The sequence below is a fragment of the Pseudoalteromonas sp. CF6-2 genome (genome assembly GCF_021729425.1).
Classification (GTDB): Bacteria; Pseudomonadota; Gammaproteobacteria; order Enterobacterales; family Alteromonadaceae; genus Pseudoalteromonas; species Pseudoalteromonas arabiensis.
Genome location: NZ_CP091442.1, coordinates 3,295,001 through 3,407,006, shown reverse-complemented (window position 1 = coordinate 3,407,006; position 112,006 = coordinate 3,295,001). Strand labels below are relative to the sequence as shown.

Here is a 112,006-nt window from a genome sequence, read left to right as displayed (position 1 = left end):
CACTGACATCTGTACCATTAGGTACTGCTTTAACTGATAGCATGGGGTCATCTTTAGCATGTACGATTAAAGTCGGTGTCGCGATTGTTTTTAGATAAGGTTTAGCACTGGCTTGTTGATAATAATCTTCTGCCCCTGAAAAGCCATGTAAGGGGGCGGTCAGCATGTCGTCAAACTGCCATAAGTCATTAATCGACTTTAACTTTTCAGGTGTGAGATTTATTTGTTGCTGAATTTGTGGCAACTTTCTTTGCATTGATTTTTTCATGCGATCAAGCAGGTATTTTTGGTATATCTTGCACAAACTTTTACGAATAATTTCACACGAGGCAGACAAGTCAAATGGCGCCGATACTACCGCAGCGCCAGTTAAGTGTGAGGATTGGCCTTGTTCACCTAAGTATTTAGCTAAGACATTGCCACCTAAAGAAAAACCGACGGCAAATAATGGGCGAGAAGGAAATTTGCCTTTCAAATAATTAATAAAAAAGCGCAGGTCTTCAGTTTCACCACTATGATAGGCACGAGCCAATCGATTAACTTCCCGCGAGCAGTTGCGAAAATGCATAAGCACAACCGCAAACCCTTGCTGCTTTAGTTTTTTCATCATGCCCTTGGCATAAAAGCTATTTATATTGCCTTCAAGCCCGTGCAATACGATTGCCAGTGGTGCGTGGTCATTGTGGGGTTGCGCCCATGCAAGCTCTAAGAAATCACCATCTGGAGTGTTAAGTGTCGATAAGTTGTAACGTGTTTTATGAAAAGGGCGAAAAAAGCGCGGCATTATGGTTTGTAAATGGCGATTGCGCATCCACCACGCAGGTTTAAACTCAGGTAACATAGTTGACACTTTAAAGACAAAACAAGCGCCTATTGTAGCAAGTTTTTGCTTTTTTAGAACAGTTTAACGATTTCGGCTTATGCAAATAAAAAGCCCCTAAACAATAAAATTGGATAGGGGCTTTGTGCGTCGTGCTTAATTCTTACTTAGGAACTTCAGCGTCGTGTACTTTTTTAATGAAATACCCGACGTAAAAAAGGCATAAAACGATAACAACTGCCAAAATGCCAAATGACATAAATAAGACTGGGTCGCTAAAAAAATCTCTAAAGAATACGTTCATGGTTGTGCCTCCTAATGTCTATGGGTTAATCATAGGCTGGCTTGGCATAGCCTGACATGATCCAGATCAAGCTATTTTCCTGAAGCTACACAAGGCGATTTAGAAGTTGATTTGGATCAAGTTTACTGAGTCTAAGTTATTAGTACTCGCCTTTATTCGAGCGAGAGCGTTATTTTATTGCTGTGAAATTTTACGGGGTAAGGTAGTGGTGATATGAGTTGGGTTTGCTAATCACCTTTATCTTATATACAACTTTAAATTATCTGCTTTTGGGTTTGATGTAAGTGTGCAAGTATTCACGCTATCAATGAGCATTTGCTGCTGTTGTTTTTCGAGCTTGAGTTCTGCACTGAGTAATTCTTTACGAATTGTGGTGTAGTCAGCAATTTCGCTTTGATTAGCTTTTAGATAGGCGCGAGCCGTGCGTAGAGGTTTTAATACCTGCTGGTCAAACTCACCAATGCATAACTCAAGCTGATTAAGTTGAGATTCGTTTAAAGCAAGCTCAAGAGAATCTAAATAATAAAGCAACAAGCACACATTCACATTTTTGCCTTGCTGGTTTTGATAACCTAACAGCCGTGTTTGCATGCCTTCTTCATCATAAAGTCGACACGCAAACTGCCAAAATGCTTCGCTATTAAGCGGTTTCATCGGCGAAGGCCTGTTCTTTTTCTTCGAGTTCTTCCAGCGCCATCAATAATTCTTCTTCAACGGCATTTAGTTTTGGGGTTAACTCAGCTTGCTTTGCTAGTAACTTTGTTAGCTTCGCTTTATTGTCGTCATTATATAAATCATTGTCGCCGAGCGCAGTTTCAACTTCACTAAGCTCTGTTGCGTACTTATCGAGCTGCTTTTCAAGCGTGTCGATTTGTTTTTTTAATGGCTGCACTGACTTTCTAAACTCAGCTTCTAAGCGCTTTTGTTCCTTGCGGTTTACACTTGAATGAGCTTTTGTTGCATTGTCTTCTGGTGTTTTTGCCGCTTCTTTATTCGCATTGAGTAGCCACTGGTAATAAGCATCAAGGTCGTAGCCAAATTGCGTGACTTCGCCGTTATCAACAAGGTAATACTCATCGGCGGTATTTTTTAGCATATGGCGGTCGTGCGATACGGTAACCATCGCACCTTCAAATCCCTGTAGTGCCATGACAAGAGCATGTCGCATTTCTAAATCTAGGTGGTTGGTAGGCTCATCCAGTAAGAGTAAGTTAGGTTTTTGATATACCAACATAGCCAGCACTAAACGTGCTTTTTCACCCCCCGAAAATGGCGCAACTGGCTCAAGGGCTTTATCACCAATGAAGGCAAAGCCCCCTAAAAAGTCGCGCAGTGATTGCTCTGTTGCTTGCGGATTTAAACGTTGTAAATGCGTAACAGCACTGGCTGTTAAATCAAGAGACTCCAGTTGGTGCTGCGCAAAGTAACCAATATTTAAGCCTTGATGCTGGAACACTTCGCCCGCTTGTGGGTCAAGTTCACCTGCTAGCAGCTTGATAAGTGTAGACTTACCCGCACCATTTCGACCAAGCAGGGCAATACGGCTACCTGGTACTAGGTTTAGCTTAATACTATGTAGAATAGTGATGTCGCCATAGCCCGCTTTGGCTTGGTCGAGTGTCATCAAGGGGTTTGGCAGCGCAGTGGGGTCTGCAAATTCAAAATCGAAAGGGGAGTCGGCATGCGCAGGCGCTAGTTTTTCCATTCGCTCTAAGGCTTTTACGCGGCTTTGTGCTTGTTTTGCTTTACTGGCTTTAGCCTTAAAGCGTGTAATAAACTTTTCTAGATGAGCGATTTGTTCTTGTTGTTTTTCGAACATAGCTTGCTGTTGCAGTAAACGCTCCGCTTTTTGGCGTTCGAATTGCGAGTAGTGGCCTTTGTAAACATTAATTTTTTGCTGATCGATGTGCCAAATTTGATCAACCACCGCGTCTAAGAATTCACGGTCGTGAGAAATCAGTACTAGGGTGCCAGTATAGGCGCGTAAAAAGCGCTCTAACCAGTATACGGCATCGAGATCTAAGTGGTTGGTTGGTTCATCTAACAGCAATAAGTCAGCGTCACGAATAAGCGCTTGAGCCAAGTTTAGACGCATACGCCACCCACCTGAAAAGGCGCTGACAGGGTTGTCTATTTGCTCATTACTAAAACCTAAGCCATGTAGCAGTTCACCTGCTTTGGCTTCGATGCTATAACCTTGAATATGTTCAAGGCCGATATGCGCTTTGGCTTGTGCTGCGCCATCGTCATTTTTTTCAGCTTCTCGGAGTGCGATTCTGAGCGCATAATACTCAGGGTGGCCTTGCAAAACATAATCAAGCGCACTTATTTCCAGTGCCGGTGTTTCTTGTTTAACAGAGGCGATGGACCAATCTTTAGGGATGCTGCATTCACCCGCATCGAGCTGCAACTCAGACTTTAGCAAACTAAACAGTGTTGACTTACCACAACCATTAGCCCCAACAAGACCAACTTTATGTTCAGGGAAAAGTGTGGCGCTGGCTCCTTTAAGGAGTGCTTTACCACCACGAAGTAGTTCGATATCTGAGATTTGGATCATTGAAAAATACTATGCTGAGTCCTAGTTAAGTTGCGTTATCATAACACGGATCCTATAAGGCTTCGCAATCGTATCAAACAGAGAATTATTAGGCTAAAATAGCGGCCTACATGCCACGGGAGATCACTTATGAGACAAAAAAAACGCTTTATTGCTGGTGCGTCCTGCCCAGAATGTGGGGCTATGGATACCATGATGCTTTATAAAGAGCATGATGTCGAAAAAGTGGAGTGTGTACAGTGTGGCCATAAAATGACCCAGCCAGAGAAAGCTGTGCAAGCTTCAACACGTCAATTTGAACAGGTAATTGGGGTATTTAAGCCGGGTGATTAACCCGGCCATTATTGTATGCTTAGTAATGTGGCGGAGGCGGCTCTTGTAACTGTGACATAAGAGAAGGCTGTTGCGCCTCTTTAATTTTTTCTGCGAGCAACTCGGTTTGGCGCTTCATTTTTGCCAATTGCTGTTGGTGCGCTTTAAGCTCATCATTCAATATTTCAATTGTTTCATCTTGAAAGGCGACTTTCGCTTCAAGTTCCATGAGACGATCTTCAATTGTATTCATTCGATTCTCTTAAATTAAAACTTTCAGCGAATCCGCTGGAGCTTTCGGTTAATAACGCTTGGTTGTTATCTGTAAACGCAACATCTAACACCACGGCTGATTTTGGGCGACTGCCTTCACGAGGGAGTACTTGCCACGTTTGTAATTTTTTACCAGAGTCCAGTTGCCATAAATCCACGAGTCGATTCGGTGAACCGGTTGCAATTAAGGTGCCTTGATCATTAAAGCGCACGGCGGTAAAAATTTTCTGACGCGCAATATACGCCAGTTTGCTAACAAGATCACCTGTAGTCAGTTGCCATACATTTGCTTGCTTCATACTATCTGCTGTAAATGCATATCGACCCTGTGGATCAAGCGCAACCTGAGTGACACGAGTCGGGTGATTAAAGCGGTGGATTACTTGCCCTGTGCGAGTATCCCAAAAGTAAGCTACGTAATCATTTGAGCCACTAATTGCATAGTGGCCATTGGGAGATAGATCAACAACGTTGACTTTTTCTTGATGACCGAGGAACTCTATACGCCTTCCGGTTTCTAAGTCGAGGTAAACGACTACACCGTCGGCGCGGCCATATAAAACGCTACGCCCTTGGTTACTTATGGCGATATCTCTAATTGTTGAGGCATGTATTTTATAGTAGCCCGTGTTTTCACCGGTGCTAATGTCCCATACTGCAAATGTGGACTTTTCAGCGGTGACTGCATGGCTATTGTCGTAAGAGATTGCCACTGTATGCACAAGGCTATCTTGAGCTTGTTGTTGAAACCATTGGTATTTTAATACCTGCTGTTGATTATCCCACAGCGCGACCCCATGGTGTATTGATGAGATCAAGCTGTATTTGCCATCATGCGAAAGAGCAGATGCAAACGCACCTTTAGCCGCATGTTCATATCGTTCAGCGGATTGCTCATGTTGCTCAGTGCACGCAACAACTAAGCCAAAGCTTAGTAGATATAAAAAAGTACGAAATATCGACATATTACAGGTATTTCCCCTTAACTCTTAGTGATTGAGAGGTTAGACTAGGGCTCGTTAAAAGCCAAGGTTGTTAGTCTAATCACTAGATTATGCGTTTGCATAAAGTTTAGTTATTAGACAAGCAGCCTACCATAATAGGTCGTTAACCTTTAACTAGTAATAATACAATAATTGACAACTGCAAAGTGTGTCGGAGATATAAAATGAGAAAGACGATTAAATTGTCATTGATTGCAGCGTCAGTTTTAGCGCTAACAGCTTGTAATCAAGAAGCAAAAAAAGAACAGCAAGCTGAAGTTAAACTAGAGACTGAAGCACAACAACAAGCCTACGGTATCGGTGCATCTGTTGGTAACTTCTTAAACCAAGATTTAGCTGATAAAAAAGAGCTAGGTATTGAGTTAGACGAAGCGCTATTAAAGCGTGGCTTTGAAGATGCCCTTGCTGGTAACGCTAAACTAGACGATGAAAAAATTCGTGAAGTGTTAACTGCACTTGATCAAAGCATGCGTACTAAGCAAGAAGAAAAAGCAAAAGTAGAAGCTGAAAAAAGCAAAGCTGAAGGTGAAAAGTTCTTAGCTGAAAACGCGAAGAAAGAAGGTGTTACTGTTACTGAGTCTGGCTTACAGTACGAAGTGATCACTGAAGGTGAAGGCGAAAAACCAGTAGCAACTGACGTTGTAAAAGTACATTACAAAGGTACTTTACTTGATGGCACTGAGTTTGATAGCTCATACTCACGTAACGAACCTACAACTTTCCCACTTAATCGTGTGATCCCAGGTTGGACTGAAGGTTTACAATTAATGCCAGTTGGCTCTAAATACAAGTTCACAATCCCATCTGAACTTGCATACGGCGAGCGTGATCTTGGTAAGATCCCTGCTAATTCAACATTGGTTTTTGAAGTAGAATTACTTGAAATCCAAGACGAAGAAAAAGCAGCTGCTGCAGAGTAATTTATTACTCAGAAGAAAAGGGCCTCATGGCCCTTTTTTTTGTACTTCACTCATCTAGCTAAATACAGTTTCCCTCATTTTTAGCGTACCCTTGTTAGCATCAAGTTCAATTAACGCACCCACAGGTAAAATAAATTGGCGTTTAATATGGCCTATCATTGCACCGCGATAAGCGGGAATGCCTAATGGTTTAATATAATCTGCAAAAATATCATCAAGTGTTAACGAGCCATAACCACGACTTGGCTTGCACTCATTACAATCACCAAATACAAAACCCGCAATCTTATCAAGTGCACCCATGAGCTTTAATGTGCTCATCATACGGTCAATTCGATACGGTGCTTCATCAATATCTTCTAAAAACAAAATGGCCCCGTTAAAGTCGGGAAGGTAATCAGAACCGGCCAAAGCGGTGAGTACTGTCAAGTTTCCACCGATTAAGCGACCCGTCGCCTTACCAGGTGTGATAGTTTGAGTCAGGTACTTGGTATTTACCAGCTCATCGTCTGCTTTGGGTAAATTTTGATAATGCATGTGCTTTCGTGCTTCGAACAGGCTTTTAAATTGCTCTACATGAAATGGATTCCATTCACTAGATGCGTTCGGACCATGAAAACTAATCATGCCAGTTTTGGCAAGCAGTGCGTTATGTAAAGCGGTGATATCTGAGTAGCCCATGAGCGGCTTAGGGTTGTTGCGGATCATGGTGTAGTCGAGCAAAGGTAAAATACGGGCTGCACCTGAACCACCACGCAAACAAAAAATAGCACTGACATCCGTATCGCTAAACAAGTTATTTAGATCGTTGGCTCGCATGGCATCTGTTCCAGCTAAATGCCCTCGTCTTGCCAGAATATTAGGCGCCAGCCTTGCTTTATAACCCAGTGCTTCAATCACCCCTTTTGCTAGTATGATGTCAGCATGTTCGGCGGTTGCCGCAGCAGGACTACAGACACCGATAGTGCCTCCCTTTGTAAGTGCTTTTGGCTTAATTAAAGTGTGGCCACTGCTATTCTGTGCGGCCATTAAGGGAGTTGATGTTAGGCTTGCACCTGCTGCAAGGATTGAAAGTGACTTTAAAAATGACCGTTTATGCATGGCGAACCTCATGTTTTTATAGTATGAGTATCGCATCTAAATATTTATTTCAAATATTTTTGTTTGGATGGAATAATTGATTCTTTAAAGGAAGGCAAAAAGAGGCATTCAGCAGAGAATTTACTCTCTGCTGCTGTGAAGTTGCACTAGCTAGTATGATTTGAATATAAGTTATCGATTAACTCATCTTCTAATTCAAAGCGTAGCTCAAGTGCTTCGCCTAGGGCAGATAAGTCTTTATCAAACTCATCCAGTAAATCATCTTTATCTACTTCAGCATATTTATCGTTAAAGTCGAGTGCGATGTCAGTTGTTTCTGAAATACGTGGATAAAGCGCACTGGCAAGCTTTTGGCTTTCTGGGCCTTTCTCTTCACATGCTTTTGCAATGTCATCGTAAATTTCAAAATGACCAGCAGATAAGTAGTCCATTAAAATTTGACAAAAATTTTGGATTTGTAGTTGATCTGGAAGGGCGTGATCTTTCTTTTCATACGGTGAAAAGCCCGCTATACGACAGAATAGCACAAGTAATTCTTGGCGCTCTGTGAGCCACTTATCGATAACAGAGTGGCTTCCACCCCATTTTTGTTGAGCTTTTTCCAAACGCGTCAGCATATTTCATCTCCTCGCTGAGTTGGTTTCCTTTTTATATAAAAAGGAAATATGACACAAAGATCAACTAATTCTTCGTGCTTAGTTACAACAAACTGTTAAAAGCCAACCTAGAAACACAAGACAGCATATTGTTATATGAAAATGCGTGTCGTAATAGGTTAGGTCAATTTTGCTTTAACAGCAGTGTATGGGAAATAATTAAAAACTACTAGTGTTAATTTTTAACGTTGAAAATACTGAGGTGATTGTATAAATCAATGATTCAGAAAAGAAAAAACCACCAAAATTGGTGGTTTAATTCTTTTTCTAGACTTGTTAAAACAAGCTTTCTTATTGTTATGGGAAGATTTTTGTTCTTATTGTTATAAGATTTTTATTATTGTTTTTGTTAACGCGGGATAAGTTATACCAAGCTTTTTTCTTTGTTGCAAATTTATTAATGAAAAGTTTTAAAAATATTTTTTTTCGTATAAAGCCTGTTCTGTTTGATGGAGTAAGTTTAAAAATCGTGATCTATATCTAGGCTTGGTTATCTATCCATAGTGGGTCGCGTAATATGGTGATACAATCACCAGCAAAATTTCATTCAGTTCTAGGACCTATACGCATGAGCGAATTAAAAAACGACCGTTATTTACGTGCACTACAAAAACAACCTGTTGATGTCACTCCGGTATGGATGATGCGCCAAGCTGGCCGTTATTTACCTGAGTACCGTGCTACACGTGCCCAAGCAGGCGACTTTATGAGTTTATGTAAAAACGCTGAACTTGCTTGTGAAGTAACGTTACAGCCTTTACGTCGTTATCCGCTTGATGCTGCAATTCTATTTAGTGATATTTTAACTATTCCAGATGCAATGGGCTTAGGTCTTTATTTTGAAACGGGTGAAGGTCCTAAATTTGAACGTCCGATTTCTTCTTTAGCTGATGTTAAAAAAATCCCAAATATCGATCCAACTGATGAGCTTGGTTATGTGATGAATGCGGTAAGCACGATTCGTCGCGAACTAAAAGGTGAAGTACCACTGATTGGTTTCTCTGGGTCACCTTGGACACTTGCCACATACATGGTTGAAGGTGGTAGCAGTAAAACATTCGGTAAAATCAAGAAAATGGCGTTTGCTGAGCCGCAAACACTGCACTTATTACTTGATAAATTAGCTGACTCAGTCATTGACTATTTAAACGCGCAAGTAAAAGCGGGTGCGCAATCGTTAATGGTATTTGACTCATGGGGTGGAGTATTAAGCCCACGTGATTACAATGAGTTTTCATTACAATACATGCATAAGATTGTTGATGGCTTAATTCGCGAGCATGATGGCCGTAAAGTGCCAGTGACGTTATTTACTAAAAATGGCGGTCAGTGGATTGAAGCAATCGCAGCAACGGGCTGTGATGCAGTAGGTCTAGATTGGACAATTAATATTGGTGATGCTAAGCGTCGTGTTGGTGATAATGTAGCACTACAAGGTAACATGGACCCTGCCATGCTACATGGTACGCCTGAGCGTATTCGTCAAGAAGTCGCGACTATTCTAGAAGACTTTGGTACAGGCTCTGGTCATGTGTTCAACTTAGGTCACGGTATTACACCAGATGTTGACCCTGAAAATGCGGGTGTGTTTATTAACGCAGTGCATGAGTTCAGCGCTAAGTATCACAAATAAGCTAAAAGCGAATGACAAAAAAAGCCCGCATTAAGCGGGCTTTTTGTTACTTAAACAAACGATTTAAACCATTTAATGCCGCGACTCGGTAGGCTTCTGCCATGGTTGGGTAGTTAAACGTGGTATTCACAAAGTAATCAATGTTATTGCCGCCGTTCTTTTGTTCCATAATCGCTTGGCCGATATGAACGATTTCAGAGGCACGCTCGCCAAAGCAATGCACGCCGAGCACTTCCTTGGTATCAACATGGAATAAAATCTTTAAACTACCTACTTCAGTGCCTGCTATTTGTGCACGCGCTAAATGTTTAAATTGGGCACGACCCACTTCGTATGGAATTTTAGCTGCGGTGAGCTCTTGTTCGGTTTTACCCACTGAGCTCATTTCAGGAATAGTATAAATCCCTGCGGGTATATCAATAATCAATTTTTCTTCGCAGTTACCACAGGCAATAGCATCAGCGGCGATTCGGCCTTGATCAAATGCCGCACTAGCAAGGCTTGGATAGCCAATAACATCACCAACAGCATAAATGTTATCGACTTCTGTTTGGTAAGTTTCATTCACTTTTAGCTGGCCACGACCATCTGCTTTTAGGCCAATAGCATCAAGGTTTAATGTATCGGTGTTACCCGTTCGACCATTGGCAAATAAAATACAGTCTGCTTTAACTCGCTTGCCTGATTTTAAGTGCATCACAACACAATCATCGCGAGTTTCTACTCTATCAAATTCTTCGTTATGACGAATAACGATACCGCTGTTCCAAAAGTGATAGCTTAGTGCATCGGAAATTTCTGCATCCATAAAGGCGAGTAAGCGATCGCGGGTATTCACTAGGTCAACTTTTGCGCCTAAACCTTTAAAAATAGAGGCGTATTCACAGCCAATCACACCTGCACCATAAATTAGTACACGGTGTGGGTCATGTTCAAGGCCTAAAATCGTGTCACTGTCGTAAATACGTGCATGATTAAAGTCAACGCCAGGTGGACGATATGGGCGAGAGCCTGTAGCAATGACAATTGTTTGCGCGGTAAGTGTTTCGTGCGAACCATCAAGGTGTGTAATCTTTACTGTGTGCTTGTCAACAAACTCAGCATCACCTTGATACATATGAATGCGGTTACGGTCATAAAAGCTACTACGTAAACTTGACTGCTTAGATATGACATTACTAGCGTGACGCAAAATATCAGGAAAAGTGAGGCGGTTCGGACGTTCACTGATATTAAACAAAGGATTGGCTTTATATTCTATATAACGGCTTACTGAGTGACGTAAGGCTTTTGATGGAATAGTGCCCCAGTGAACACAACCTCCGCCTACTGCTTCTTGGCGCTCAATAACTGCGACTTTTTTGTTACTCTTTGAAAGGTTCATGGCGGTACCTTCACCGCCAGGACCTGTCCCTATGATAATCGCATCATATTGATAAGATGGAGTATCTTTTTGCTTTACTTGTTGTTTGGCCACAGCCGCTCCTATATTAACTAAAAGAGGCTTTTAATAACCTCGCATTTAGTGCAAGCCAAGCCTGCTTTTGGTTTTCCCAAGCGGCTTCAAGCTCATGATATTGTGTCATTAATGCTGATTTTTCGCATTGTTTCATCATGTTATTCTTTTTGATTTCTAACACGCGTTTTTGCAGGGCACAGAAGTGTTGCAGCTTTTTCAGCAGTAAATCGTACTCAGATTGTAATAATGTAAGCTTATCTTGCGCTAAAGGCAATTTTGCAAGACGGCCTTGGGTTTTATTCATCAAGGTTTCTGCTTTGGCTTTTTCAATGCGCTCAACCGGTGTACGTTTTAATTTTGATGCAAGACCGACAGATGCGAGCGTGCGGATCATCCACTTGGTTGGGTCATAGTGATACCATTTAATACCATTGCGATAGTCACTGGCAAAAATATGGTGGAAATTATGATAGCCTTCACCATAAGTGAATAACGCTAAAAAGCCATTATCGCGTGCGGTATTTTTTTCGGTGTATGGGCGAGACCCCCATATATGGGCAACTGAATTGATAAAAAAGGTAAAATGCTGGCTTAATACTAAACGTAACAACCCTGCAAGTAGTAACATCCCCCACACATCACCGACCATTAATCCAAGCAAAAGAGGAATTCCAATATTGGTCGCTAACACTAATTTCATGTAGTGGCGGTGTTGCCACATAACGACTTTATTTTTCTGTAAGTCACGGCAATTACTATAATTTCCGTATTCCTCTCCTTGATAGTCTCGCAGCATCCAACCTATATGGCTGTACCAAAAGCCATTTGTTGCGGCATAAGGGTCTTTGATTGGATCATCAACTTGACCATGGTGAATACGGTGGTCGCTACTCCAATGAAGCGCACTATTTTGTAGCGCAAATGCACCACCCAAGGCGAATATAAATTCAATTACAGGGTGTGCATCATAGGCTTTGTGTGCCCATAAGCGGTGGTAACCTGCGGTGATAGATAATCCTGCGTAGAACATGCAAGCAACAAAAGCTATCCATTGCACAGTGGTGTATCCGTAACTAAATCCATACCAAGGAACAAGTGTAATGGCGGCCAAAAATGTCAGGCTAAAAAATAACACATTGGTCCAAATAATCGGTGGTTTTTTCATCATAATAAATCTCGGCGTACAGTTGTACGCTAAAATAGTGTTTCAAACTCTTCGCGTCAAGTATTAGACTGTCTCATTAACTTAAAAATCATTAAAAGTTCACCTTGGGAGTTTTCATGTCGGGTGTTAGAGCGCAACAGAAACAAAAAACACGACAAGCATTAATCGAAGCTGCATTTAATCAATTGAGTGCCGATCACAGCTTTTCTAATTTAAGTTTACGTGAAGTTGCTCGTGAAGCAGGGATTGCGCCAACCTCTTTTTATCGCCATTTTAAAGATATGAATGAACTTGGCTTGACCATGGTTGATGAAGCGGGGTTAACGCTTCGCCAGTTAATGCGCCAAGCCCGTCGGCGTATCGAAAGTGGTGGCAGTGTCATTACTACATCGATTGTTACTTTCATGGAATTTATTGATAACTCAAGTAACCAGTTCAGGTTGTTATTGCGTGAACGTTCGGGTACTTCAAAAGCGTTTCGTGCCGCGGTTGCTCGCGAGATAAAACATTTCATCTTGGAGCTTGCACATTACCTTGAAAGTGAAACGCCATGCGATGCCACCCATGCCTATATACAAGCGGAAGCGATGGTCACTTTAGTATTTAACGCAGGGGCAGAAGCGCTTGATATTGAAGGGCAGCAACGTGAAGAGTTGGTAGAACGTGTTATTTGGCAATTACGTTATATAGCCCGTGGTGCATTATTGTATGTTAGGGATAACGGTGGAAATGAAAAAAGTTAATCTAAGCAGGCCGTAAGCGTTACGTACTTTTTCTAACGACAACTAACCATTAAATTGTCATTTTTATCCTTTTTTTATTTGTTTTGTGAATTTTTATTTCTATATTTATGCCTTTGCATTGTGCTTAGTGAAAAAAATATGCTTGCAAGAGTGTGTGCTGGGTGTTAAAAATACAGCTCACTGAACACACATTTAGAAAATTAACATGCAAATGACACGTTTAATTACATTAACACTGAACCTCTTACTGCTTAAGCAAGTAGGTGGGGCTTAGTGTATTTGCATTTGTAAATATTATAAAACCCCGCAAACGCGGGGTTTTTTTTATCTCGCTAATGGGTCATTGGGAACGAGGACAGTTTATGAAAGATAAAGTTTGGATTTTTGATACAACGTTACGTGATGGTGAGCAAGCATTAAAAGCCAGCCTAACCGAAGACGACAAAATTCAGCTTGCGCATACCATTAGCCGCTTAAATGTGGATGTAATGGAAGTCGGTTTTCCGGTATCTAGTCCGGCAGACTTTCGCTCAGTACAGCGTATTGCAACTGAGGTGACAGGGCCGATTATTTGTGGCTTAGCACGTGCTGTAGCAAAAGATATTGAAGCTTGTGGTGAGGCACTTCGCCCTGCTGAGCAAGGCCGTATTCACACCTTTATAGCAACCAGTCCATTACACCTTGAACACAAATTACGAATGAGCTTAGACGATGCAACAGCGATGGCTGTTAAGTCGATTAAACTTGCGCGTAACTACACGGATGACGTCGAGTTTTCATGTGAAGATGCTGGTCGAACACCGCATTGGGATTTATGTCGCATCGTTGAAAGTGCCATTGATGCGGGTGCATCAACTATCAACTTACCTGACACCGTAGGTTATGTAACGCCAGACGAATACGCTGCGATGATCCACCACTTAATGAACAATGTGCCAAACATCGACAAGGCGCGTTTAAGTGTGCATTGCCACAACGATTTAGGTTTAGCGGTTGCGAACTCAATCGCTGCGGTGCAAGCCGGTGCTCGCCAAATCGAATGTACTATTAATGGTATTGGTGAGCGTGCAGGTAACTGCTCGCTTGAAGAAGTGGCGATGATCATGAAAATGCGTGAAGACCACTTAAAAGTTCACACTGACATTCGCAGTGAAGAAATTTACCGCGCTTCGCGCCAAGTCGCGAAGATTTGTAATATGCCAGTGCAACCAAACAAAGCCATTGTTGGTGAAAATGCCTTTGCACACAGCTCAGGTATTCACCAAGACGGCGTATTAAAAGCGCAAAATACTTACGAGATTATGTCGCCAGAAAGTGTCGGCGTACCCAATAACCAATTAAACATGACCTCGCGTTCCGGTCGTCATGTTATTGAGCATCGTTTAGAGGAGTTAGGCTATCAAAAATCGGATTACGATATGGATAGCTTGTACGCAAGCTTCTTAGCATTAGCAGACCAAAAAGGCACTGTCTATGACTACGACTTAGAAGCGATGATTTACTTTAATCAAATCAAAGATAAAGACGAGAAGTACCAACTTGAGTTTGTTAACTCTACGTCTAACTCGCAGTCAGTGGCGAGCTCAACAATCGGTATGACTATTGATGGCGAATCTAAGCAAGAGGCAGCGACAGGTAATGGTCCAGTTGAGGCATCATTCTTAGCAATTGAGCGCTTAACCGGTATGTCGGTTGAGATGATTGAATACAACTTAGAAGCAACAGGCCAAGGTGCCAGCTCACTAGGGCAAGTGAACATTATCGCTAAATATGATGGTCGCCCATATCACGGCGCGGGCATTGCAGCGGATGTGGTTGAAGCGTCGGTACGCGCCATGATCCGCGTTTATAACTTAATTTATCGTGCACAAAAAGTGTCTGATTTAAAACAACAGAGGAAAGCAGGATGAGTCAATCGAATTACAGTATCGCAGTATTAGCAGGCGACGGGATTGGTCCAGAAGTTATGGCTGCAGCAGAAACCGTCTTGGATGCTGTAAGCGAAAAATTTGGTTTTACTTTGACTCGTCATCACCACGCGATTGGTGGTGCTGCCATCGATGAGTTTGGTCAGGCACTGCCGCAAAGCACATTGAGCGCCTGCGAAAATGCTGATGCGATTTTATTTGGTTCGGTAGGCGGCCCTAAGTGGGAAAACTTACCACCGAACGAACAACCTGAGCGAGCGTCGCTGCTGCCACTGCGTAAGCATTTTGGTTTGTTCTGTAATTTACGCCCAGCACAATTATTACCTGCACTAAGTGCTGCATCACCGCTACGTGCAGATATCAGCGCACAAGGCTTTGATATCTTATGTGTGCGCGAGTTAACAGGCGGTATTTATTTTGGTGAAAAAGGCCGCAGTGGGGAAGGGGAGCAAGAAGCTGCTTTCGATACCCAAACATATTCACGTAAAGAAATTGAGCGTATCGCTCGTTTTGCCTTTGAAGCCGCTAAACTACGTAGCAATCATGTTACCTCGGTTGATAAAGCGAATGTGTTAGCGTCTAGTGTACTTTGGCGTGAAGTGGTCACTGAAGTGAGTAAAGACTACCCAGAAGTAAGCCTAGACTACATTTATGTTGATAACGCGGCGATGCAGTTAGTGAAACAGCCAAGCCAGTTTGATGTATTACTTTGCGATAATTTATTTGGCGACATTTTGTCTGATGAGTGCGCGATGATCACAGGTTCTATGGGCTTATTACCATCAGCGAGTTTAAATCAGTCTGGCTTTGGTTTATATGAGCCAGCGGGTGGCTCAGCACCTGATATTGCGGGTAAAGGGGTGGCAAACCCTATCGCACAAATTTTAAGTGCTGCGCTTATGCTGCGCTACTCATTAGGTCAAGATGAAGCGGCGCGTACCATTGAAAAAGCGGTAGCAGAAGCGGTTGAAGCAGGAGTTGGTACGCCAGATATCTACCCAAATGCAGGGTACACCACCAGTGATGTTGCTGCGGCAATTGTGGCACGTATTTAATTAAACATTGTTTGCGCTGAGCTCGTCACTCAGCGTAACTAAAATGAGGGAATAGCAAGTGGCCCAAACCTTATACGATAAAATCTGGCAAGCTCATGTAGTCGCCAACATTAACGATCAAACCGATTTACTTTATATCGACCGTCATCTAGTTCATGAAGTTACTTCACCGCAAGCCTTTGCTGGTTTACGTGAGAAAAACCGTAAAGTACGTTGCCCAGAAAAAACCTTTGCGACTATGGACCATAATGTTTCAACAAAAAGTCGCTCATTAGATGCCGCCAGTGAAGTGTCGAAAAATCAATTAATGGCACTGGATGCAAACTGTAAAGAGTTTGGTATTCAACTTTATGATTTAAATTCGATTAATCAAGGTATTGTGCATGTAATGGGGCCTGAGCAGGGCATTACCTTACCGGGCACAACCATAGTGTGTGGTGACAGCCATACTTCTACCCATGGTGCATTTGGCGCACTAGCGCACGGTATTGGTACGTCAGAAGTTGAGCATGTTCTAGCCACTCAAACGTTACAGCAGAAAAAAGCCAAGTCGTTAAAAATTCAAATAAATGGTCGCCTACGTCCAACCGTTACTGCAAAAGATTTAATCATGGCGGTGATCGGTAAATTAGGCACTGCGGGTGGTACTGGCTATGTTGCGGAGTTTTGTGGTGAAGCAATTGAAGCGCTGTCTATGGAAGCGCGTATGACGCTTTGTAATATGAGTATTGAAATGGGTGCAAAAGCGGGGTTAATCGCGCCAGATCAAACAACTTATGATTATTTAAAAGGTCGCCCATTTGCACCACAAGGTGCTGACTTTGATAATGCTGTTGCCTACTGGCAAACACTAAAAACGGATGAAGGCGCAGAGTTTGATCATGTTGTTGAATTGGAGGCTGCTGATATTCAACCGCAAATAACTTGGGGTACCAGCCCTGAGCAAGTGATTGGCGTCGATGAATTCATTCCAGACCCTGAGCAAGAACCAGATCTAATCAAAGCGGATGCAATCCGTAGCGCACTAAAATATATGGGCTTAAAAGCCGGTGATAAATTGTCTTCAGCAACTGTTGATACCGTGTTTATTGGCTCATGTACAAATAGCCGAATTGAAGATTTACGTGCTGCCGCGCAAATTGTAGAAGGTAAACAAGTTGCAGCGGGTGTTGAAGCACTGATTGTTCCTGGTTCTGGCCTTGTAAAAAAACAAGCCGAAGACGAAGGCCTTGCAGATATCTTCAAAGCAGCTGGCTTTGAATGGCGTGAACCAGGTTGTTCAATGTGCTTAGCAATGAATGATGATAGATTAGAAGCTGGTAAACGCTGTGCGTCGACCTCAAATCGTAACTTTGAAGGTCGCCAAGGTCGCGGTGGTCGCACTCACTTAGTGAGCCCAGCAATGGCTGCTGCCGCTGCAATTCATGGCCGTTTTGTTGATATCAGAGGAGAAGCCTAATGAGCGTATTTTTTAGTGGCTTAATGGCCCCGTTAGATAAAAACAATGTTGATACTGACCAAATTATTCCAAAGCAGTTTTTAACGTCGACCAGCCGTGATGGTTTTGATGCGGCGCTTTTTTACGATTGGCGTTATTTAGATAACGGCGAGCCAAACCCTGAGTTTATTTTGAATCGTCCTTGTTACCAAGGTGCGCAAATTCTTTTAACTCGCGACAACTTTGGTTGTGGTTCATCGCGCGAGCACGCGCCATGGGCATTAAAGCAATATGGTTTTGAAGTTATCTTAGCGGAAAGTTTTGCCGATATTTTCTTTAATAACTGCGGCAATAACCAAATGCTTGCTATCGCATTACCAGCAGAAACACTTGAGCAATTATTTGTGCTGAGTGAACAGCATGATGCTATTCATATCGAAGTTGATTTAGAAAACCAACAACTTCGTAGCGATAAGTTTGACACCATTCACTTTGATATTCGTCATGACATTAAAGAGCGTTTACTAAGTGGCTTGGACTTTATTGGTGTGACTGAAACACTTAACAGCCAAATTGATGCCTTTGAAACTAAGCTTAAAGCTGAGCGCCCTTGGCAATAAAAGGTTTTATTACATGTGGAACCTAAACGCGGCGAAAGTCGCGTTTTTATTTGTTTCTAAAAAAGAAAGTTGTTAATTTGGTTGGTAAAATAACGAAAACAACAAATAACTATGTGGCCTCTTTCTCCTAAATCTATCGGCATCTTGATGGGTGTTCTTTACGGCATCTGCATACGCATTTTTCTTGAAGTTAGCGGAACGTTTAATTTCGGTAGCCTTGTTACTATTTCGTTTATGTTTTTAGTGCCTGTTGCTATTGGGTTTATACGGGTACATTTTGAATACAATCAGCTGCTTGTGATGACATACGGAAGAATGGCAGTGATCGCTTGGCAGCCTATTTTTATCTTCTTATTTGTGAGTGTTATTACTCTTTTAGAGGGCAGCATCTGCGTTGCAATGGCACTCCCTGCATTTATGTTTTTTGCTAGTATTGGCGGTATGTTAGCAGGGCTCTGCCATCGACTTTGGGTAAAGAAAAGCAACAAAGCGGTGATGTCGGTAGCATTGCTGCCGTTAATTCTTTCTCCTTTAGAGTTCAACTTTTTACACCTATCGAAAACTTACGAAGTTAAAAATACGATTGTTATAAATGCGCCTGTTGACGTTGTGTGGCAACAATTGGCTAATGTTAGCCAAATTCACGAGGGCGAGTATCCGAGCTCATTTTCGCATTTAATTGGTATTCCTAGGCCAATTCGAGCTGATATGAGTGGGGATGGAGTCGGTGCAATAAGAACCAGTCAGTGGCAGAAAAATGTAGTATTTAAAGAAGTGATAACTGAGTGGCAGCCGAATGAGAAAATGCTTTATAAGTTTGATATAGACCCAGACTTAATTCCTGATAAGGCGCTGGATCAGCATGTGAAATTAGGTGGTGAATATTTTTCGCCGTTACATGGCGGTTATGAATTAGTTGCAAGTGGTAAGAATCAAACGCTGTTGAGCCTAAAAACGACTGTACTTGATAACACTAATTTTGGCATTTATTCACGAGTGTGGGGAGAGGTGATCTTTCAGGATTTTCACAAAGCTCTTCTGAAACTCATGAAATCGCGCGCTGAACATGACATACAACTAGCTACAAACCCATCGTAACTATTTTTAGACAAGCAGTTTATCGTGATTGTTTTCTTTATTAGCTTTAAATCGCTAGGCTAGGGTTAATATTTTTATTTTAGGAACACACCATGAAATACTTAGTGGCATCGGTGCTCATGACGGCATCATCAGTAGCGGCTGCGCGTCCTGCACCGTTAGTGTCAATTCCAAGCCATGATGGCTTTTTTGATAATATTGCAGCCCATTGTGGCAAAGCTTACGAAGGTAAAGTGAGCGTTGATAACGCGACAGGCCCCAGTTCATTTGCGGGTAAAAAGTTAGTGATGCATGTACGTCGTTGTAACGAGCGTGAGTTACAAGTGCCATTTCATGTGGGTGACGATGCATCTCGTACATGGATCATCACAAAAACGGGCAGTGGTTTGAGTTTAAAGCATGACCATCGCCATAAAGATGGCAGCGATGATAAATCAACCATGTATGGGGGCCATACCCTTGATGCGGGTTTTGCTAATGCACAGTCGTTCCCGGCTGATCAATATTCAAAACAGTTGTTTGTGAGCCAAGGTATTCCACAATCAATGGGCAATACGTGGCAAATGTATATTTACCCCAAGCAATTTACGTATCGTTTAGTGCGAGAAGGGCGTGAGTTTCGCGTTGATTTTGATTTAACAAAGCCAATTACACCACCAAGTGCTCCGTGGGGGTATGAAGACTAGCGCTATTTAGCGTCATCCTCGCATTGTAAAACAACCGTTAAAGGTGGTTGGTAGGGGCGTGGTTTAGTGGGAAAGCGTTCATACTCCTGTACACCATCAGTCACTCTTAACATAAACGGTTTGTCTCTACATAAACGGCTGGCATGGCGCAGCAAAAATACGCTTTGATTGCGAAAGTGCTTGTAGTCATCAGACTGAATTTCGAGGTGGTAGCGGCCATCGGCTAATTTAGTTTGGTAGTAGTGGACTTCTTCATCAAAGTCGAAAAGTTTTTCTGTTTCGGTTTCTTCAGCGTATGCAGGGGAAAAGCCAGCGGTAAGTAAAAGGGCGCTGATTGATAATGCGAATATCGAACGGGGTTTGTTCATAAACACCTAACTCCATGTGATTGATGCAATAATTCTAGCGCGTGTTGTTGAACCATGAATTAGCTTCGACAGTCAAACTAGGGTAACGTTAGTTTATATCTTATACCTAGTCTAACACTCAAAAGGTAAAATGTGATGCTCAATAAAATAAAACAGCTATTTTCAGCGATGGACGATACTCAATCTAATATTATTGAGCATGACCTAAAAACAGCGGTTGCCGCTTTATTAATCGAGGTTATGCGCGCCGACAGTGAATTACAAGATGATGAGCAACAAACACTGAATGACACCTTAAAGAAATATTTTTCTTTAACAGACGATGAGGTTCAGGAGCTCATTGATAGCGCCTCTAAAAATTTAGATGAAGCGATTGATTATTTTCAGTTTTCTAAACAAATAAATGCACAGTGTAGTGCTGAGCAGCGTATTGATATTATCGAGCTGTTATGGCGTTTAGCCTATGCTGATGGTGAATTAGATAAACATGAAGAGGTTGTGATTCGCCGTGTCGCTAGCCTCTTATATGTGACTCATGAAGATTTTATCGCTGCGAAACTGGCAGCGACAAAACTCAGCTAAGGGCTATTAAATTAAATCAGGCTTACTTACTTATTTAATTTACTTGCCACACTAACAAGTTGTTGAGCTAGGCTGGCAACTTGTTCCGCTGTATCAGCATCATTAATGCGGCCCTGTTCATCTAATTTAGTGTGGATAGCAGACACAGCTAATTGATCTGCAAGTATTAAGCTGCCAATACCTGATAAAATATCACGCACGTGGTTTAAACCACGTAAGCCGCCTAAACCGCCTGGTGAAGAAGCATAGAGCGCGGTTACTTTATTACGAAATGCTGGTACCGCGCCTTGCTCAGTGCGAGATGCCCAATCGATAGCGTTTTTAAGTGGTGCCGTAATTGAGCCATTATATTCGGGGCTTGCCAGCAGAATGCCGTCTGCTGCACGAAGTTTATCTTTTAATAATTGTGCCCCAGCAGGTGTGCCTTGCGCTTCAATATCTTCATCAAATAACGGTAGGTCTAAATCGCTTAACTTAATGACTTCTACTTCTGCACCACTTTCGAGGGCGAAGCGTGCTGCCTCATTAATTAGTTTTTGGTTAAAGCTGTCTTTACGTAGGCTGCCTGCGAGGGCAATAATTTTTGGCGCTGTCATGAGGGGTTCCTTTTTAAGCTTCACTGTTGTTGATATGCTCACTGTAGCAAAAAATAGCTTGCAGAAAAGCTAAATAAACGCAAAACTTATGTGCGTAAATGCACATGAGGAGCTGTTATGGCAATTCAATTTGATGATTGGCAAGATGTTAAGGTCGCTTATGAAGTAGCTAGACGAGGTACTTTAACGGCTGCCGCGGAGTCCTTGGGTGTTCATCACAGCACAGTACTAAGAAGAATCAACAATTTAGAAGATAACCTTGATGCACGGTTATTTCACCGCCATGCCCGTGGTTATACAGTGACAGAAATTGGCGCTAAGTTGTTTGCCACGGCTAAATCGATTAATGCAGAACTTGAAAAGCTCCATAACGATATCATTGCTGCTGACAGCCAGTTACGAGGCAGCTTATTATTAACCACGGTGAGTGGTTTTATTGATGTGCTCAGTGATGTTTGTGAGCAGTTCCAAAGTTTACACCCACAAGTGCAGCTTGAGGTTATTCTTGACCAAAATCGTCTACGACTCGACCATGGTCAAGCACATATTGCTGTTAGAGCGGGTCCGCGCCCTGATGAAGGCGATTATATTGCCCAGCATTTAGCGGAGTTATCGTCTGGGTTTTATGCCTCAAAAAGCTATATTGAAAAATATGGTATGCCAAAGAGTATTCAGCAGTTAGAGCAACATAGTTTTGTATCTGGAGTTGCAGGATATAATGGAAAAGTACCTTATTTTGCTTGGGTCGATGAGCACATATCACCAGCACAAATCAAACTTAGAGTATCAGAAACATCAGAAGCAACCCGCGCTATTGTTAGGGGACTTGGTATTGGTGGCTTGCAGCACGAAGTGGCACAGCAGTATCCTGATTTAGTGCCAGTATTAGCAAAAGAACTTGCTTGGCCAACAGACCTTTGGCTGGTGACACATCATTTGGTGCACCGTACTGCTAAAGTGCAAGCTTTTAGTCAGTTACTAAAAGCTTACTTTAAAAAGCTAACAAGCTAGAGTGACTTTTTAACACTGATACCTAAGCGTTTCGCGAGTCGCACTAGATTGGCTCTATCCACTTTAAGGGTGCGTGCTGTGGCTGCCCAATTTAGATTATGCCGCTCAAGTTGCTGCATAATAAGTTGGTAGTTGAATGCTTCAGTGGCCTCTTTTAGCGACAGCTCTGGTAGCGCATTCTTGTGCTCTACTGCTGTATAGCTCTCCTTATTTGATAGCTGCTCAATATTACAGTGCGCAGGCTCTATAGTAATAATATCCTGCTGCCACTGTTGTTGCTTTGCTTTTAATGCTGCGCGACTAATGACGTGTTCAAGTTCTCTGACGTTGCCAGGCCAATCGTATTGACGCAATAATACTTGGGTGTCTACACTTAGCTTTAGTTGTTTTATCGCAAGCTTACGTGCAGTTTGCTCCACGAAAAAGCCAGCAAGTAAAATAACATCGTTATCACGGGCCCTCAGCGCTGGCACATTCAGCGGGTAAACACTCAGTCTATGAAACAGATCTGCTCGAAAACGCCCCTCTGCAACTTCTTGTTTTAAATCACGGTTTGTTGCAGCAATAACCCGTACATCGACATAATGAGTCTGATCTTCACCCACAGTTTGTATTTCACCACTTTGCAATACGCGTAGTAGTTTACTTTGCATCGCAAGGGGTAACTCGCCAATCTCGTCTAAAAACAGCGTGCCGCCATCGGCGAGTTGAAACTTTCCCTGACGAGCTGTATGTGCACCCGTAAAGGCGCCTTTACTGTGGCCGAAAAACTCGCTCTCAGCTAAATTCTCTGGTAATGAAGCACAGTTGAGATGAATAAGAGGCTGCTCGCGGCGTTTTGAATTTAAGTGAATATTGCGGGCAACCAGCTCTTTACCCACGCCCGTTTCACCTTGGATCAACACACTAAATTCGGATGCTGCGACCAATTGAATGTCATTTTTTAGTGCTTGTATTGCATGGCTATTACCTATGATCTCGACTCCTTCTCTGGTAAGAGCCGCAAGGTTAAGCTGTTGTGCAAGCTGATAGTTATGCTGCGCATGATGCTGATAGTGTTGCAAGGTTAATACACTTTCAACATGTGCAGAAATGAGCTGCATTAGTTGTTTTAACTCTGCGGAGTCTAAGTCATCAAATGCATATTCATCCAAGCTGTCAAATGTAATGACAGCCAGTAAATTCGGGTTTTTTTGGTGACTGCTATACAGTGGAATACCCATGCAGGCGTGTACGGGAAAATCACCATGTTTGCGCTTAAGTAAACCATCATAAGGGTCTGGTAACCCACATTCTTTGGCAAATTTTAATGGCTGAGTTGCTTGGCATATCTCATATAAACGTGGATGTTCGTCGATTTTAAAGCGTCTGCCTAACGTGTCATGTGATAAGCCTTGTAAGGCAACCGGTTTTAACACATCTCCTTTGTTAAGAAGTAGTGCGAGCGCATCACAGGCTATCCACTCGTTTATGCAATCCAGTAAATAATTAAAGTTTGTATATTCAGGGCTTACTCTTGCCAGTGCGATTGCAATATCGAGCATAGTCTTTTTACTCGCCATGTCATATTGACCTTATTGTGTTTTTTAATGTTATTAATGGTGAGTCATTTTGACTTTTTATTCAATATCCATTTTCTTATCTTGTTGAAAATTAATGGCTTTTAATTTTGGCAAGGTGTGTGCAATAACAATGGCAATGATATCAGTGAGGGCGGTAATGAAAGTCATTAATTTAACAGAGCCAATGCCAAAAAAAGTAAAGGCTCATCAAGTCAGTGAATGGCCTATTTGGGCATTAGCGTTTAGGCCTTACTTTTTGGTTGCCGGTGTATTAGCCGTGGGCTCTATGAGTTACTGGTTACTCATGTTAAGTGGTTATGCCAACTGGCATTTAACTGTACCAGCTACGCTTTGGCATGCCCACGAAATGCTATTCGGTTTTTCAGGTGTTGTTGCTATGGGGTTTTTACTGACCGCGGCGCAAACGTGGACTGGCGTACCGAGTGTCAGTGGCAGCAAGCTTTGTCTAATGACTGGTGTGTGGTTATTAGCACGTTTGAGTTTCTTTTTACCTGCCATAATAACAGCGAATTTTAATTTATATGTAGTGGGAGTGTTTCAGCTTATATGGTGGTTAGCCGGCATCATTACCCTGAGTAATATGTTGCTCAAAGCAAGTAGTAAGCAGAATTACGTGTTTATTGTTATTGCCTCCATGCTATGTACTCTTAATATGATTTTTTTAGCATTGGTGGTTGCTGAAAAAATGCTCTTTGCGCTCAGTGTTGTGGATACCGCCGTGATTGTGATGACTTTATTGGTTGGTATTGTTGCAGGGCGTGTTGTGCCATTTTTCACTGCGCGAGGATTGAATCTTACCGAGCAAGTTCGTCTACCAAGGCTTGATAAACTGGTAGTGGTAAGCTCTTTATTTGCTATTACTTGGTTCTTTTTTAGTCAATTATTCTTTAATCAAATGAGCGTAGGTTGGGTTTTTGCTTGGCTTGCTTGTTTACATTTTTATCGCTGTGTTGCGTGGTGGCACAAGGGGATACTAAAAGTGCCTCTGTTATGGTCACTACACCTTTCATATTGGGCTTTGAGTATAGGTTTACTCTTAATTGCACTGAGCTCCTATAGTTCGTTCATTTTATTTAAAGATGCGCTGCATTTTATCACTGTAGGTACGGTTGGCTTAATGATCTTAGCTATGATGGTGCGTGTGTCTCATGGTCATACCGGCCGACCCCTAAAAGTGCCATTTATCATTACCCTAGCATTTGTATGTATTGCCGTTGCTGCGATTATACGCGCTCTGCTTATATCTGTAATAGGGCACCACTTGGCGTGGCAGCTGAGTGCAATGCTGTGGATAGCTGGTTTTTTATTGTTCTTATTTCATTGTGCGCCCATTTTAGTGAAACGTCGTGTAGATGGCCGCGTGGGTTAATTACTCCCTTTAAAATAGAGGAAATGATATGTTGTCTGAAAAAACGATCGAGATTGTTAAAAGTACAGTGCCATTGCTAGCAGAGGCAGGCCCTCAGGTTACTGAATACTTTTATGATCGTATGTTTAGTTATAATCCCGAGTTAAAAAACATTTTTAATATGAGCCATCAGCAATCAGGGCATCAGCAATTTGCGTTGTTTAATGCGTTAGCTGCCTATGCTGCGAATATTGATAACCTTGCTGTTTTGAAAGATGCCTTAGCACGTATAAATCATAAGCATACTAGTTATCACATTTTGCCTGAGCACTATCCGATTGTAGGTGGTCACTTAATTGCAACACTTAAGGAATTGCTGCCTGAGCAGTTTACTCCAGAGGTTGAATACGCATGGCGAGAAGCGTATGCACTGCTTGCAGATGTCTGTATTACAGAAGAAATGGCATTATACAACAAAACCAAGCAAGCCCAAGGAGGTTGGTTTGGTACACGTTTATTTACTATTTCACACAAGCAAATCGAGTCAGAGCATATTTGTAGTTTTACCCTGACTCCTTGTGATGGTAAAGCGGTGGTGTCGCATTTACCAGGGCAATATTTGGGTATTAAAGTTAAACCTGAAAACAGTGATAATACTCAAATTCGCCAATACTCTATTTCGCAGCAAAGTAATGGTGAAAACTACCGTATTAGCGTAAAGCAAGAAGGTTTAGTCTCCTACCATTTACATAGCTTGCGTGAAGGCGAGGTAATTGAAGTTTATCCTCCAGCAGGCGACTTTGTGCTTCGCGAAATCGACTCGCCTGTCGTATTGATTTCAGCAGGTGTTGGCCAAACACCGATGATGGCGATGCTTGAGACATTATTGAGCAAACAACATAACCAGCCAATTCATTATCTGCATGCATGCGACAGTGAGGCGCAGTTTGCCTTTAAAGAGTATTTAATAAAGCAACAGCAAGCGCACCCTGCTTTTAATTGTGTTACATGGTTTAAAGATGGCAAGGGAGGAGATTTTGCGGGCTTGATGGATGTTAATCACATCACCGATAACTTACCAATTAGCGAAGGGGACTTTTATCTGTGTGGTCCAATCGCCTTTATGGCTATGATAAAAGAGCAGCTACTAAGTTTAGGGGTTGCAAGTGAATGCATTCACTATGAGGTGTTTGGCCCTCACCAAACCCTATAACGAAAAGGGCGCAGCCTAAGCCGCGCCTGATTGTTAGTTAACTTCGCACTCTACATTAGGAAGTGGAATACGGCGCTCTTTTTTGGGGTAGTAAAGCAGGCATTGCTCGCCTGCTTTTTGCAACACAAACTTCTCAGAAGGAATTGAATGGGCGCCCATTATTGGCAAGCCATCAGGTCCTTTACCTGTACCATGATCAATTAAAAGCACGGCACTTTTAGTGAAAACATCATCAGCTAAGGTCACTAAAGCACCTCCTTTAGCTGACTGAATGGCTTGTTGTAACTCGGTAATCACGCCAGCATTGATACGAGTTAACGTCGCATCTTGAGGCTGCTCAGCTTGGCTACTTTGACACGCAGTTAAACTCATCAGCAATGATGAAATGAAGAGGTATTTTTTACTCATCGCTATCTCCTTTTGCTGGTGTGGGGCGTGTTAAGTCCATATTCTCTTTATATAGTGGTTGTTTAGGAACGAGTGGTAAGCCTGTATCCGCTAACGCATTGACTGAGATGTTGGGCTGTTTGATTTTTGCCGTTTGAGTTGAAATAGGGCAGCGGTTATTTTCGATATGGAAAAGTGCTGTAGATAATAAGCCTTCGTTTTTATCGCCCAACTGGTGGTTAAAATCGTCTGCAGCCAGACAACCTTGCACGTCAGCGTCAAATTGCGGGGTCGGAGTCGGTCTTAAGCCATCTGAATATTCACCGAATCCCTGTTCATTCACACCTGAAAATTGAATAGTAAAGTAGGTTGTTGCACAGTTATGAGTCGGATTAAACCCGTATGGTTTACCACAGGTCTTATCACCAATTAGAATAACCTCTGCGTTGATGCCTTTAAGCCCATTAATAAATGCTTCTGATGCCGAGCAAGTTCCTTCAGTGCTAAGCACATACACTTTTGATAAGTTTAAATCGGGGAGTGTGTTGTTAGTCGCTTGAAACGTTGAATAATCAATTTCAAAGTCAATAAATGGAAAGGGCGTATCATTGGGTTGTTTGTCGTTTCGAATGGTTTGATAATAGTCAAAACCTCTACTATTGGCAGGGCCTGTAACCATATAAGCAAGTTGTGCAGAAAGAGCCAATACGCCACCACCGTTGTATCTAAAGTCAATTACAAGCTCATCGATCATATCGGTTTTGAACTTATTAACAGCATTAATAAGCTCAGGTTGGGCAATGCTTATATGACTATTAAACTGCATATAACCAACTTTGGTGCCATTTTCTGTGATCAGTGTATTCACATTTTGCACAGGGGTTTGGGTAATATTACCTGCTACCACATTGATTGATTTTTCAGTACCATCATTGCTTCGTAGTTTAAGGTTATGGGTGCTACCAGCTGTGGGGTTGAACAGTACTTCATTCAAAATTTCAATGCCGGCTTCGGTGTTGTCGTTGATACTTACATTATCCGCCGATAAAATCGTATCACCGCGTTGTAAACCTGCATTGGCGGCAGGTGAGCCATCCTCTAAATAGGCGATGCGTAGTACTCGAGGTGGTGTGTTACTAAGAAACGCCCAGTTGATTCCGTAGCCCGATACAACACCAGATTGCGACTCTTTGAAAAAATCTTCAGTTGGCTGACTAAAATGAAAGTTGTCTTTGTTAGCGCCTGAGTCTGTCGTTTGAAATGTTTTTAGCTGATCGTAGTAGGCTGCAACTGAACTAAAGTTGTCAGGGTTGTTGTCTTCGATTTCATCGTACCAAAGGTATGTTTCATCACTCCATGAGCGTAACCACATTTTTTCAGTAAACTCTGAACCAGCAGTGTCGGGGTAAGGCTGATTTTCATTGAAGGGATCATTTCCTGTGCGAGGCACGGCGCATTGATCTTTAAACTCACTGGATGGCGCAAATGTACCAGCTGTCCAAACAGTGGAAGAGTTAGCGGGAGGTGGAGTTACTGTATCTGTGTCAGAGTCTAACGAACTACCCCCACCGCAAGCCGTTAAATAAAGGCTTGAAAAGATAAAAAAAGTCGCCTGTGCGAGTTTGTTACTTTTAAACATGAGATTACTTTCCTGTAAACGATTGTTGAAAAAGTATCAATAAGTATACGCGATGACAATAAAGAGCGATCTAAATAGTGTAAATAAGTGTATAAATTTTCAGCGCATCATGTCAGTCTGCAGGTTCAAGTTTTTGCCATGCTTCAAAGAGCTTCTGTTGTTTGTTTGAAATAGCGAGTCCATAGGTTTTTTGCATATAGAAGTAAGTATCTGCAATGCGCTTTCGAGCATAAACTGGCGGTTCAACAACACGCTGTTTAAAGTCAACTTTAACAGGGCACGCTCCGTACTGTTTGATGTTATTGGCTACCATACCAAAACGATAGTTAGAGCGATCAGCATTAATTTCACCGATGGCTGGTGCTAAGTTATTTATGTCAGCTTCCATTTGACGAAACTTTTTACTCACTTTTCGGCAATTTTTTCTACCACCTTCTTGCCAGCACTGCAGTTGATGACCAAACTCCCAAGCAGGCACAATATGCTCCCACTCAATCCGGTGTGCCCGTATATTTTGTTTGCCAGAACGAGTCACAGCATTTCGCGGCAGGTAGCCGCATCGCGTTGGATCAGGCACTAACTTTTTACCTTCGCGTTTTATATCACAATCACAATATAAGCTCTTAGTGTCGTTTGGTAAGGTCTTTATTAGATATTTTTTGGCACTAGAAAAGCTAGAAAATTGCTCCGCAGAGGCAGTAAAACAAACCCCAAGGCAAAATAGTAAAGAGAAAAATAAACGCATATCCATCACATGTGTGAACTACAGGGTTTGCTAGTGTAGAGTGATAGCTCTAAAAGAAAAAGAGTTTGATTGTTATCGAGATAATCAGCCTAGGCAGTTTAAACTTCGACAAGTTATAAGCAAGGCACCAAAACATTGGTGCCGATGCTGGTAGGATTACTTACTGCTAGTTGAAATTGGCTTACGGCGCTTTATACGTAGGTTTTGTAGTAATAATAAAATACCCGAAATACAAAACAGTACGCTGGTGGCTGCAAAGCTTATAAGTAAGGGGTTATTAAAGTCCTCGCGCTCGTCGTAATCCATAATATGTAACATCCAAAAAAAGTCGAAAATACGCCAAATAGTGCTGCGTACTGTAATGACCTTACCTGTAGCGCTATCTAAATACAGGGTAGTTGTCAGCCAATCATCAAAGCTGACTTGCCAAACATTCTCTTTATATGCAATTTCTCTGGGCCCTTTTGCTAAAAGCTGTACTTGAGAGGCCTTTGCACTAATGAGTAGGTGTGCTTTAGCATTTTCAATAATCTCAGACTCACTTGGCCTAGCCATTGCTTCACCCGTTATACCATCAAAGGTAAATGTACCGTTTAAAGTGGCAATTTCAATGGTGGGTTTTGTGAGTAAGTGGCTGTATTTTATATCACTAATTTGCTCAAACTGAGTTGTTATTGCATCAATTGATGCCATGTAATCATGCACTTTAAATGGATTACTAAGGCTGCGTTTAGCTAAGTGTTTGCCATGTACTTTTTCAAGTGGAATGGCGCTCATTACCAAGCCACCCAGCAGCCAAAAAAAGATTTGTATGGCGAGCAAGTAACCTAACCATTTATGCACTTTGCGGGCATACTTGAACATACGTTTATTCATAGAAAACCACTTGTTATTTTTGTATAGGCGCTATTGTAAAAGCTTAAACTAGGCTGCCAATGCGGCATAATGTCGCATTAACTGTATTCTAGATTTGGTATATAGACAAAACTGCGTTAAAGTTCCAATCGCTATTAATAGAGGGTAAAACGAAGGTATGTCGGAAATTCAATTTTTAAATGTAGACTTGGAGCTTGAATCAAAACACGATATAAGTGCACTGGTGGCTGATTTAAAGAAAAACGCCATGGTCTTACATTATGACAAAGATGAATATCGTCAACTTGCTCGTATTGAAGCAACAGCTGACATTAGCACGCCAGATAAAGCAATTAATCAATTATGCGAATTAATTGAGTCATGTTCACGCAATGCATTGAAACAGTGGCTTTCGTGTTCAAAACGAACATTTGATATTGGTTTTGAGTCAGGTGACTCGCCAAAATGTTTTAATCAAGCCCTGCACGCAGATACCTTATTACGTATTTCTGCCATTGGCGCAGGGATCGAAATTACCATTTACCCAGTTCAGAGCTAAGCTCGCTATCTTCGTTCTACCACCGCTGCGGTCATACGTGATACGCAGCACAGTTCACCTGCCGCATTACTAATTTTAATTTCCCAAACCGATGTCCTTTTCCCTAGATGAATAGGGCGTGTAATTGCTGTAAGTACGCCTTTGCGTGATGCTTTGAGATGATTGGCATTTATCTCTTGGCCGACACAATAAAACTTTTCAAAGTCAACAACAAAATTTGCCGCATAACTGGCCACAGTCTCAGCTAGCACAACATTTGCGCCTCCGTGTACCATTCCCATTGGATTATGGTGGGCTGGTATAGCGGGCATGGTGGCAACTAGATAGTCATCACCAATTTCGGTTATTTCAATGCCCATGGTTTTCATTAAAGTTCCTTCACCTGTAATGCCTTGTGCAAATTGCTGGCATTGCTCCAAAGTGACTGGCTGGTGCCAAATGCTCATGGTATTTCCTTAGCAAGCTAATTAAAGCTACTACCATATTGCATATAACTGTGCTGTTCAACGTTAGTTTTTTAGCAAAATGAGGAGGCCAATTTAAATTTGCGATTTTCAGATAACTGTATATACTCACAGTTAAATGTACTGTATGGAAAACCAGTTGTATGCGCCCATTAACGAAACGCCAATCGCAAATATTAGAACTTATTAAAGTATTTATTAAAGATACAGGCATGCCGCCAACTCGTGCCGAAATAGCTCAGACGCTGGGTTTTAAAAGTGCCAATGCCGCTGAAGAACATCTTAAAGCGCTGGCTAAAAAAGGCATGATAAAAATGAAGCCTGGAGCGAGTCGTGGTATTCAGTTAGTTGAGGAAGATGAGCCAGAACAACTAGGACTCCCTTTAATTGGTCGTGTAGCTGCCGGTGAGCCAATTTTAGCGCAGGAACATGTGGAGAGTCATTGTCAGGTTGATCCATCTTTGTTTAAACCCGCTGCAGATTTTTTACTACGTGTTAATGGCATGAGTATGAAAGATATAGGCATTATGGATGGTGATTTACTGGCAGTACACAGAACACAAGTGGCTGAAAATGGTCAAGTTGTCGTTGCGCGTGTTGATGAAGATGTGACTGTAAAACGCTTAGAAAAAGCCGGTCGAAAAGTCCTCCTACATGCAGAAAATGAAGAGTTTTCACCGATTGAGGTTGACCTCGAACACGAATCTTTCAACATTGAAGGGTTGGCAGTTGGCGTTATTCGTAATGCTGATTGGATGTAACGTTAATATACTTAAGTAACTTTAGCGTTTTCAGTCGCGCTCGTTTTTTGTTTTAATGTTTTGTACTGAGTAAGATGTTTTCAAAATGGTGCGTCAAACTGATTTAATTTGGTGCGACGCCGCTTTTTACCTATTTAGCATTGATTTGTGACCCCTTAGCGTTGCTCGGAGTCCATGTATAGCGCAGTTTTCCTTTCTTTTTGAGTTTTTGCTCTTCCCCTTTTTTACAAATAACGCTCTGATTATAGTTGTTATTTTTGCACCAAAATAAACATTTCTTAGATTAAAAACTTGCTTATTGTTCATTTTTTAACTAATTGGTTAATACAATGTGTTAACACCGTTTTACTAAAAAGACACAAAATAATGTGCAGTGGTGTTAAACGATGAGCTTGTATCAGATTTCTGTCGTGTTGGTACGTGTTTGCTCTAAACAATAAAAATACGAATGGGCACCTAGCTGTACGCCTTTTCGCTTTGCGTCTTGCAATAGCATCTAAAGGAGCTGTCACATGGGTAAAATGCGTTATGCCTTGTGGCTTATTTTAGTGTCTCTACCGCAGTTAGCATTGGCAAATAGTCAATTTAATATGCGTAAAGGGGTAACTGATATAAGTAATAATGTTTATGAGTTACACATGACGATATTTATTATCTGTTGTGTCATCGGCGTCATCGTTTTTGCGGTGATGTTTTGGGCTTTAATACATCATAGAAAATCAAAGGGGGCAAAGCCCGCCCAATTTCATGAAAGCACAAAAGTTGAAATTCTTTGGACTGCCATTCCGTTTGTGATTTTAATTGCCATGGCTGTGCCTGCCACAAAAACCTTAATCGCTATGGAAGATGCCTCTAAGGCAGACATCACCATTAAGGTCACGGGTTCTCAATGGAAATGGCATTACGAATATATGGGTGAAGATATTGCCTATTACTCGATTTTGTCGACACCAAAAGATCAAATAGATAACCAAGCTGAAAAGACAGCAAATTACTTACTTGAAGTCGATAAGCCGTTGGTCCTCCCTATCAACAAAAAAGTACGCTTTTTGATGACTTCTGACGATGTTATTCACTCTTGGTGGGTTCCTGACTTTGCGGTGAAAAAAGATGCCAATCCGGGCTTTATCAATGAAGCATGGACACGCATTAACGAACCCGGTGTTTACCGAGGCCAATGTGCTGAACTGTGTGGTAAAGATCATGGTTTTATGCCTGTTGTGGTTCAAGCATTACCTGAAGATGAGTTTGCAACTTGGTTGGCTGATGCCAAACAAAAAAAAGCGAATGCGGCAGCAGCGGATGCTGCATTACTTGATCAAACACTCGCGAAAGAAGAGTTAATGACACTCGGTGAGCAAGTCTACATGGCTAGCTGTGCAGCATGTCACCAACCAACAGGTATGGGGCTACCCGGTGTATTTCCTGCGCTTAAAGGCAGCCCTATTGTACTAGGTGATGTTAAAGATCACATTGATATTGTGCTTCATGGCAAGCCTGGTACAGCAATGCAAGCATTCGATAAACAGCTTTCAATTAAGCAGCTTGCAGCTGTCATTACGTATAAACGAAATGCTTGGGGCAATGATACGGGTGATGTTATCCAGCCGAGTCAAATTCAAGCAGCGATTGATGCAGCAGCGGAGGCGAACTAATGAGTAACGTTATTAATGAGCAAGCCACTGAGCATGCGCATCACGACCACCACCCTGCTAAGGGGTTCAAGCGTTGGTTATATACAACAAACCATAAAGATATTGGCAGTTTATACCTCATTTTTTCACTAACCATGTTTTTAATTGGTGGTGCGATGGCAATGGTGATCCGCGCTGAGCTTTTCCAGCCAGGTCTGCAACTTGTCGATCCTCACTTTTTTAACCAAATGACCACCGTACATGGTTTGATCATGGTGTTTGGGGCTGTTATGCCTGCCTTTACTGGATTGGCCAACTGGATGGTGCCAATGATGATTGGTGCACCTGATATGGCTTTGCCAAGGATGAATAACTGGAGTTTCTGGATTCTACCTTTTGCCTTTTTAATCCTGTTAGCTTCATTGCTGATGCCTGGTGGTGGCCCTGCATTCGGTTGGACTTTTTATGCGCCACTGTCGACTACTTACAGTAACGATAATACCGCACTCTTTGTCTTCGCTGTGCATATTATGGGCATTAGTTCAATCATGGGGGCGATTAACGTTATCGTGACCATTGTGAACTTAAGAGCCCCTGGCATGACATGGATGAAGTTGCCATTGTTTGTTTGGACATGGTTGATCACCGCATTCTTATTGATTGCTGTGATGCCTGTGCTTGCCGGTGCGGTGACCATGGTGCTTACTGATAAATACTTTGCGACCAGCTTTTTTGATGCCGCAGGGGGGGGCGACCCTGTGATGTTCCAACATATTTTTTGGTTCTTTGGGCACCCTGAGGTGTATATCATGATTTTGCCGGCGTTCGGTATTATTTCTACTATCGTGCCGACTTTCTCACGTAAAAAGCTATTTGGTTATGCCTCTATGGTGTATGCCACTTCATCGATTGCGCTGCTTAGCTTTATCGTATGGGCACATCACATGTTCACTACAGGCATGCCGGTTGCGGGTGAGCTGTTCTTTATGTACGCCACGATGTTGATTTCGGTACCGACAGGCGTAAAAGTGTTTAACTGGGTCGCTACCATGTGGCGAGGCTCAATTAGTTTTGAAATTCCCATGATGTTTGCCATTGCTTTTATCGTATTGTTCACCTTGGGAGGTTTCTCTGGCTTGATGCTTGCGATCACACCTGCTGATTTCCAATATCATGATACTTATTTTGTGGTTGCTCACTTCCACTATGTACTCGTTACAGGCGCAGTGTTCTCTATTATGGCGGGAGCCTATTACTGGCTGCCAAAATGGACTGGCAATATGTATAACGAAACCTTGGCTAAATGGCATTTCTGGTTATCACTAATTAGTGTCAATGTGCTGTTTTTCCCGATGCATTTTGTTGGCCTTGCGGGCATGCCACGTCGTATCCCTGATTATGCTCTGCAATTTGCAGACTTTAACGCCATTATTAGTATTGGTGGGTTTGCGTTTGGCCTTTCACAATTACTGTTCGTGCTGGTGGTATTTAAATGTGCCAGAGGTGGTGACAAAGCGCCTGCAAAAGTATGGGATGGTGCAGAGGGGTTAGAGTGGGAAGTTGATTCGCCCGCACCTTACCACACCTTTGAGACACCGCCGGAGATTAAGTAATGAATCATGCACCTTTGCTCAAAAAGCTCCTGCTAGCATGCCTTGGTATGTTTGCATTTGCCTTTGCATTGGTGCCGCTTTACGACGTGTTTTGTGATGTTACGGGCTTAAACGGCAAACCTTCTCTTGAGAAGGCTGTAGTGAGTGACACAGTTAATACTGAGCGTTCTGTAGATGTAAGCTTTACAACACATGCACAAAGCGGTGCACCATTCAAAGTTGAGTCCCAGCAGTACAGTGTCGCTGTGCAGCCAGGCGCTATGCGTGAAGTTAAGTTTAGCGCTAAGAATACCAGCAACACAGACAAAATAATGCAAGCAATTCCCTCGGTATCGCCAGGAAAAGCAGCTAAATACTTACACAAAATAGCCTGTTTTTGCTTCGATCAACAGCCTATGAAAGCAGGTGAAGAAATCGAGTTTACTTTACTATTTTATGTCGATACTGAGCTACCGGATGATGTTGAAGAGCTGACATTGTCCTATACCGTGTTTGATATTAGCGGGCAGGTTGTGGCTAAAAACGATGAAGCCGCCAAGCTAATTGCTAATTAGGAGCAAACAAAATGAGTCAGAATTACGAAAAATATTATGTACCAGCTGAAAGTCCGTGGCCGATTGTCGGTGCAATTGCGATGTTTTTAATTGCTGTTGGCGCTGGTTTAACTGTGATGCAAGTCAGTGGCGAAGGCAGCAGTGGTCAATATGTATTGTATTTAGGCATTGCGATATTAATTTATATGGTTTTTAGCTGGTTTAGAAACGTTATTGAAGAGTCGCATAAAGGGCTTTACTCAGCACAAATGGACCGTTCATTCCGACAAGGCATGAGCTGGTTTATATTTTCTGAAGTAATGTTTTTTATGGCATTCTTTGGTGCACTTTTTTATGCCCGTATGATTTCTGTACCTTGGTTGGGTGGGGCTGGTAACAATGCCATGACCAATGAAGTACTTTGGCCAACCTTTGAAGCCGTATGGCCTCTTTTAACCACCCCCAGTGGTGACACAACACAGGCTATGGGCTGGCAAGGGCTCCCATTAATTAATACCCTTATTTTACTTACCTCCTCGGTCACTATTCACTTTGCTCATGTGGCAATGGAAAACAATAAGCGTGGTGCGCTAAAAGTATTCTTATCGCTAACCGTGTTATTAGGTGTCGTTTTTTTAGGCTTACAAGTATATGAATATATGCATGCTTATCAGGATCTCGGTTTAACCCTAGATGCGGGTGTATATGGCAACACGTTCTTTTTATTAACTGGTTTTCACGGTATGCACGTGACCTTGGGGACGGTCATTCTGCTTGTCGTACTGTTGCGTATATTCAAAGGTCATTTTAGTAGTGAAAAGCATTTTGCGTTTCAGGCCGCAGCTTGGTATTGGCATTTTGTTGATGTGGTTTGGCTGTGTTTATTTGTATTTGTGTATGTGCTGTAGCGTGACGAAGAGGTGATGGGTTGGTGTGAATAAAGCCCAATTTCATTGCGGCAATAATGATCACCAACACAACAACAGAGAAAAGTACTCTGCGTCCTAAATAGTGTGACATGGGTCGTGCGGTCTGTTTTGCTGACATCATTACAAACAGTGCTCGAAAAAGGTTAAACACAATATATAACAATAACAACACAATGATGATTTTTATCATTTTAGGTTTCCTTGATGCAGTTAATTTTATGGCGTAAACAAAAGCTTAGTTCAATTATCGCAATTTGCGTTGTGGTGTTTGCGGTGCTGATTTGTTTGCGTTTAAGTGTTTGGCAGTATCAACGCGGCGAGCAAAAGCAGCAGCAATTAAGTCAGCTCGCTGTATCAAGCCAACAAGGTGTTATGGATTGGCAAGCACTGCAAAACTTACCCGATGGTGTTAACAAAACGGGCTTACAGGTCAAAGTCTCTGGGGTGGTTAATAAACAACATTACTGGCTACTTGATAATCAAATATATCAAGGGCAAGTAGGTTATGACTTACTTGCAGCTGTAAGCATCAAAGGAGAGACAGCCCCTTTAATTGTTAATTTTGGTTGGCTCAAAGCCCCCGCTGATCGTAATCAATTGCCATCAGTGGCTTGGCCTAGCAGTGCGCTTATTACAGCGACAGTTCAAATAAAACAAGGCCAGCTGCAAGGCTTTACTTTAGCGGATGACATTGGTGCAGAAAGTGGCTGGCCAAAACGTATTCAGGGAGTCGATTTAGCCATCTTTAGTCGTCAACTAGAGCAGCCGTTACACGCCTTTATTGGTTATCGTAAAGAAGCAGATGGCTTAGCGACACCCCATTACAAAAGTGTTGTGATGGGTCCTGATAAACATTACGCCTATGCAGTGCAATGGCTGCTAATTGGCTTGGCCTGTGCTGTTATTGCGTATTTTTCGATGAGAAGGAGACATCATGAAAATAAATCCACTTAGTTTGTTTGCTCTGTGTTGTTTTGTGCCCCTTATTCTGGCCTTTGCAGCATTAAAGCTTGAGTGGTTGCCAAGTGGCTCTAGTAATCATGGTGAGCTGTTAAAGACCGAAGTAAAACTCGCTGATTGGCAGCAAGGAGACCCTAAGCAATGGACAATTGCACTTAACTATCCAGATGATTGCCAATTAAGGTGTGAAGAGCAGCTTGCGAGTCTTGAAAACTTATACGTTGCGTTAGGGAAAAACCAGCAAAAAGTGGATGTTGCTGTATTAAGTCGGCAGCAAAAAACAGCAGCGAATTGGCGCCATTTAGAAGAAAACGCAGATCTTCAAGCGGGGGACTTATATTTAGTCGATCATATGGGACTGGTTGTTTTGCATTACCCCTATAAAAACAAACCTGAAGAGAATCGGTTAATTCAAAAAGGCTTACTGAAAGATTTAAAAAAACTACTCAACTACGCACGTTCAAGTTAATACTCGGTAAGGGGCAATAATGTATAAAAATTATAAATATTTAGTCTTATTTACGTGTTTTCTATCTGTTTTAGTGGTGGGGCTTGGGGCATATACGCGGTTAAGTGATGCAGGGCTCGGTTGCCCTGATTGGCCAGGGTGTTACGGGTTTTTAACTGTGCCAAAGCATGAAACTGCACTTTTGCATGTTGAGCAGAATTATCCAGATATGATGTTTGAAGCAGCAAAAGCATGGAAAGAAATGATTCATCGCTATTTTGCAGGAGCATTAGGCCTATTTATATTGGCGTTGTTTGTATTTGCTTGGCTGAAACGTCAATACCCCACTACCCCAGTGAAACTACCGCTAGCACTTTTATTGCTGGTGGTTTTTCAAGCGGCTCTAGGAATGTGGACAGTGACCATGAATCTGCAACCTTTGGTTGTTATGGGGCATTTATTGGGTGGGTTTAGCATTTTATCTTTAGTATTTTTACTATATTTGCGGCTGACCTCTAAGCCTATTACTGGCGGTGATGCAGGGGCGAGGCCTTATTACAGATTAGCGCTGATAGGGTTAGTGGTGTTGGTATTACAGATAGCTTTAGGCGGTTGGCTTGCGGCTAATTATGCAGCCCCACACTGTAATGGTTTACCACTATGTAGTTACGGGCAGCCGTTTTCACTCTCAAGTGTGTTTCAGCTGCCGCTCGAGCACAGTACCTATGAGTATGGCGTGTTATCGCAACAGGCACGCATGTCTATACATTTACTACATCGCATATGGGCACTGGTAACCTGTGTGGTGCTTGCGTTGATTATGTGGCGAATCTTTTCGAAATCCTATTCTCGAAAGATCAAGCACTGCACTGTAACAGTACTGGTGGCCTTGTTATGCCAGATTTGCTTGGGTCTTGCTGTCGTGCATTGGCATTTTCCATTAGGCGTCGCACTTGCTCATAACTTAATGGCGGCGTTGTTGCTTTTGAGCATGGTTAGACTTTGTTTTCATCTAAAAGCAAGAACTTAGGAGGCTGGGATGGCACTTATTTTAACAACTGAAAAATCAGTAACAGCGCAGATCACTGAATTACTGAAGGACTATCTAGCAATAAGCAAATTTAAAGTTGTTGCGATGTTAGTACTCACAGCTTGGGTAGGATTAGCACTTGCCCCTGATATGGGAAGAGATGTATTTGTTCAATTAGCAAGTCTACTAGGCATAGGTTTATTATCTGCAGCTGCGGCAGTAATAAATCATGTCGTTGATAGTGAGATTGATAGCAAAATGGCACGCACACGACATCGTCCTGTGGCAAAAGGCCGCTTAAGTAAGCTACATGCTCTTAGTTTTGCCGCCATCATAGGTGTGCTTGGGTTTATTATGTTGATGATCTGGGCGAATACGTTAACTGCTGTGCTTACGCTGTTTGCTTTGGTTGGCTATGCTTTTATCTATACTTCTTTTTTAAAACGAGCAACCCCACAAAATATTGTCATCGGTGGACTTGCTGGTGCGATGCCTCCTTTATTAGGCTGGGTATCAGAAACAGGGCACATGGCAGCTGCGCCTTGGTTATTAGTGATGATTATTTTTACTTGGACGCCGCCGCACTTCTGGGCGTTGGCTATTGCGCGTAAAAGTGATTACGAGCGAGCAAAAATCCCTATGTTACCTGTCACTCACGGCATTGAGTTTTGCAAAACATGTGTAGTGGCATATTCAATTTTATTGGCCTTAGTATGTGTATTGCCTTACCTAATAGGTATGTCGGGGATTATTTATTTATTTGCTGCAAGTGCTTTAAATGCGGTTTTTATTTATAAAGCGCTAAAACTAAAGTTTGCGCCTAAAGAGGGTACGGCAATGGACTTATTTCGTTTTTCAATCGTACATTTAATGCTACTCTTTATCGCCCTATTTATTGATAAGTGGTTTCTTGTATGAAACATTTTTTAGCTGTGCTAATGGCATGCCTTAGTCTTATTATGATCGGTTGCGGTAGTGAGAAGTCTGCCCCTGATGTTTCTGCGCTTGTGTATGAGAAGGCAAAGCCAATTAGCCCTTTTTTATTAACCGACCAACATGGAAATCCTGCCGATAATAGTCAGTTAAAGGGGCATTGGAATTTACTGTTTTTAGGCTACACCAGCTGTCCTGATATCTGCCCTATGACACTGGCAAAACTTACAAGTGTACAAAAGCAATTAAGCAAGGATTATGACGTACAGGTGTGGTTTGTTGCTGTCGATCCAAAGCGAGATACAACGGCTAAACGTAAAGCTTATATTGATTATTTTAATACTGATTTTTTAGCTGTATCAGGGTCGCATAAACAGCTATTTCCCTTTGTGCGGGAGCTTGGCTTAATTTATGCGATTAATGATAGCGATGAGCAAGAGTATGCTGTCGACCATAGTGCTTCGGTGGTGATGGTTGATCAAGCTGGGGCTGTGCGAGCGATTTTTAAACCTGAATTTAAGCAAGGTAGTGTGCCTTTGATTAATGCCAAAACATTAACGCAAGAGTTTAAGGAAATTGCTGACTATTATGCTTTATAACTTGTATAGAGCAGTAAAGTATTTTGAAAGAGAGCAGATGCTCTCTTTTTTTATTTTTCCTCTAAGCTATTAAAAAAAATTACTATTTTTTAATTTAAAAAATGGCAATTTTATTAACTCAGTCTAAGCTTTTGTTATGAATTATTAAAAGCCATGAAGAGCGTGTTAATGATAAAGCTTCCTACTGAACTCGCAATTACTCAGGTTGAGTCGTTACACCAAGATTTACTACAAGAGTTGTCGTCAAATGATGATATATGTCTTGATATCAGTGAAGTAACGAGAGCCGATACTGCGTCAGTACAGCTGCTGTGTGCATTACAAAAACATTTGCTTTCGGTTCAGCATAAAATTATTTGGGTTGGACAAAGCGAACCATTGCAACAGGCAATTAATAGTTTGGGATTAAGTCATTACCTTGTGCTTGAAAATACCAATTAAGAGGTTTTTATGAAAAGAATTTTAGCAGTCGATGACTCAGCATCAATGCGACAAATGGTTGGTTTCACCCTTAAAAAAGCGGGCTTTGACGTAACGGAAGCAAAGGATGGCAGCGAAGCATTGAGTATCGCAAAGCAGCAGGGCTTTGATGCGGTAATTTCTGATGTCAACATGCCGGTAATGGATGGGATCACACTGATAAGAGAGTTACGCACTCTACCAGACTATAAATTTACTCCTTTACTCATGCTGACCACAGAATCGGGTCTAGATAAAAAGTCAGAGGGTAAAGCTGCTGGCGCAACAGGCTGGATAGTAAAGCCTTTTAACCCAGAGCAATTGTTAGCGGTATTAAAAAAAGTGATTCGCTAACAATAGGAGCGGGGCATGAGTATAGATCTAAGCCAATTTTTTGAAGTGTTCTTCGAAGAAAGCTTTGAAGGACTCGATGCAATGGAAGCTGAGTTATTAAACCTAGTTCCAGGCGAAGAAGACTTAGAAACAATCAATACAATTTTTCGCGCTGCGCATTCTATCAAAGGAGGTAGCGGAACATTTGGATTTACTGCAGTTGCTGACTTCACCCACGTTTTAGAAACTCTTTTAGACCAAATACGTGAAGGCTCACGAGACTTAACTGCTGAGCATGTAAACCTCCTTTTAAAGTCAGTTGATTGTTTGCGGGCGTTATTACGTGCTCTGCAGGCTGAACAACAGCCTGATTTAGCGGAAGCTGATGAACTACGTATAAAATTTGAAGAAATTTTAGGTATGCGCGCAGCAGCAAAAGCCGTGGCAAGCAATACAGATAGCGAAGAGCCTAGCGCAGAAAGTAGTCGAAACACTTTTCAAATAGATTTTAAGCCTCATCACCATTTATTTAAAACAGGTAACGAACCGCTGTATATGATCAGCGAGCTTGCTGAGCTAGGTGATCTTGAAACTCAGGCATTCCAAGATGATGTGCCAGATATTACCGACTTTGCGCCTGAAGAATGTTTTTTATCTTGGCGCTTCTTTTTAACCACAGATAAAGAGCAAAGCTGCATCGAAGAGGTTTTTGAGTGGGTTGAAGATGATGCTGATATCACTATTACACTATGCGGTGGCTTATTTGGTGATGAACTAGAAGAAAAAAAAGTAGCACAAGTAGCCACTGATACAGACATCAAAGAGACAGAAACTGCGGCTAAGCCTACGGCGGAGGTTAAGAAGTCAGCGCCAGTTAAATCAGCCGCAGCCAATACAGAGTCTACTTCGATTCGTGTTGGAATCGATAAGGTGGACTCGCTAATTAACATGGTCGGCGAGCTCGTTATTACACAAGCCATGCTTAGCCAGTTGGGTGAGCAAGAGATAACCGAAGCAACCATTGCTTCTTTACAAGAAGGGCTTGCTCAACTCGCTCACAACACCCGGGACTTACAAGAAAATGTGATGCGTATAAGAATGTTGCCGATTAGCTTCGTTTTTAGCCGTTTCCCACGCTTAGTGCGTGATATCTCTCAAAAACTCGACAAGCAAGTTGAACTAAAGCTTTTAGGTGAGCAAACCGAGCTGGATAAAACTGTGATGGAGAAAATCTCTGATCCCATGGTGCATCTAGTAAGAAACTCACTTGATCATGGCTTAGAGACAGTTGAGAAACGGGTCGCAGCAGGTAAAGATCCGGTCGGTACCGTTACATTGAATGCTTTTCATCAAGGCGGAAATATCGTGATTGAGATCATGGATGATGGTCAGGGCTTAAATACAACGAAGATCCGTGAAAAAGCGATAAAAAATGGCTTAATTTCCGAGTCTGATGAGCTTAGTGATAATGAAATCAATGAACTCATTTTCTTACCTGGCTTTTCGACCGCAGATCAAGTGAGCGATCTATCCGGACGAGGCGTCGGCATGGATGTGGTGAGAAGAAATATTGAAGCACTGAGCGGGTCAGTCGAAGTCTCATCAGCCCCAGGTGTAGGGTCGACCTTTACTATTCGCTTACCACTGACACTAGCGATTCTTGATGGCCAGTTAGTTCGTATTGCTGAACATACTTACATCATCCCACTCATTTCGATAATTGAATCACTACAAATTGATATCAGCAAAGTAAGTCGGGTAGGAAAAGACTTAGACGTATTGCGGCTGCGTGATGAATATATTCCTATCTTACGCTTATACACTATTTTTAATCACCAAGGTGCAATAGAAACACTTGATAAAACCTTGTTAGTTGTCGTTGAAAGTGACAACCAAAAAGTAGGTTTGCTGGTAGATGACTTACTGTCTCAACAACAAGTGGTTATTAAAAGCTTAGAAGCCAATTATCAAAAAGTGGATGGGGTGTCTGGCGCAACCATTTTAGGAGATGGTCGCGTTTCGTTGATTGTCGATATTAGTGGCTTGATTAAGCTATCTGGACTGAGAAAACCGGGAAGTCAGGAGCTTATCATCGAGTCTAAAGCAAGTTTGGAGGCGTCATGATTACATCGCAAGACGACTTACATAACAAACTAACTTTGGATCAAAATCAGGATGTTAAACAGTTCTTAACGTTCATCATGGCAGATGAAGAGTATGGCGTTGATATTTTAACAGTTCAAGAAATTCGCAGTTGGGAAGAAATAACCGTCATTCCAAATGCGCCAGATTTTGTTAAAGGAGTAATTAATCTGCGGGGAACCATAGTGCCTATTATTGATTTACGGCGTCGATTTGCGATTCCGGCTATTGAGTATGGGCCGCTGACAGTGGTGATTATCCTCAAGGTGAAATTAGAAAGCACAAGTAAAATTATGGGTATCGTTGTCGATGCCGTTTCGGATGTCTATAGCATTGCTGAGCATGAAGCGAAAGCAGTGCCCCACTTATCAGATTCTGAGCATGCGCAATTTGTGGCAGGTTTGGTGAATGTGGGTGAAAAAATGGTCGCATTATTAGACCTACAAAAAACGATGGACATTTAATTGGGTTGATTAACAAGAAGGTGAAGGGTATGGGATGGTTTAGCAGTCCTAAAAGTGTTGAGTCAAATAATGATTTAATTGTTACTGCATTGAATAAGTCACTTGCAGTGATTGAATTTCAACCATCGGGAACAATCTTGACAGCCAATGCAAATTTCTTAAGCGTCATGGGTTACCGGCTTGAGGAGATTCAAGGGCAGCATCACGCGATGTTTGTTGCTGAAGAGGAGTCTAAAAGCACCGAATACCAGCAGTTCTGGCAGCGTTTGCGAAACGGCGAATTTATCTCTGATGAATTTAAGCGCATCGGTAAAAATGGCAAAGAGATTTGGATCCAAGCGACCTACAACCCAATTATTAATAATGACGGCCAAGTTATTAAAGTCATTAAGTTTGCCAGTGATATATCAGCACAAAAAGAGCGAGACAAACAATCACAACGTGATGCAGATTTATCTAATGCATTACGTGTCTGCCAAGCAAGTGTGATGATTGCTAATAATGACCTTGAAATTGTTTTTGTTAATGAGCAGGTTAAACAAATGCTAAAGGCGCGTGAAAGTGACTTACAGTCAGTTTTACCCAATTTCTCTGTAGCCAATTTAGTGGGGACTTGTGTTGACGATTTTCACAAACAACCAAGTCATCAGCGTGAGTTATTAAGGACATTGACTGAACCTTATAAAACTACCTTACGCCTTGCAGGTTTAATCTTCAGTTTAATTGCCACACCTTGGGTCAGTGTCTCAGGAAAGCGTTTGGGGACTATTGTTGAGTGGCAAGATATTACCGACAGAGTTAACAAAGCTGAGGCTGAAAAGCGTGAAGCCGAAGAAAACCTGCGAGTGCGTCGTGCGCTTGACAGGGTTGCAACAAATACCATGATTGCTGATGCGGGTAATAACATTATTTACATGAATGAAGCCGTATTGAACATGATGAAAATTGCTGAAAGTGATTTGCGCAAAGACCTACCTAACTTCAATAGCAACAACTTGATTGGTCAAAATATCGATGTGTTTCATAAAAATCCTGCTCATCAGCGTAACATGCTGGCAAAACTTAGCAGTACCTACAGCACGGAGATTGTTGTCGGTGGACGCACCTTTGGTCTTGTGGCCAATCCTATCTTTACACCTGATGATGAGCGTATTGGTACAGTGGTGGAATGGGATGATAGAACAGCAGAGGTTGCCATTGAAAAAGAAATTGCTGGTTTAGTCGCTGCCGCAGGTAAAGGAGACCTAGAAGCCCGAGTAGAAGAGACTGGTAAAAATGGCTTTTTTCTACGCTTAGCGCAAGGCTTAAATAGCATGGTCAGTATTGTTGAGGATGCGGTTAAAGATACTGGTAATATGCTTGATGCAATGGCGAACGGTGACTTATCAAAACGTATTGAACAAGAGTATCAAGGGTCATTTGAGAAATTAAAACGTGATGCTAATGCCACGGCTGATAAGTTAACTGAAGTGATTAATCGCATTAATAGCTCTGCAACGTTAGTAGCCAGTGGTGCTGAGGAAATCTCACAAGGTAATGCTGACCTGAGTCAACGCACTGAAGAGCAAGCATCGTCACTTGAAGAAACAGCATCAAGTATGGAAGAAATGACCAGTACAGTTCGCCAAAATGCTGATAATGCCAAAGAGGTCAATGAACTTGCAGAAGAAACACGTGCTAAGGCGCAAAAAGGCGGTGAAGTTGTTAATCGCGCGGTGACAAGTATGTCGGCCATCAATGAGTCGAGCAAGAAGATTGCCGATATTATTAGTGTGATTGATGAAATAGCATTCCAAACAAACTTACTTGCATTAAATGCTGCTGTTGAGGCCGCAAGAGCGGGCGAGCAAGGCCGAGGGTTTGCTGTGGTTGCAGGGGAAGTGCGTAATCTTGCGCAGCGTTCTGCGGCAGCGGCAAAAGAAATTAAAGAGTTGATCCGCGATAGTGTCGGTAAAGTTGAGGACGGTACCTTACTGGTTAATGAGTCAGGCTCAACACTGCAAGAAATTGTAACCGCTGTGCAAAGAGTTACAGCCATGATTTCTGATATTGCCCAAGCATCAGAAGAGCAAAGTTCAGGTATTGAGCAAGTTAATAAAGCGATTGCACAGATGGATGAAATGACGCAGCAAAATGCAGCACTCGTTGAAGAGGCTTCTGCGGCTGGTGAGTCAATGGCTGAGCAAGCAAATGACATGCGACGTTTACTAAACTTCTTTTCTCTCTCTGTTGAAGAAGAAACAGATATAACCAGCCGTGCTTCGAGTGTATCCGTTAAGCGGCCAAGCCAATCAGCACCTGCTTCGCCAAAAGGTAATAACTTTGTAGACCCAAGTGATGAATGGGAAGAGTTTTAAAACTCTTCCCACTCTACATCGCTAATACAATGTGTATTCCCTCTAAGGCTGGTGGGTTAAATTATGAAAGAGTTTTTACTAACGGATAGTGATTTCAAAAACATTTCATCTCAGGTATACGATGCTTGCGGTATCGTACTTGCGGAGCATAAGCGTGAAATGGTGTATTCACGCTTAGCAAGGCGACTTAGGTTACTTAAGTTAAAGAGTTTTAAAGACTATTTAGCTTTTTTAGAAGAACATAAAGAGCGAGAATTTAGTGAGTTTATCAATGCGATTACCACCAATTTGACGTCATTTTTTCGTGAACCACATCACTTTAACTATCTAAAAAATACGATAGTGCCGAGACTATTGACTACAAATGTACAGCAAAAGCGAGTGCGCGTTTGGTCAGCAGGCTGCTCCACAGGGGAAGAGCCCTACACGATAGCAATGACCCTAAGTGGTCTGTTCCCGACTAATTGGGATGTAAAAATTCTAGCCACTGACCTTGATTCAAACGTACTTGCTAAGGCGCAAGCTGGTACTTATACAGCAGCTAATGTAAATGGGCTCGATAAAAGTCAGCTAAAACGTTGGTTTTTAAAAAGTCATGATGGTCAGCTCTATAAAGTAAAACCACAGTTACAAGAGAATATCTTTTTTAAGAGGTTGAATTTACTTGAGCAGTGGCCGATGAAGGGAGCATTTGATGTCATTTTTTGTCGCAACGTAGTTATTTACTTTGATAAGCCGACAAAAGATACGCTTTTTCATCGTTACTTTGACTTATTGAATGACGCGGGGCATTTGTTTTTGGGGCATTCAGAAACCATGGGCAAAGACCATCAAGAATTTAAAAACCTAGGCCAGACGATTTATCAAAAGGTGGTTAATGAATAGTCATTTCAAACCAGTATTATCAGGGTTTGAGCACGTAAAGCGTTTTTGGGACAGTCACAGACAAAAGGTGGTCGCAAAAGTGTTACCGGGTGAATTCTATGTCTCTAAAAATGATGAACTGATCACCACCGTACTTGGCTCATGTATTGCTGCATGTATCTATGATCAAGGGTTAGGTGTTGGTGGCATGAACCACTTTATGCTACCGATACAAAAAGGCGTGGATCCGAGTAATGCTCACAGTTTAAATTGCCGTTATGGTAACTGGGCTATGGAGTTTTTAATTAATGAAATTTTAAAAAATGGTGCATCAAAACGTAACTTAAAAGTGAAGCTATTTGGTGGTGGTAAAATTATTCGCTCAATGACAGATATAGGCGTCGGTAATATTCGCTTTGCAAATGCATATGTACTTGAGGAAGGTTTAGATTTAATATCACATGACGTCGGTGGCCCTTGGCCTCGTAAAATAATTTTTAACCCTCAGACGGGTCAAGCACAAGTAAAAAAGCTGCGTGATCTGCATACTGATAAACTAGAAAAACGTGAAGTTAAATACTTACACGAAATCGAGCAGCAAGATGCTGGAACAGACATTGAGCTATTTTAGGAGAGTGTATGATCAAGGTACTTATTGTTGATGATTCTCCCTTGATCCGTGGTTTACTGAAAGAGGTACTTGAGCAAGCGGGTGATATGCATGTTGTAGGTGCCGCTGAAGACCCTTATCAAGCACGTGATCTCATTAAGCGTTTAAATCCTGATGTACTGACGCTTGATATTGAAATGCCAAAAATGGATGGCTTAAGCTTTTTGAAAAATTTAATGCGCTTGCGACCTATGCCGGTTGTTATGGTTTCAACATTGACTCAAAAAGGCTCACCTATTACCCTCGAAGCGCTAGAACTCGGGGCTGTGGATTTTATCGCAAAACCAACGGCTAATGTGTCTGAAAACTTGCAACGCTATGCGTACTTAGTACAACAAAAAGTCCGTACAGCAGCAGGTGCAAGGATCCGAGCATTTAAAGAGCAGAAACTAGAAAAAGATAGCTCACTCGACAGTCTGCAATTTAAAAGTAATGCAGTGATGGCCATAGGTGCTTCAACGGGGGGAACAGAGGCAATCAAAGAAGTGCTTATCCGTATGCCCAAACACTGCCCACCCATTGTGATAACACAACATATTCCACCTGTGTTTAGTACTTCATTTGCGATGCGGATGGATCGAATCTGTGCGATAAATGTTAAAGAGGCAGAGCAAGGAGATAAGTTAGAAGCTGGCTGGGCTTATATTGCCCCAGGCGATCAGCATTTAAGTGTGGTGAAAAAGGGAGCTGCGCTGTATTGCCAATTAGACTCAGGTGAGCCCGTTAATCGTCATCGGCCTGCTGTAGATGTGTTATTTAACTCTTTAGCAGCTTTAAATTGCAAAGCAACGGTAGCGTCTTTATTAACTGGAATGGGCAGTGATGGTGCAAAAGGATTATTAGCTTTACATCAAGCTGGTGCCTATACCATGGCACAGGATGAGCTATCGTCTGTGGTATGGGGGATGCCAAAAGCCGCAATCGAATTGAATGCGGCTAATGAAATTGTCAGGCTTGATAAAGTAGCAGCACACATGCTTAACCAGGCTGCTAAGGTGTAATTACCCAAGGTTGTGAAAACCAATAATAACTGCCTTTTTTATTGATAGAAGGGGCTGTACAGTTGAATCGAGAGCGGCCCTTTTTCAATTGATTAGGCGAGGTAATTTGAACAGTATCTTTACTTGTCCAATCAAGGTTAGCTTGACCAACACCCGACACATAGCATGCAAACTGGCTTTTGTGAAAATCCTGCATATCGAACTGGATGCTCAAACTTGGCGGGTTTTCGCTGGTCACACTATCAGTGTAATTTAATGCTTTAATTGTGAAAGCTTGTGAGTCAAGTTTCGTTGAAAGCGTATCAAGCTTAGAATAAAAACCAGACGCAGGGAAGCGTGGTAATCGCGTAAAATCAGAGTGAACACCTACTGCACCTGAATGTTGACCAATACCAACAAAGCCTAATGATTTAATTAATCCTTGTAACTCGTTATTGAATTCACCATAGGGATAAGCAAGGTATTTATAATCATGACCTATTTCATCTTTAATGCGTTTTTGAGCATTTAAAATATCTTCTTTAGTGCGAGATTGCCACTGAGCGTCAGTCTCACCTTCTTGTTTTAAATGCAAGTAATTGTGCACTTGCGTATGATTACTTATCAAGGCTCCTTTTTTAGCCAGCTCTTTTAATTGCTGCCAAGTCATGACATAGCTTTTGCCACTATCAATAAGTTCAGGGTTTACAAAAATAGTATAAGGATAGCCAAACTTTTCGAGGATAGGGGCAGCTTGTTCATAATTATTTTTGTAACCATCATCAAACGTGATTGCGACGGTTTTATCAGCTAACTCTTGACCTGCCTGTAGTTGAGAAATCAACTTATTTAATGGGATAACATTAAATTGCTGGTCTTTTAAATACTGCATGTGCTTGGTAAACGTCTCGCTGCTGACGCTTGTAACAGCCGGAAGGGTTTCACTGACGTGATGATACTGTAAAATAACGGCGCCGTGGGCACGCATTGATAAACCTAACAGGACTGCAAAAACTACATGAAACATTTTCTTAAACGTCATAAGGCACACCATAAAAGTTTGCTGTTATTAGCCGGTCCAATGATCTTATCAAATATTACTGTTCCATTGTTAGGATTAGTTGATACTGCAGTCATCGGTCATTTAGGCAGTGCTCACTACTTAGCCGGTATTGCACTGGGCTCAGCAGTTATCTCCCTATTATTTTGGCTAGCAGGATTTTTACGTATGAGCACCACGGGGCTTGTAGCGCAAGCTTACGGTCGAGGCGATCATACTTTGCTAGCTGAATTATTAAAGCGCAGTTTGTTATTAGCGACTTTCGTTGCGCTTATATTAATCACGCTTAGTGTACCTATTCAATCCTTAATGGCATATTTATCGGGCGCAAATCAAGCGGTGCTAGAGCAAGCACATAGCTATTTTTCAATCCGTATTTTTAGTGCGCCAGCTGCGTTGTGTAATTTAGTGCTATTAGGATGGATGTTGGGGGTACATTACGGCAGAGGGCCGTTTTATTTATTACTCATCACTAATATTACCAATATCGTGCTTGATATCTATTTTGTTGTTTTTCTTGATTGGAAAGTGGCTGGAGCGGCTTGGGCGTCGCTAATTGCAGATTACATCGCTTTTGCCTTTGCACTTTGTTTAGTTTATCAGTTGGCTAAAAAGCAGGGCATTAACCTAGCGGTAAAGGCGTGGTTTAACGTGGCTAAACTGCTCGAATTAGTCAATTTAAATCGTGATATCTTCATTCGTTCACTGGCGTTGCAATTGTGTTTTAGCTTTATGACCTTTTATGGCGCAAGAATTGGCGAAACAACACTGGCAGCGAATGCAGTACTGCTGAACTTTTTAATGCTCGTCAGCTTTGCGCTTGATGGTATTGCATATGCAAGTGAAGCTAAAGTAGGTAAAGCAAAAGGCGAAAAAAGCACTCAGCATATACAGCTGTGGGTTAATTTGAGTTTGTTCTGGGGGGGACTGTTTGCATTATTTTACAGCTTAATATTTTTAATCTTTGGTAATGCAATTATTCGTTTATTAACCGATGTGCCAGAAGTAATTAGGATGGCTGCAGATTATTTGCCATGGGTGATTATCTTACCAATTGCAGCAATGGCATGCTTTTTATTCGATGGTGTTTTTGTTGGTTTAACGCGTGCAAAAGATATGCGAAATACGATGCTGATTAGTGCAACACTCGGCTTTTTTGGGTTGTTTTGGTTGGTGAGTGATTGGCAAAACCATGGCCTTTGGTTCGCAATGACCATTTTTATGCTGATGCGGGGTGTAACGTTATGGTTGCGCTATCGTTATATCGTTAAACAAAATAGCTTGTTGAATTAAGCGTTTATTTCCAAAGGTCAGGATCATCATCTTTGGGAGATGCTCGCTCAAGAACTTGAGCAAAACGGTTGGCAAAAATACCTAAGTAACCCCAAGCGGCAAAAAATAATGCGATGGCCAAAATAAGTAAGCCAATCAGCTGCAAGATTGCAGGGCCATAATAACCAGTGGCAATAAAAATCACGGCCAGCACAAACAGTGCTAGGCCGCAAAGAAAGCGTTTCAAGCTTAATTTGGGGTCGCTACCTAAGCGAAATACCCATTGTTTAAGCATGCTTTAGATACCGATTAGTAGTAAGAGTGCTCACCCGATTGGTGATCGGTAATGTCTCTCACACCATTGATTTCATCAAACTTAGCGATCATTTCTTTCTCGATGCCCTCTTTCAACGTGACATCAATCATCGAACAACCGTTACAGCCACCACCAAATTGCAGAACAGCAATACCGTCAGCGGTAATTTCAACTAAACCAACTTGACCACCGTGGTTTGCAAGTTGTGGATTGACTTCAGTTTCAAGCATGTGTTGTACACGCTCTTGTAACGTTGCGTCGTCGCTAAGCTTACGTGCTTTGGCATTAGGCGCTTTTAGAGTTAACTGAGTGCCCATTTTGTCAGTTACAAAATCGATTTCAGCTTCTTCTAAAAAAGGCGCACTTTCTGCGTCAACAACGGCATCAAAGCCATTAAAAGGTAGACGAATATCAGTCGCTTCAACCGCGTCTTCTGGGCAGTAAGAAACACCACACTCCGCCTGCGAAGTACCTGGATTTACAACAAAAACACGAATGTTTGTTTGTTCAGCTTGGTCTGCTAAAAGTTTAGCAAAATGAGATTGTGCAGATTCAGAAATAGAGATCATAAAACGGACTATACTTGACTAAATTACTCGGATACTGTGTATCATACTCCGCTCATCGTATTGTCGCCAGTGTTGAGCGTAAAAAGTTGCATCTATTTTGTCTAGTGGTAGCGTGAAAACATCAATTAAGTACAGGTGCTATCTATGCGTTTAATAATAACAATATTAACCATGCTAGTGAGCGTTAGCGCATTAGCGAAACCCCTTTCTTATTACTTTGAACAAGATGTGAAATTTGATCCAACCATTCCAACACCTGAACAGGTGTTAGGTTACGAAGTAGGTGAATGGCATGTTCGCCATGATCAGCTTGTGCAATATATGCAAATTCTTGCCGATAAAAGTGACCGAATGAACTTTCAAGTGATCGGTCGTACTCATGAACAACGCCCATTGGTTATGTTAACTATCACTGCGCCAGACAAATTAGGGCAGGTTGAGACTATTCGTAAAGCCCACCTAGCACGTTTGGACGGTGAATCATCAGACTCAAGCAAACAGCCGGCGGTTGTATGGATGGGGTATAGCGTGCATGGTAATGAGTCATCAGGGAGTAATGCCTCGTTATTGGTTGCTTATTACTTAGCTGCTGCGCAAGGCCCAGAAATTGATAATTTACTGAACAATACCGTTATCTTACTGGACCCATCTTTAAATCCTGATGGTTTAGCGCGTTTCGCGAACTGGGCAAACAGTAATCGCGGTATGAATTTATCGTCAGATCCAGAAACTCGCGAGCATAGAGAAAACTGGCCTAGTAGCCGGACTAATCATTATTTATTTGACTTAAACCGCGACTGGTTATTACTACAACACCCTGAATCACGAGCACGCATAGCTCAATTCCATCAATGGAAGCCGAATATTCTTACAGACTTCCACGAGATGGGGCCAAACAGCACCTTCTTTTTTCAACCTGGTATTCCGACACGTAAGCACCCGATTACACCAGAAGAAAATGTCACTTTGACTAAAGCAATTGCTAACTATCATGCGAAGACGCTTGACGAGCATAATGCTTTGTACTTCACCGAAGAAAGTTTTGATGATTTTTACTACGGAAAAGGCTCAACTTACCCTGACGTGAATGGTGGGGTGGGTATTTTATTTGAGCAAGCCAGCTCACGTGGTCACTTACAAGACACTATCAACGGCCCATTAAGCTTTCCGTTTACGATTAAAAATCAATTACTAACTAGCTTATCTACATTTCAAGCTGCAATTGAAAACCGCCAAGATCTGCTTGATTACCAAGCTGAGTTTTATAACAAAGCGATTGATCTTGCTGGTGATGAAGACTTTAAAGGGTATGTTGTTAAAGGCGGTGCAGATAACAGCCGTATGCAGTACTTTCTAGAGCTATTAAAGCAACATCAAATTAATGCGTATATGCTTGAAGAGCCATTAAAAGTGAATGGTCAAAGCTTCTCTGAAAACAGCTATTTCGTACCATTAGCACAACCACAGTTTCGCTTAGTGAAAGCCGTTTTTAGTGAACAACAACGCTTTGTTGATAACACATTCTATGATGTATCTGGCTGGACACTCGCGCATGCATTTAATTTAGAATTTGCAAAAGTCAGTAGTAAATGGGGGCTTGATGTTGCAAAAATGCCTTGGCAGAAAGGAGTTAAGTCAAGTTATGCAACATTGCCACAAAGCTATGCTTACGCATTCAAGTGGGACGATTATCTTGCACCAAAAATGTTGAATACATTGCTAAAGCAAGGTGTTAAAGCGCGTGTTGCATTGAGTCCTCTTACTGCTAAAACGCCCAGTGGTGAGGTTGCATTTGAACCCGGTAGTATTTTGCTCCCCGCAGGTTTGCAAACAGACAGTAATTGGGTTGATTACTTAAATCAAGCGCAGACTGAGTTCGGTATTGAAATTACGCCAATTAGCTCAGGTTTAACGGTAAAAGGGGCTGATTTAGGCTCTCGCTCTATGGCCGTTGTAAAAGCGCCTAAAGTTTTACTCGTGGGTGGTGCAGGCACCAGCCAATATGAATTGGGCGAAGTATGGTATTACCTCGACCGTTTTGTAGGCACTGCGCCAACTATTGTTGAAATGCCTCGTCTTAGTAGTCTTGACCTTGAAAATTACAGTCATATTATTTTGGCTCATGGTAATTACAATACACTTGATGATGCAACCAAGGTTGCGATCAAAGCTTGGGTACGTAAAGGTGGTGTTATTTGGGGTCATAAAGGGGGGGCCAAGTTCCTTGCTGATCAGCAATTATTAAAGGCCAGTTACTTATCTCGTCGTGATGTAGCGAGCGCATTTAATACGCAAGGGCTTACTTATGCCGATAAAGATCACTTAGCGGGCCGTCAACGTATTGCCGGAGCAATCTTTAATACGTCTGTTGATTTATCACACCCGCTAACATTTTCACTGAACCGTAATACCCTGCCAGTATTTAAAAATAGCACTTGGTTGCTTGAAAAGTCAGATGCACCGTTTGTAAATGTTTTAACATACACAGATAAGCCATTGTTAGCGGGCTTTACTGATGATGTGAATGTAGAGCAAGTTGCCGGTGCTGCGGGCTTAATAGCCCATTCATATGGAAAAGGCAGTGTTATTGGTATGACGGATAACCCTGTGTTCCGTGGGTATTGGTATGGTACTAGCCGATTATTGAGCAATGCTTTATTCTTTGGTAATGCTTTTCATGCAGCGGGTGATTAACGTATTTTAAGGTTCTCCTAAAGGGGTCAAACACGTCAGCATTGCCCATACGTGTTTGGCACCTGCTTTTTTTAGCTCATCGGTTGCTGCATTCAATGTTGCCCCTGAGGTCATTACATCATCAATAATGGCGACCGACTTACCCTGCAAATTAGTTTCGCACACAAATGCATTACGCATATTTTTAATTCGTTTCGCTTTACTGAGAGAAGATTGTGCAATCGTTGCTTTTTGTTTAACAAGCGGCTCAGTTACAACTAAGTTCATTGCTTTTAATACCGGTAGCCAAGTTTGGCTTACCTGATTATACCCTCGTTTTATAAAGCGTTTATTGTGCAGCGGCATAATAATAAATTCATCAGGCCAAGATTCATTGACTGCCTTTGCGCGCTGCAACTGCAAATAAATAACCTGTTGTAGGGCAATTTTATAGTACTGTTTATCACTAAACTTCAGCTGTTTAAGCCACTGTTTCATTGGGGCTTCATACCATGCACAGGCTATGAGGTGATCAAAATGACAATCGGGGAATGCGTCACAAATATCAGGGCGATGAAGTAAATTGGCATGTTTGCTTAGATCAAATAATCTTAAGTCGTTTAAACAATGCTCGCAAAGTGCGTAGTTACTTTTTATATGCGTTTGACACGTAACACAAAAGTTAGGAAACAGCGCATGTAAGCCATGTTTTAATATCTTCGTTAGGTGAGCCATTGCATTCAATCCTTTAAACGCTATTATGAGCCATCAGTGTGCTTGAGAGTTTAAAAATATGCAAAATGAAATGGTGTTATTACATGGCTGGGGAATGAACCAAGGGGTCTGGCAAGTGATTTTACCAGAGCTTGAGTTTTCATATGAGGGCACCATTCGCTGCCTTGATTTACCAGGCTTTGGTGAAGCGCAGTCAGTACCTAACACCTATAATTTGCATGAAGCAGCCAAGATGCTGAGTGAACAATTGCATAACGACTCAATACTAGTTGGCTGGTCGCTTGGCGGATTATTTTCACTTTACATTGCAGCTCACTGGCCAGAAAAAGTATCAAAAGTTATTTTAGTGGCATCGAGCCCTTTTTTTGCTCAAGCTGATAATTGGGCAGGTATTAAGCCTGAAGTGCTTGATGCGTTTAAAGAGCAATTAATCACTCAGACAGACAAAACCATTGAGCGATTCCTAGCGATTCAAGCTATGGGCAGCGAATCAGCTCGTGACGATATTAAAGCGTTAAAAAGATTATTAAAACAGTATCCAGCACCGCAAGAGCGCGCACTCAGTGCAGGCCTAGATATCCTACAGCAAGAAGATTTACGTCAGCTATTTAGCAAAATAACGCTCCCCATTCGCGGTATATTTGGGCGTTTAGATGCGCTAGTCCCTTACCGTGCAATTAAGGATATGCAGGCTTTGCAACCTAACTTTGAATATGAGGTGATCGATAAGGCGTCTCACGCTCCTTTTATTTCTCATAAAACTGAATTTATAAGCGCTCTGAAATCAATGTGTTAATTAAATATTGCCCTGCAGAGCCCAAAAATAGGGGGATTTTACTTTATTTTGATTGTTTTGTGAGCGATACTTGTAGGGAAGATCTCACTGTTGGAGGATATGATGCCAATCAGTTCTGTATTTAATAATGGCGTGGAAGGTTACAACCGCGCAAGTCAAGGCATTGAAAAAGCAAGCGCGCAAATTAGCCGCGCGTCTATTGACCAGCAAGACGACGCCCAACTTGCTCAGCAAAGACAGTTACAAGGTGCAAGACCAGAGGAAGCTGTTACGCCACCTGTGTCTCAGCCTGCTCGTATTGATGAAGCATTGGTGAACCTAAAAGTTGAAGAGTTCAATGCTAAGGCTAACGTTAATACGATTCAAACTGCCGATGAAGTACTAGGCACGCTAATTGATATAAAAGCTTAGCCATGAATATCGTTACTCCCTTTCCCGCAATCAACATTAACACGGCGAATGTACACACCGAAAGTGCGCGCCGTGATAATCAGTTGCGTGAAGTCATCCCGCCTCCTGTGGCAACTAATTCGAGTAACGCAGAAAATAAAGCACTGAATGATGGCGAAAAAGCAAGACAGCCAAGTGGCGATGCAAGTACTTATGATGCTAAAGGTCGCCTTGAGGACGATAAAGCGATTCAAGAGCGAGAGCAAAGCGAACAAGGTAGCGAAGAGAAATCAGAGCAGCAGCAACAAGAAGAGCAAAAACAAGAGCAAAAAGTTGCACAGCAAGAACAGTTAGAGCTTGAACAAATTAAAGAGCTGAAAGCGCGAGACACTGAAGTGCGTGTACATGAACAGGCGCATGCTTCGGTGGGAGGTAAATACGCTGGCTCGCCAAGTTATGAGTATCAACGAGGCCCCGATGGCACAAACTACGCGGTTGGCGGGGAAGTACAAATTGATGTGGCTGAGGTAAGTGGTGACCCTCAAGCAACAATCGATAAAATGCAAACGGTAAGAGCGGCAGCACTTGCCCCCCAAGAGCCATCTAGTGCAGACCGTGCTATTGCAGCCGATGCGACACAGAAACTTGCCGCAGCGCAGGCTGAACTCGCTATGCAGTCGCGCGAAAAAGCACAGGGTGGTGATGAATCGTCGTCATTAAGAATTGACCGTGAAGGTGCTGAAGACGAAAGTGAAGCAGTGAGCACTTCTCAGACCAAGACAGCCAAACGAGATGTGGAAGTTGATGAACGAGCCACACGAATAGCCAATTTTTACCAAATGGCTACATCGCCTGGGGAACAAAATAATTTTTCGGCGGTTATATAATTATTAGATTTATAAGAGACGCGGTTCAATTTGAACCGCGTTTTTGTTTTTAAGCTAAAACTATTTTTTTACTTTAGCATTTGCAAATGCATCGGCAAATGCGTTACCCATGGCCGCATTACCAAAGTCACGCTTTTGCTTAGGCGCACTTTTCGCTTTAGCCGCAGGCTTTGATTTGCCTGCAGGTGCTGTTTTATTGCTTGTATCTACATCATCATCTAAACGCATTGTAAAACTAATACGTTTACGCGCTGCATCAACCTCAAGTACTTTTACTTTAACAATATCACCTGCTTTAACCACTTCGCGTGGATCAGAAATGAACTTGTTGGTTATCGCTGAAATATGAACTAAACCATCTTGGTGTACACCCACATCAACGAAGGCACCAAAGTTAGCTACATTGGAAACCACACCTTCTAGAATCATACCAGGTTTTAGATCGTTAATGGTTTCAACACCGGCCTTAAACTCAGCTGTTTTAAACTCTGGGCGAGGGTCTCGACCTGGTTTATCAAGCTCTTTAATAATGTCGGTAACGGTTGGTAAACCAAACTTTTCATCTGTGTAGTCGTTAGCAACCAATTTATTCAAAATATCAGTGTTACCAATTAAGCTGTTTACATCTAAGCTGTTCTTTTCACAAATACGCTTAACAACAGGGTAGGCTTCAGGGTGAACTGATGAGTTATCAAGAGGATCTGAACCTGTGCTAATACGTAAGAAACCAGCTGCTTGTTCAAAGGCTTTTGGTCCTAGGCGCTCAACTTTTTTAAGCTCAGAGCGTTTGCTAAATGAGCCATTGGCATCACGATAGCTAACAATGTTTTGCGCCAACGTTTTGTTTAAGCCAGATACACGAGTCAGTAACGGCACTGAGGCCATATTTAAATCAACACCGACTGAGTTTACACAGTCTTCGACAACCGAGGTCAGCGTTTGACCTAGTTGGCTTTGTGACACATCGTGTTGATATTGACCTACACCAATTGATTTAGGTTCGATTTTTACAAGCTCGGCAAGTGGATCTTGCAAACGACGTGCAATTGACACTGCACCGCGTAATGATACATCAAGATTAGGGAATTCGTTGGCAGCAAATTCAGACGCTGAATAAACAGATGCCCCCGCTTCACTGACCATTATTTTATTTAATTTAAGTTCACTGTTGGTTTTAATCAATTCAGCAACTAACTTATCTGACTCACGTGAAGCTGTGCCATTACCAATCGCGATTAACTCAACTTTATATTGGCGACAAAGTTGCTCAAGAGTGCGAAGTGATTTTTCCCAATGATTTTGTGGTGCATGTGGGAAAATTGTTTGCGTTGTTAACAGCTTACCAGTACTGTCTACAACAGCAATTTTACAACCCGTACGTAAACCAGGATCAAGTCCCAAAGTTGTACGTGGCCCTGCAGGTGCAGCCATTAATAAGTCTTTTAGATTTTTTGCAAATACGTCAATCGCACCGGTTTCCGCCTTTTCACGCATTGCACCTAAAAATTCATTTTCTAAATGTAGACTTAATTTAATCTTCCAAGCCCACTGTACAACACTCATTAACCAGCTGCTTGCAGCGCTATTGCTCACATCTAACCGATAATAGTCAGCAATCATTTGTGCACATACCTGTGCTGGGTTTTCTGCACTCGGTTCTGGGTTGATACTTAATTGTAAAACGCCTTCATTGCGAGCGCGGAGCATGGCCAGAGCACGGTGTGAGGGAACTTTTTTAAGCGGTTCTTGATGTTCAAAGTAATCACGGTACTTAGCGCCTTCATGTTCTTGACCAGCGATTACTGTACTTTCAATTTGACCGTGTTGTGCAATATGACTACGGAATTTAGCAAGCAGTTTGGCGTCTTCAGAAAAGCGTTCCATCAAAATAAATTTAGCACCGTCAAGCACCGCTTTTGTATCAGCAAAGCCTGCGTCAGTATTAATATAGTCAGCAGCGTGTTGCTCTGGTTCGAGGTTAGGGTCATTAAATAGCGCATCGGCAAGTGGTTCAATACCCGCTTCAATGGCAATTTGTCCTTTCGTGCGGCGCTTAGGTTTGAATGGCAGGTATAAATCTTCAAGCTCTGTTTTACTGTCAGCGTTATTAATATCACTACTTAACTCGGCGGTTAGCTTACCTTGCTCTTCAATTGTGGCAAGAATAAAGCTGCGGCGCTCTTCAAGCTCGCGTAAGTACGAAAGACGCTGTTCAAGTAGTCGTAATTGCGTGTCGTCTAGGCCACCTGTAACTTCTTTCCGGTAACGTGCGATAAAAGGGACTGTGGCACCTTCATCAAGTAATTTGATTGCAGCAACAACTTGTGGTTGCTGGGCATTTAGCTCGGTCGCTAAGCGTGCAGAGATATTGCTCATGCATAAACCTTTTTAAAAATAGAAAATCAGTAAACTGAAGATTAATTGCCTGAATAATATCACAATAAGAAGGCCTTAAAAGCACTGCTTTTAAGGCCCTCGAAAATTGTTCTACACAACGCAATATTTATGGCTTAGTGAGGGTGATCGATATGCTGCATCACCTCACTGAAGCTGTTTGCAATAGGGTTAATATTGACAGGAATATGTAGCTTTTTCGCAATTTCACGTGCAGAAATTAACCCACAAATTTCATGTTCAGCACTTGTTACTAAAAGAAACATCATACCTTGGTGTTCCATAGTTTGTAGTGCATCTCCAATACATGCATAGCTGATGCTTTGTAAGCTAACACCAGCAAGATTATTCAATGGAGTCATTACATCATGCAAAGTCACTTCGTCGCGGTGTAAGTTTAAACGTTGTGCAAGAATCATTATTTTAGAGCTTTGTAGATCAGCACTCGATGTGATCCCAACCAACTTGTCTGCGTCATCAACGACTAAGATGAAGTCAGAGCAGCGGTTACTTGTTTGTTTTAGCGCATCAACAATGGTGGTGCTTGCGTGAGCACGTAGTGGATCTTTTTGAGTAAAGCTATTTAGTACTTTTAATGCTGGAGATGTTAGATCAAGTGTTGGTTCTACTTCATTAACAGCGTTAGATAATGCACCATTTGATACGTCTTGAAGGCGTAATTCTTTGAAATTATTCATATTTGTCACCATAAATTTTAATTAAGCATCGATTTTTAAAAACGTAGTTAAATTAAAATATAGGTGGGCCTCGCTGGTGCGCACTGTATACAGAGGCCTTAGTCTGAGTAAAAACACGTACACCTAGACGCACATCAGGCAGTGGTTGGGCTGCGCAAAAGTTGAGTGCTGGAGTATGTTTATCTAAATCAGTATCAAGGTTAGCAAGGTCTGCATTATCACACGCAATGAAATGTGAGGTGGGTGTAACACTATCAGAATGGTTTTCTATGTCGCTGGCGTAAGAAATCAAACTCACACTGATTAAAAGTGCGAATACAATGGCATTACTTAATATGCGATGTATTGCGTTTGACATAATTACTACCTTCTAAACATCAAGCTTAAAACGTCATAAGCTTATTTAGTTATAGATCACATTTTTAGACTAAACAATCACAAATTAACCTTTTCTGAATTTATTTTATTAATTATGGCGCGTCTGGATAGCTTATCTCATTGACATACCATTCTTTTTGGCCTTCAGGGGTAGTGACTGAAAAATCGTCATCGACTTGCTTGCCAAGGAGCGCGCGAGCCATCGGCGCATCGATAGAAATATAATCTTTGCGTTCATAGATTTCGTCAGGGCCAACAATGCGGAAGCGTTTAGTTTCCCCTTGTTCGTTTTCTATCTCAACCCAAGCACCAAAAAACACCTTCCCCGCCTGTTGTGGGTTGTAATCAACGATTTTTAAGTCAGGCATGCGTTTACGTAAGTAGCGCACGCGACGGTCTATTTGTCGTAATACACGCTTATTGAATTGATAGTCGGCATTTTCAGAGCGGTCACCAAGGCTTGCTGCCCATGTCACAATCTTGGTGATTTCAGGGCGTTTCTCATGCCATAGGTAATCATGCTCTTGTTGCAATTGCTGATACCCTTCACGTGTGATTAAGTTGGTTTTTGCCATATCTATTAAGCCTTTAAAGAAAACCTATGCAAGGTATAAAAGTCTTTTACCTTTGTCGAGATCGTTTTGAAATGTTCAGTAACAATCTAAGCGTTCAATTCGTTTTTTATTCTTAAGTTTTTCATTTATATTAACAAGTAACATATTACAAAAAGAATGAAAGTTATGGGACACGAAACGACAAAGGTATTGGTAGTTGATGACGATATGCGTTTGCGTAGTTTGCTTGAACGTTACTTGGTAGAACAAGGGTTTATTGTTCGTACAGCGGCAAACTCTGAACAGATGGATCGCTTAATCGAGCGTGAAAATTTTCATCTAATGGTGCTTGATCTTATGCTACCTGGAGAAGACGGTTTGTCGATTTGTCGTCGCTTACGTCAAAAAGAAAATGATATACCGATTGTTATGTTAACGGCAAAAGGTGATGAGGTAGACCGTATTATCGGTTTAGAACTTGGCGCTGATGATTATATTCCAAAACCATTTAACCCCCGTGAACTGTTAGCACGTATTAAAGCCATTTTACGTCGTCGAGCAAAGGAAGTACCTGGTGCGCCAGCAGCAGAAGAAAACGAAATATCATTTGGCGAATTTACGCTTAACCTTGCTACTCGAGAAATGTCGCATGGCGATAAAACGATGTCGTTGACCAGTGGTGAGTTTGCGGTATTAAAAGCATTAGTGACTCATCCACGTGAGCCACTTAGTCGCGATAAACTGATGAATCTAGCCCGTGGCCGTGATTACAGCGCACTTGAACGTAGTATCGATGTGCAGGTGTCGCGCTTGCGACGTATGATTGAAGTGGATGCCGCTAATCCTCGTTATATCCAAACAGTATGGGGCTTAGGCTACGTATTTGTGCCAGATGGTGAAAAGTAACAGTTATGGGGATGTTTCCACGTAGTGCTTTTGGACAAACCGTATTTTTGGTTGCTGCACTGCTTTTAATCAATCAAATAGTGTCCTATATAACGGTTAGTTTTTATGTGGTTAAACCCACCATAGAGCAAGTTAATCTGATCCTCTCGAAACAAGTTAAAACGGTGTTTATTGAGTGGGAAGAAGGCGTTGAAGTAAGTAAAGAAGCGTCCGAAAAATTTTTTGAAATCACTGGCATTGAAGTCATGACGCAGCGCCAAGCTATGCGTGAAGGTCTGGCGGAAACACGAGAATATTCAATGCTTTCACGTAGCATGTCGGAGCAACTTAACGGTTCTGCGCGAGTGCGTATAAGCCAAACAGATCCACTTGTATACTGGGTTGAAGCACCACAAGCCCCAGGTTATTGGGTGCGAGTGCCATTGACTGGGTTACAAGAGAATAACCTTGAATTTCTCACTTTTTATTTATCTAGTATCGGCTTTTTAAGCGTATTAGGTGGTTGGTTGTTTGCGCGCCATCTAAACCGACCATTAAAAGCGCTACAGCAGGCGGCAGTTAAAGTAGGTGTTGGGGACTTCTCAACAAAACTTGAAGAGCAAGGCTCAACTGAAGTGATAGAAGTAACCCGTGCGTTTAATCAAATGTCGCGTGGTATTGCGGCATTAGAAAACGATCGTCGTTTACTTATGGCAGGGGTTTCCCATGACTTACGTACACCACTTACACGTATTCGTTTAGCAACAGAAATGATGTCTGACGACGAAGATTATCTGCGTGAAGGAATTATTCATGATATTGAGGATATGAATGCGATTATCGATCAATTTATTGAATACTTGCGTCATCACAAGCGCGAAGAGCTTGCTCTTGAAGATCTTAATGCCATCGTCAATGAAGTCGTTGAGGCCGAGCAAAAGCATCATCGGCAAATTAGTTTTAAAGAAAACCCCAGCATTAGTAACGTACCTGTCAGTACGGTAGCTATAAAGCGTGTTGTGACCAATATGATTGAAAATGCCATTCGTTACTCTGACGGTGATATTGAAGTGGAAACGCGCATGAGCAGTAATAAAAAGTTTGCCATGGTGGTTGTAAATGACCAAGGGCCAGGTATTCCTGAAAGTGAACTTGAAACTGTCTTTGAGCCGTTCAAACAAGGTGATGCCGCTCGCGGTAGTGAAGGGAGCGGTTTAGGTCTAGCGATTATCAAGCGTATTGTTGATATGCACGGCGGGCGAGTGCAGCTACTTAATCGCCCAGAAGGTGGCCTTAGCGCACAGATCTATTTGCCACTGTAGATAGTAACTGAGAGAAAAACGCGGCATCTATATGCCGCGTTTTTTTAGGTTTTTTAAACTCGTCGCCTTACAGTGCTTTAAATCGAATCGCTGTGCCACCGCTGGTGGCAAGCTTTAACGTTAGCTTATCATCAGCAGTCACTATGCGTTTTTCTACTGTTAAGTCATAAGGGTTATTTATCCACTGTGCTTTATCACCGTCACGGTAGATTTGTGCTTCAAACTTTTTACCTTTATCTAAGAAGTCTAACTTCACTTCTAAAGTGCGGGCGTTTTCATCTGTTACAGCACCTAAATACCAGTCGTTACCTGAGTATTGATCACGCTTGCGCTCTTTACGTGCAAACACAACGTAATCGCCCACTTCACCTTGTAGAGCAATACTTTGTTGCCAATCGGTTGGTACATCTTGAATAAATTGGAATGCATCTGGTTTCGCTAAGTAGTTACGTGGCAAATCTGCGGCCATTTGAATTGGGCTATACATCACAACATACAAGGCTAATTGTTTTGCGAGCGTCGTTTGTGGACGGTTGGTATCGGCACCTAAACCGTTAAAGCCCATGTCAAAAATACCTGGTGTAAAGTCCATTGGGCCTGCCAGCATGCGAGTGAAAGCAAGCATAGGAATGTGTTCTGGTGGGTTTGGAGGGGTTCCCCATGCATTAAACTCTTGTCCGCGCGCCCCTTCGCGGGTTATCCAGTTCGGGTATGTACGACGCAGACCGGTATCTTTGATTGGTTCGTGAGTATTAATGCTAATTTTATGTTTTGCAGCCAGTTTTACGTTATATAAGTATTCGTTTACCATGAACTGACCATCGTGCCATTCTTTACGCACAATACCGTTTTCATCAATACGTTTGATATTGCCGCCGTCAGCGACGTAACCTGTTTTTACTTGACTCACATTTGATTTTTCGTACAGTGCAAACGCATCTTCCATTTGATTGCGGTAGTTAGTTACGTTACCTGATGTTTCGTGGTGACCGATTAATTGCACGCCTTTTTCTTTGCCGTAGTGGGTTAACTGTTCAATATCGAAGTCATCATAAGGCTGTGTGAAGCTAAATACATCACCGTTATAAAACCAGTCACCATCCCAGCCAGTATTCCAGCCTTCGACGAGTACGCCATCGAAGCCATACTTAGCCGCAAAGTCCATATAGTATTTAGTGTTTGCGGTTGTAGCACCATGAATTTTACCGCTACCCCACGTATTTTCATTGATATGCATACCCCACCAAATACCGACGTATTTGCCGGGTTTAACCCACGATACATCACCGAGTTTATTTGGTTCGTTTAGATTTAAGATAATATCGGAGTTAATTAAATCAACAGCTTCATCACCAATTTGAATGGTACGCCAAGGAGTATTGAATGCGCCGTGCTTTTTAACTGCTACGCCATCAGACCAAGGTGTTAAATCGGCTTGAAAAGTACCGTCACGGCGTTGATTTAGAACCATGCCCGCATAGTCAACAAGGGCAGCTTCGTGAATACTAATATGGATGCCATCTTTGTTTTTTAAGGTAAATGGTGTGTGTACCAGCGCCGCTTGATGTAATGGCGTGGTGTTATAAACATATTCATAGCGGTTCCAACCGCGTGCAGGTATCCACCAAGCCGTTGCGTGTGATGAGTCTGTAATTGCAAACTCCGTAAGCTCTTTGGTGATTTCTATATCTTCAAAGCCTGCTTGCTTTGGTAATTCGTATCGAAAGCCAATACCATCATTAAAAGCACGGAAACGTACTGTAAAAGTGCCACCTTGCGGCTGAGGTTTTTTAAACGTAACAGCCACTTCGTTATGGTTATCAACCACAGTTTGGCGTTCACCCCAAGGTTGCTCCCAGCTGCTTTTTACAGAATCGGTAGTTTGACTACTAATTTTGTAACCTTCGCTCATTGCTGGCTGTTGTTTAAAAACAAGACCTAACGCAGAGTTAGCAATGATTTGTTTACCTGCAAAGCTGATTTCGTAGCTAGGTGTGTGTTGTTCATCTGAGATAGTTACTTTGATCTGCCCATCAGGTGAACTGACGGTTGTGGTTTGTGCTAGGCAAGTACCTGAAAAGGCTGCTAACATTAAGGCAGTTAATCGCATTGTTGTTCCTTGGCGGCTTATGGTTGTGGATTGTTGTCACAATAAGCATAAATTGACTTGCGTGTTAATACGAGGTATCTGCATACGTATTCAGCAAAGTACGCACTGATTTTAAAAAGCCAAGCATATGAAAAGGTTCATCAAAAATGATAAGAATAATCCTATTATTACTTACCTTTAGTCCAACACTGATGGCACAGAAAATTCAAGTTGTTGACCAAAACAGTCAGCCTGTTGCTAATGCTGTTGTTTGGTTGAAAGGCCACTCGCAAAGTCCATCAACGGAAGCTAGTTACACCATGAGCCAAGAAAATAGAGCTTTTTCTCCTCATGTATTAGTGGTGCCTAAAGGGGCGAATGTTGAATTTCCGAACTTAGATTCTATCATGCACCATGTGTATTCATTTTCTAAAGCAAAACACTTCGAATTAAAACTTTACCGAGATAAACCTGAAAAGCCGGTTCGTTTTGAGCAGACCGGGGTTGTTGAACTCGGGTGTAATATTCATGACTGGATGCTGGGTTATATTGTTGTGGTTGATAGTCCATCATTTGCGCAAACTGATGAACAAGGTTTTGTTGATTTAGATCTCCCTGAAGGGACGTTTGAGTTAGCGATATGGCATGATCGATTGTCTGACATTAGCGAACCAGAAATTACTTCGTTTAATAGCAAAAACAGTGTGTTACGTTATCAATTGAAGCAGGCGCTTTTACCAGCACTTGAATTAAGCAGTGACGAGTTCGATGACTATGAATAAGTGGCAAGTAGTAATGTGCTCTGTGCTTTTTGGTTTACCTAGCTCTGTACTTGCAGAGCATGAAGGATTAATCGCAATATCCGCACTAACAGGCGATCAATTAGCCAGCTACCAGCGTACCGGTATTGGTTTATATCGCTACGATAATGACCATGATGGTATTCGTCTTTCTCAAGCGATGCTCAGCAGTCGCTTAGAGTTAGATAGAGATTGGTCTATGCACTCCACTGTTAATGTTCATGCTGACCCTTCTACGACAATCGGTTTTAGCCAAGCTTATCTGCAATACCAGCCGTTGACAGAAAGTCGTTATAAGTTAGCTATTAAAGCCGGTGGCTTTTATCCGAAAATGTCGCTTGAGAATCCGCAAAGTGGCTGGATGTCACCTTATAACTACACCAACTCAGCCATTAATAGTTGGTTAGGAGAAGAAATACGTACTTTTGGTGTTGAAGCAAGTATAAAGCGCCCAGGTCGACAATTTCGTAGTGAGCATAGTTTTGAGGGTGTTGCAGCGGTCTTTAAAGGTAACGATCCTGCTGGAACGCTGTTGTCTTGGCGTGGTTTTGCACTTCATGATAGGCAAACAACATTTAATGAACGTATCGATTTTTCTGTGCCGGCATCTTTTTCTCATTCACAGCTTACCAAGCAGGCCGACTATGTGCAGCCCTTCGAAGAAGTCGATGGTCGGTTTGGTTACTATGTTGGCGCACATTGGGATTATCAAAAACGTTCACAATTTCGTATTTACTACTATGATAATAATGGTGATCCGAGCGCAATAAATACGCGTACTGGTCAGTATGCTTGGGATACGCGCTTTTTGAGTGCAGCCTGGTTGTACAAGTTTACCAAGCAGACGCGCATTATTATGCAGCTCCTAGATGGTAAGACCGCAATGGGTAAAAATCGAGGAGTAAACAACAGTTTTTACAGTCATTTTGTTATGTTAAGCCACAAGTTAGACCAGCATCGTCTCACAATTAGGTATGATTACTTTAAGGTTAGTGATCATGATGATTGGATGTTTGATCCTAACCAAAGCCGAGGAGATGCTTTAACCGCTAGTTGGCGGTATCAATTGTCAACACAGTGGCAAGTGGGTGCTGAATATTCAGTACTGAGCAGTGACGCTCAAAATAGACCAAGTATGGGATTTAATGAGCGCAATTCACAACAACAGTTAATGCTATCTGCACATTGGCGCTTTTAACCTCATACACTTTTTTAGTTTTTCTACTAACATTCTAATAAACGTGCTAATTAGAATTTGAATTAGGATAATGTATGAATTTACAAAGCATTCGCGTCAAAAGTTCACTGCCTATCGTTTTACTCGCAATTGCTATCGTAATCTTGATAGCAGGTTACACCTACTTAATAAACATACAAAGAGTGGCAATAGACGCCCAGTCAGAGCGGTTTGTAAATGCCGTATCGGTAGTCGTAAATGCAGACAGAGACTTATATCAAGCAAAAGTGGCAGAGTTGCATCTTGTTACTCAAATGAAAGGTGATAAAGAGCAACTAACAGATCACCAAGAAAATGCCGAGCAAGTTAAAGAACGTTTTAAACAATATCTATCTTATATGTCGCCATACTCTGAGATTACGAGTCAATTCCCTAACTTTGATAGCGCATTTGATGCATGGTACACAGCATCAACAAGTTACATAAATAACCCTGCTGATGCTTCGCAAAGACAAGCTGCAGAGCAATCCTTTTCGGCACTACGTGATATTTTAGATAAAGCCGGTGAAGCAGCGGATAAAACATCACAAGCTGAAACCGAGAAGCTGATGAGCAAAGTGATCAATTTTAAAGTGATGTTAATGATCATGATCGCCGTCGTATTAGCCATTGCAGGTTGGTTTAGTTATTTTGTACCGCGTCAATTAACTAGACAAATTAACTATGTCACTGAGCGCATTAATGAAATCGCTTCTGGAGATGGTGATTTAACGGGGCGAATTAACGTAAAAACACAAGATGAATTTGCTGATCTTGCGACTGCTTTCAACCGCTTTTTGGATAATTTACAGCAGTTGATTAAAGATATTTTAGAACAAGCAAAAGAGTTAAATGCATTAGGTAACGATTTAGGCAGTTTTGCCAATCAAAACCACCAAGTAAATCAAAAGCTCAGCCAAGCATCTGAGTCAATTGTCAGCGCGGTACATGAAATGAGTGTCGCTAGCCGTGAAGTGGCAAATGTAGCGCAAAACTCATCCCATGAGGCTGATAACTCGCAACAGCTTGCTAAGCAGGGTTTGTCGGCAGTAGATAACTCAAGTAGAAAAATTACCGCGCTATCCGAAAATATGGAGCATGCAAGTCAACGTTCTACTGAATTACAGCAAAGCTCTGATAATATTGCCAAAGTACTTGAAGTTATACGTGCCATTGCTGAGCAAACAAATTTACTCGCTTTGAACGCAGCCATTGAGGCTGCGCGAGCAGGCGAACAAGGACGAGGGTTTGCTGTTGTAGCAGATGAAGTACGTACTCTTGCAACGCGAACGCAAGACAGCACAAATGACATACAAACAATGGTTGAGCAGTTTGCGGAAAGTGTTGAACAATCACTACAGGCTATCAATAGTGGTAAGCGTTATGCTGATGAAGCGGTTGAGTCATTCGCGCAAACAAATGATGTATTAAACTTGATGCAAGAATCGTCAGTGAAAGTAAACGACATGGCAATGCAGACGGCGCAAGCAACTGAAGAGCAAACCGCTGTGGCTGATGAAATAAGCCAAAACTTGTCAGACTTAAACGATCAAACTCAGCAAGGCGGAGGCTTGGCAAGCTCGACTCAAGAGGTGGCTAATCGTATGAGCCAATTAACTAATGAGCTTAATCATTTAGTTAATCGGTTTAAGGTTTAAAACTAATTGATAACAAAAAGGGCTCAATGAGCCCTTTTTTAGTTTAGTAAAACTACTTTTTCTCAAAAGCGCGTTTCATATAATTTGGTGTGGCTAATGCGCCGTGGTGAATACCTGCATTATAGTATTCTGTACTTTGCGAAAGTGTATCAGCATCATCTTCACGAAAACCATTGAAGGCTTCTGATTTACGTGCAAGGGTTACTGACCATAGGCCACTTGGGTAGATTGGTTGTGGAAAAGGCAGAGTTTGTAGATCAACAAAGCCCACTTCTGTCATCGCGTCGCGCATTTCTACTAACAGTGGCATGTGCATAAGCGGTGATTCACTTTGTTGAATTAAGATACCACCAGGGCGAAGTGCCGTTAAACAGCTAGTATAAAAAGCATGGTTAAATAAACCTTCACCCGGACCAACAGGGTCTGTACCGTCTACAATCACAACATCGATTGACTCAGGTGCTGCTTCACGCATGTATTTGATACCGTCGTCAAACATCACAGTGGCGCGTGGATCTTGGTTTGATTCACATAATTCTGGGAAATATTTTAGTGACATTTGTGTCACGACTTCATCAATATCAATTTGCGTCACGCTTTCAACACCTGGGTGCTTTAATACTTCGCGCAATGTTCCGCAGTCGCCACCACCAATGATAACTACATTTTTAGGAGCGGGGTGTGCAAGCAATGCTGGATGACTGATCATTTCGTGATAGAAAAAGTTTTCACGGCTACTTACCATAGTGCAGCCATCAATAATCATAAGATTACCAAAGTCAGTCGTTTCATACATTTCTACTTTTTGAAATGGTGACTGCTGTTCATCAAGCTTTTTGTTTATGCGAAGTGAAAAGGCACTACCATCACGGTCACTAATTTCAGTGAACCAGTTGTTTTGATCTAAATTAGCCATCTTGCTTATACACTTTTGGTTAATGGTAAAAAAGGGGTGCAATTCTGCCAGTGCTTGGCCAATTGCTCAATCAAATTTTAATCAGTATAGCGAAAATTTTTCTTCACCTTGTAGTTGGCACCTTTTTAACCGTGATAAAGGTGGTGTCGTTTTATCGAGATAAACAATTAATAATTATTTAAAACAATAAACTACAGGCATTACAAAAATAAATCATTATCCAAATAGTAAGACTAATTAAAATTTAATATTAATGCCAAGAGCCACATTAATATCATCAGCCTTATCAGCATCGAAATAACGTTTTCGAATTTCTACATAAGCGTGTTTTTGCGATGCAAATCGATAGTCGTTACCAATGACAAGGGCGCGTTGCTTCGCTCCTTTTATGTCATTAGCGCCATAAGCATACTCTAGACTGCCATAGATTCGATGCTGGTCAAATAAACGATAACGAGCGCCAAGTGCGTAGTGTCGAGATTCTGCTGTTTTAGATTTTTGTAAATCTTTGAGTGAGTGTGTTGCGCCATAAATAGAAACTTGCAAATTTGAGCTTGCTTGCCATTTAGCAGAAGCGATGTGGGTATGATACTTGGCTTGTTCGTAATAGCTGGCTTGATAACCAGCTTCAAGCTCGATATTTTTGAGACCTGTGTAATGAATACCTAGTCCAACCCCGTAATCTAGCTTAGTATCTTTGACTCTCAATCGCTGGCTACCAATTCTCAACTGCGGTCTATTTTCCAGCGTGCGGCTGAAGTTGTATTGACCTGAAAGGCGAAACTCATCAAAGCGAGTGTGATATTGCATAGTATGAGAAGGGCGCTTGGTGTTTAACTCGTCTTTTGTTAAATGAACCGATGCGCCCACACGGTGGCTACGGTCAAAATTGTCGTAGTTTTTTACAATCGCATTTTGTTGCCCATACTGCAGTTTCCCCCATTGGGTGCGTACACCTAAATAGGCTTGCCGAGTTTTAAAAAAGGGCGTGTCATCAGTATTAGCATTGGTTCCTAATTCATAACGACCGTAGATCTTGCTTTGGGCAACAGGGTAATTGAATTTAATTCCTGCTTTACTGGCATTATCTTTTAATTGCCACTGTTGAGAAGAACGGTTTGACCGTTCATGTGTTTTTTCTTGCTTATTGCTATAAGTCGCGGCAATTTTTAAATTAGCGTAAGGTGAAATATCAAGCTCATTTATTAAGTCTTTTAATTGTATGTCACTGCTGCTGACTTGTGCACTTGTGAGTAGTAGGGTTACAGGGAAAATAGTGTATGAGTATCGCATGTTTTGTCTCTTATTAATTCAATAAGAGACATGGTAAAAAACCTCTCCTGACAAGATGCTTAGAGGCGTTGTAAGGTGAGTGTCAGGTTATTAATTGGCTGTGGTTGCGCTATCGTGGTGAGGATCAATAAACCAAACATCAGGTGTTTTTTGGCATAAATTGATAGTGCGCTGCTGTTGTATCGCTTGGCGCTTAAATTGTAATTTAACAATGCGGCACTGTGCTAAGCCAAAAATGTGGTGAATAGGTAATACATAGCCATCGCGGGTTAGATCGTTATCATATGTTACTTTTAGCTCATACGGACGGCTGTTTAGAAAATCTCGCTTTTTGATTGTATTTTCAAAATCGGCATACTTTGCATAGCCGATGAGCTGGTTGTCTCGCTCAATTAATGCCCATTCTTCATTAAGCTCTAAGGCTAGCACTTTTACTAATTCATTCTTGGCAATTTGACCCATTGGTACTGAATCAGACGATGGCGCCTGAAAAAGAGATATTTTATTTTTGCTAATCACCGGTATATCAAGAAACATGAGTTCAAAATTGGTTTTTATATTTTCTTGACCAACACGTTGTAGCTGAAAGGCTTGTAAAGTGGTGTCGTCGATGCTTGCCGTCCAGCGAGTTTTAGTCACTGAGTCTTGATTAACTATTTTACTGTGTGTGGGTTTTTTTAGGCTATGAGCCAACTCACGAAACAGGTGCTGACGACCTTGATCACTTAAAAACAGATCAAGCTCTTCGTTGATCGCCAATGCTGCTAAGGCATGCTGTTTTTTCAGTTGTGTTTCAATTGCCCCAGGATCTTTAACTAATTCAGTGAGCTGGCATCCAGTTAGGGTAAATAAAGCAATTGATAAGATTAATTGTTTCATAAGAACTCCGAGTGTCAATCCATGATTATTTGCGTGCCAGGTAGTAGCAAAGTGATAGCTAAACCTGTTTTTGAAAGTGTACTGTCATGCAAGGAAATAGTGCCGCCATACAGTAGAACAATATCTTGAACTATATTGAGGCCTAAGCCACTGCCTTGTGTTGTTTCATCTAAGCGCTTGCCAGGAGCAAACACAGTTTGGCGTTCAGTGATTGGAATACCTGGGCCGTCATCTTCTATGCATATTTCTATACCACGCTCAACATGTGTTGCTTTAATAAATACACGTTGTGTGGCCCATTTACAGGCATTATCGATTAGGTTCCCTAAGACCTCATCAAGATCATGGTTATCGCCATTAAATTGCAGATGAGGGTGGCAAGAGAAATCTATTTTCAAGCCTTTTTGCTTATATAAAAGCTCAAGGCTAAAAATCAGCTCACTGAGTGTGTCTGCGACATTAGTTCTTGCTGCTAGCTTTTCAAATGAGCCCGCCAAACGAGCGCGTGCCAAGTGGCTATGCGTGCTTTGACTTAGCTTTTCAGCTTGTTCGAGAATGATTTTTGCGTCGCTTTGAGGTAACTGATTTGCATGATTCTTCAACACTGAAATTGGATTTTTCAAAGCATGAGCGAGATTTGATGCTTGCAAACGAGCTCGCTCTAATATTTCTTTATTGTTTTGTAGCAAATGATTAAGTTCAGTTTGTACTTCATCAAGCTCATTCGGAAGAGATAAAGTCAAGGAGTCTTGCTGCCCATCACGAATGGCGCGAATTCCTCGTTGTAATTCTTTTATCGGATGAAGCATTTTTTTTAGTTGCCAGAGTAAAAGGCTGGCAAACACCAAGCCTAAAAGTGCGAACGCGACTATTAAGCGAGTTGCGAAAGCAATCACATCACTATGAATATCATCTTTTGGGCCGCTGACAATGATGAATACCGTTTGATCGACAGCTTGAAAATGAACACGACGAATGGCTCCTCGTAAGGCTAGGCCTGTTGGTCCTTCAAATTCAATAAAAGTTAGCTGCGGGTTGTTATGCTCAGCAATTAAAGGAAACGGGGCGTCGGCATATAAAGAAGCTGATTGCTGTTTTACCTCACCTTGATGAATGACTTGCCAATACCAGCCTGAAAAAGGTTCTTGAAATCGCGCTGCTGCAGAGATGTGATCTAGCTGTAACTCCCCTGATGCCGTGAACTGTGTGGCAGCCAATAACGAGTTTGATTTATTTGTTAGCGTTCGATCAAATCGTCGCTCGATGTATGAGTCGAAAAGCATGACTAGTGCCACCGATAACACACTCAGCGCAATTATCATGAAAATGATCATGCGCTGTATTAAACGACCGCGTAACGAGTAAGTTTTATTCGTCGGCATTGAGAAGATATCCTTGTCCGCGTCGGGTTTGAATATGCGTGGTGCCTAGCTTTTTACGTACACGGTTGACCAAAACTTCAATAACATTTGAGTTATGTTCAAAGTCCATTTGATATAAATGCTCTGTCAGTGTTGCTTTGGAGACAACCTGATTCTGTCTATTCATTAAGTAGGCGAGCAAACGATATTCTAATGCGCTTAGATCAAGATGAGTTCCTGCTAGTGTCGCACGTTGAGTTGCGGTATCTAACTGCAAAGAACCGGCACTTAAAACGCTGCTAGCGTGGCCATTGCTGCGCCTAACAAGGGCTTCTACGCGTGCCAGTAATTCTTCCATTTCAAATGGTTTGATTAAGTAATCATCTGCGCCAGCTCTTAACCCTGTTACCCGCTCACGCCATGTGTCACGGGCGGTTAAGATAATCACGGGCATTTTATTACCATTTCTTCGCCAATCAGATAAGACACTTAAGCCATCACGTTTTGGCAAGCCAATATCTAAAATAGCGATATCATATTCTTCCGTATCACCTATAAACCACGCTTCTTCGCCATCGTGACATTGATCGACTGCAAATCCATGTTCAGTTAATGCGTGACTAATTTGCTCGGCAGCTTGAGTATTATCTTCAACGACTAACGCGCGCATATTGCTTCCTTTTATGGTTGTTCCTTGCTGATACTCTTATCACCAACCAGTTTATCTAATTCTTGAAAAACACGATTGATGGGATCCCATTGCTTTTTACTATCATCTAAAATCAACTCAAAGGTGTCGGTTTGGTAATAACGATGACTGACATCACCACTACGATTAACAATTTTGACCTTAAAGACTTGTTGACAGTCGAGTTGCTGCACATTTGATTTCAAAAGAGTCTCCCCATTTAATAAGTCTTCAGCTTTGAACTTTTTAATAAAGCGATAAAAAACTTTCGCTGAGGGAGTGTTGCTTTGAACTGTGCACTGCTCATCTTGACCATAAGCGAACCCTGTCAGCAAAAATAAAACGATTGCTAAAGGGATAAAATGGCATTGTTTATTGTTGGATAACGACATAGCCCGCCTAAAAAAGAAGATAGCAACAAAGGAGTATACTTAGCCTTAGCTTACAGCAACCTTACAGTCACCACTTAGGTTTACTAATTTATTATTTTAATAAAAAATAAATAGTTAGTTATTTGATTTCTAATGTCTTTTTTGAATATTACAGCAAGCTTACTGGTTATATAACATAGCTGTCAGGGTGATGCTTTTAAGATGCACTCATTGATTGGCAATGAGGCCAATTATAGTCACTTAATGTATAGGAATTATATTATGTCAGCATCATCTTACACTATGTCACAGCGCCTTCAGTCTGCAAAGCGTGCTTTTGTAACGCGCCGAGTAGACAGCAATGATTTGCAGGGATTAAACACAAACCAGTCACCTAAAAGTGGTGACCTTGTATTAGCAAGAGTGACAGAGATTGGTCATCATACAAAAATAGAGCGAATTGATGGTCGTAAAGCAACTTTATATGAAGGTGATGAGATTATTCTCGCTTTTGGCAATCGTTATGCTCCAGATCAATTTGAAGCGACCGTACCCAATAACTTAGATGCTTGTCATATGGTTGCTGCTGGTGGTATTGCTGGTTTAGCACTTGGTTGGCACAGTCGCATTTCAGTACCCACTGCTATTCAACCAATAGGATTAATCACCAATAAACATGATCAGGTTATAAATGTCGCTGATTATAAACTGCCCAGCCATCAATATGGACTCGTAGCCAATAGCGTGCCAAGCGTGGTGGTGGTTGGAACTTCGATGAATGCGGGTAAAACAACCACAGCGGCCCATTTAATTCATGGTTTAAATGCTGCTGGTCACACTGTGGGGGCAATGAAAATTACAGGCACTGGAGCAGGTGGTGATCTTTGGCTAATGAAGGACTCAGGTGCCGCGCACGTACTTGACTTTACTGATGCAGGTTATCCAACAAGTTTTAATATTGGTAATGAACAAGCGAAGCAAATTTATCCTGTTCTAGCGGCAGAACTAATACGCAAGGGTTGCACTGCAATTGTGATTGAAGTGGCGGATGGTATCTATCAACAAGAAACAAATGCGATTCTAGAAAGTCCTGACTTTAAACAACATTTTCCAAATGTTTTATTTACTGCACGCGAAGCTATGGGTGCACAAAGTGGTGCCAGTTGGCTGGTGAACCAGGGATACAATGTGCAGGGAATTGGTGGACGTATCTGTGCTTCTCCATTAGCCACACGTGAGGCGGCAAATGCATTAGGGATGACGGTGTATGATTTAGCTGATTTACGCGACCCTACAACAGCTTGTTATATTTTAGGAACTGACGCTTACACATCAGGTACAGCCTAGTATGAACAGTGGATTTCCTACATTTTTGTCGGGGATTGGGCCGTTGCGGCTTATATCCCTCACTCTATTAGCATTGCTAAGTGTGGGAGCGAGTAGCTACAAGTTAATCTGGTTTTCAAATGCTTGGCAAAGCGAGGTGTTCTCGCTAACCATAGCACTTTTGGGGGGCGTTTTAGTTAATCTTGTAGCCAGATTTTGCCTCAGTGTTCTTGCCGAGCAAAATGGACAGAAACTCGTTTTAGCTTATCGTAATGCGCTTTTTCAGCGGATGTTGAGTGCAAATATAGAACATGGGCCCAACCGTATTGGCGTGGCTATGAACCGCTTAATTAGTGACGCTAATGGTGTTGCTCATTTTGCAGGACGAGGCTTAGCTTACGGACAAATGGGAGGAATAGGGCTAATCGTTTTTGGCTGGCTGCTGTTTATGCAGAATCAAAAACTGGCTTTTAGTGTACTACTTGCTGTGATTATAGTGTTTGCTTTTATTGCGTCCATTACGCTGTGGGCTTTGCGGTTCGCGGGTAATATTCGTACTAGTCGTGGTCGTTTAAGTGGGCATTTGAGCGAGCGTTGCTTTGGTTATCTCAATGTTGCTCGGATGAGGAATCAAGGTAAAGAAGTGAAGCGTATTGATCGTCGAGGACGTGATTTAGCATGGCAGCTTGTGTACTGGCGAGGAGGTATTTTAATATGCCGAAGCTTAGCACCACTCACCGTTACCACTTTAATCGTACTGAACTCAAAAGATATGAACATAATGGCGTGGTCGAGTTTAGTGCGCGTACTTATTTTATCTCTATGTTTATTGAGTATCGATTATTTAATTAGAAGCTGGGCCGATTGGGTTAACTTTTATGTTGCTCGAAAGCGTTTAAAATTAGCTCATGATCGCTGCACGCTAACAACAAAGCGTGCGGAGCATCGTTTAAAGCGTTTTCAACGTTATGATTTAAAACTACGTCAGTTACGTATTTTGAGTGCAATGCCAGAGTGTAATGCTGAGATTGCTGCTGGCGAGCGTATTTTAATTTGCGGGCACGTCGGTAAGTCAATGCTATGTCGCGCTCTTGCGCAACAACGAGAGCCTGTCTCTGGGTTTTTAGTGTTAGGTCGAAGACGGTTTGAAAACCTAGACTTTAGACGCTTACAGCAGTTGATAGTTGTTATTGATGAATTTTCTCAGCTTTTTAAGGGATCAATTTACAGCAATATTTTATATGGCACGGGAAAAAAGCGCAGTGCAGAGGTTGAAACATTCATTACAAAATTAGGATTTAATGAATCTTTACTAGACAGCCAAGTTGCTGAGCTTGGACGCGGTTGTCCACAAAGCTTAGTCGCCAGAATTTTATTAGCGAGAGCACTACTTATACAACCTGCGGTATTGGTAATCGATTTGCCGGTGTTTATTGCTCACCCTGAGATCAGGCAGTTACTGAAAGATGTTGCTGAGCAACATTCTTTCACGCTTTTACTCGTAAGTGAGCCAGAGCTGGCACCCATAGCCTATACAGGCGTTTTGAATGTAGATAAAGGCCAGCTCACGGCGCCCTAATATTATTCATTCTACAGCTGATAGGTTTATTACTTTCGGAATTTTATAAGGGGGACTTAGATAATAAACATCATTTAATTTGGCTTGTCTTTGGTTTAATCAGTATTTTTTGTTAGCGTGGTGGCGGGTAGCGTATTAAAATATGCGTTTATATTAAAGAAACTACAGAAGACAATGCCATGACTTGGGGTTTAGATAAAGCACGCAACACGTATAATGTCGCTCATTGGAGTGACGGCTATTTTGACATTAATGCGCAAGGAGAGCTGGTTGCTTACCCTGATGGCGATCAAGCTAAGGCGGCAATTTCCCTATCTGAACTGACTGAACAATTTAAAAAGCAAGGTCTAACATTACCTGTTCTAGTGCGTTTTACCGATATTCTGCAAAATCGTGTTGGCACTTTAACGAGTGCATTTACCAAAGCACGTAATGCACGAGATTATCAAGGTAGTTATACTTGTGTATACCCAATTAAAGTAAACCAACAGCGCTCTGTGGTAACTAAACTTCTGGCTCATCCAAGCGGCTTGGTTGGTTTAGAAGCAGGTTCTAAACCTGAATTAATGGCGATTTTGGGTGTTGCGCAAAACCCCATTACCATTGTTTGTAATGGTTACAAAGACAGTGAGTTTTTGCGCCTAGCCTGCATAGGTCAAGCGCTTGGTCATAAAGTTCACATTGTTGTTGAGAAGCTTTCTGAGTTAACAACGCTATTAACTGAAATTGATGATTTAGGTATTGAACCCTCAATTGGTATTCGTATCCGCTTAAACTCCGTGGGTAAAGGAAAGTGGCAAAACACAGGTGGTGAAAAAGGTAAGTTCGGCTTAACGGCGGGACAGGTGCTTTCGGCTGTTGAGTTATTAAAGTCACATAATAAATTACACCTGATGCAGCTAGTGCACTTTCATATCGGTTCACAAATTGCCAATATCCGTGACATTCATAGAGCGTTACGCGAATGTGCCCGCCACTTTGCTGAGCTAACACAACTCGGTGTGCCTCTTAATACCGTTGATGTTGGTGGAGGACTCGGTGTTGACTATGAAGGCTCTGGTTCACGTAGCGCATGTTCAATGAATTATAGTGTTGAAGAGTATGCACGTAATGTTGTGAATGCGTTTGCTGAAGTATGCCAGCAGCATGACTTAAAACATCCAGCTATTATAACAGAGTCGGGTCGTGCGTTAACTGCGCACCACGCGGTATTGATTACTGACGTGATTGACGTTGAGCGTGCGCCTAATCATGCTAACCCAGCGCCTCCAGAAACAAATAGTGTGTTAGTGCTTGAAGATATGTGGCAATGCTTACAGCGTTTAACACCCCGTATGGCCTTAGAAATCTATCATGATGCTATGCATTTATTTAGTGAAGCTCACGACCAATATGTGCACGGCTTACTGAGCATGCTTGAGTGGGCTAAGCTAGAGCAGCTTTATTTTACTATTTTACACCGTGTTCGTGCTTCGCTTAGCGAAAATGCACGTGCGCATCGTGAGGTGCTCGATGATCTCAATGAAAAGTTGGCTGATAAACTGTTTGTTAACTTTTCATTGTTTCAATCATTGCCAGACGTGTGGGGGATTCAACAGTTATTCCCCGTCATGCCTGTTGAAAATTTACATCAGCCACTAACACAACGCGCCATTATTCAAGATATTACCTGTGATTCTGATGGGCAAATCCGTAATTATGTTGAAGGCACGGGAATTGAGAGCAGCCTACCTATCCCTGAATATAAACCTGGGCAGCAGTATCATATTGCGATGTTCTTAGTGGGGGCATATCAAGAAATTTTAGGTGATTTACACAACTTGTTTGGTGATACTGACTCAGTTCATGTGGAACTTACTGACAGCGGCTACCAGCTAACGAATGCAATAAAAGGTGATAGCGTTAAGGACGTATTAAAGTTTGTTGATTATGATAGCGAAATTCTTGCTGAAAACTTCGCAAAAAGGGTCAGTGAACTGGCAATTGATGAGCAATATAAGGCACAATATTTGTCCGAGCTAAATGCCGGCCTTGCAGGCTACACATATTTTGAAGATTAAGCGTTAAAGGAATAAGTTGTAATGTCCGTTATTCGTTGTGTGTTAAGTATTTTCTTTTATACCATCAATACACTTTTTTGGTTTGTGCCGATTTTTATTTGTGGTCTGATTAAGTTGATTCCAATCAAGCCATTGCAAAAACTAATGAGCTGGCTTGCCAAGCAGTGTGCGACAGTTTGGGTTTCTGGTAACAGTGTTAATCAAAATATATTTGCCCCTTACAAGCTTAACGTTACAGGGCTTGAGCAATTACAAGCAAAAGACTGGTATTTAGTGATTGCAAACCATCAAAGCTGGGTTGATATTTTGGTGATGCAACGCATTTTTAATCGACGTATTCCATTTTTAAATTTTTTCTTAAAAAAAGAATTAATTTATGTGCCTTTTTTAGGACTGTCTTGGTGGGCACTCGATTTTCCATTTATGACCCGTACCAGTAAAAGTCAATTGAAGAAAAACCCCAAGTTACGTGGTAAAGACCTAGAAACAACACGTAAAGCCTGTGAAAAGTTTAAAGAGATGCCAGTAAGCGTGGTTAATTTTGTTGAAGGAACACGGTTTACGGCAGAAAAACATCAACGTCAAAATAGCCCGTTTGAGTATTTACTAAAGCCTAAAGCAGGTGGTGTAGCGTTTGTTATGCAAGCGATGGGGGAGCAAATCTCAAAAGTGGTCAATGTCACCATACATTACCCTGATGGGATCCCGAGCTTTGTTGATTTTGCGAGCGGCCGTGTAAAATGCATTGATGTCCGTGTTGAAGTGATGGATGTAAGCCCTAACTTAATTGGTGATTACACTAACGATGCAGACTTTAGGGTGAACTTTCAGGCTGAATTGAACCAAATCTGGTTGCAGAAAAATCAGCAATTAGCGCAATTTGAATCGCAAGTAAAATCATAGTTACTTGCGCCATTGAGAGCACACATATGTTAAAAAAATTTTTACCTAATTGGCTAACAGGGCTACTTGTCAGTATTGTGCTGTTTGCCAATGTCATTTTATGGGGCACGCTTGTGCTGCTATTAGGTGTGCTCAAATTGGTTTTACCGTTTAAGGTGGTTAGCCATACTTTGCATTTAGCTTACAAAGGCTGGTGTAATGGTAACCGTCTTGCATTATGGCTTGGGTGCCCCAGTATAGAAGTTAATATTCAAGGCTCATTAAATCGTAAAGGTTGGTACTTACTTATCTCAAACCATATGAGCTGGCTTGATATTGTTGTATTGAGTGCGATTGATGCACTGCCAGCACCTAAATTTTTTCTAAAAGATGAATTAAAGTACGTGCCTTTCATCGGCACGGGGGCATGGGCCATGGGCATGCCATTTATGAAGCGTGTAAGTAAGTCGCAGCTGGCTAAAAACCCTAAACTCAAAGGTCTTGACGTTGAGAGAACCAAGCGCAGCTGTCGAGATTTTAGAAATCACCCAACAACCATTATTAACTTTGTCGAAGGCACGCGTTTTACCACTCAAAAGCACCATAGACAAAATAGTCCCTTTACCCATTTACTCAAACCAAAAGCTGGCGGGATTGCTTTTGCCCTCGAAGTATTGGGAGAGCAATTTGATGCACTTTTGAATACATCGATTATTTATCAAGGAGAGGGAGAGCATATCTGCCGCAATTTAATTTGTGGTCGTCTTGATGCGATAAAAGTGGATATGCAAGTGCAAGCAATTGCTGCACAGATGATTGGGGACTATCAGCATGACCGTGACTTTAGAACCTCTTTTCAGCAGCATATTAACGATTTATGGTTGCAAAAAGATGCTCAGCTAATAAGTTATCATCAAACGCAACAAGACAACTATATGGCAACGATGAATGAGGAAGTTGAAACACCATGAAGCAAACTAACCTGCAAAAATTAGTCATGCCTTGGTTTGAAAATATGCCTGATGCACAGCTGCTTAGCGCACTTACGGCAACGGCTATTGGCATTTGTGCATTACTGTTTGTGTATGTTTTTACACGCAAACTTATGCTTCCTGGTATTCAAAAAGCAGTGACGCGTTTATCGCCTGAGCGTATTGGCGCCCTAGCTCCTTTGTTGACTAAGCTTAATGGCCGTTTTGCCGGTACGTTATGTTGTGTATTATTTTTAGCTACGTTTGACAATGTATACCCTGTTACTGATGTTGCAGCCCTTATACTTAAAACGATAGGGCAAGTAGTGCTAATCATCTATGGCGGCTTCATCATAAGCAGTATTGTTAGTGTTGCAGGTGGTATTTACAACCAGCTTGATTTCGCAAGAGAGGTGCCGATTCAAGGTCTTATTCAAGTGGTAAAACTTATCACGTTTATGATCTGTGCAATCTTAATTGTCAGTATTTTACTTGAAAAGTCACCGACCTATATTTTGTCTGGCTTTGGTGCGATAGCTGCGGTGACCTTGTTAGTATTTAAAGATACGATTTTAGGTTTTGTTGCCAGTATTCAAATTGCAGCTAATCGGTTAGTTACTTATGGTGATTGGATTCAAGTTGACAGTTATGGTGCGGATGGAGAAGTCATTGATCTAGGCTTAAATACGGTGAAAGTTCGTAACTGGGATAACACAATTACAACGATCCCGACTTACATGCTTGTTGCTGGCTCATTCAAAAACTGGCGAGGAATGCAGGAGTCTGGTGGGCGTCGCATCAAACGTTCTTTGAACATTGATATGAATAGTATTCGCTTAGTTGATGAAGCATTTCGCGAGCAAATCGACAGTGCGATTCCATTGCATGATTATATTCGTGTTTCTAGTTTACCTGAGCCTGTTACAAATCTTGGTTTGTTTCGTCGTTATGCTGAAGGCTATTTAAAACAGCATGAAAAGATAAACCGTGATCTCACGTTGATGGTGCGTGAGTTACAACCGCTCAACCATGGATTACCGATTGAATTTTATTGCTTTAGTGAAGATAAACGTTGGATTTCTTATGAGCATCTACAAGCTGAAATTATGGACCATTTGCTAGCAGTGATTCCGATTTTTGGACTGCGCCCATACCAAAGTGTCACGGGACAATTTAGCGCTAATGATCAGAGCGGTATTAAACCGAGCATTAAGGTAAATAGCTCGGCGAGTTAATAATAGTACTAGCTGATATATTGCTGCCCCAACGCCAGCATAATAAAACCTACTAATAGCCACCAAATAGGTGGCTTTGCAAGTCTAAGCCAAGCAAACGCAACTACCACAACGATGATATGCCACACAGTGTGTATTGCTGATTGCCAAATCGGCGAGTAAAGTGCCGCTGCTAAAAAGCCGACTACCGCGGCATTTAATGCAGCAATACTTCCTGCGAAACGGGGCTTATCAGCAAGCTGCAACCAGCTTTTCAAAAATGCGAACATTAATAAAAAACCAGGTAAGAAAATTAAAAGTGTTGCGAGGATTGCACCTGCCAATGAGCTGTTGGGTGTAACTTGTGCGCCGAGGTATGTGGCAATCGTAAACATAGGCCCAGGGATGGCCTGTGCACTAGCATAAGCCGACAAGAATTGCCCAGTCTCAAGAGTTGGTACACCTGCTTGCAAAATGGGTAGCACTACATGGCCACCGCCAAATACCATCGCACCAGTTTGGTAAAATGGTGCAAACATTTCAAACCATTCACCTAAAGGTAAAAAGCTAAGTAATAGTAAGGTGCCGAATAGCCCAAGGGGGAGCCACGCGATAGTCACTTTTTTACTATTATTGGTGAGGGGGAGTTTAATGTGCGGGTAAAACCAGCCAATTGCAGCTGCCACAATAAGCACAAAAACTTGGCTTGATAACTGAGCAAAGAATATTAGCGCAAGTGTACTCATCACCGCGATAAGCTTGTGTAAGTGGGTTTTGCAAAAGCTCACTGCCATACTGTAGGTTGCATCGGCGACAATCACTACAGCAAATAGTTTAAGACCCGCAATGACGGCAAAGTAAAGGTTGCCAAATTGATGGGCGCTCAACGCGAGGAAAAACATAATTAAAAATGAAGGCAGGGTAAAGCCAATAAATGCGCTAAGGCCACCCAGCAATCCTGCTTTTTCGACCCCAATAGCAAAGCTGACTTGGCTGGACCCCGGTCCTGGTAGAGCTTGGCTGAGACTAATTAGTTGCGCGTATCGTTCGTTGCTTAGCCAGTTCAGATTATCAACAAAATGCCTTTTGAAATAACCAAGGTGAGCTGCAGGGCCACCAAAACTCATACAGCCTAGTAGTAAAAATTGTTTAAATATAATGAGTAACATTGCTTTTGCCATACAGGTAATCCACTCTATTATGACAACATTGTATGACATTTTTGTGGTTTTTATGACATTTTTGTGGTTTTTATGACATTAACGTGTCTTTCATTATCAAAAATGAGTGAACTTGGTGTGAGTAGCCCTTTGAGACAATATTTTACTTACCTGCTATTACTACTTGGTACAGGGGCTGTTTTTGCTTCGCCGTTGCCTAAAGTAACGGTCGGGTTAGATCACGCGCCCCCTTATAGCATAGCGACTAAAGATGGAAAATTTAGTGGTGTAGTGGTTGATATAATGCGCGACATGCAAAAAAGTTTACCATTTAGAGTTGATTTTGTTGCTTGTCCATTTCCTCGCTGTGTGAAAATGCTTCAACAAAATGAAATCGATGTTAAAGGTGGATTAATCCGTACTGCTAAGCGTGAAAAAACAATGCACTTTTTAACACCTCCTTATATGATGCTGACGTCTTCATTTGTGTTTTATGCCCGTGCTAGCAGCTTATTCACTGTCAATAAATATCAAGATTTACGTGGTAAACGCATAGCTGTAACGCGTGGTGCTGTTCACTTTCCTCGCTTTGACCAAGACAAGCGATTGCTAAAAGTGGAAGCGCTTAGTGAAAATAATGCCTTCGAGATGTTACTTAAGGGACGTGTCGAATTAGTCATCGGTGTCGAAGATACAGCCGATAATGCGTCAGTGTTTTTACATCGACCCACAAAACAAATTATTAAAATGCCTTATCGTTTTGATGATGTAATCTACGGGCATCTTGCTCTTAGCAAACAGTTTGCTAACACTGAATTAGCACGGCAGTTTCAAGAGCACCTGAATGCAATTGTTGAAAATGGCCGGCTGAGTGAGTTAGTTAAGGTTTATAACCTGCCGGCTGTCACAAAAGTAAATGTGAACAATTAACCTATTCTTCATGGTTTGTTCATCGTTATTTGTTCATAATTGTTAATAATTCAATATTAGTAATTGCCATGGAGAGACACATGACTTTTAGCAAATCGGTTCTAGCAGTAGGTGTATGCGCTGTTTTATTAACAGGTTGTGAAACAACAAATACAGGTAAAGGCGCAGCTATTGGTGCAGCAACGGGAGCTGTTTTAGGTAAAGCAACAGGCGATCATGATGATAAACGTATTTTCATTGGTGCAGCAATTGGTGCTTTAGCAGGTGCGGCTGTAGGTGATTACATGGACAAGCAAGAAGAGGCTTTCCGTGATGAGCTGGCAGGCTCTGGCGTTGAGGTTGTTCGTGAAGGCGATAATATCCGTCTAGTCATGCCATCGAATATTACATTTGCAACTGACCAATCTTATATCACATCGGGCTTTCATAATACGCTGAACGCTATTGCTCAAGTGATGAACAAGTACGAAAAAACTTACTTAAGTGTTGAAGGTCATACTGATAGCACCGGCCGTGATAGCTATAACATGACGCTTTCTCAACAACGTGCACAAAGCGTTAAAGATTACCTAGTGAATCAGCAGATATTATCTGCCCGTATAAGTACACGAGGTTATGGTGAAACACGTCCAGTAGCAAGTAATGATACTGCAAATGGTCGTGCTCTGAATCGTCGTGTAGAGATTCAAATTGTACCAAACACACAAGGTTAGGCTTAAAGCCTGAGCTTGTGGTCAGGTTTGATTTGCCCTTTCAAACCTGACAATCCCTCTTTGTTAATCACGATTAAATTGTAGTTCGCACAACTGTTTATACAAAGGATTAGCAGCTAGTAATTGCGGATGTGTTCCTGTCGCTATCACTTCCCCCTTATCCATTACCACTATTACATCAGCATGTTTAACTGTTGCTAAACGATGTGCAATGATCAGTGTTGTTCTATCTTGCATTAAATGTTCTAGTGCGGCTTGTACATGAAACTCACTTTGCGCATCAAGAGCGCTGGTGGCTTCATCAAGTAAAAGAATGGCAGGATCTTTTAATATTGCTCGTGCTAGCACAATGCGTTGTTTTTGCCCGCCAGAAAGCCTGACTCCTTGTTCACCTAAAAAGCTTTGATAACCATCCGGTAATTGAGTAATAAACTCATCAGCATGGGCATATTTTGCCGCCGTATAAACTTGCTCATCTGTTGCATCAGGGTTGCCATAGCGAATGTTATGCATCACGTCTGAACTAAATAAAATAGGGTTTTGTGCCACCATCCCCATTTGCTGACGCAAGCAATTTAGTGAAAGCGCTTTAATATTAACCCCTGCTAGTGAAATACTCCCTGAACTTGGATCGTAAAAGCGCTGTAGTAATTCAAACAGTGTGGTTTTACCCGCCCCTGATGGGCCGACAATCGCCACTGTTTGCCCTTGTTTTACGGTTAAATTAAGCGTATTTAATGCGGCGCTATCTGGTCTTGAAGGGTAATGGAAAGACACATTTTCAAATTGAATTGCAGGGTGATTTACTTTATTCGCATTAAATTGTGCATCACTGTTTTTGGCTGGGCTTTGGATCATACTTTCAACGGCAAGTAGCTCCAGCAAGCGGGCGGCAGCACCTGCAGCTCTTTGTAATTCACCGTAAACTTCAGCAACCGTTGCTACAGACATCGCCACCATGATGGCATAAAACACGAAAGCACCAAGCTCACCGCCTGTCATCGTGCCCGCAAGTACATCACTGCCACCAATCCAAAGCATAATACTAATAGCTGTAAAGGTGAGGAATATCACCGCTGCAATTAAAAATGAGCGTTGCTTGATGCGGCTTTTAGCCACCTGAAAGGCTTTATTGGTCTCGTTAGCAAAGGCCGCTTTTTCACGTTCTTCATGGCTGTAGCTTTGTACAACTTTAATATTCTGGATTATTTCGCCTGCGTAAGTACTGATATCGGCAATGGCATCTTGGCTAGAGCTTGCGAGCTTTCTCACTTTTCGGCCAAAAATCATCATCGGAAGTAGTACCACAGGTACGCAAGCAACAACCACAAGGGTTAGCTTTAAGTTGGTGATAAGCAGCATAGCCAAACCACCAATCAGCATTAAGCTACTGCGTAGTGCCATTGAAAAAGAGGAGCCGATGATAGATTGTAATAAGGTTGTGTCGGTCGTTAACCGTGACATTAGCTCACCGCTACGATTTTCTTCAAAGTAGCTTGGGTGCAAAGTGACGATACGGTCGAACACCGCTTTACGAATATCATTACTGACTCGCTCGCCAATCCACGACATTAAATAAAAGCGGCAGAATGTGCCAACAGCTAATAAGCTAATCAAACCAATGAGTACCATTACAGCTTGTTGGAGCTGGGCTTGTGAGCCAGCAATAAAGCCATGATCAATGACAAATTTAACGCCTTGACCAAGCGATAGGTTGACACCTGCGGTGAGTAACAAAGCTGCAAGGGCGGCTAATACCACCCACTTATAAGGCTTTATAAACGCTAAAATGGGTAATAAGCTTCGAAAAGCGGCCTGCTCTTTGGTTTTTGCCATGCTAGATTCTTTTAAGTGAATAGGGTATAGATATGGTTATCTTTGTTTTAAAAATCAACAGTAAAGTAAGGGATTAGTATGGAATCAATAACTGTTAGTGGTGAATTCACCGTTAAATTAAACCCAATCGGTGGTTATGCGACAGGTCAAGATGGTGTGAATCTTGGACGTATGTCAATAGATAAAGAATTCTCTGGTGCACTTGAGGCATTGAGTCAAGGTGAGATGTTAAGTGCCATGACAGCAACTCAAGGCAGTGCAGGTTATGTTGCTATTGAACAAGTTGTAGGAAAGCTCAATGGCAAGCAGGGCAGTTTTGTTTTGCAACATTTTGGCACGATGGATAAAGGGGCGGATCGTTTGATTTTAGAAGTTGTGCCTGACTCGGGAACCGGTGAACTTGAAGGTGTAACAGGGAAAATGCACATTCGAGTCGAAGAGGGGATTCATTATTACGATTTTGAGTACCAGCTGTAATGACATTACCTTTATGGCTTAGCCTAGTCGCCGTTTGCATTATGGGCGCAATGTCACCGGGGCCGAGTTTAGCTGTGGTGTTAAAGCACAGTCTGCATGGTGGCATGAAAAACGGTATGTTAGCAGCACTTAGCCATGGTATCGGGGTCGGGTTTTATGCCTGTGCTTCGTTGCTAGGGTTAGGGGCATTGATGACTCAACTGCCAACACTTTATCAAGTACTTGTTTATGGCGGTGCAGCATATCTTGCCTATTTAGGGATTCGTATTTTATTAGCTAGGCCCAGCTCGCAAACACTGCATGTTGAGAAAGCGAAGCCAAGCCCTCGTGCAGCTTTGCAAGATGGCTTTGCCATTGCCTTTTTGAACCCAAAGCTTGCGGTATTCTTTTTAGCGCTGTTCTCGCAATTTATTGACCCAGAAAACCTCACGTTTCAGGTTGGGTTGATTATGTGCTTAACGGTGTTTGTGCTCGATACGGGGTGGTATCTACTTGTTGCACTGTTAACCGAAATATCAAAAAAACGGTTTGGTTTTACCAAGGCAAACCCTTGGTTTGAAAAGCTACTGGGGGTGATTTTTATTGCTCTGGCAGTTCGCGTTGTCATCACTTTATAAGGAATTCGAAATGACAGAAAGCAGTTTATTGAGTGCCAGTTTTGATCCCAAAGTAAAACAGTATTGGTTATTACTGGGTATGTTTACCTGTGTGATTAGTATGGTAGGTATCCCTTTCATTCCCATTGTTGCGTTAATAATCTGGCTGGTGGCAGGGCGTATTTTAGCGGCGATGTCAGCTACTTTGTTAACTCGTAAATTAGTGGTGAAGCGTGGTGTCTTTTTTAAAGAAGAAAAGTCGATCCCTCTTGAAAAAATAACCGATGTAGCACTAAGCCAAGGTCCTTTGATGCGTCAATTTGGCCTTTATCGACTGAGCTTTGAAACGGCAGGTCAATCAGGGCAAGGTGCATTGGTATCATTACTCGGAGTGATTAATGCAGAGACGTTTCGCGAAGCAATCTTGAAACAAAAAGATGAAATATCTCAAACCAGTCCTAAAGCTGAGCATCAAGCAGAAGATAGTCAGTTAGAACTGCTACGTTCACTTACTTATAGCGTAAAAAACATTGAGCAAATGTTAGTTACGCTATTAGATGAAAAGCGTTAGGCCATTTGTAAAGTAGGGCTACCAGCTTGTACGCTGAGCGCTTTTTGACGCTCGTTAAGCAGTGTGTAATCGGCTGTTTTAACGCTGCTCACATAATGCCACTGGGCAAGCGCTTGTTGCTGAGTAAAGGTGACGGTTAAGTAGCCGCGTTCAACTAAGTTGTTGTAAGCTAAGTCGTTAACCAGCAATGCGATGACTTGCTCAACTTGTGCGACAGCTTCACTCGATTGTGTATTTAATGCTAAGTAGTTCTCAAGGCCCGGTGAAGAAACCGAAGATGTTGCAAACTCAACACCGGCTGCGGCGTTAGCAGAAACAGGGTTGCTGGCATCAGTGACTAATTGTCCCGCCCAACTGTTATGCGTATCACCCGCCAAGACGACTAAGTTCTTTTGCGCTGCAATTGCTGTCCCAAGTATTACCTCACGTTCATAAGCATAGCCATCCCATGCATCAAGATTATAAGGTGCTGTTGTTTCTACGCGTGCTCGCTGCTCACTCGTAACCGTTGGATCGCCAGCTAAAATGCGTCCTTTAATTTGCGCAAGCTCACTAAATAATGTATTTGCTTGAGCAAGTAATGCCGATGGATCAGCGCCGCTTGCTTGAGTCACTTGAATGTTCATTAGTAACTGCAAAACCTCAAATGGCAAATGCATTTTGGTCATCAGCACTTGTTGCCCAAGCACTTGCCATTGTGTTGTTGCTGTCGCTAAACCATCGGTTAGCCATGTAAGTTGCTCATTACCTAATAGAGCACGAGTTGGAGAGCTGATTGCTGTAACAAAGTCAGTTTGTCCTTGGCTGCTGGTTAAATCGAAATCGGCGTAATTAACTTGCTCGTCGCGAGCTAAAACACGGGTATCGAGCATGTGTAATGACACTAAATTACCAAACTCAAAGCGTCGATAAATACGTTCTTTATCGGCTACATTACGGATAGGCATCCATTCAAAGTAGGCTTGTAGCGCATGCATTTTGCGCTCGCTAAATTCACCTTCGCCGTCGTTGTGATTTTCTGCGCCACTGTGCCATGTATCATTCGTTATTTCATGGTCGTCCCAAACAGTAATAAATGCACAATGACTATGGGCAGCCTGCAGGTTTTCGTCTTTACGGTAATGAGCGTAACGTTTGCGATAATCCGCTAAAGAAATGATTTCATCACTGTTGTCATCAGGTAATAAACGGCCTAGTTCGGCGGCATCTTCAGTGGCATACCCTGTATTGCCATATTCATAGATGTAGTCACCTAAGTGCAGTACTGCATCTAAATCGGTTTGTTTTGCGATTTCACCATACACATGGAAGTAGCCAGCAGGGTAGTTAGCGCAAGAGACAACGGCAAATTTTACTTGCTCTATGTTGCTGGTTGGGAGTGTTTTACCTGCCCCCGTGGGTGAAGTTTTACCATTACTTATGAAGCGGTAGTAATAAGTAGTGTTAGCATCGAGACCTTGCAGATCAACTTTCAAGGTAAAGTCGGTTGCATCACTTACTTGTGTCTCGCCATCATGGCTTATGGTTGTGAAGTTAGCATCCGTTGAGGCTTGCCAAACTACGTTAACACTCGTGACGTTTTCAAGCGGGGTAATGCGAGTCCAAATAATCAGACTGTCAGCGAGCGGGTCGCCACTGGCTACACCGTGATCAAAGCTGACAAGGGTCTGCTTTGTGGTTTCATCATCATCGTCATTAAGACTACAGCCAGTTAAACCGAAAGATAAAACGGCGGCGCCAAAACCCGCCGCCGATGCTTTTAAAAAACGTCTCCGTGTAAAAGTCATTGCTCTGTACCTATGAGTAGAAAAGTACGAGCTTATCCGACCAGTGTTACTATTCTATGAAGCTAAAACACTTGGCAAATTTGTTCTGCATTACAGGTGATTACTGTGACATTTTCGTAGCCAACACGAGTCAGTGCTTCGGCACTGAGTGTAGCACGGGCACTACTTGCACAGTGTAAGTAGATTGGCCGAGCAGGGTCTTTTTCAATTTCCATTAATTTCATTTCAAGTACACCACGTGGGATATTAATTGCACCTGTCGCTGCTTTAGTGGCGTGTTCAGCAGGTTCACGTACGTCAATTAGTAAACCATGGTTTTCGCTTAATTCTTGTTTTGCTTGGTCAGCGCTAATGCGGCGCTGGTTTGGAGCAATAATTTTCATTAAGTCAGGAATTGGGGTCAGCATACTAATCCTCCATGCCAAGTTTGCGTAAAATGGTGATCATTGGGCACCACTTAGTGAATGCGGATTGAATTAAGTTTAGAGCAATAAATACCGTAAACCAAATCCACAGCGGACTGTGAAACTGTTGTAGCAACAATGAAATACAGATCATTACACCAGCAATTAAGCGAAGCGCGTCATTTAGTTTCATAATAAGACCTCGATAACAGAGTGATGTATTTAATATATTAGATAATTCTACATTAGTAAATTCTAATATTAGACTTTTCTAATATATCAATCTATACTTTAGCGGTATTTTAAGAATATAGAGTAGTGTGATTATGAACATCGATTTTGCGGCTATGGCCGACAATGTTGAACAAGCAGAGCAAATGCTAAAGATATTGGCGAATAAAAATCGTTTGATGATCTTATGTTCCCTACAAGATGGTGAAATGAGCGTGAGCGAATTAAACGAAGCTGTGCCGTTGGCGCAGTCGGCATTATCGCAACACTTAGCGGCGCTGAGAAAAGCTCAGATCGTCGCGACTCGACGCGAAAGCCAAACCATCTATTACCGTGTAATAGATAAGAATGTAGTGGCTATTCTTGCAACCTTATATGGTTTATTTTGCAAAGGTAGTTAGGTAATGAATGCTATCGATAATGCAGTAAAAAACAGCTTGAGCGGTCGCCTCCCTGTCATTATTTTTATTATGTCGGTATTGCTCGGTTTAATGGCATTAAAGCAAACCCCTCGTGAAGAAGAACCGCAAATTGTGGTTCCTATGCTTGATATATATGTGGCAGCGCCAAACGTTGAAGCGCCAGAAGTAGCTAGGCTGGTAACTGAGCCATTGGAGAAGTTATTGGCGCAGTTAACGGGCGTTGAGCATATTTACTCGACTACACAAAGTAATGCTGCTGTTGTCACTCTTCGCTTTGAAGTCGGTCACGATCGTGAGCGAGCCATTCTCGACACTTACACTAAACTCTATAGCTATCAACACACCATGGCGTCAGTGATCAGTTCATGGCAAATTCGTCCGGTTGAAGTGAACGATGTGCCCATTGTGATGCTGGGCTTATTTAGTAAAGATCCAAAACTCTACGATGATTACCAACTAACCCGCTTTGCCAACGAAATCGCTAACAGTTTACAGCGCATCGAAAACACCAGCGAAGTGAAAGTGATTGCTGGTAGAACTCGACAATTAACGATTAACCTTGATGCGAGCGCGCTCGCTGCACACCAAACAACCCTAACCGATGTGTATTATGCACTTAGCGTATCTAACCAATTAGTGAATGTGGGCAGTGTTGTTGAGGGGAGGCAGCAAATTGCCTTACAAGTGGGTGATGTTTTACGTTCACAATCTGCGATTGAACGCCTTGTTGTCAACGTGGTAAACGGTAAGAGTGTTTACCTAAGTGATGTGGCCCAGGTGAGTGATGGCCCAAGCGAAGCACAAAGCTATCAATGGCTGGCTCAATCAGATAATCAGCAACAACTTCCTTTAGTGACCATTAGTGTCGCTAAACAAGCAGGCACCAATGCGGTCGCTGTAGCGAATGAAGTGCACAGTATGATGGGCAGTTTATCGGCTAATCTACTACCAGATGAAGTGGGCTACACCGTACTGCGTGACTATGGCCAAACAGCGAACGAAAAAGTAAATAACCTTACCTCGAGCTTAGTGTTTGCGGTATTTACCGTGGTTATTTTTGTTGGTGTATTTTTAGGCTGGCGACCAGCAATTGTGGTTGGTTTAGCTGTGCCTATTTGTTACGGCATAACCCTGACACTTGATTTTGCCTTTGGTTATACGATTAACCGAGTCACGCTGTTTGCATTAATACTTTCTCTAGGTTTATTGGTTGATGATCCGATCACAGGCATAGATAACATAAGTCGTTTTTTAACGCAAAAAGGTGATAAAAAACAACGCATAGTTGATGCTATGAGCGAAATACGCGTTGCGTTGTTTATGTCAACATTGACTATTATGGTGGCATTTATCCCACTTGCGTTTATCACCGGCATGATGGGGCCGTATATGGCACCGATGGCATTCAATGTGCCGGTAAGTGTAATGGTTTCAACCATAGTGGCATTTTTTGTTACGCCTTGGTTGGCCATGAAACTACTTAAAGCGCCAGTCGATGACAGCGTACAACTCGATGCCAATCAGCATGGTTTATATGAGTGTATATTATCGCCATTACTTGAGTCTAAAGGCCGTGCCAAACTCGTTTTATGGACTACATTAGCCTTGTTTGTCGCCAGTGCCATGTTACCCGTCATGCGTGTTGTGCCTTTAAAGCTATTACCGTTTGATAATAAAAATGAGTTACAAGTTTTAATCGATATGCCAGAAGGCACGAGCCTTGAGCAAACCGCGGCTTTCACTCGACAAGTACAAACCATCACTTGGCAATTAAATGAAGTAAGCGAGGCGGCAGCCTACGTTGGCCAGCCATCGAGCATGGACTTTAATGGTATGGTGCGTGGTTATTATCGACGTGAAGCAGCGAACCTTGCTGAGCTCAGAGTACTTCTGCTTGATAAAACTGAGCGCGGCCATCAATCTCATGCTGTGGTCATGCGCTTGCGTGCCGCATTAGCGCCATTGGCAACTGATGGCATTGTTATTAAAGTGGTTGAAGTACCACCAGGCCCGCCTGTTTTAAGTACCTTAGTGGCCGAAGTTTACAGTGAGCCATTTGTTGATACAGAGATTCACTATCAAGCAGCTCTTGCTGTTGCAGCAAGGTTAAAGCAAGAGCCGCATGTGGTAGAGGTTGATACCAGTATTGCTGCTAATGCGCCCTTACAGCGTTTTGTGACTGATAAAAGTAAAGCGTCATTGTCGGCGGTGTCTACGCAAGATATTGCCCAGACTTTAGCCATTGCCTCGCATGGGCAAAATGTTGGGGTGTTATATGTGAGCGGTGAAACAGACCCTGTTGATATTAAGCTGCAACTGCCGTATCAAGACCGAAATCAATTTGCTCAATTGCTGGCATTGCAGGTTCGCGGTGACAGAGAGCTTGCAAAAACCAGTGACGAATTTGGGCTGCAAAGTGCACCGCGTCCGCTGGTGGCGTTATCTGAATTGGGTGAGTTTCAGCATCAAGATGTTGCTAAACCAATTATGCGTAAAGATCAGCGTAATGTGGTGTATGTAATGGCTGAGCTAAACGGTCGTACACCCGCTGAAATTATTGCTGACGTCAATGCCGACTTAGGTATCAGCGCAGACGAATTTAGCCAAACTGATTGGCAAAGTAGGCACTTTTTCAATAATGGTGGTAGCCAGGCTTGGCAATTACCTGCTGGCACTGACGTAACCTTTAGTGGTGAAGGTGAATGGCGAATTACCATTGATGTATTTAGAGATATGGGCATTGCCTTTGCGTTTGCGCTCACTGCAATTTTCATCATCTTACGAATTCAAACAAATTCTGTCAGTTTGTCACTGATCATCATGTCGGCTATTCCATTAACCGTAATAGGGATCATGCCGGGCTTTTGGTTATTAAATCAATTTGGAGAGCGCACCATTGCTGGTGCTCCAGAGCCGGTGCTATTCACTGCAACAGCCATGATTGGCATGATTGCACTTGCCGGTATTGTGGTTCGTAACTCACTTATTTTGGTTGAATTTATTAATCAAGCTCGCAGCCAAGGTATGGCAATTAAACAGGCTTTAATCGCCGCAGGCACGGTGCGAATGCGCCCCGTGTTGCTGACAGCCGGAACCACCTTATTAGGTAACTTGGTGATCACCCTAGACCCAGTATTTAGCGGTCTAGCGATTGCGATTATTTTTGGGATTGTGGCATCAACATTGTTCTCATTATTTGTTGTGCCGCTGGTTTATTATTTAGTGTTTGCAAAGGATGCAGCCAAAGAGGAACAAGCTCATGCAAGGTAAATCAAAACTTATTGGTTCAATTATCGCGTTATCAGTGATCATTGTGGCGGTACTTTACATGGCGGGCAGTTTTTCTGATAAGCAAGCTGCAGGCATGAAAAACCCATCGGCAAATGATTACACTGGTCAGTTAGTGACAGTGAGACTGGCAGATATTGCGCGTGATGAAGTTGTACCAGGAACTGTGATTGCAAAACAAAATACGCAAATTTCATCACGGGTTATGGCACAAGTTGAGCGTTTAAATGTCCGCGCTGGCGATACAGTAAAACAAGGTGATGTGCTAATTACCTTGCAGCAAGATGACTTTCAAGCAGGGCTTGCTCAAAGTGATGCACAAATTAATGCTATTAATGCCTCGCTTACTCAAGCTGAAAAGCAGCTCAAGCGAGTTAATGACCTTTTCAAACAAGGTTTAGTGTCAGTCAGTGATTATGATGATGCGAAAGCAAGGTTTGATAATTTAAGCGCAAATCTAGCCATTGCTAAGCAGCAGCAAACACAAGCACAAGTTGCATTGAGTTTTACGCAAATTAAAGCGCCGATTTCAGGTGTTGTGGTGGAGCGTTTTGCAGAACCTGGCGACACCGCAACCCCTGGCACGCCATTACTCGCACTGTATAACCCACAGCAATTGCAATTAGCGTTTAATGTCAGAGAGCAGCAAGCAATTAAGTTGGCTGTTGGCCAAACCCTAACGGTTAAATTACCTGCTTTATCAATATCGATGCCTGCCACAGTGACAGAAATTGTGCCCGTTGCTGATAGTGCTGCGCGTAGTATGGAAATCCGTTTAGAAACAGATGCGCAAACTGGGTTAATGCCTGGCCTTTACGCACAATTACAATTACCGCTCGCCCCTGAAAAAGGGGTGTTGATTGACTTAAGCTGGGTGCATCAATATGGCCAATTGAGTATGGTTTATTTACTTGAAAATAATCAAATCGTGCGTCGCTACGTTCGCCTTGGCGAAATGCTCGATGGACAGCAGCACATCGTTTCAGGTTTAAACCCAGGTGATGTGCTGGCTGTTGATTTTAAAGCTAAATAAAGGTCGCTATTTCGTCCAGCGGTTTTTTCACTAAGGCATGCTCAGGGATGGTTGCATCTGTGCCTGGGTAGCCTGCAATAAGCAGCATGTAAGGGCGCTCATTATCTTTATCACGGCCACAAATTTCGGTTAAAAAGCTCATTGGTTTTGGTGTATGCGTAAGGGTAGCAAGGCCCGCTCTGTGAAGTGCTTGAATTAAAAAGCCAGTTGCCAAGCCTACAGACTCATGAACATAGTAATTGGTATTTTTGTCATCGGCAGAAATACCGCCTTTCTTTTGACTAAACACGGCAATTAGCCAAGGTGCATGCTCAAGGTAGGGCTTACTGGCATCGGTGCCAAGTGGTTTTAAGGCATCTAACCATTCTTCGCCTGCGCGACCTTCATAAAATGAGCGCTCTAGTTTTTCAGCTGCTTCTCGAATTTGTTTTTTCACATCGCTGCTGTGTATTGCTACAAAGTGCCAAGGTTGATGATTGGCACCACTTGGGGCAGTGCCAGCCGCTCTAATACAAGTTTCGATTATTTCTTTTGGCACAGGGCGGTCGCTAAAGCTACGAATACTGTGGCGACGCTGACTCACTGCTAAAAACTCTTCGGCGCGTTTTAGCATCTCGTCATGAGGGTACTCAATAAAGTCATTGAGTGGCTGATTTTTGTGTTCTTGCATGGCTTTTCGCTTCTTGTGTGTTGGTGATAAAATCGTGTTATTGTTGTCTATGCTGGTTACGGCGATAGTCTGCCAACTCATTACTTAACCAGTCTTTTGCATTAATTAAAGTACCGTCGCTAAATCTTACCTTGTAAGGCTTGCCACTCCATGAGCTTTTACTTGCTAGGTTTTCTATAAATTTCTCGGCAGTTTTCGCATAACGGGTCGCTTTTCGATATTTCATAGCAAGGTGCTCAGCAGCATCTTGGCTTGAATGCTCTGTGCCATTGCGAATAAATACGGCATCGCTGTTAGCGACAAAGTCAATGAGGTGATTTATCTCTTGCTCTGGGGTGGCTGCATAACTGAATTGGCTAATGCTCAATAACATTAATGCGATTAACCAATATCCATTCATTGTTATTTTCACAGTACTTTTTGCTCTATGGTTAGGGTTGCAATTATTGGGTTATGATCTGAACTATCCAGTTCTGGCACGACCGTTGTTTCTATTTTGACACCACGTACCCATACTTGGTCAAGTGCTAATCCAAATGCTTTTGTACGTTTATCATCTAAATAAATAGCTTCATGTAACCCTAACTTGTTAAGTGTTTGTTTCAAAAGAGCCTGTCTTCGGTCGCTCCAAGTATTAAGGTCACCAGCAAATATGATCGGTCCTTGATGCATTCGCATGATGCTCGCTGCATCTTCGAGCTGTTGTTTAAAGTCACTCACACCTATTGTGAAGTTAATGCCATGTAGATTAATACTTAGTAATAACTGTTGATTAGGCAGTGCATATTCAACAATGTTGGTCGCTTTTGGGCTACGTAACCAAGGCTCTGTGTGGGTGAGTGTGCAATGCACCGCGGCGGGCCAGCGGCTGAGTGTCATAACACCAGATTGCACACTGCCACTTTTATACCCTTTAGCAAAACGCCAGTAAGGTTTGAGCTTTGTAAGCGCAGGCTCTTTGATAGCTTCTTGCAGTAACACAATATCAGCATTGGCATTTAGCTTTTGCAAATCTGTGAGTAAGCCATCTGTTTGTGCTTTGTAGATGTTCCAGCTCAACAATGTGAATTGATAGGGTAAAATGTAATGCGCTGCATAAGTTTGCATGCGGCTTTGTGCTAATTGTTGTTGACAGTTTGCTAGGTTGGCTGCGGTTTTGGTAATGCCTTGTTGCTCATCTGAGCTTGGAGTATTTGCAATACTTTGCCAAGACAATAAACTTAAGAACAATAAATGTAGATACGACGTCATAATTACCTTTACTTACAGACCTTCCTGATTAGTCTTTACTCTTTCCAGTTTAGTTCAAACTGAGCCTGTGAGAAACTGTAGCTTTTTTACAATTTTATATATTTTCTTACCCTTTATAGAAACTTCATGTTGTACACTGCAGCTTCAAATTATATCTGAAGGAAAACACATGAAGCAGTTAGTGTGCGTGTTACTTACGCTATCGTTAGTAGCATGTTCATCGGTGACTATCGTGCCTAATAAGGCAGACAAATTAACACGGAATGCTGACTATCAAGACAGTAGACCTTTCTACTTGTGGGGATTGGTGGGTGAACAGCGTGTTGATGTTAAAGCGGTCTGCCAAGATAAAAAAGTAATGCAAATGCAATCCCAGCAAACATTTACAGATGGAGCTTTGGGGTTGGTTACACTGGGTATTTATGCGCCTCACACTGTGAAAGTATGGTGTGAACAATATGGGCAGGAGCAATTATGAAACATGTATGCTTAACTGTAATTCTTGCTGCTGCTTTAAGTGGTTGTACACATATTTATTTTGATAATGGCAGCCCTACCTCAGCAAATAAGGGAGCAGTTACAGAACGTTGGCATCACAATTTTGCTGCTGCGTTGTACGAAGGCTCCAAGCCTGTGGATTTATCAATATACTGTCCTAATTCCGAGTGGCAAAGTGTACATACTTACAAGTCATTCCTTAATGTTGTAGCAGGCGAGGCGGTTAATGAAATAGGTGGGCCTATTTGGTACCCAAAAACAGTGGAAGTAAGCTGTGCTCAGGTACCCTATAAAGCCGATTAATTATTCGTATCGTAAAGCATCAATTGGGTTTAAGCGTGCCGCTTTAATAGCGGGCGCTAAGCCAAACACAATACCAATCAATGAAGTAAAGCCAAATGACAGTATAACTGCCCAACTCGGTATGTAGGCATCTGGCATGCTCGGCACTGATAACGAAATCAGCGACGCGGCGCCATAACCAATCAATACCCTAATTGTTGATTCTTTAGCAATTTATATTGTAACTGTATGTTAACAGGTGTGATGCTGTTAGTTGTGTTATTGTGTAAGCACTGGAATGAGTCGATATTTTTAAGTAAGTAGGTAGTTATGACGAATAACAATAGACGTTGTATTGATGAGTTAGTGTTAGGGTTTTGGCGCTTGTTAGATTGGCAAGTTACGCCACAACAGTGTTTAAGTTTTTTAGAAAATGCAATCGATATGGGTGTTTCACACACCGACCACGCTGACATTTACGGCGAATATGGCTGCGAAGCCGAATTCGGTAAAGTGCTCAAGCTGAAGCCAAGTATTCGTGATGAGATTAAAATAATTACCAAGTGTGGTATCAAGCCCGCATTTGCAAGTTTAGGGTTACAAGGTAAGGCTAACCATTATGATTCCAGTGCTGTGCATATCATTGCCTCAGCGCAACAGTCATTAAAGCATTTCAATACAGATAGGTTAGATGTGTTATTAATTCATCGTCCTGATTATTTAATGAATGCTGATGAAATGGCTGAAGCATTCAATACCCTCAAAGCGAATGGTGATGTGATTGACTTTGGTGTATCTAATTTTACGCCATCTCAACTCAGCTTATTACAATCCCGTTTAGATTTTGAATTGGTTACCAATCAGATTGAGTTTTCGCCTTACGAAATGAAAGCCCTTGATGATGGAACTTTAGACCAATGTCAATTGCTCGATATCAAACCAATGCTTTGGTCACCGTTAGCAGGTGGACGTCTGTTCTCAAGTGATGATGAAAAAGCGATACGTTTACGCGCAGTGTTAGAGCAGGTCGGCACTGAAGTTGGTGCAAGTTCTCTTGATCAAGTGGTGTATGCTTGGTTATTGATGCATCCGAGTGCGCCATCTGTAGTGCTAGGTACGGGTAACATTGAACGCGTTAAATCAGCTGTTGCAGCTAAGGCTCTTAAGATAAGCCGTGAGCAGTGGTATCGTATTTGGCAGGGCTCAACAGGCCACAGTGTTCCTTAAGCTTCTAAACTAGAAAAGGGCCTTGCGGCCCTTCGTGTTGCAGCAAGTAACACATTCTTTTTAAAGTGTAAAATCTACCGCGTAAGCGACATACACTTTCACATCTGTTCCATCAATGTCAGTATCTGAAACGCCTAATGTAAAGCCGTCTTTAGATACCGAAACACCGTAGTCGATGATATTGTCATCACCAATGAAATCACCTGAGTAATGGCCGACATGCAGCGCCAGCTCTGTGCCATTATTTCCTATTGGAAAGCTATAATCGGCATTTAAATACAGTGAATCTCCAAAGTCGGTGCCATCGCCGCTTGCTGCTGATGAAGCTAATACGGCTGCGCCAAACGTGAAGCTACCCATACTAATGCTACCGTAGATCTCTGAAAAGTCTGCATCGGTAAACGAGGCCGCATCTGGGTATGCATAATAGATGTAGCCTACATCGTAGCTAAAGGTTTCATTGATATCGCCGCCAAAACCAGCGTAGAGATCAAGCTCGTAGGTCATATCTTCTGCCCAGCTAGCATTTGATATCCATGTACCCGCATAAAAGCCAGATTCACTTGCGTAATCAATACCACCTTGAATTGCGGCATCACCGCCTGTCTGTTCTTGACCACGCCATAAGTAGTTTGAGGTTGCTGCCGCGTTAGCTGTTACTTCTGCAAAGCTATACGTCGAGCTTAAAGTAAGTAGCGTGAGGGCGCTGGCCGCGACCACTTTTTTTAGTTTTAGCATGTTTTGTATCCTGTTGTTATGTTGATTTTGCCCATTTCAGATTGCAGTCTGGTTATTTGTCGGGGCATTATTTTTATGTGTTGTCTGGATACGATATAGCACTGGTTGTGCCAAGTTAATTTACGGTGGGAATTTTTATGCTTTATTTCTTTTAAAACAGTCTTGTAAGTATTCTTTTGGTTAAAGTTGACTTGTATTTGAATTATTCATGCGCACTTGCATGGTGCAATAAATTTCCTGGTTGCACAATGAAGACGCAACCAGGTTTTTCTTACTTGATAGAGACTTAGCCGAAAATGGCACGCATTAAACTAATGGTTTCTTCAACGCTACGGCCCTTTTCAACTTCACTGATGATTGAATCGCGCTTAGCTTTAATATGTTCAGGGATATCATCACTTGCAAGGGCGCGATCTACCAGTATTTCAGCCGATTCTTTACCGCGGCGTACAGTCTTTTTACCCGCAGAGCTTGTGCTGCTTTTAGGTTTGTTTAGTAACTTAATATAGTTAGAGCTATCAGCAGTCGCTTTGTCTGCATAATAAAAGAAGCTAGGTAACAAGGCTTTAATTTCAACTAGAGATTGTTCAAGTTCATTAGCCGCAGTAGCCATTTTGTACCAAGGCATACTATGAATGGCTTCGACAACATCTTGCCAGTAGCGCTCAAAATCGCGGTTATTTAGCTTCGTAATGCCAAGGGCTGCACAAAGGGCATCAAGTTTACTATTTACGATTGGTGTAAACACGTCAGGTCGACGCATTGCAAGTAAGCGAGTAGCAGGCGCAAGCGTTGGCTTTTCATCGCTGCCATTAAATGCCATGAAGTAAGCAACCATAAAATGCTGATAATGTTCTTGAGTTACTTCACCCTCAAGTGGAATGTGTACAAGAGCCTCATCGAACGCACCAGGTAAATCACTCAACATTTGGTGGAAACCTTTGGCGTTTTTAGTAGAAGCAAACCATTCAACGTCAAAGTTATAGCTGCTTGGATCGAGCGAGGCACTGTGCTTACCTGAAAACGCTAAACGGTCTTCTGGGATCATCTCTTTTAGTGATTGTGATTTAATTGCGGCAATGTAATTAGCTAAGCGTAGTTGCTCATCAAGGGCTACAAGCTCTTTATGCTGTTCGATGAAACTTGCGATAACTGGCCATGGCGCAACTCTTAACGTTTTTAACTGCAAAAAGCTGATTGCAGAAATTAATAAGTCATGAAGTTTTTTAAGTGTCGGTAATTGCTTATCTTCTAATAGATCGTAATTAATGCGATCGCGGCTTGCACTTAATAGCTCATAGCACCAACCTAAAAAGTCTTCAGGGTGGTTTTCTACTTTAACTGCCATTAGATTTAAGCTGATATCAGAGGCTTGCTTGAGGATGTTTTGATAAATTTGACTTTCTTGCTCGCCAAGCGCCATTTTTGACGGTGAAATAAGCAGTTTCTTCATGCTTAATCGATACTCCAGTTTTGACCAAATTAGGTTGTTTAATTTTAGTACACAGGGTGCAAAAACAACAGGGGCGTGCATCATACAGAAGTCACCCCTTAGATGTAACCTACAGTGAAGACTTTTCATTTAATAGTAAAAAGCATGCTTAGATCACCTCGATTGTTCATTAAACTATTTATTTATATTTGTGGGTTATTTTTCTCTGTATATGGCTCTAAGTTATTTCAGCGTTGATTCATATTCTTGTACCTAAGCTTGTTCAAAAACCTTTTTATGGATTGGGCAATGCATTTGCGCCTAACTCCCGCTATGATATGAACATTGTTTGCCCATGTTTAAGGATGATTATGAAAACCCTACTGAAAATTGTTGGTGTCATTTTCGTATTACTGATTGCATTAGTAGTCGCCGCACCATTCCTCATACCTACCGATGCCATATTTAACAAAGTATCGGAGCAAGTAGAACAAACCACAGGTCGTAGTCTGACTATTAATGGCGATAAAAAGCTGTCGGTATTTCCATCATTAAAGCTCGAATTGAATGATGTACATTTTGCGAATATGCAAACTGGCTCGCAAAAAGATATGGCAAGCATGCAGCAACTTGCAATTCGTATTCCTTGGATGTCGTTATTTGGCGGTGATTTCAAACTAGATAAGTTTGTTATTAATGAACCGACAATTTTATTAGAAACCGATAAAAATGGTAAAGCAAACTGGCAGTTATTTGATGCAGTTGCTGAGCGACCACAGACAGAGCAGCAAAAAAGTTCTGGCGCCGTTAACTTACCAGATAACTTTGATATCGAGCTTGGTGAAGTAGCCATTTATGGGGGGACTTTCACCTACCTTGATGGCAAAACAGGGGCAAAACAACAAATAAGCGATTTAGAATTAGCAATCTTATTACCTTCTCTTCGTAAGACTCTTGAGTTAAAAGGCGGTATTACCTATATGGGTGAACGCTTTGACTTAGATGTCACCTTAGATACACCGGTAAAAGCGATTGAAGGCGAAACTTTTAATGTCAGCACTGAGGTTGATTCACGTTTAGTGGATGTGAACTTCAAAGGCGCGATTGCCCAAATGGGTAAAGATGTGCAAGGTCAGTTATCAGTAAGTGGTGACTCAGTTAAAGAGATAGCAAGCTGGCAAGGTGTTGAGCTTAATGCAAAAGAAAATGCCTTTAATGCGTTCAATGTTAAAGGTTCAATGCACTTAAAAGGTGATAAATTTAAGCTCACTGAGTTACTTGCCACCTTAGATGAGCTACAAATTAAAGGTAAAAGCGACATTAACTTAGGGAGTCGCTTAGCTGTGAATGCCGATATTGATTTAGGCATGCTTGATTTGAACCCTTACCTTCCAGAGGGTGTAGCTAAAGAAGAGCAAGCAGAACCAGCCACAGATACGCCTGCACAGCCAATTGTTTGGGATGATACACCAATTGATATGAGTGGCTTAAATGCACTTGATGCAAATATTGTTGTTCGTTCAAGTGGTCTAAAAGCAAATGATATTACACTCGGTGAAAACCAGTTAACGGTGAACCTTAAAAATGCACTAGCAAAAATTAGCTTAGATAAATTTGTTGCTTATGAAGGCAGTGGTAAAGGTGTGATCACAGTCAATGCTAAGCAAACACCCTATAAAATTAGCACTAACTTTGCTTTAGATAAAATTGATGCACAGCCATTACTGACTGATGCAGCAGGTTTCAATAAGCTTATGGGTAAAGGCTCTTTAAACTGGGATCTAGCGACCACAGGACAAAGTCAAAAAGACTTTGTTAATGCATTAGATGGTCAGTTAGCATTTGAGTTTGCAGATGGTGCAATTAAAGGTGCGAATGTGGCAGAGATGGTGCGAAAAGGTAAAGAGCTCATTAAAGGGAACTTAAATGCTGTGTCTGAAGGGTTAGATACTGGTTTCGATAACTCTCAGCAAACAGACTTCTCAGCACTTACAGGTCGCTTCAATTTTACAGATGGGGTAGGGACTAACAATGACTTATCATTACTTAGCCCATTAATTCGCATTACAGGATCAGGTAAAGTTAACTTACCAATGACCAATGTCGATTATCGTTTAGTAACAGGCATTGTTGATTCAATTGAAGGCCAAGGCACGACTGATGACAGTACGGGCTTCAAGATCCCTCTGCGTATAAAAGGTCCTTTCCATGATGTTGGTTTCAAGCTTGACGTTAGTGACGCAGCGAAGGAAGAAGTAAAGGAAAAGGCAAAAGATAAAATTAAAGATAAATTAAAAGGCCTATTCGGAAATTAATAAAACTTTAATACGTAAATCAAAATAGGGCGCATTAGCGCCCTGTTTGTTTTATAATCAATAACAAGTGCTGATATTCCATATAGACCCCTCGACTTAGCAACACGTAATTATAAAATTAATTAAAAAATAACCTACCACTTCACTGTCATTGCTGATACAATTGCCCGCCCTTAAGAGACAACTCGCGTGTTTTTTGAGTGGAATTTAACCGAAATGTCTTGATTTTAAACAAAATTAAGGCGTGTTGTAATATCTACACCGGAGGTCATTAACATGATCCAAATGCAAACTCAGCTGGACGTTGCTGATAACAGCGGCGCTCGCAAAGTGCAGTGTATTAAAGTCCTTGGCGGTTCGCACCGTCGCTATGCAGCGGTTGGCGATATCATCAAAGTTTCTGTAAAAGAAGCAATTCCTCGCGGTAAAGTGAAGAAAGGTGATGTTAAAAACGCAGTAGTTGTGCGTACTAAAAAAGGCGTTCGTCGTCCGGACGGTTCTTTGATCCGTTTCGATAGCAATGCGGCTGTTATCTTAAATGATAACTTACAGCCAATTGGTACTCGTATCTTCGGCCCTGTGACTCGTGAGCTTCGTAATGACAAGTTCATGAAAATCGTTTCACTAGCCCCAGAAGTACTATAAGGAGTCTATCATGGCAGCAAAAATCCGTCGTGATGACGAAGTAATCGTACTAGCCGGTAAAGACAAAGGTAAGCGCGGTAAAGTGCTTTCAGTTGTTACTGAGTCTGGTCGAGTATTTGTCGAAGGCATCAACTTAATCAAGAAGCACCAAAAGCCGGTTCCTCAGCTGAACCAAGCTGGCGGTATTGTTGAGAAAGAAGCGTCTATCGACGTATCAAACGTTGCGATCTACAACTCGGAAACGGGTAAAGCAGATCGTGTAGGTTTCAAGATTGAAGATGGTAAGAAATTACGTATCTTTAAATCTACTGGTAAAACTATCTAATAGTTGGAGTAGAATGATGGCGAAACTGCATGAAGTATATAAAGACAAAGTAGTTGCTGAGCTTCAAGAGAAGTTTGGTTTCAGCTCTGTCATGCAAGTCCCTCAGATCGAAAAGATCACATTAAACATGGGTGTGGGCGAAGCTCTAGCTGACAAGAAGATCCTAGATAACGCTGTTGCGGATCTAGAAGCAATCTCTGGTCAGAAACCTCTAATCACTAAAGCACGCAAATCAGTTGCTGGCTTCAAAGTGCGTGAAGGTTACCCAATTGGTTGTAAAGTAACCCTACGTGGCGAGCGTATGTGGGACTTTTTTGAGCGTTTGGTTTCAATCGCTATCCCACGTATCCGTGACTTCCGTGGTGTAAGTGCTAAGTCTTTTGATGGACGTGGTAACTACAGCATGGGCGTACGTGAGCAAATCATCTTCCCAGAAATCGATTATGATAAAGTAGACCGTGTACGCGGTATGGATATCACAATCACTACTTCTGCGAAATCTGATGAGGAAGGCCGTGCGTTGTTAGAAGCGTTTAACTTCCCATTCAAGAAATAAGGGTAGGGTTATGGCAAAGAATTCTATGAAAGCGCGCGAAGCAAAGCGCACTAAATTAGTTGCTCAGTATGCTGAAAAGCGTGCGGCACTAAAAGCTATCATCAGTGATGTAAATACATCTGACGATGATCGTTGGGACGCGGTATTAAAGCTACAGTCTTTACCGCGTGATTCTAGCTCTTCACGTCAACGTAATCGTTGTAACGTTACGGGCCGCCCACATGGTTACCTTCGTAAATTCGGCATGAGCCGTATCAAAGTTCGCGAAGCAGCTATGCGCGGTGAAATTCCTGGCCTTAAAAAGGCTAGCTGGTAATAGAATCACGGGAGTAAGACTATGAGCTTGCAAGATCCTATTGCGGATTTGTTTACACGTATCCGTAACGGTCAGTCAGCGAAGAAAGTATCAGTATCGATGCCAACTTCAAAACTGAAAGTAGCAGTAGCTAAAGTACTAAAAGATGAAGGTTATATCGCAGATTACGCTGTAAACAGCGAAGCGAAGCCTGAGCTTTCTATCGAGTTAAAATACTTCGAAGGCAAAGCTGTTATTGAAAATATCCAGCGTGTTAGCCGCCCTGGTTTACGTATCTATAAGAAACGTGACGAATTACCTAAGGTAATGGGTGGTCTTGGTATCGCTATCGTATCAACTTCTAAAGGCCTAATGACAGACCGCGCAGCACGCAGTGCAGGCGTTGGTGGTGAGATCATTGGCTTTGTAGCTTAATCGGAGGGGAACTATGTCTCGCATAGCAAAGGCACCAATCAATGTTCCTGCCGGTGTAGAAGTTACATTAAAAGGCCAGGACATCACAGTTAAAGGCAAAAACGGTGAATTAACTCGTACAATCAACGACGCTGTTGAAGTACAAGTTAACGATAACGTTATTACAACTTTACCTCGTGAAGGCGTAGCAAATGCATGGGCACAAGCAGGTACTGCTCGCGCTCTAATCAACAACATGGTTGTTGGTACGCATGAAGGTTACGAGAAGAAGCTTCAGTTAGTAGGTGTTGGTTACCGTGCAGCAGCTAAGGGCAAAGTATTAGACTTAACTCTTGGTTTCTCACACCCGGTAAACTTCGAAGTACCAGAAGGTATTACGGTTGAAACACCAAGCCAAACAGAAGTTCTAGTTAAGGGCGTAGACAAGCAGTTAGTTGGTCAAACAGCTGCTAACATCCGTGCATACCGTAAACCTGAGCCTTATAAAGGTAAAGGTGTTCGTTACGCGGACGAGAATGTACGCCGTAAAGAGGCTAAGAAGAAGTAAGGTAAGACGATGGATAAAAAAACAGCTCGTCTACGTCGTGCTAAACGCACTCGTAGAAATTATATTGAACAAGGCACAACGCGTCTTGTTATCCACCGCACGCCACGTCACATTTACGCTCAAGTTGTAAACGCTGAGGGTACTGTACTGGCTGCTGCTTCTACTGTTGAAAAAGCAATTAGCGAAACAGTTAAAGGCACAGGTAACGTTGCAGCTGCGCAAGCAGTTGGTAAAGCGGTTGCTGAACGTGCAGCTGACAAAGGCATCGAGAAGATTGCTTTTGATCGCAGTGGCTTTAAATATCACGGCCGTGTGAAGGCGCTTGCTGATGCAGCGCGTGAAGCCGGTCTGCAATTCTAGGAGTAGACAATGGCTAACGTAGAAGCAAAGCAACAACAGCCTGATTTGGCTGAAAAGCTAATCGCGGTAAACCGTGTGTCTAAAGTGGTTAAAGGTGGTCGTATCTTTAGCTTCACTGCACTAACAGTAGTTGGTGACGGCGCAGGTAAAGTAGGTTTCGGTTATGGTAAAGCACGTGAAGTTCCAGCTGCTATTCAAAAAGCAATGGAAAAAGCACGTCGTAACATGATCAGTGTAGACCTAAACGGTAACACGCTACAGCACCCAATCAAGGGTCGCCACGCGGGTTCTAAAGTATACATGCAGCCTGCTTCTGAAGGTACAGGTATCATCGCCGGTGGTGCGATGCGTGCAGTACTAGAAGTAACTGGTGTACAGAACGTATTGTCAAAAGCATACGGTTCAACTAACCCGATCAACATCGTTCGTGCAACGATTGCAGCTCTAGAGAACATGAACTCTCCAGAGTCAATCGCTGCTAAACGTGGTCTTAGCGTTGACGAAATCACGGGGTAAACCATGGCTAATAAAACTGTAAAAGTAACACAAGTAAAGAGCTCTATCGGTCGTTTACCGAAGCATAAAGCTACATTACGCGGTCTTGGTTTACGTCGTATCAATCACACTGTTGAGTTAGAAGACACAGCATGTGTGCGTGGTATGATTAACCAAGTTTCTTACATGGTAAAGGTTGAGGGTTAATTCGATGCGTTTGAATACACTTTCACCTGCTGCAGGTGCAAAAACTGAAAAGAAACGTCTAGGTCGTGGTATCGGTTCTGGTCTTGGTAAGACTGGTGGTCGTGGTCATAAAGGCCAAAAATCACGTTCTGGCGGTAAAGTTCGCGTTGGTTTCGAAGGCGGTCAAATGCCTATGCAACGTCGTCTACCAAAATTTGGTTTCACTTCACGTAAATCACTAGTATCTACTGAAGTTAACCTTTTTGAAATCGCTAAAGTTGAAGGCGATGTAGTAGACGTAAACGCGTTACAAGCAGCTGGTCTAGTTAAAAAGAACATCCAGTTCGTTAAAGTAGTTAAATCTGGCGAAGTTTCACGCGCAGTAACCGTTAAAGGTCTTAAAGTGACTAAAGGTGCTCGCGAAGCTATCGAAGCTGCCGGAGGCAAGGTAGAAGACTAAGGAAGTACTAATGGCTAAACCAGGTCAAGATATGAAAAGTGCACAAAGTGGGCTTTCGGAATTGAAGCGTCGATTACTATTTGTATTAGGTGCTATCATTATTTACCGTCTAGGTTCATTCGTGCCGATCCCTGGGATTGACGCCGCTGTACTTGCCGATTTCTTCGAGCAACAAAAGGGCACCATTGTTGAAATGTTTAACATGTTCAGCGGTGGTGCGCTTGAGCGCGCTTCAGTGTTAGCACTGGGTATTATGCCGTATATCTCGGCTTCGATTATTACGCAACTATTAACGCATATGTATCCGCCGTTTATAGAGCTTAAGAAAGAAGGTGAGCAAGGGCGTAAGAAAATTAGCCAGTACACACGCTACGGCACGCTTGTGCTTGCTACTATCCAATCAATCGGTATTGCTACCAGCTTACCGGGTATGATGGACGGGTTAGTTGTTAACCCAGGTATTGGTTTCTACTTCACTGCTGTAGTGAGTTTAGTAACTGGTACTATGTTCCTGATGTGGTTGGGCGAACAAATTACAGAACGCGGTATCGGTAACGGTATCTCTGTTCTTATTTTTGTTGGTATCGTAGCTAACCTGCCGTCTGCTATTGGTTCGACAGCCGAAATGGCGCGCCAAGGTGATCTGAATGTACTTGTACTGTTATTGATTGCTGTAATCGTATTCGCTGTTACTTACCTCGTGGTATTCTTTGAACGTGGTCAACGTCGTATCGTCGTTAACTATGCAAAGCGTCAACAAGGTCGTCAGGTATTTGCTGCTCAAAGCACGCACTTACCATTAAAAGTAAATATGGCGGGTGTTATTCCACCAATCTTTGCTAGCAGTATAATTCTGTTCCCTGGTACAATTGCAAGCTGGTTCGGCCAGGGTGAAGGTCCGGTCGCTGATGTGCTACAAGCAATCGCTACAACGTTGACTCCGGGTCAACCTTTATATGCGATGGTTTTAGCTGCGGCTATTATCTTCTTCTGCTTTTTCTACACCGCGTTGGTATTTAACCCGCGTGAAACAGCAGATAACCTGAAAAAATCTGGCGCATTTATCCCAGGTATTCGTCCAGGTGAGCAGACATCTAAATACATTGATAAAGTGATGACACGCCTGACATTGGCAGGTGCTTTGTATATAACCTTTATCTGTCTGGTGCCCGAATTCATGACTATGGCATGGCAAACGCCATTCTATTTCGGCGGTACATCAATTTTGATTATCGTTGTTGTAATCATGGACTTTATGGCACAAGTACAGACGCATCTGATGTCACATCAGTATGATTCTGTGCTGAAAAAAGCAAACCTTAAAGGCTACGGTCGATAAGGTCAGTTTACGGAGTTGAGCAATGAAAGTACGTGCTTCCGTTAAGAAAATATGCCGTAACTGTAAAGTTATTAAACGTGCTGGTGTAGTACGCGTAATTTGCAGTGAGCCTAAGCATAAGCAAAGGCAAGGCTAAGTAAACAGTCGTGCAGGCTGAGTTATTCACTCGGCCTGTGTTTTTAATGTGATTTGGTCTTCGTTTGAGTATCCTTGCGGGCTTTTCAAACAGATGATAACCAAATTCAAATATAGGAGATGTGTTAGTGGCCCGTATCGCTGGCATTAACGTCCCTGATCATAAACATGCAGTTATCGGTTTAACTGCTATTTATGGCATAGGTAAGACTCGCTCTAAGGAAATCTTAGCAGCGACTGGTATCGCCGAGACCACAAAAATCGGTGAACTTTCAGACGAAACACTTGACGTATTGCGTGAAGCAGTTGGCAAGTACACTGTAGAAGGTGACCTTCGTCGTGAAGTTACATTAAATATCAAGCGCCTTATGGACCTTGGTTGTTTCCGTGGCCTACGTCACCGTCGTTCGTTACCACTACGTGGTCAACGTACTAAGACTAACGCGCGTACTCGTAAGGGTCCTCGCAAGCCTATCAAGAAATAAGGTGGGGTAGATTATGGCTAAAGCACCAATTCGTCGTAAGAAGGTTAAAAAGCAAGTTGCTGATGGTATGGCTCACGTTCATGCTTCTTTCAACAACACTATTGTAACAATTACCGACCGTCAAGGTAATGCACTATCTTGGGCAACAGCAGGTGGTTCAGGTTTCCGTGGTTCACGTAAATCTACTCCATTCGCGGCTCAGGTTGCTGCAGAGCGTGCAGGTACTGCTGCTCAAGAATACGGTTTAAAAAATCTAGAAGTTTTCATCAAAGGTCCAGGTCCAGGTCGTGAATCTGCTGTACGTGCTTTGAATGCTGCTGGTTACCGTATCACCAACATCACTGACGTGACGCCAATCCCTCATAATGGTTGTCGTCCACCGAAGAAACGTCGCGTTTAACAATAGGTTAGGAGAAATAACATGGCAAGATATTTGGGCCCTAAGCTCAAGCTGAGTCGTCGTGAAGGTACTGACCTGTTCCTTAAGAGCGGCGTAAGAGCTATCGACTCTAAGTGTAAACTTGAGACTGCACCTGGTCAGCACGGCGCTCGTAAAGGTCGCTTATCTGATTACGGTTTACAGCTACGTGAAAAGCAAAAAGTACGTCGTATCTACGGTGTATTAGAAAAGCAATTCCGTAACTACTACAAAGAAGCTGCTCGCCTTAAAGGTAATACAGGTGAAAACTTGTTACAGCTTTTAGAGCAACGTTTAGACAATGTTGTATATCGCATGGGTTTTGCTAGCACGCGCGCTGAAGCACGTCAGTTAGTAAGCCACAAAGCGATTTTAGTTAATGGTCGTGTAGTGAACAT

The 112,006-nt window shown here is 42.1% G+C and carries 120 protein-coding genes and 1 pseudogene (2 of these 121 cut by a window edge); 76 read left to right on the top strand and 45 right to left on the bottom strand.

All coding sequences use genetic code 11. The features are described 5' to 3' along the window. From L3Q70_RS15855 to L3Q70_RS15840, 4 genes are all read right to left on the bottom strand, one after another. On the bottom strand, positions 1–841 hold the 5' portion of the coding sequence (locus L3Q70_RS15855; protein ID WP_062568380.1) for a hydrolase. The gene continues 140 nt to the left of window position 1, outside the view; 841 of the gene's 981 nt are visible here — the first part of the coding sequence; the start codon lies at positions 839–841; the stop codon falls past the left edge of the window. Between the two features lie 142 nt (positions 842–983). After that, on the bottom strand, positions 984–1,124 hold the full coding sequence (locus L3Q70_RS15850; RefSeq protein WP_074989877.1) for a DUF3149 domain-containing protein: 141 nt from the start codon (positions 1,122–1,124) through the stop codon (positions 984–986). Positions 1,125–1,361: 237 nt separating this feature from the next. Further along, positions 1,362–1,778, bottom strand: coding sequence for a TIGR02444 family protein (locus tag L3Q70_RS15845; protein WP_062568379.1), 417 nt, complete (start codon positions 1,776–1,778; stop codon positions 1,362–1,364). Further along, positions 1,765–3,684: an ATP-binding cassette domain-containing protein gene (locus L3Q70_RS15840; protein ID WP_062568378.1), complete on the bottom strand. Its 1,920-nt coding sequence runs from the start codon at positions 3,682–3,684 to the stop codon at positions 1,765–1,767. The genes L3Q70_RS15845 and L3Q70_RS15840 overlap by 14 nt, the downstream gene beginning before the upstream one ends. 129 nt (positions 3,685–3,813) lie before the next feature. On the opposite strand from L3Q70_RS15840, the gene L3Q70_RS15835 reads away from it, so the two are divergent. Continuing rightward, on the top strand, positions 3,814–4,017 hold the full coding sequence (locus tag L3Q70_RS15835; protein WP_062568377.1) for a YheV family putative zinc ribbon protein: 204 nt from the start codon (positions 3,814–3,816) through the stop codon (positions 4,015–4,017). 19 nt (positions 4,018–4,036) lie between these two features. On the opposite strand, the gene L3Q70_RS15830 is transcribed toward L3Q70_RS15835, so the two are convergent. Together L3Q70_RS15830 and L3Q70_RS15825 are read right to left on the bottom strand one after the other, a co-directional pair. Further along, a complete protein-coding gene (locus L3Q70_RS15830) occupies positions 4,037–4,249 on the bottom strand; it encodes a SlyX family protein (protein WP_062568376.1) in 213 nt (70 codons plus the stop codon). Beyond that, positions 4,236–5,234, bottom strand: a complete 999-nt coding sequence (locus L3Q70_RS15825; protein WP_062568375.1) for a hypothetical protein — start codon at positions 5,232–5,234, stop codon at positions 4,236–4,238. Before L3Q70_RS15825 ends, L3Q70_RS15830 begins: the two co-directional genes overlap by 14 nt. Before the next feature lie 203 nt (positions 5,235–5,437). Between L3Q70_RS15825 and fkpA the strand changes: the two genes are divergently transcribed. Further along, a complete protein-coding gene (fkpA, locus tag L3Q70_RS15820; protein WP_062568374.1) occupies positions 5,438–6,193 on the top strand; it encodes an FKBP-type peptidyl-prolyl cis-trans isomerase in 756 nt (251 codons plus the stop codon). Between the two features lie 54 nt (positions 6,194–6,247). Here the strand turns inward: fkpA and L3Q70_RS15815 are convergent, their stop codons facing one another. Together L3Q70_RS15815 and L3Q70_RS15810 are read right to left on the bottom strand one after the other, a co-directional pair. After that, positions 6,248–7,294 (bottom strand): LD-carboxypeptidase, encoded by a 1,047-nt coding sequence (locus L3Q70_RS15815; RefSeq protein WP_193987974.1) that lies wholly within the window; start codon positions 7,292–7,294, stop codon positions 6,248–6,250. A 146-nt stretch (positions 7,295–7,440) separates the two neighbouring features. Further along, positions 7,441–7,911, bottom strand: coding sequence for an Rsd/AlgQ family anti-sigma factor (locus tag L3Q70_RS15810; protein WP_062568372.1), 471 nt, complete (start codon positions 7,909–7,911; stop codon positions 7,441–7,443). Positions 7,912–8,518: 607 nt separating this feature from the next. Here L3Q70_RS15810 and hemE point away from each other — a divergent pair. Beyond that, the gene (hemE, locus tag L3Q70_RS15805; RefSeq protein ID WP_062568371.1) at positions 8,519–9,583 is read left to right on the top strand and encodes a uroporphyrinogen decarboxylase; all 1,065 of its coding nucleotides are present in this window, start codon (positions 8,519–8,521) and stop codon (positions 9,581–9,583) included. Between the two features lie 46 nt (positions 9,584–9,629). Here hemE and sthA read toward each other — a convergent pair whose 3' ends face one another. Further along, a complete protein-coding gene (gene sthA, locus L3Q70_RS15800) occupies positions 9,630–11,060 on the bottom strand; it encodes a Si-specific NAD(P)(+) transhydrogenase (protein WP_062568370.1) in 1,431 nt (476 codons plus the stop codon). Positions 11,061–11,073: 13 nt separating this feature from the next. Beyond that, positions 11,074–12,207, bottom strand: a complete 1,134-nt coding sequence (locus tag L3Q70_RS15795; protein WP_062568369.1) for a fatty acid desaturase — start codon at positions 12,205–12,207, stop codon at positions 11,074–11,076. Between the two features lie 116 nt (positions 12,208–12,323). Between L3Q70_RS15795 and fabR the strand changes: the two genes are divergently transcribed. From fabR to L3Q70_RS15760, 7 genes are all read left to right on the top strand, one after another. Then, positions 12,324–12,950, top strand: coding sequence for an HTH-type transcriptional repressor FabR (fabR, locus tag L3Q70_RS15790; RefSeq protein ID WP_062568368.1), 627 nt, complete (start codon positions 12,324–12,326; stop codon positions 12,948–12,950). Positions 12,951–13,312: 362 nt separating this feature from the next. Further along, positions 13,313–14,860 carry a 2-isopropylmalate synthase gene (leuA, locus tag L3Q70_RS15785; protein ID WP_237114575.1) on the top strand — a complete coding sequence of 516 codons (1,548 nt, stop codon included), beginning with the start codon at positions 13,313–13,315 and terminating at the stop codon, positions 14,858–14,860. Then, the gene (gene leuB, locus L3Q70_RS15780) at positions 14,857–15,933 is read left to right on the top strand and encodes a 3-isopropylmalate dehydrogenase (RefSeq protein ID WP_062568366.1); all 1,077 of its coding nucleotides are present in this window, start codon (positions 14,857–14,859) and stop codon (positions 15,931–15,933) included. The genes leuA and leuB overlap by 4 nt, the downstream gene beginning before the upstream one ends. Positions 15,934–15,991: 58 nt before the next feature. Beyond that, positions 15,992–17,392: a 3-isopropylmalate dehydratase large subunit gene (gene leuC, locus L3Q70_RS15775; RefSeq protein ID WP_237114574.1), complete on the top strand. Its 1,401-nt coding sequence runs from the start codon at positions 15,992–15,994 to the stop codon at positions 17,390–17,392. Further along, positions 17,392–17,991, top strand: coding sequence for a 3-isopropylmalate dehydratase small subunit (gene leuD / locus L3Q70_RS15770; RefSeq protein WP_237114573.1), 600 nt, complete (start codon positions 17,392–17,394; stop codon positions 17,989–17,991). The genes leuC and leuD overlap by 1 nt, the downstream gene beginning before the upstream one ends. Positions 17,992–18,291: 300 nt before the next feature. Next, positions 18,292–19,089 carry a hypothetical protein gene (locus tag L3Q70_RS15765; protein WP_346657786.1) on the top strand — a complete coding sequence of 266 codons (798 nt, stop codon included), beginning with the start codon at positions 18,292–18,294 and terminating at the stop codon, positions 19,087–19,089. Between the two features lie 92 nt (positions 19,090–19,181). After that, positions 19,182–19,775, top strand: a complete 594-nt coding sequence (locus L3Q70_RS15760; RefSeq protein WP_237114571.1) for a hypothetical protein — start codon at positions 19,182–19,184, stop codon at positions 19,773–19,775. Between the two features lie 2 nt (positions 19,776–19,777). Here L3Q70_RS15760 and L3Q70_RS15755 read toward each other — a convergent pair whose 3' ends face one another. Continuing rightward, complete coding sequence (locus L3Q70_RS15755; protein WP_062568361.1) at positions 19,778–20,143, bottom strand: hypothetical protein; 366 nt, start codon at positions 20,141–20,143, stop codon at positions 19,778–19,780. A 135-nt stretch (positions 20,144–20,278) separates the two neighbouring features. Between L3Q70_RS15755 and L3Q70_RS15750 the strand changes: the two genes are divergently transcribed. After that, a complete protein-coding gene (locus L3Q70_RS15750; protein ID WP_237114570.1) occupies positions 20,279–20,725 on the top strand; it encodes a TerB family tellurite resistance protein in 447 nt (148 codons plus the stop codon). 26 nt (positions 20,726–20,751) lie between these two features. Here the strand turns inward: L3Q70_RS15750 and L3Q70_RS15745 are convergent, their stop codons facing one another. Next, positions 20,752–21,321, bottom strand: a complete 570-nt coding sequence (locus L3Q70_RS15745; protein ID WP_062568359.1) for an NAD(P)H-dependent oxidoreductase — start codon at positions 21,319–21,321, stop codon at positions 20,752–20,754. A 117-nt stretch (positions 21,322–21,438) separates the two neighbouring features. On the opposite strand from L3Q70_RS15745, the gene L3Q70_RS15740 reads away from it, so the two are divergent. Then, complete coding sequence (locus tag L3Q70_RS15740; RefSeq protein ID WP_237114569.1) at positions 21,439–22,332, top strand: LysR family transcriptional regulator; 894 nt, start codon at positions 21,439–21,441, stop codon at positions 22,330–22,332. Here L3Q70_RS15740 and norR read toward each other — a convergent pair. Next, on the bottom strand, positions 22,329–23,894 hold the full coding sequence (gene norR / locus L3Q70_RS15735; protein WP_193987965.1) for a nitric oxide reductase transcriptional regulator NorR: 1,566 nt from the start codon (positions 23,892–23,894) through the stop codon (positions 22,329–22,331). The two genes, L3Q70_RS15740 and norR, sit on opposite strands and share 4 nt — an antisense overlap. A 157-nt stretch (positions 23,895–24,051) precedes the next feature. Between norR and L3Q70_RS15730 the strand changes: the two genes are divergently transcribed. Both L3Q70_RS15730 and hmpA read left to right on the top strand, forming a co-directional pair. After that, the gene (locus L3Q70_RS15730; protein ID WP_062568356.1) at positions 24,052–25,284 is read left to right on the top strand and encodes an NnrS family protein; all 1,233 of its coding nucleotides are present in this window, start codon (positions 24,052–24,054) and stop codon (positions 25,282–25,284) included. A 28-nt stretch (positions 25,285–25,312) separates the two neighbouring features. Then, entirely contained in the window at positions 25,313–26,476 is a 1,164-nt protein-coding gene (hmpA, locus tag L3Q70_RS15725; protein WP_237114568.1) for an NO-inducible flavohemoprotein, read from the top strand. A 33-nt stretch (positions 26,477–26,509) separates the two neighbouring features. On the opposite strand, the gene L3Q70_RS15720 is transcribed toward hmpA, so the two are convergent. The 4 genes from L3Q70_RS15720 to L3Q70_RS15705 form a co-directional block, all read right to left on the bottom strand. Then, positions 26,510–26,884 (bottom strand): hypothetical protein, encoded by a 375-nt coding sequence (locus L3Q70_RS15720; protein WP_062568354.1) that lies wholly within the window; start codon positions 26,882–26,884, stop codon positions 26,510–26,512. Beyond that, entirely contained in the window at positions 26,877–28,502 is a 1,626-nt protein-coding gene (locus tag L3Q70_RS15715) for a S41 family peptidase (RefSeq protein ID WP_237114567.1), read from the bottom strand. The genes L3Q70_RS15720 and L3Q70_RS15715 overlap by 8 nt, the downstream gene beginning before the upstream one ends. A 112-nt stretch (positions 28,503–28,614) precedes the next feature. After that, a complete protein-coding gene (locus L3Q70_RS15710; protein ID WP_157066176.1) occupies positions 28,615–29,247 on the bottom strand; it encodes an endonuclease in 633 nt (210 codons plus the stop codon). 156 nt (positions 29,248–29,403) lie between these two features. Then, positions 29,404–30,123, bottom strand: a complete 720-nt coding sequence (locus L3Q70_RS15705) for a hypothetical protein (protein WP_062568351.1) — start codon at positions 30,121–30,123, stop codon at positions 29,404–29,406. 157 nt (positions 30,124–30,280) lie between these two features. Between L3Q70_RS15705 and L3Q70_RS15700 the strand changes: the two genes are divergently transcribed. Next, positions 30,281–30,661: a hypothetical protein gene (locus L3Q70_RS15700; RefSeq protein ID WP_062568350.1), complete on the top strand. Its 381-nt coding sequence runs from the start codon at positions 30,281–30,283 to the stop codon at positions 30,659–30,661. A 5-nt stretch (positions 30,662–30,666) separates the two neighbouring features. On the opposite strand, the gene L3Q70_RS15695 is transcribed toward L3Q70_RS15700, so the two are convergent. After that, positions 30,667–31,107: a hotdog fold thioesterase gene (locus tag L3Q70_RS15695; RefSeq protein ID WP_193987961.1), complete on the bottom strand. Its 441-nt coding sequence runs from the start codon at positions 31,105–31,107 to the stop codon at positions 30,667–30,669. 161 nt (positions 31,108–31,268) lie between these two features. Here L3Q70_RS15695 and lexA point away from each other — a divergent pair, with 161 nt between their 5' ends. From lexA to L3Q70_RS15670, 5 genes are all read left to right on the top strand, one after another. Then, entirely contained in the window at positions 31,269–31,886 is a 618-nt protein-coding gene (gene lexA / locus L3Q70_RS15690) for a transcriptional repressor LexA (RefSeq protein ID WP_193987960.1), read from the top strand. Positions 31,887–32,398: 512 nt separating this feature from the next. Further along, positions 32,399–33,541 (top strand): cytochrome c oxidase subunit II, encoded by a 1,143-nt coding sequence (gene coxB, locus L3Q70_RS15685; protein ID WP_237114566.1) that lies wholly within the window; start codon positions 32,399–32,401, stop codon positions 33,539–33,541. After that, a complete protein-coding gene (gene ctaD / locus L3Q70_RS15680; RefSeq protein WP_062568346.1) occupies positions 33,541–35,133 on the top strand; it encodes a cytochrome c oxidase subunit I in 1,593 nt (530 codons plus the stop codon). The genes coxB and ctaD overlap by 1 nt, the downstream gene beginning before the upstream one ends. Next, positions 35,133–35,687: a cytochrome c oxidase assembly protein gene (locus tag L3Q70_RS15675; protein WP_193987958.1), complete on the top strand. Its 555-nt coding sequence runs from the start codon at positions 35,133–35,135 to the stop codon at positions 35,685–35,687. The genes ctaD and L3Q70_RS15675 overlap by 1 nt, the downstream gene beginning before the upstream one ends. Positions 35,688–35,698: 11 nt before the next feature. Continuing rightward, positions 35,699–36,574 (top strand): cytochrome c oxidase subunit 3, encoded by an 876-nt coding sequence (locus L3Q70_RS15670; RefSeq protein WP_237114565.1) that lies wholly within the window; start codon positions 35,699–35,701, stop codon positions 36,572–36,574. Here the strand turns inward: L3Q70_RS15670 and L3Q70_RS20405 are convergent. After that, positions 36,474–36,785: a DUF2909 domain-containing protein gene (locus tag L3Q70_RS20405; RefSeq protein ID WP_083515279.1), complete on the bottom strand. Its 312-nt coding sequence runs from the start codon at positions 36,783–36,785 to the stop codon at positions 36,474–36,476. The genes L3Q70_RS15670 and L3Q70_RS20405 overlap by 101 nt on opposite strands. Before the next feature lie 14 nt (positions 36,786–36,799). On the opposite strand from L3Q70_RS20405, the gene L3Q70_RS15660 reads away from it, so the two are divergent. From L3Q70_RS15660 to L3Q70_RS15600, 13 genes are all read left to right on the top strand, one after another. After that, positions 36,800–37,549, top strand: coding sequence for an SURF1 family protein (locus L3Q70_RS15660; RefSeq protein WP_237114564.1), 750 nt, complete (start codon positions 36,800–36,802; stop codon positions 37,547–37,549). Next, a complete protein-coding gene (locus L3Q70_RS15655) occupies positions 37,530–38,024 on the top strand; it encodes a hypothetical protein (RefSeq protein WP_062568342.1) in 495 nt (164 codons plus the stop codon). The genes L3Q70_RS15660 and L3Q70_RS15655 overlap by 20 nt, the downstream gene beginning before the upstream one ends. Before the next feature lie 19 nt (positions 38,025–38,043). After that, positions 38,044–39,033, top strand: coding sequence for a COX15/CtaA family protein (locus tag L3Q70_RS15650; protein ID WP_062568341.1), 990 nt, complete (start codon positions 38,044–38,046; stop codon positions 39,031–39,033). Between the two features lie 9 nt (positions 39,034–39,042). Next, positions 39,043–39,951, top strand: coding sequence for a heme o synthase (cyoE, locus tag L3Q70_RS15645; protein WP_062568340.1), 909 nt, complete (start codon positions 39,043–39,045; stop codon positions 39,949–39,951). Further along, positions 39,948–40,565: an SCO family protein gene (locus tag L3Q70_RS15640; RefSeq protein ID WP_237114563.1), complete on the top strand. Its 618-nt coding sequence runs from the start codon at positions 39,948–39,950 to the stop codon at positions 40,563–40,565. The genes cyoE and L3Q70_RS15640 overlap by 4 nt, the downstream gene beginning before the upstream one ends. Before the next feature lie 168 nt (positions 40,566–40,733). Continuing rightward, positions 40,734–41,006: an STAS domain-containing protein gene (locus L3Q70_RS15635; RefSeq protein WP_062568338.1), complete on the top strand. Its 273-nt coding sequence runs from the start codon at positions 40,734–40,736 to the stop codon at positions 41,004–41,006. Positions 41,007–41,015: 9 nt separating this feature from the next. Then, complete coding sequence (locus tag L3Q70_RS15630; RefSeq protein ID WP_062568337.1) at positions 41,016–41,378, top strand: response regulator; 363 nt, start codon at positions 41,016–41,018, stop codon at positions 41,376–41,378. 15 nt (positions 41,379–41,393) lie between these two features. Then, on the top strand, positions 41,394–43,481 hold the full coding sequence (locus L3Q70_RS15625; protein ID WP_237114562.1) for a chemotaxis protein CheA: 2,088 nt from the start codon (positions 41,394–41,396) through the stop codon (positions 43,479–43,481). Further along, positions 43,478–43,963 carry a chemotaxis protein CheW gene (locus L3Q70_RS15620; RefSeq protein ID WP_062568335.1) on the top strand — a complete coding sequence of 162 codons (486 nt, stop codon included), beginning with the start codon at positions 43,478–43,480 and terminating at the stop codon, positions 43,961–43,963. Before L3Q70_RS15625 ends, L3Q70_RS15620 begins: the two co-directional genes overlap by 4 nt. Positions 43,964–43,992: 29 nt before the next feature. After that, entirely contained in the window at positions 43,993–46,320 is a 2,328-nt protein-coding gene (locus L3Q70_RS15615; protein WP_062568334.1) for a methyl-accepting chemotaxis protein, read from the top strand. Between the two features lie 63 nt (positions 46,321–46,383). Further along, positions 46,384–47,205 (top strand): protein-glutamate O-methyltransferase CheR, encoded by an 822-nt coding sequence (locus L3Q70_RS15610; RefSeq protein WP_237114561.1) that lies wholly within the window; start codon positions 46,384–46,386, stop codon positions 47,203–47,205. Further along, a complete protein-coding gene (cheD, locus tag L3Q70_RS15605) occupies positions 47,198–47,815 on the top strand; it encodes a chemoreceptor glutamine deamidase CheD (RefSeq protein WP_062568332.1) in 618 nt (205 codons plus the stop codon). The genes L3Q70_RS15610 and cheD overlap by 8 nt, the downstream gene beginning before the upstream one ends. 8 nt (positions 47,816–47,823) lie before the next feature. Beyond that, the gene (locus L3Q70_RS15600) at positions 47,824–48,855 is read left to right on the top strand and encodes a chemotaxis response regulator protein-glutamate methylesterase (protein ID WP_237114560.1); all 1,032 of its coding nucleotides are present in this window, start codon (positions 47,824–47,826) and stop codon (positions 48,853–48,855) included. On the opposite strand, the gene L3Q70_RS15595 is transcribed toward L3Q70_RS15600, so the two are convergent. Beyond that, positions 48,845–49,876: a polysaccharide deacetylase family protein gene (locus L3Q70_RS15595; protein ID WP_237114559.1), complete on the bottom strand. Its 1,032-nt coding sequence runs from the start codon at positions 49,874–49,876 to the stop codon at positions 48,845–48,847. The two genes, L3Q70_RS15600 and L3Q70_RS15595, sit on opposite strands and share 11 nt — an antisense overlap. Between L3Q70_RS15595 and dinF the strand changes: the two genes are divergently transcribed. Next, complete coding sequence (dinF, locus tag L3Q70_RS15590; protein WP_083515278.1) at positions 49,853–51,187, top strand: MATE family efflux transporter DinF; 1,335 nt, start codon at positions 49,853–49,855, stop codon at positions 51,185–51,187. The genes L3Q70_RS15595 and dinF overlap by 24 nt on opposite strands. A 4-nt stretch (positions 51,188–51,191) precedes the next feature. Here dinF and L3Q70_RS15585 read toward each other — a convergent pair whose 3' ends face one another. Beyond that, the gene (locus L3Q70_RS15585; protein ID WP_062568329.1) at positions 51,192–51,461 is read right to left on the bottom strand and encodes a hypothetical protein; all 270 of its coding nucleotides are present in this window, start codon (positions 51,459–51,461) and stop codon (positions 51,192–51,194) included. Positions 51,462–51,475: 14 nt separating this feature from the next. After that, positions 51,476–52,051 carry a Fe-S biogenesis protein NfuA gene (gene nfuA / locus L3Q70_RS15580; RefSeq protein ID WP_062568328.1) on the bottom strand — a complete coding sequence of 192 codons (576 nt, stop codon included), beginning with the start codon at positions 52,049–52,051 and terminating at the stop codon, positions 51,476–51,478. 144 nt (positions 52,052–52,195) lie between these two features. Between nfuA and L3Q70_RS15575 the strand changes: the two genes are divergently transcribed. Further along, positions 52,196–54,745 carry a M14 metallopeptidase family protein gene (locus L3Q70_RS15575; RefSeq protein ID WP_062568327.1) on the top strand — a complete coding sequence of 850 codons (2,550 nt, stop codon included), beginning with the start codon at positions 52,196–52,198 and terminating at the stop codon, positions 54,743–54,745. A gap of 6 nt (positions 54,746–54,751) precedes the next feature. On the opposite strand, the gene L3Q70_RS15570 is transcribed toward L3Q70_RS15575, so the two are convergent. Beyond that, positions 54,752–55,459 carry a phosphoribosyltransferase family protein gene (locus L3Q70_RS15570; protein ID WP_062568326.1) on the bottom strand — a complete coding sequence of 236 codons (708 nt, stop codon included), beginning with the start codon at positions 55,457–55,459 and terminating at the stop codon, positions 54,752–54,754. Between the two features lie 58 nt (positions 55,460–55,517). Between L3Q70_RS15570 and bioH the strand changes: the two genes are divergently transcribed. The 3 genes from bioH to L3Q70_RS15555 all read left to right on the top strand — a co-directional run bounded on the left by bioH (position 55,518) and on the right by L3Q70_RS15555 (position 57,532). Further along, complete coding sequence (gene bioH, locus L3Q70_RS15565) at positions 55,518–56,255, top strand: pimeloyl-ACP methyl ester esterase BioH (protein ID WP_062568325.1); 738 nt, start codon at positions 55,518–55,520, stop codon at positions 56,253–56,255. A gap of 102 nt (positions 56,256–56,357) precedes the next feature. Further along, positions 56,358–56,666, top strand: coding sequence for a hypothetical protein (locus tag L3Q70_RS15560; protein ID WP_062568324.1), 309 nt, complete (start codon positions 56,358–56,360; stop codon positions 56,664–56,666). A 2-nt stretch (positions 56,667–56,668) separates the two neighbouring features. Further along, the gene (locus L3Q70_RS15555) at positions 56,669–57,532 is read left to right on the top strand and encodes a putative metalloprotease CJM1_0395 family protein (RefSeq protein WP_062568323.1); all 864 of its coding nucleotides are present in this window, start codon (positions 56,669–56,671) and stop codon (positions 57,530–57,532) included. A gap of 60 nt (positions 57,533–57,592) precedes the next feature. Here L3Q70_RS15555 and L3Q70_RS15550 read toward each other — a convergent pair whose 3' ends face one another. The 4 genes from L3Q70_RS15550 to greB form a co-directional block, all read right to left on the bottom strand. After that, positions 57,593–59,908 (bottom strand): Tex family protein, encoded by a 2,316-nt coding sequence (locus tag L3Q70_RS15550; RefSeq protein WP_062568322.1) that lies wholly within the window; start codon positions 59,906–59,908, stop codon positions 57,593–57,595. A 134-nt stretch (positions 59,909–60,042) separates the two neighbouring features. Beyond that, positions 60,043–60,624, bottom strand: a complete 582-nt coding sequence (locus L3Q70_RS15545) for a CBS domain-containing protein (protein ID WP_062568321.1) — start codon at positions 60,622–60,624, stop codon at positions 60,043–60,045. A 52-nt stretch (positions 60,625–60,676) separates the two neighbouring features. Continuing rightward, positions 60,677–60,982, bottom strand: a complete 306-nt coding sequence (locus L3Q70_RS15540; RefSeq protein ID WP_062568320.1) for a hypothetical protein — start codon at positions 60,980–60,982, stop codon at positions 60,677–60,679. A gap of 112 nt (positions 60,983–61,094) precedes the next feature. Next, complete coding sequence (gene greB / locus L3Q70_RS15535; protein ID WP_062568319.1) at positions 61,095–61,577, bottom strand: transcription elongation factor GreB; 483 nt, start codon at positions 61,575–61,577, stop codon at positions 61,095–61,097. A gap of 165 nt (positions 61,578–61,742) precedes the next feature. Here greB and ompR point away from each other — a divergent pair, with 165 nt between their 5' ends. Both ompR and envZ read left to right on the top strand, forming a co-directional pair. Next, complete coding sequence (gene ompR, locus L3Q70_RS15530) at positions 61,743–62,462, top strand: two-component system response regulator OmpR (RefSeq protein WP_062568318.1); 720 nt, start codon at positions 61,743–61,745, stop codon at positions 62,460–62,462. A gap of 5 nt (positions 62,463–62,467) precedes the next feature. Further along, positions 62,468–63,763 (top strand): two-component system sensor histidine kinase EnvZ, encoded by a 1,296-nt coding sequence (gene envZ, locus L3Q70_RS15525; protein WP_062568317.1) that lies wholly within the window; start codon positions 62,468–62,470, stop codon positions 63,761–63,763. Positions 63,764–63,830: 67 nt separating this feature from the next. On the opposite strand, the gene L3Q70_RS15520 is transcribed toward envZ, so the two are convergent. Then, complete coding sequence (locus tag L3Q70_RS15520) at positions 63,831–65,873, bottom strand: glycoside hydrolase family 97 protein (RefSeq protein WP_193987947.1); 2,043 nt, start codon at positions 65,871–65,873, stop codon at positions 63,831–63,833. A 146-nt stretch (positions 65,874–66,019) separates the two neighbouring features. Here L3Q70_RS15520 and L3Q70_RS15515 point away from each other — a divergent pair, with 146 nt between their 5' ends. The 3 genes from L3Q70_RS15515 to L3Q70_RS15505 all read left to right on the top strand — a co-directional run bounded on the left by L3Q70_RS15515 (position 66,020) and on the right by L3Q70_RS15505 (position 69,526). After that, positions 66,020–66,634, top strand: a complete 615-nt coding sequence (locus L3Q70_RS15515) for a methylamine utilization protein (protein ID WP_062568315.1) — start codon at positions 66,020–66,022, stop codon at positions 66,632–66,634. After that, a complete protein-coding gene (locus L3Q70_RS15510; protein WP_237114558.1) occupies positions 66,621–67,850 on the top strand; it encodes a hypothetical protein in 1,230 nt (409 codons plus the stop codon). Before L3Q70_RS15515 ends, L3Q70_RS15510 begins: the two co-directional genes overlap by 14 nt. 74 nt (positions 67,851–67,924) lie before the next feature. Beyond that, positions 67,925–69,526, top strand: a complete 1,602-nt coding sequence (locus L3Q70_RS15505; RefSeq protein WP_062568313.1) for a methyl-accepting chemotaxis protein — start codon at positions 67,925–67,927, stop codon at positions 69,524–69,526. A gap of 52 nt (positions 69,527–69,578) precedes the next feature. Here the strand turns inward: L3Q70_RS15505 and speE are convergent, their stop codons facing one another. From speE to L3Q70_RS15475, 6 genes are all read right to left on the bottom strand, one after another. Then, the gene (speE, locus tag L3Q70_RS15500) at positions 69,579–70,442 is read right to left on the bottom strand and encodes a polyamine aminopropyltransferase (RefSeq protein WP_062568312.1); all 864 of its coding nucleotides are present in this window, start codon (positions 70,440–70,442) and stop codon (positions 69,579–69,581) included. A gap of 237 nt (positions 70,443–70,679) precedes the next feature. Beyond that, a complete protein-coding gene (locus L3Q70_RS15495) occupies positions 70,680–71,735 on the bottom strand; it encodes a porin (protein ID WP_237114557.1) in 1,056 nt (351 codons plus the stop codon). Between the two features lie 90 nt (positions 71,736–71,825). Then, on the bottom strand, positions 71,826–72,614 hold the full coding sequence (locus tag L3Q70_RS15490) for an SH3 domain-containing protein (protein ID WP_062568310.1): 789 nt from the start codon (positions 72,612–72,614) through the stop codon (positions 71,826–71,828). Between the two features lie 14 nt (positions 72,615–72,628). After that, positions 72,629–73,996 carry an ATP-binding protein gene (locus tag L3Q70_RS15485; protein ID WP_193987941.1) on the bottom strand — a complete coding sequence of 456 codons (1,368 nt, stop codon included), beginning with the start codon at positions 73,994–73,996 and terminating at the stop codon, positions 72,629–72,631. After that, the gene (locus L3Q70_RS15480; protein WP_062568308.1) at positions 73,983–74,645 is read right to left on the bottom strand and encodes a response regulator transcription factor; all 663 of its coding nucleotides are present in this window, start codon (positions 74,643–74,645) and stop codon (positions 73,983–73,985) included. The genes L3Q70_RS15485 and L3Q70_RS15480 overlap by 14 nt, the downstream gene beginning before the upstream one ends. A gap of 11 nt (positions 74,646–74,656) precedes the next feature. After that, a complete protein-coding gene (locus L3Q70_RS15475) occupies positions 74,657–75,055 on the bottom strand; it encodes a hypothetical protein (RefSeq protein ID WP_062568307.1) in 399 nt (132 codons plus the stop codon). Between the two features lie 261 nt (positions 75,056–75,316). On the opposite strand from L3Q70_RS15475, the gene L3Q70_RS15470 reads away from it, so the two are divergent. From L3Q70_RS15470 to L3Q70_RS15445, 6 genes are all read left to right on the top strand, one after another. Continuing rightward, positions 75,317–76,381, top strand: a complete 1,065-nt coding sequence (locus tag L3Q70_RS15470; RefSeq protein WP_237114556.1) for a molybdopterin guanine dinucleotide synthesis B family protein — start codon at positions 75,317–75,319, stop codon at positions 76,379–76,381. Position 76,382: 1 nt separating this feature from the next. Next, positions 76,383–77,939 carry an ABC transporter ATP-binding protein gene (locus L3Q70_RS15465; protein WP_237114555.1) on the top strand — a complete coding sequence of 519 codons (1,557 nt, stop codon included), beginning with the start codon at positions 76,383–76,385 and terminating at the stop codon, positions 77,937–77,939. Positions 77,940–78,118: 179 nt separating this feature from the next. Beyond that, positions 78,119–79,999 (top strand): biosynthetic arginine decarboxylase, encoded by a 1,881-nt coding sequence (gene speA, locus L3Q70_RS15460; protein ID WP_062568305.1) that lies wholly within the window; start codon positions 78,119–78,121, stop codon positions 79,997–79,999. 21 nt (positions 80,000–80,020) lie between these two features. Beyond that, positions 80,021–80,902 (top strand): acyltransferase, encoded by an 882-nt coding sequence (locus L3Q70_RS15455; protein ID WP_130149138.1) that lies wholly within the window; start codon positions 80,021–80,023, stop codon positions 80,900–80,902. A 26-nt stretch (positions 80,903–80,928) separates the two neighbouring features. Continuing rightward, entirely contained in the window at positions 80,929–81,852 is a 924-nt protein-coding gene (locus L3Q70_RS15450) for an acetyltransferase (RefSeq protein WP_062568303.1), read from the top strand. Next, on the top strand, positions 81,849–83,087 hold the full coding sequence (locus tag L3Q70_RS15445) for a mechanosensitive ion channel domain-containing protein (RefSeq protein WP_062568302.1): 1,239 nt from the start codon (positions 81,849–81,851) through the stop codon (positions 83,085–83,087). The genes L3Q70_RS15450 and L3Q70_RS15445 overlap by 4 nt, the downstream gene beginning before the upstream one ends. An 8-nt stretch (positions 83,088–83,095) precedes the next feature. Here the strand turns inward: L3Q70_RS15445 and chrA are convergent, their stop codons facing one another. Then, complete coding sequence (gene chrA, locus L3Q70_RS15440) at positions 83,096–84,235, bottom strand: chromate efflux transporter (protein WP_062568385.1); 1,140 nt, start codon at positions 84,233–84,235, stop codon at positions 83,096–83,098. Between the two features lie 84 nt (positions 84,236–84,319). On the opposite strand from chrA, the gene L3Q70_RS15435 reads away from it, so the two are divergent. Both L3Q70_RS15435 and L3Q70_RS15430 read left to right on the top strand, forming a co-directional pair. Continuing rightward, entirely contained in the window at positions 84,320–85,156 is an 837-nt protein-coding gene (locus L3Q70_RS15435; RefSeq protein ID WP_237114554.1) for a transporter substrate-binding domain-containing protein, read from the top strand. A gap of 80 nt (positions 85,157–85,236) precedes the next feature. Next, positions 85,237–85,869, top strand: a complete 633-nt coding sequence (locus tag L3Q70_RS15430; RefSeq protein WP_062568300.1) for an OmpA family protein — start codon at positions 85,237–85,239, stop codon at positions 85,867–85,869. 63 nt (positions 85,870–85,932) lie between these two features. On the opposite strand, the gene L3Q70_RS15425 is transcribed toward L3Q70_RS15430, so the two are convergent. Beyond that, the gene (locus L3Q70_RS15425; protein ID WP_237114553.1) at positions 85,933–87,705 is read right to left on the bottom strand and encodes an ABC transporter transmembrane domain-containing protein; all 1,773 of its coding nucleotides are present in this window, start codon (positions 87,703–87,705) and stop codon (positions 85,933–85,935) included. A gap of 78 nt (positions 87,706–87,783) precedes the next feature. Between L3Q70_RS15425 and L3Q70_RS15420 the strand changes: the two genes are divergently transcribed. The 3 genes from L3Q70_RS15420 to L3Q70_RS15410 are packed head-to-tail and all read left to right on the top strand — an operon-like array spanning position 87,784 to position 89,349. After that, a complete protein-coding gene (locus tag L3Q70_RS15420) occupies positions 87,784–88,182 on the top strand; it encodes a DUF3224 domain-containing protein (RefSeq protein ID WP_193987938.1) in 399 nt (132 codons plus the stop codon). After that, positions 88,182–88,799: a LysE family translocator gene (locus tag L3Q70_RS15415; RefSeq protein WP_193987937.1), complete on the top strand. Its 618-nt coding sequence runs from the start codon at positions 88,182–88,184 to the stop codon at positions 88,797–88,799. The genes L3Q70_RS15420 and L3Q70_RS15415 overlap by 1 nt, the downstream gene beginning before the upstream one ends. A gap of 10 nt (positions 88,800–88,809) precedes the next feature. Then, positions 88,810–89,349 carry a PH domain-containing protein gene (locus L3Q70_RS15410; protein WP_062568296.1) on the top strand — a complete coding sequence of 180 codons (540 nt, stop codon included), beginning with the start codon at positions 88,810–88,812 and terminating at the stop codon, positions 89,347–89,349. Here L3Q70_RS15410 and L3Q70_RS15405 read toward each other — a convergent pair. The 3 genes from L3Q70_RS15405 to L3Q70_RS15395 all read right to left on the bottom strand — a co-directional run bounded on the left by L3Q70_RS15405 (position 89,346) and on the right by L3Q70_RS15395 (position 91,733). Next, the gene (locus L3Q70_RS15405; RefSeq protein ID WP_237114552.1) at positions 89,346–91,136 is read right to left on the bottom strand and encodes an alkaline phosphatase D family protein; all 1,791 of its coding nucleotides are present in this window, start codon (positions 91,134–91,136) and stop codon (positions 89,346–89,348) included. The two genes, L3Q70_RS15410 and L3Q70_RS15405, sit on opposite strands and share 4 nt — an antisense overlap. 62 nt (positions 91,137–91,198) lie before the next feature. Continuing rightward, positions 91,199–91,543, bottom strand: a complete 345-nt coding sequence (locus L3Q70_RS15400) for a rhodanese-like domain-containing protein (RefSeq protein ID WP_054562833.1) — start codon at positions 91,541–91,543, stop codon at positions 91,199–91,201. Between the two features lies 1 nt (position 91,544). Further along, on the bottom strand, positions 91,545–91,733 hold the full coding sequence (locus tag L3Q70_RS15395) for a DUF2892 domain-containing protein (RefSeq protein ID WP_054562832.1): 189 nt from the start codon (positions 91,731–91,733) through the stop codon (positions 91,545–91,547). A gap of 133 nt (positions 91,734–91,866) precedes the next feature. Here L3Q70_RS15395 and L3Q70_RS15390 point away from each other — a divergent pair, with 133 nt between their 5' ends. Genes L3Q70_RS15390 through L3Q70_RS15380 form a run of 3 tightly spaced genes read left to right on the top strand, consistent with a single transcriptional unit; the run spans position 91,867 to position 96,514 of the window. Next, the gene (locus L3Q70_RS15390) at positions 91,867–92,172 is read left to right on the top strand and encodes a metalloregulator ArsR/SmtB family transcription factor (protein WP_062568294.1); all 306 of its coding nucleotides are present in this window, start codon (positions 91,867–91,869) and stop codon (positions 92,170–92,172) included. A gap of 3 nt (positions 92,173–92,175) precedes the next feature. After that, entirely contained in the window at positions 92,176–95,463 is a 3,288-nt protein-coding gene (locus tag L3Q70_RS15385) for an efflux RND transporter permease subunit (RefSeq protein ID WP_237114551.1), read from the top strand. Further along, positions 95,453–96,514: an efflux RND transporter periplasmic adaptor subunit gene (locus tag L3Q70_RS15380; protein ID WP_237114550.1), complete on the top strand. Its 1,062-nt coding sequence runs from the start codon at positions 95,453–95,455 to the stop codon at positions 96,512–96,514. Before L3Q70_RS15385 ends, L3Q70_RS15380 begins: the two co-directional genes overlap by 11 nt. On the opposite strand, the gene L3Q70_RS15375 is transcribed toward L3Q70_RS15380, so the two are convergent. Genes L3Q70_RS15375 through L3Q70_RS15365 form a run of 3 tightly spaced genes read right to left on the bottom strand, consistent with a single transcriptional unit; the run spans position 96,507 to position 98,435 of the window. Next, complete coding sequence (locus L3Q70_RS15375; RefSeq protein ID WP_237115280.1) at positions 96,507–97,184, bottom strand: nitroreductase family protein; 678 nt, start codon at positions 97,182–97,184, stop codon at positions 96,507–96,509. The genes L3Q70_RS15380 and L3Q70_RS15375 overlap by 8 nt on opposite strands. 37 nt (positions 97,185–97,221) lie before the next feature. After that, a complete protein-coding gene (locus L3Q70_RS15370) occupies positions 97,222–97,584 on the bottom strand; it encodes a DUF5329 domain-containing protein (RefSeq protein ID WP_062568291.1) in 363 nt (120 codons plus the stop codon). 8 nt (positions 97,585–97,592) lie between these two features. Continuing rightward, positions 97,593–98,435: an endonuclease/exonuclease/phosphatase family protein gene (locus tag L3Q70_RS15365; protein WP_237114549.1), complete on the bottom strand. Its 843-nt coding sequence runs from the start codon at positions 98,433–98,435 to the stop codon at positions 97,593–97,595. Positions 98,436–98,604: 169 nt separating this feature from the next. On the opposite strand from L3Q70_RS15365, the gene L3Q70_RS15360 reads away from it, so the two are divergent. Then, positions 98,605–98,913 (top strand): Bor family protein, encoded by a 309-nt coding sequence (locus L3Q70_RS15360; protein WP_130149119.1) that lies wholly within the window; start codon positions 98,605–98,607, stop codon positions 98,911–98,913. Beyond that, positions 98,910–99,236, top strand: coding sequence for a hypothetical protein (locus L3Q70_RS15355; protein WP_062568288.1), 327 nt, complete (start codon positions 98,910–98,912; stop codon positions 99,234–99,236). Before L3Q70_RS15360 ends, L3Q70_RS15355 begins: the two co-directional genes overlap by 4 nt. Here the strand turns inward: L3Q70_RS15355 and L3Q70_RS15350 are convergent. Then, positions 99,237–99,425, bottom strand: a pseudogene (locus L3Q70_RS15350) (multidrug ABC transporter substrate-binding protein); the annotation flags it as partial. It lies immediately after the preceding gene. A 120-nt stretch (positions 99,426–99,545) separates the two neighbouring features. Between L3Q70_RS15350 and L3Q70_RS15345 the strand changes: the two are divergent. Continuing rightward, a complete protein-coding gene (locus L3Q70_RS15345) occupies positions 99,546–100,442 on the top strand; it encodes an aldo/keto reductase (protein WP_237114548.1) in 897 nt (298 codons plus the stop codon). Positions 100,443–100,502: 60 nt separating this feature from the next. Here L3Q70_RS15345 and L3Q70_RS15340 read toward each other — a convergent pair whose 3' ends face one another. After that, on the bottom strand, positions 100,503–101,180 hold the full coding sequence (locus L3Q70_RS15340) for a TorF family putative porin (protein ID WP_237114547.1): 678 nt from the start codon (positions 101,178–101,180) through the stop codon (positions 100,503–100,505). A 286-nt stretch (positions 101,181–101,466) separates the two neighbouring features. After that, entirely contained in the window at positions 101,467–102,633 is a 1,167-nt protein-coding gene (locus tag L3Q70_RS15335; protein WP_062568384.1) for a hypothetical protein, read from the bottom strand. Between the two features lie 350 nt (positions 102,634–102,983). On the opposite strand from L3Q70_RS15335, the gene L3Q70_RS15330 reads away from it, so the two are divergent. From L3Q70_RS15330 to rpsD, 16 genes are all read left to right on the top strand, one after another. After that, the gene (locus L3Q70_RS15330; protein WP_193987927.1) at positions 102,984–104,927 is read left to right on the top strand and encodes an AsmA family protein; all 1,944 of its coding nucleotides are present in this window, start codon (positions 102,984–102,986) and stop codon (positions 104,925–104,927) included. Between the two features lie 276 nt (positions 104,928–105,203). Beyond that, entirely contained in the window at positions 105,204–105,572 is a 369-nt protein-coding gene (rplN, locus tag L3Q70_RS15325) for a 50S ribosomal protein L14 (protein WP_058031680.1), read from the top strand. 10 nt (positions 105,573–105,582) lie between these two features. Further along, complete coding sequence (gene rplX, locus L3Q70_RS15320) at positions 105,583–105,897, top strand: 50S ribosomal protein L24 (protein WP_036974032.1); 315 nt, start codon at positions 105,583–105,585, stop codon at positions 105,895–105,897. Between the two features lie 16 nt (positions 105,898–105,913). After that, a complete protein-coding gene (rplE, locus tag L3Q70_RS15315) occupies positions 105,914–106,453 on the top strand; it encodes a 50S ribosomal protein L5 (RefSeq protein ID WP_010392500.1) in 540 nt (179 codons plus the stop codon). A gap of 10 nt (positions 106,454–106,463) precedes the next feature. After that, positions 106,464–106,769, top strand: a complete 306-nt coding sequence (gene rpsN, locus L3Q70_RS15310; RefSeq protein WP_062568280.1) for a 30S ribosomal protein S14 — start codon at positions 106,464–106,466, stop codon at positions 106,767–106,769. Positions 106,770–106,790: 21 nt separating this feature from the next. Further along, positions 106,791–107,183, top strand: a complete 393-nt coding sequence (gene rpsH / locus L3Q70_RS15305; protein WP_062568279.1) for a 30S ribosomal protein S8 — start codon at positions 106,791–106,793, stop codon at positions 107,181–107,183. Between the two features lie 13 nt (positions 107,184–107,196). Beyond that, positions 107,197–107,730 carry a 50S ribosomal protein L6 gene (gene rplF / locus L3Q70_RS15300; RefSeq protein WP_062568278.1) on the top strand — a complete coding sequence of 178 codons (534 nt, stop codon included), beginning with the start codon at positions 107,197–107,199 and terminating at the stop codon, positions 107,728–107,730. 9 nt (positions 107,731–107,739) lie between these two features. Continuing rightward, positions 107,740–108,090: a 50S ribosomal protein L18 gene (gene rplR / locus L3Q70_RS15295; protein WP_062568277.1), complete on the top strand. Its 351-nt coding sequence runs from the start codon at positions 107,740–107,742 to the stop codon at positions 108,088–108,090. A gap of 9 nt (positions 108,091–108,099) precedes the next feature. Then, entirely contained in the window at positions 108,100–108,606 is a 507-nt protein-coding gene (gene rpsE, locus L3Q70_RS15290) for a 30S ribosomal protein S5 (protein ID WP_036974018.1), read from the top strand. A 3-nt stretch (positions 108,607–108,609) separates the two neighbouring features. Next, a complete protein-coding gene (gene rpmD / locus L3Q70_RS15285) occupies positions 108,610–108,792 on the top strand; it encodes a 50S ribosomal protein L30 (RefSeq protein ID WP_016710201.1) in 183 nt (60 codons plus the stop codon). Positions 108,793–108,796: 4 nt separating this feature from the next. Further along, positions 108,797–109,231, top strand: a complete 435-nt coding sequence (gene rplO / locus L3Q70_RS15280) for a 50S ribosomal protein L15 (protein ID WP_036974015.1) — start codon at positions 108,797–108,799, stop codon at positions 109,229–109,231. Between the two features lie 10 nt (positions 109,232–109,241). Beyond that, positions 109,242–110,570: a preprotein translocase subunit SecY gene (secY, locus tag L3Q70_RS15275; RefSeq protein WP_036974013.1), complete on the top strand. Its 1,329-nt coding sequence runs from the start codon at positions 109,242–109,244 to the stop codon at positions 110,568–110,570. Positions 110,571–110,592: 22 nt separating this feature from the next. Further along, positions 110,593–110,706 carry a 50S ribosomal protein L36 gene (gene rpmJ, locus L3Q70_RS15270; RefSeq protein WP_002959476.1) on the top strand — a complete coding sequence of 38 codons (114 nt, stop codon included), beginning with the start codon at positions 110,593–110,595 and terminating at the stop codon, positions 110,704–110,706. Positions 110,707–110,833: 127 nt separating this feature from the next. Next, entirely contained in the window at positions 110,834–111,190 is a 357-nt protein-coding gene (gene rpsM / locus L3Q70_RS15265; RefSeq protein WP_054562818.1) for a 30S ribosomal protein S13, read from the top strand. Between the two features lie 13 nt (positions 111,191–111,203). Then, positions 111,204–111,590 (top strand): 30S ribosomal protein S11, encoded by a 387-nt coding sequence (rpsK, locus tag L3Q70_RS15260; protein WP_036974009.1) that lies wholly within the window; start codon positions 111,204–111,206, stop codon positions 111,588–111,590. Between the two features lie 21 nt (positions 111,591–111,611). After that, a protein-coding gene (rpsD, locus tag L3Q70_RS15255; protein WP_036974007.1) for a 30S ribosomal protein S4 crosses the window boundary here: on the top strand, positions 111,612–112,006 show its 5' portion. Its footprint extends 226 nt past the window's final position; 395 of the gene's 621 nt are visible here — the first part of the coding sequence; the start codon lies at positions 111,612–111,614; its stop codon lies off the right edge, out of view.

Excerpts from the sequence above, each read along its gene's own strand:
- L3Q70_RS15850 (WP_074989877.1), bottom strand. The coding sequence starts at position 1,124 with ATGAACGTATTCTTTAGAGATTTTTTTAGCGACCCAGTCTTATTTATG.
- L3Q70_RS15845 (WP_062568379.1), bottom strand. The coding sequence starts at position 1,778 with ATGAAACCGCTTAATAGCGAAGCATTTTGGCAGTTTGCGTGTCGACTT.
- L3Q70_RS15840 (WP_062568378.1), bottom strand. The coding sequence starts at position 3,684 with ATGATCCAAATCTCAGATATCGAACTACTTCGTGGTGGTAAAGCACTC.
- L3Q70_RS15835 (WP_062568377.1), top strand. The coding sequence starts at position 3,814 with ATGAGACAAAAAAAACGCTTTATTGCTGGTGCGTCCTGCCCAGAATGT.
- L3Q70_RS15830 (WP_062568376.1), bottom strand. The coding sequence starts at position 4,249 with ATGAATACAATTGAAGATCGTCTCATGGAACTTGAAGCGAAAGTCGCC.
- L3Q70_RS15825 (WP_062568375.1), bottom strand. The coding sequence starts at position 5,234 with ATGTCGATATTTCGTACTTTTTTATATCTACTAAGCTTTGGCTTAGTT.
- fkpA (WP_062568374.1), top strand. The coding sequence starts at position 5,438 with ATGAGAAAGACGATTAAATTGTCATTGATTGCAGCGTCAGTTTTAGCG.
- L3Q70_RS15815 (WP_193987974.1), bottom strand. The coding sequence starts at position 7,294 with ATGCATAAACGGTCATTTTTAAAGTCACTTTCAATCCTTGCAGCAGGT.
- L3Q70_RS15810 (WP_062568372.1), bottom strand. The coding sequence starts at position 7,911 with ATGCTGACGCGTTTGGAAAAAGCTCAACAAAAATGGGGTGGAAGCCAC.
- hemE (WP_062568371.1), top strand. The coding sequence starts at position 8,519 with ATGAGCGAATTAAAAAACGACCGTTATTTACGTGCACTACAAAAACAA.
- L3Q70_RS15795 (WP_062568369.1), bottom strand. The coding sequence starts at position 12,207 with ATGAAAAAACCACCGATTATTTGGACCAATGTGTTATTTTTTAGCCTG.
- fabR (WP_062568368.1), top strand. The coding sequence starts at position 12,324 with ATGTCGGGTGTTAGAGCGCAACAGAAACAAAAAACACGACAAGCATTA.
- leuA (WP_237114575.1), top strand. The coding sequence starts at position 13,313 with ATGAAAGATAAAGTTTGGATTTTTGATACAACGTTACGTGATGGTGAG.
- leuB (WP_062568366.1), top strand. The coding sequence starts at position 14,857 with ATGAGTCAATCGAATTACAGTATCGCAGTATTAGCAGGCGACGGGATT.
- leuD (WP_237114573.1), top strand. The coding sequence starts at position 17,392 with ATGAGCGTATTTTTTAGTGGCTTAATGGCCCCGTTAGATAAAAACAAT.
- L3Q70_RS15765 (WP_346657786.1), top strand. The coding sequence starts at position 18,292 with ATGACATACGGAAGAATGGCAGTGATCGCTTGGCAGCCTATTTTTATC.
- L3Q70_RS15760 (WP_237114571.1), top strand. The coding sequence starts at position 19,182 with ATGAAATACTTAGTGGCATCGGTGCTCATGACGGCATCATCAGTAGCG.
- L3Q70_RS15755 (WP_062568361.1), bottom strand. The coding sequence starts at position 20,143 with ATGAACAAACCCCGTTCGATATTCGCATTATCAATCAGCGCCCTTTTA.
- L3Q70_RS15750 (WP_237114570.1), top strand. The coding sequence starts at position 20,279 with ATGCTCAATAAAATAAAACAGCTATTTTCAGCGATGGACGATACTCAA.
- L3Q70_RS15745 (WP_062568359.1), bottom strand. The coding sequence starts at position 21,321 with ATGACAGCGCCAAAAATTATTGCCCTCGCAGGCAGCCTACGTAAAGAC.
- L3Q70_RS15740 (WP_237114569.1), top strand. The coding sequence starts at position 21,439 with ATGGCAATTCAATTTGATGATTGGCAAGATGTTAAGGTCGCTTATGAA.
- norR (WP_193987965.1), bottom strand. The coding sequence starts at position 23,894 with ATGGCGAGTAAAAAGACTATGCTCGATATTGCAATCGCACTGGCAAGA.
- L3Q70_RS15730 (WP_062568356.1), top strand. The coding sequence starts at position 24,052 with ATGAAAGTCATTAATTTAACAGAGCCAATGCCAAAAAAAGTAAAGGCT.
- hmpA (WP_237114568.1), top strand. The coding sequence starts at position 25,313 with ATGTTGTCTGAAAAAACGATCGAGATTGTTAAAAGTACAGTGCCATTG.
- L3Q70_RS15720 (WP_062568354.1), bottom strand. The coding sequence starts at position 26,884 with ATGAGTAAAAAATACCTCTTCATTTCATCATTGCTGATGAGTTTAACT.
- L3Q70_RS15715 (WP_237114567.1), bottom strand. The coding sequence starts at position 28,502 with ATGTTTAAAAGTAACAAACTCGCACAGGCGACTTTTTTTATCTTTTCA.
- L3Q70_RS15710 (WP_157066176.1), bottom strand. The coding sequence starts at position 29,247 with ATGCGTTTATTTTTCTCTTTACTATTTTGCCTTGGGGTTTGTTTTACT.
- L3Q70_RS15705 (WP_062568351.1), bottom strand. The coding sequence starts at position 30,123 with ATGAATAAACGTATGTTCAAGTATGCCCGCAAAGTGCATAAATGGTTA.
- L3Q70_RS15700 (WP_062568350.1), top strand. The coding sequence starts at position 30,281 with ATGTCGGAAATTCAATTTTTAAATGTAGACTTGGAGCTTGAATCAAAA.
- L3Q70_RS15695 (WP_193987961.1), bottom strand. The coding sequence starts at position 31,107 with ATGAGCATTTGGCACCAGCCAGTCACTTTGGAGCAATGCCAGCAATTT.
- lexA (WP_193987960.1), top strand. The coding sequence starts at position 31,269 with ATGCGCCCATTAACGAAACGCCAATCGCAAATATTAGAACTTATTAAA.
- coxB (WP_237114566.1), top strand. The coding sequence starts at position 32,399 with ATGGGTAAAATGCGTTATGCCTTGTGGCTTATTTTAGTGTCTCTACCG.
- ctaD (WP_062568346.1), top strand. The coding sequence starts at position 33,541 with ATGAGTAACGTTATTAATGAGCAAGCCACTGAGCATGCGCATCACGAC.
- L3Q70_RS15675 (WP_193987958.1), top strand. The coding sequence starts at position 35,133 with ATGAATCATGCACCTTTGCTCAAAAAGCTCCTGCTAGCATGCCTTGGT.
- L3Q70_RS15670 (WP_237114565.1), top strand. The coding sequence starts at position 35,699 with ATGAGTCAGAATTACGAAAAATATTATGTACCAGCTGAAAGTCCGTGG.
- L3Q70_RS20405 (WP_083515279.1), bottom strand. The coding sequence starts at position 36,785 with ATGATAAAAATCATCATTGTGTTGTTATTGTTATATATTGTGTTTAAC.
- L3Q70_RS15660 (WP_237114564.1), top strand. The coding sequence starts at position 36,800 with ATGCAGTTAATTTTATGGCGTAAACAAAAGCTTAGTTCAATTATCGCA.
- L3Q70_RS15655 (WP_062568342.1), top strand. The coding sequence starts at position 37,530 with ATGAAAATAAATCCACTTAGTTTGTTTGCTCTGTGTTGTTTTGTGCCC.
- L3Q70_RS15650 (WP_062568341.1), top strand. The coding sequence starts at position 38,044 with ATGTATAAAAATTATAAATATTTAGTCTTATTTACGTGTTTTCTATCT.
- cyoE (WP_062568340.1), top strand. The coding sequence starts at position 39,043 with ATGGCACTTATTTTAACAACTGAAAAATCAGTAACAGCGCAGATCACT.
- L3Q70_RS15640 (WP_237114563.1), top strand. The coding sequence starts at position 39,948 with ATGAAACATTTTTTAGCTGTGCTAATGGCATGCCTTAGTCTTATTATG.
- L3Q70_RS15635 (WP_062568338.1), top strand. The coding sequence starts at position 40,734 with ATGATAAAGCTTCCTACTGAACTCGCAATTACTCAGGTTGAGTCGTTA.
- L3Q70_RS15630 (WP_062568337.1), top strand. The coding sequence starts at position 41,016 with ATGAAAAGAATTTTAGCAGTCGATGACTCAGCATCAATGCGACAAATG.
- L3Q70_RS15625 (WP_237114562.1), top strand. The coding sequence starts at position 41,394 with ATGAGTATAGATCTAAGCCAATTTTTTGAAGTGTTCTTCGAAGAAAGC.
- L3Q70_RS15620 (WP_062568335.1), top strand. The coding sequence starts at position 43,478 with ATGATTACATCGCAAGACGACTTACATAACAAACTAACTTTGGATCAA.
- L3Q70_RS15615 (WP_062568334.1), top strand. The coding sequence starts at position 43,993 with ATGGGATGGTTTAGCAGTCCTAAAAGTGTTGAGTCAAATAATGATTTA.
- L3Q70_RS15610 (WP_237114561.1), top strand. The coding sequence starts at position 46,384 with ATGAAAGAGTTTTTACTAACGGATAGTGATTTCAAAAACATTTCATCT.
- cheD (WP_062568332.1), top strand. The coding sequence starts at position 47,198 with ATGAATAGTCATTTCAAACCAGTATTATCAGGGTTTGAGCACGTAAAG.
- L3Q70_RS15600 (WP_237114560.1), top strand. The coding sequence starts at position 47,824 with ATGATCAAGGTACTTATTGTTGATGATTCTCCCTTGATCCGTGGTTTA.
- dinF (WP_083515278.1), top strand. The coding sequence starts at position 49,853 with ATGAAACATTTTCTTAAACGTCATAAGGCACACCATAAAAGTTTGCTG.
- L3Q70_RS15595 (WP_237114559.1), bottom strand. The coding sequence starts at position 49,876 with ATGACGTTTAAGAAAATGTTTCATGTAGTTTTTGCAGTCCTGTTAGGT.
- L3Q70_RS15585 (WP_062568329.1), bottom strand. The coding sequence starts at position 51,461 with ATGCTTAAACAATGGGTATTTCGCTTAGGTAGCGACCCCAAATTAAGC.
- nfuA (WP_062568328.1), bottom strand. The coding sequence starts at position 52,051 with ATGATCTCTATTTCTGAATCTGCACAATCTCATTTTGCTAAACTTTTA.
- L3Q70_RS15575 (WP_062568327.1), top strand. The coding sequence starts at position 52,196 with ATGCGTTTAATAATAACAATATTAACCATGCTAGTGAGCGTTAGCGCA.
- L3Q70_RS15570 (WP_062568326.1), bottom strand. The coding sequence starts at position 55,459 with ATGGCTCACCTAACGAAGATATTAAAACATGGCTTACATGCGCTGTTT.
- bioH (WP_062568325.1), top strand. The coding sequence starts at position 55,518 with ATGCAAAATGAAATGGTGTTATTACATGGCTGGGGAATGAACCAAGGG.
- L3Q70_RS15560 (WP_062568324.1), top strand. The coding sequence starts at position 56,358 with ATGCCAATCAGTTCTGTATTTAATAATGGCGTGGAAGGTTACAACCGC.
- L3Q70_RS15555 (WP_062568323.1), top strand. The coding sequence starts at position 56,669 with ATGAATATCGTTACTCCCTTTCCCGCAATCAACATTAACACGGCGAAT.
- L3Q70_RS15550 (WP_062568322.1), bottom strand. The coding sequence starts at position 59,908 with ATGAGCAATATCTCTGCACGCTTAGCGACCGAGCTAAATGCCCAGCAA.
- L3Q70_RS15545 (WP_062568321.1), bottom strand. The coding sequence starts at position 60,624 with ATGAATAATTTCAAAGAATTACGCCTTCAAGACGTATCAAATGGTGCA.
- L3Q70_RS15540 (WP_062568320.1), bottom strand. The coding sequence starts at position 60,982 with ATGTCAAACGCAATACATCGCATATTAAGTAATGCCATTGTATTCGCA.
- greB (WP_062568319.1), bottom strand. The coding sequence starts at position 61,577 with ATGGCAAAAACCAACTTAATCACACGTGAAGGGTATCAGCAATTGCAA.
- ompR (WP_062568318.1), top strand. The coding sequence starts at position 61,743 with ATGGGACACGAAACGACAAAGGTATTGGTAGTTGATGACGATATGCGT.
- envZ (WP_062568317.1), top strand. The coding sequence starts at position 62,468 with ATGGGGATGTTTCCACGTAGTGCTTTTGGACAAACCGTATTTTTGGTT.
- L3Q70_RS15520 (WP_193987947.1), bottom strand. The coding sequence starts at position 65,873 with ATGCGATTAACTGCCTTAATGTTAGCAGCCTTTTCAGGTACTTGCCTA.
- L3Q70_RS15515 (WP_062568315.1), top strand. The coding sequence starts at position 66,020 with ATGATAAGAATAATCCTATTATTACTTACCTTTAGTCCAACACTGATG.
- L3Q70_RS15510 (WP_237114558.1), top strand. The coding sequence starts at position 66,621 with ATGACTATGAATAAGTGGCAAGTAGTAATGTGCTCTGTGCTTTTTGGT.
- L3Q70_RS15505 (WP_062568313.1), top strand. The coding sequence starts at position 67,925 with ATGAATTTACAAAGCATTCGCGTCAAAAGTTCACTGCCTATCGTTTTA.
- speE (WP_062568312.1), bottom strand. The coding sequence starts at position 70,442 with ATGGCTAATTTAGATCAAAACAACTGGTTCACTGAAATTAGTGACCGT.
- L3Q70_RS15495 (WP_237114557.1), bottom strand. The coding sequence starts at position 71,735 with ATGCGATACTCATACACTATTTTCCCTGTAACCCTACTACTCACAAGT.
- L3Q70_RS15490 (WP_062568310.1), bottom strand. The coding sequence starts at position 72,614 with ATGAAACAATTAATCTTATCAATTGCTTTATTTACCCTAACTGGATGC.
- L3Q70_RS15485 (WP_193987941.1), bottom strand. The coding sequence starts at position 73,996 with ATGCCGACGAATAAAACTTACTCGTTACGCGGTCGTTTAATACAGCGC.
- L3Q70_RS15480 (WP_062568308.1), bottom strand. The coding sequence starts at position 74,645 with ATGCGCGCGTTAGTCGTTGAAGATAATACTCAAGCTGCCGAGCAAATT.
- L3Q70_RS15475 (WP_062568307.1), bottom strand. The coding sequence starts at position 75,055 with ATGTCGTTATCCAACAATAAACAATGCCATTTTATCCCTTTAGCAATC.
- L3Q70_RS15470 (WP_237114556.1), top strand. The coding sequence starts at position 75,317 with ATGTCAGCATCATCTTACACTATGTCACAGCGCCTTCAGTCTGCAAAG.
- L3Q70_RS15465 (WP_237114555.1), top strand. The coding sequence starts at position 76,383 with ATGAACAGTGGATTTCCTACATTTTTGTCGGGGATTGGGCCGTTGCGG.
- speA (WP_062568305.1), top strand. The coding sequence starts at position 78,119 with ATGACTTGGGGTTTAGATAAAGCACGCAACACGTATAATGTCGCTCAT.
- L3Q70_RS15455 (WP_130149138.1), top strand. The coding sequence starts at position 80,021 with ATGTCCGTTATTCGTTGTGTGTTAAGTATTTTCTTTTATACCATCAAT.
- L3Q70_RS15450 (WP_062568303.1), top strand. The coding sequence starts at position 80,929 with ATGTTAAAAAAATTTTTACCTAATTGGCTAACAGGGCTACTTGTCAGT.
- L3Q70_RS15445 (WP_062568302.1), top strand. The coding sequence starts at position 81,849 with ATGAAGCAAACTAACCTGCAAAAATTAGTCATGCCTTGGTTTGAAAAT.
- chrA (WP_062568385.1), bottom strand. The coding sequence starts at position 84,235 with ATGTTACTCATTATATTTAAACAATTTTTACTACTAGGCTGTATGAGT.
- L3Q70_RS15435 (WP_237114554.1), top strand. The coding sequence starts at position 84,320 with ATGACATTAACGTGTCTTTCATTATCAAAAATGAGTGAACTTGGTGTG.
- L3Q70_RS15430 (WP_062568300.1), top strand. The coding sequence starts at position 85,237 with ATGACTTTTAGCAAATCGGTTCTAGCAGTAGGTGTATGCGCTGTTTTA.
- L3Q70_RS15425 (WP_237114553.1), bottom strand. The coding sequence starts at position 87,705 with ATGGCAAAAACCAAAGAGCAGGCCGCTTTTCGAAGCTTATTACCCATT.
- L3Q70_RS15420 (WP_193987938.1), top strand. The coding sequence starts at position 87,784 with ATGGAATCAATAACTGTTAGTGGTGAATTCACCGTTAAATTAAACCCA.
- L3Q70_RS15415 (WP_193987937.1), top strand. The coding sequence starts at position 88,182 with ATGACATTACCTTTATGGCTTAGCCTAGTCGCCGTTTGCATTATGGGC.
- L3Q70_RS15410 (WP_062568296.1), top strand. The coding sequence starts at position 88,810 with ATGACAGAAAGCAGTTTATTGAGTGCCAGTTTTGATCCCAAAGTAAAA.
- L3Q70_RS15405 (WP_237114552.1), bottom strand. The coding sequence starts at position 91,136 with ATGACTTTTACACGGAGACGTTTTTTAAAAGCATCGGCGGCGGGTTTT.
- L3Q70_RS15400 (WP_054562833.1), bottom strand. The coding sequence starts at position 91,543 with ATGCTGACCCCAATTCCTGACTTAATGAAAATTATTGCTCCAAACCAG.
- L3Q70_RS15395 (WP_054562832.1), bottom strand. The coding sequence starts at position 91,733 with ATGAAACTAAATGACGCGCTTCGCTTAATTGCTGGTGTAATGATCTGT.
- L3Q70_RS15390 (WP_062568294.1), top strand. The coding sequence starts at position 91,867 with ATGAACATCGATTTTGCGGCTATGGCCGACAATGTTGAACAAGCAGAG.
- L3Q70_RS15385 (WP_237114551.1), top strand. The coding sequence starts at position 92,176 with ATGAATGCTATCGATAATGCAGTAAAAAACAGCTTGAGCGGTCGCCTC.
- L3Q70_RS15380 (WP_237114550.1), top strand. The coding sequence starts at position 95,453 with ATGCAAGGTAAATCAAAACTTATTGGTTCAATTATCGCGTTATCAGTG.
- L3Q70_RS15375 (WP_237115280.1), bottom strand. The coding sequence starts at position 97,184 with ATGCAAGAACACAAAAATCAGCCACTCAATGACTTTATTGAGTACCCT.
- L3Q70_RS15370 (WP_062568291.1), bottom strand. The coding sequence starts at position 97,584 with ATGAATGGATATTGGTTAATCGCATTAATGTTATTGAGCATTAGCCAA.
- L3Q70_RS15365 (WP_237114549.1), bottom strand. The coding sequence starts at position 98,435 with ATGACGTCGTATCTACATTTATTGTTCTTAAGTTTATTGTCTTGGCAA.
- L3Q70_RS15360 (WP_130149119.1), top strand. The coding sequence starts at position 98,605 with ATGAAGCAGTTAGTGTGCGTGTTACTTACGCTATCGTTAGTAGCATGT.
- L3Q70_RS15355 (WP_062568288.1), top strand. The coding sequence starts at position 98,910 with ATGAAACATGTATGCTTAACTGTAATTCTTGCTGCTGCTTTAAGTGGT.
- L3Q70_RS15345 (WP_237114548.1), top strand. The coding sequence starts at position 99,546 with ATGACGAATAACAATAGACGTTGTATTGATGAGTTAGTGTTAGGGTTT.
- L3Q70_RS15340 (WP_237114547.1), bottom strand. The coding sequence starts at position 101,180 with ATGCTAAAACTAAAAAAAGTGGTCGCGGCCAGCGCCCTCACGCTACTT.
- L3Q70_RS15335 (WP_062568384.1), bottom strand. The coding sequence starts at position 102,633 with ATGAAGAAACTGCTTATTTCACCGTCAAAAATGGCGCTTGGCGAGCAA.
- L3Q70_RS15330 (WP_193987927.1), top strand. The coding sequence starts at position 102,984 with ATGAAAACCCTACTGAAAATTGTTGGTGTCATTTTCGTATTACTGATT.
- rplN (WP_058031680.1), top strand. The coding sequence starts at position 105,204 with ATGATCCAAATGCAAACTCAGCTGGACGTTGCTGATAACAGCGGCGCT.
- rplX (WP_036974032.1), top strand. The coding sequence starts at position 105,583 with ATGGCAGCAAAAATCCGTCGTGATGACGAAGTAATCGTACTAGCCGGT.
- rplE (WP_010392500.1), top strand. The coding sequence starts at position 105,914 with ATGGCGAAACTGCATGAAGTATATAAAGACAAAGTAGTTGCTGAGCTT.
- rpsN (WP_062568280.1), top strand. The coding sequence starts at position 106,464 with ATGGCAAAGAATTCTATGAAAGCGCGCGAAGCAAAGCGCACTAAATTA.
- rpsH (WP_062568279.1), top strand. The coding sequence starts at position 106,791 with ATGAGCTTGCAAGATCCTATTGCGGATTTGTTTACACGTATCCGTAAC.
- rplF (WP_062568278.1), top strand. The coding sequence starts at position 107,197 with ATGTCTCGCATAGCAAAGGCACCAATCAATGTTCCTGCCGGTGTAGAA.
- rplR (WP_062568277.1), top strand. The coding sequence starts at position 107,740 with ATGGATAAAAAAACAGCTCGTCTACGTCGTGCTAAACGCACTCGTAGA.
- rpsE (WP_036974018.1), top strand. The coding sequence starts at position 108,100 with ATGGCTAACGTAGAAGCAAAGCAACAACAGCCTGATTTGGCTGAAAAG.
- rpmD (WP_016710201.1), top strand. The coding sequence starts at position 108,610 with ATGGCTAATAAAACTGTAAAAGTAACACAAGTAAAGAGCTCTATCGGT.
- rplO (WP_036974015.1), top strand. The coding sequence starts at position 108,797 with ATGCGTTTGAATACACTTTCACCTGCTGCAGGTGCAAAAACTGAAAAG.
- secY (WP_036974013.1), top strand. The coding sequence starts at position 109,242 with ATGGCTAAACCAGGTCAAGATATGAAAAGTGCACAAAGTGGGCTTTCG.
- rpmJ (WP_002959476.1), top strand. The coding sequence starts at position 110,593 with ATGAAAGTACGTGCTTCCGTTAAGAAAATATGCCGTAACTGTAAAGTT.
- rpsK (WP_036974009.1), top strand. The coding sequence starts at position 111,204 with ATGGCTAAAGCACCAATTCGTCGTAAGAAGGTTAAAAAGCAAGTTGCT.